Below are 115343 nucleotides of genomic sequence, written 5' to 3' on the forward strand. Positions count from 1 at the left end.
GGATGCAATGCTGCAGGCCGAGCTTCACGTACAGCAGCCGCAGGAAGTGCCAGACTTCGGACGTGGTCGCGACCGTGCTCTTGCGCCCGCCGCGCGACAGCCGCTGCTCGATCGCGACGGTCGGCGGAATGCCGTACACCGCATCGACTTCAGGGCGGCCGGCCGGCTGCACGATCGAGCGTGCATACGCGTTCAGCGATTCGAGGTAACGGCGCTGGCCTTCGTGGAACAGGATGTCGAACGCGAGCGTCGACTTGCCGGAACCCGACACCCCGGTGATCACGTTGAACTTGCCGTGCGGGATGTCGACGTCGAGCGCCTTCAGGTTGTGTTCGCGCGCATTGACGATCCGCACGACGTCTTCGCCTTCGATCGCACGCCGCTCGCGCGCCGCGTTCAGCACGGCCTGCAGCGGCTTGCCTTCGTCGGCGAGCGCCAGCTCGGCATCCATTGCGCGGTCGTACTGCAGCAGCGCCACGCCGGTATGCGATTCGGCGCAGGCCTTCACGTCGTCGGGCGTACCCGCGCACAGCACGAGGCCGCCGCCGTCGCCGCCTTCCGGGCCGAGATCGATCAGCCAGTCGGCCGCACGGATCACGTCGAGGTTGTGCTCGATCACGATCAGCGAATGGCCGGCCGCGAGCAGCTTGCCGAACGCCTGCATCAGCTTCGCGATGTCGTCGAAGTGCAGCCCGGTGGTCGGCTCGTCGAACATGAACAGCTTCGCCCGCGCGATGCGCGCTTCTTCCGTGACGACCCGGCGCCCATTGACGGCCGCCGCCGATTCGGCGAGGAAGCCGGCCAGCTTCAGCCGCTGCGCTTCGCCGCCCGACAGCGTCGGCACCGGCTGGCCGAGCTTCACGTATTCGAGGCCGACGTCGACGATCGGCTGCAGCACGCGCAGCACCTCGGCGTCGGTCGCGAAGAACGCGGCCGCTTCGCTGACGGTAAGGTCGAGCACGTCGGCGATGCTCAGCGCGCGGCCGTTGCGCTCGATGCGCACTTCGAGAATCTCGGCACGGTAGCGGCTGCCGTCGCAATCCGGGCAGCGCAGGTAGACGTCGCTCAGGAACTGCATCTCGATGTGCTCGAAGCCCGAGCCGCCGCAGGTCGGGCACCGGCCGTCGCCCGAGTTGAAGCTGAACGTGCCGGCGCCGTAGCCGCGTTGCAGCGCGAGCGGCACCTTCGCGAACAGCTTGCGGATCTCGTCGAACGCGCCGACGTAGCTCGCCGGGTTCGACCGCGTGGTCTTGCCGATCGGCGACTGGTCGACGAACACGACGTCGCCGACCTGGTCGGCGCCCGTGAGGCTGCGATACGCGCCCGGCGACTCGGTCGCCTTGCCGTGGTGCCGCGCCATCGCCGGATAGAGCACGTCCTGCAGCAGCGTGGATTTGCCGGACCCCGACACGCCCGTCACGCAGACGAGCCGCTGCAGCGGGATCTCGACGGTCACGTCGCGCAGGTTGTGTTCGCTCGCACCTTCGAGCACGATGCGCGGCGTGTTCGCGTCGACCACCCGGCGCGCCCAGTTCGACGCATGCGCGACATGCTTGCGGCCGCCGAGATACTCGCCCGTCAGCGTATGCGCGGAGCGGATGTCGCCCGGCGTGCCGTCGTAGACGATCGTGCCGCCGCGCTCGCCCGGGCCGGGCCCCATGTCGATCAGCCGGTCGGCCGCGAGCATCACCGACGGATCGTGTTCGACCACGACCAGCGTATTGCCCGCGTCGCGCAGCCGCTGCATCGCCTCGACGATCCGCGTGAGGTCGCGCGGATGCAGGCCGATGCTCGGTTCGTCGAGCACGAACAGGGTTTTCGTGAGCGACGTGCCGAGCGCCGTCGTCAGGTTGATCCGCTGCACCTCGCCGCCCGACAGCGTGCGGCTCTGCCGGTCGAGCGTCAGGTAGCCGAGCCCCACGTCGCACAGGTATTTCAGGCGCGTGCGCACCTCGGCGAGCAGCAGCTTCAGCGCATCGTCGAGCAGCGCGCTCGGCAGCGTGATGTCGTCGAAGAAGCGGCGAATGCGCTCGATCGGCAGCAGCATCAGGTCGTGCACGGTGAGGCCCGGCAGCGCTTCGAGCTGCGCGCGACTCCAGTCGACGCCGCGCGGCATGAAGCGGCCGGCCGGCGCGAGCACGCCGTCTGCATTTTCTTTCGACCCGAGCCGCCATTGCAGCGATTCCGTCTTCAGGCGCGCGCCGCCGCACACGTCACACGGCGTGTAGCTGCGGTATTTCGACAGCAGCACGCGGATATGCATCTTGTACGCTTTCGACTCGAGATAGCCGAAGAAGCGCTTCACGCCGTACCACTGGCTCTGCCACTTCCCGTTCCAGTCCGGCGACCCGTTGACGACCCAGTCGCGCTCGGCGTCCGACAGCTCGGACCACGGCGTGTCGCGCGGGATGCCGGCTTTCGCCGCGTAGCGCATCAGGTCGTCCTGGCACTCCTTCCAGGCCGGGGTCTGCATCGGCTTGATCGCGCCGCCGCGCAGCGTCTTGCGCGCGTCGGGGATCACGAGGCCGAGATCGACGCCGATCACGCGGCCGAAGCCGCGGCAGGTTTCGCATGCGCCGTATGCCGAATTGAACGAGAACAGCGCCGCCTGCGGCTCCGCGTAGCGCAGGTCGCTGTCGGGATCGTGGAGCCCGGTGGAGAAGCGCCATACCTGCGGCTCGGCAACCGCGCTCCCGGCGTCGGCCGGCAGCACATAGACGTTCACGCGCCCGCCGCCGCGCTTCAGCGACGCCTCGATCGCCTCGACCACGCGCACCTTGTCGGCGCCCTGCACGCGGAAGCGGTCGGCCACCACGTCGAGCACCTTGCGCGGCCCGGTGGGCGACGCGACCTCGCGCTGCGCCTGCACGCGCGTATAGCCGCTCGCCGACAGCCACTGCGCGATTTCTTCGTCGGACACCGCTTCCGGCAGCTCGACCGGGAACGTGACGACGACGCGCGGATCGTCCGCCTGCGTGCGCGCGACGAGCTCCGCGTAGATCGTCTCCGGCGTGTCGTGCCGCACCTGCCGCGCGGTCTTGCGGTCGAACAGCTCGGCCGCGCGCGCGTACAGCAGCTTCAGGTGATCGTTCAGCTCGGTCATCGTGCCGACGGTCGAGCGCGAGCTGCGCACCGGGTTGGTCTGGTCGATCGCGATGGCCGGCGGCACGCCGTCGACACGTTCGACCTGCGGGCGGTCCATCCGGTCGAGGAACTGCCGCGCGTACGCGCTGAACGTCTCGACGTAGCGCCGCTGGCCTTCCGCGTACAGCGTGTCGAACACGAGGCTGGACTTGCCGGAGCCCGACGGGCCGGTGACGACCGTCATCTCGCCGGTACGCAGGTCGAGATCGAGATTCTTGAGGTTGTGCTGACGTGCTCCGCGAATGCGGATCAGATTGCTGGATGACAATTTGCCTGCCCGTCTGAATGAGTTAGCCAGAGTGCTCGGTGCCGGAACGCTGCGGCGGATGCCCGCAGGCGCGGCGCACGGGCCGCAACGGTTGCACGTGTGCGGCTCGATTGCGACGGACACTATACTGTATATTCATACAGTTTTCCATGACGACCCTGGCGCCGTCATGGGCAGGCGGCTGGCGAGGGGGCGAGACGCCTGCCGGCATGGCATGGCGCGATGACGGGCACCCTGAAATCTCGGATCACCCGGATTCCGCTGTCGGTCGCCGCTGTCCGTCCGATGCAGCCGGACCCCAGGAATAAACGCCTCGCCGCGCACGTTTACCGCACGTACCGCACCAAGAAAGCGTTCATGCCGTCGCACCGGCAGGGGTGTCTGCGTGCGCGGCAGTCACGCCGATCGATCCCCCACTCCTGATTCCCCCTTCCCCACGTCTCGCTTGCGCGACGGCGCCTGCCGAACAGGCGACCGGGCGCATGCTGGTTCGCAGCGGTAATGGACGCGTCCCGCCCACCATTCGAATCCCCCGTCGCCGGCTGACGACGGGGGCAGCCTTCCCCCGCGTGCAGCGCTCGAAAAGTTAACTTGTAGAAGTTGTGACGCATTAGTAGCATTTGCTACATGAACACCTTATCGATCTGGTCACTCCTGGTTCTGACCCTTCCGACAGAAAACGCGACGGCCCGCATGCGGTTCTGGCGTGCGCTGAAGGCGAAGGGGTGCGCGGTGCTGCGCGACGGCATCTACCTGCTGCCGTACACCGGAGAGCATGAAGCGACCCTGCGCGAACTCGCGGACGCGATCGCCGAGAGCGGCGGCACGGCCCACCTGTTGCGCGCGCCCAGTCTCGACCCGTCACAGGAACAGGAATTCCGCGCGCTGTTCGACCGCGACGACGACTACGCGGCCTTCACGCGAACACTCATCGACGCGCGCAAGACACTGGCCGGGCAGTCCCCCACGGAACTCACCCGCCTGCTGCGTCGCCTGCGCAAGGATTTCGACGCCATCCGGGCGATCGACTATTTCCCGGGCGATTCGGCCACTCGTGCCGAAGTCGCGCTGCAGGATTTCGTCGCGCTGGTCGACACCGTGCTGTCGCCGGGCGAGCCGCACGCCGCGGACCGCGCCATTCGCCCGCTGGCGATTGACGAGTACCACGGTCGCACGTGGGCGACGCGGCAGCGGATGTGGGTCGATCGCGTCGCGAGCGCATGGTTGATCCAACGATTCATCGACGCACGCGCCCGCTTCATCTGGCTGGCGGCGCCGGCGGATTGCCCGGTCGATGCGCTCGGCTTCGATTTCGACGGTGCGACGTTCACGCACGTCGGCGAGCGCGTGACATTCGAGGTGCTACTCGCCAGTTTCGGGCTCGAAAACGACGCCGCGCTGATGCGGCTCGGCGAGATCGTGCACGCGCTCGACGTAGGCGGCCCCGCCGCGCCGGAAGCGGTGGGCTTCGAGGCCGTGATGGCCGGCACGCGCCAGCGCACGGAGAACGACGATCAGTTACTCGAGCAGATGGGCGCCGTGCTCGACGCCCTGTACGCGCACTTCACGTCGAATGGCAAAAACCAGACCACGGCCCGATCATGACCACTACCGTCGCCACCACCGAACCGACCTACTCGCTGGGCGAGCTGGTCGCCTACATGCTGCGTCTCGGCACCTTGGGTTTCGGCGGGCCGGTCGCGCTCGCGGGCTACATGCGTCGCGACCTGGTCGAGCGTCGCGGCTGGATCACGGAGGCCGACTACAAGGAAGGCCTCACGCTGGCACAGCTCGCACCGGGGCCGATGGCGGCCCAGTTGGCGATCTATCTCGGCTTCGTCCACTACCGCCTCCTCGGCGCGACGCTGGTCGGTTTCGCGTTCGTGCTGCCGTCGTTCCTGATGGTGGTCGCGCTCGGGTTCGCGTACGCGCATTTCGGCGGGCTGTCGTGGATGCAGGCCGTCTTCTACGGCGTCGGCGCCGCGGTGGTCGGCATCATCGCGATGAGCGCGTACAAGCTCACGACCAAGACCGTCGGCAACGACAAGCTCCTTTGGGCGATCTTCCTGACCCTGGCTGCGGTGACCTTCGTCACGGAATCGGAAATCGCGTGGCTGTTCGTCGCCGCCGGCCTGATCGGCTGGCTGTGGCGTGCTCCACCGAAGTGGCTGCACAAGGGCGGCCTGAATGCCGTTGCCGCTGCCCATCTTCCCGCGGCTAGCGGGTGGCTGAGCGGCATCGATTTACCGCAGCTCGTTCAGATCGGTGCCTTCTTCATGAAGGCAGGTGCGTTCGTGTTCGGCTCCGGGCTCGCGATCGTGCCGTTCCTCTATGGCGGCGTCGTCACCGAGCATCACTGGCTGAACGACAAGCAGTTCGTGGATGCCGTCGCGGTCGCGATGATCACGCCCGGCCCGGTCGTGATCACCGTCGGCTTCATCGGGTATCTGGTCGCGGGATTCCCGGGCGCACTCGTCGCTTCTCTCGGCACGTTCCTGCCTTGCTATCTGTTCACGGTCATTCCCGCGCCTTACGTGAAGAAATACGGGCACCGGCCCGGCGTCAAGGCGTTCGTGAACGGCATCACCGCCGCAGCCGTCGGCGCGATTACGGGCTCCGTTCTCGTCATCGCGAAGCGATCGATCGTCGATATCCCGACTGCGCTGCTCGCCGTCGCCACGGTGCTGCTGCTGTGGCGTTTCAAGAAATTGCAGGAACCGGTGATCGTGACCGCCGCCGCCGTCATTGGACTCGTGGCGTTCCCGCTGCTTCATCATTGACCTGCGTCGCCGGGAGACGAAAAGCCGCGTTTGAGTTTCGTTGCCTGTCGAAGGCCGTGTCTCCGGCAGGAGTCGCTGCGTGCCTTCCTCAATTCACCGGCACTCGCCAAAGCGAAGCCCGATTCTCCTCGACCGCTTCTTCTCTGACGGCCCGACTACCTGTCGGATCGAATTCCGGCTGATACAGGTAATCCACTCGCCACATCTCGTCGGCCCTCCCGCGCCTCTTTCGGCCGTCACCAAGCGACGCGTCAGCCGGGCACCACCCGCGCCAACCATTCGCCCACGCCGTCCGCCACGTGCTCACGCTCGGGACTGTCGTGCCACACCCGGATCACCTGGCCGATCCGGCCGCCCTTGTCCGGGTCGAGATCGACGCACAGATGGTCGCCGCCGCCGTTGTGGGTGAGCGGGATCCATTTCAGGTTGTACCAGTCGCCGCGAATGCCCGGCTCCGGCTCGCCCTCGTAGCCCGCCAGATCGCCGCTCGCGACCAGGTCGCGCCAGATGGACCACTGCGCGAGGATCTGCCGAGCGGACAGCAGCGTCTCGCCGCCAAACGGTTCGGTACGCCCGGCTTCCTGTCCGTCGTGCAACATCAGGCTCTCTCGCCACGCCTCCGGCAACGCCACGCCGAGCCCCGCCTCGAGCGCGCGCAGATCATCGTCGCTCGCCGGACCGCGGAAAGGCGCCGGTGCATCGGCCGGCAGCGTGCGCCGCCATGTGTCGAGACGCGACCAGGACGCCGCGATCGTGGTGTCCGGCGATGGTGCGGCTGCAGCGCCTGTCGCATCCGCTCGCGTTGCATCGGAAGCTGCCGGGGGCGATTCGTCCACCGCTGGAGATCGAACCGCTTGCGTGTCGTCCACCGCCGCGCGCACAGCCCGCGGGGGCCGGCGCGGCTGGTCGAGCCGCATGAACAGCACCGGCGAGCCCGCTGCCAGCGGCGTCGCCCCCGCCGCAACCGCGACGAGCGCATCGGCTCCGGCGAGCGCGCCGAGCGCATCAGGCCGTTCGCCCGCCAGCGGCGTCACGACCGGCTCACCCGCCGCGCCCGCCGCGAGCCTCGCCCAGCGGAGGTCATTCAGCACTGGATCGCGCGATATCTGCGTGCCAAGTACGCCCGTCTCCCAGTACGGTCCCGGCATGTCCGCAAATTCCAGCAAATCGATCAGCCGACGCAGAATCGTGTGCGCGAGGATCGCGACCTCGCCGGGGTAGCCCGGCAGGTTGACGAGCGTCGCCTGGTCGTAATAGGTGACGACGCGCGATCCGCGCGGCCGGCCCGCCGCATCGGTCAACTCGAACGTGCGGCGCTGCGCCGGCGAACGATTCTCGCTGCGTCCAAAATTGAAGCGAGCCGCGCGCACCTGCTGCAGCGTCACGCGCGCCTCGCTGTACGGAAACACCGGCAACCGGTTCAACGCGGCGTCCTGGTGCGGATCATTCCCCAACACCCCCGTGCCGACCAGCAGGTCGTAGCGCTGCGCAAGCGCGGCAAGCTGGCGGCGAAATGCCAGTTCGGCATCGTGGGATTGCAGCGGAGGCAAGGTCATGTCCGGCGGAGCGACATATTCGAGCGATACGTCGCAGCCCCACTGCTTCAGGAGCGCGTGCAGATAGGGGCCGTTCGCGTCGGGACGCTGCCACGGCAGCCGCTCGCAGCCGGACGGCACGAGGTCGTAGCTCGCGACGACCACGCACACGCGCGGCCGCCGGCTTACCTCGACGGTACGCACGCCGGCGGCAATCAGCAGCGCCTGCTGTTCCGCGTCAATGCGCTGCCCCTTGTCGAGCAACAGGGCACCCCATGCGTAATCCGAACCACGCGCGATCACACCTTCTCCTTCGACCGGCGGCGCGTCGAGTTTGAGCCGCGCATGCTGTTGCCCGTCGGGGGCGCGATTGCGCGTGCGAGGCACCACGGTGTCCGCGTGCGCGGGTAACGGCGCGAGCGCCGGCAGCCATTCGGCAGCGCCCGCCGACAAAGCCCGCGCCACCGGATCGCCGCCGCGATGGATCAGAATCGGATACTGCAGCCGCACATTCAGCATCGCCGGCCGCACGGGCGATGCGTGTGCCGCGTCGGTTGCGCGCAGCGCATAGCCTTCGATCGCCGCGAGCGCGAGCCGCGGCAGCGCCTCGGGCGCGGTCACGGCCTGCGCAAGCACGCGTCCGCCAGCCTGCTCGACCGGCACGGTCTCGACGCGCATGCCGCCCGGCACCGCGTCGGCGCAACGGCGATAAGCGTCTGCCAGCCACGCCGGCATCGGTGAAGGGTCGTTCGTCATCGTCATGTCAATACGGTTTGGGTGCGCACATCGTCGGCAATCAGCCCGGAACGATGTGCGCGGTCGATCAGATGCGGCGTGGCGAATCAGCGTCGCTTCGACGCCGGCGAAGCACCGGCCGGTTCACCGTCGACGTAGAATTCGTCGGCGTCCAGCACGCGCTGCGCGCGGAAAAAATCGCCAAGCAACGCGCCAGCGCGACGATTGTCGCTGGCGTCGATGCGCTTGACCGAGAACGTGCCGGTCTTCGCGCTCTGATTGGTTGCCGCAAACGGATACTCATCGCAATCGCAATCACTGGGCGTTTCGTCGGAATCGCCGGTGAACGTGCATTGTCCGGTGACCCGGCCGTACTGCGCAATGCACTGCTCCTTGGACACAGCGCGATTACCGGCGCGCAGCGTTGCGCAGCGTTGCGGGTGCGCGTGAGCGGCCGCGAGTCCGATCCTGGCAGGATCGTACCGTCGTCACGCGGGACGAGCTTGTGGCTCCAAGTGACCTGCGTGAAGTGGCTTGTGCCAGTTGAGACGCCATACGAATGACTGTTCCAGTGTCGGACCTACCCGGGTCTCCGCACTGGGTCGAACGGTGGCAACGGGTCGGGTGCCGCGACAAAGGTCCAGCCAAGCCCCGCATGGAAGCAAAGACCGGCGAGCGAAGGCGGGGTTGCGCACAAGCGCTCGCGAGACCAACCTGCCCGAAGGATGTGGAAAGCGTGATTCCCGACACCGGCGAGGTGCTGAATGCGCAAGACCGCGGCTCGCCAGCCCATCCCTCCCTCGCTACGCCTTCTTCGTATAACTGTTGCACCAGCCTTTCGCATTGACCTGCTTGCCGCCGAAAATCGCGCACGCCCCCGTCGTGGCGCCGGCCTTGCCCTGGAAGAACTGGCAATTCGCACAGGCGTCGCCCGCGTGGAATTTCGGGTACTTCGCATGATCGACGCGGCCGGCATCCGCCTTGTAGCCGAGCGCCTGGGCATTCGCATCGGTTTCCTGCACGACACCGGCACCGGCATCCGCCGCCGTCGCGCGGCGTCCAACGGCGAGCGCGGAAGCGAGCACGGTGGTGACTGCAATAAAACGTCGGCGTGAAAATTTCATGGAATCCTCCCTTCAGGTTTGCGTGAACGGATGTCCGGAATGCGCCGTTCCCGGATGACGCGACGCCGTCCGCTCCGAAACAGCGCCCGTCGATCGCGTGCGCATTGCGCCCATCAAGCCGACGCACGATCGACGCTGCAATCAGCGAAAGAACAGCTCCCGCATCCCGAACGTGTGATGCGCTTCCGCCGCCATCAGCACCATGAGCACGAGCAGGCACAGCGGCGGGATCAGGATCGCGTACACGAGCGCCAGCCGCTCCCACATCATGTGCATGAAGATCGACACGATCAGCCCGGCCTTCGCGATCATCAGCACGACGATCAGCACCCAGCGCATCAGGCCCTGCACGTTGAAGTAGTCGACCAGGTACGACAACGTGCTCAGCACGAACAGCAGGCCCCAGATCTTCAGGTAGAGGCCGATCGGATGCTGCTGGCCGTGCGCGGCGTCGGGTCGATCGGCGGGATCGGTGTGCTCCATGGCTGCCTCACCACAAATAGAACAGCGCGAAGATGAACACCCACACCAGGTCGACGAAGTGCCAGTACAGCCCGGCGATCTCGACGATCTGGAAGTTGCCGTGTTCGGTGAATCCCGGCTGCAGGATCTTGCGCGCGATCAGCAGCAGGTAGATCACGCCGCAGGTCACGTGAAAGCCGTGGAACCCGGTGATCGTGAAGAAGCACGCGCCGAACTGCGCCGCGCCCAGCGGGTTGCCCCATGGGCGGATGCCTTCATGAAAGATCAGGTTGCTCCATTCGAACGCCTGCAGCGACACGAAGGTCGCCCCCAGCAGCGCGGTCGCCAGCAACAGCGCGGCAGCGGGCCGTGCGTTGCGCCGGTAGCCGAAGTTGACGGCCATCGCCATCGTGCCGCTGCTGCTGATCAGCGTGAACGTCATGATCGCAATCAGCAGCAACGGCACTTCCACGCCGCCCACGCTGAGCCCGAACACCTTCGCGGTATCGGGCCACGGCGCCGTGGTCGACATGCGCACCGTCATGTAGCCGATCAGGAAGCTGCTGAAGACGAAGGTGTCCGACAGCAGGAAGATCCACATCATCGCCTTGCCCCACGGCACCCTGAAGGCTTCGCGGTCGGACGACCAGTCGGTGACGATGCCGCGCCAGCCGTCGGGCCGCGCGTCGACGGGCGGCACCGCGGACGATTCGGCTGCGGATTCGGTGTGGGCCGTCGGCGCGGTCATGGCGCGGCTCCGTATAGCGGCCCGCAGACGGCGGCGACGATCCCGGGGGTCAGCCACTGCATCGCCGCCAGCAGCACGAGCCAGACCGCGAGCAGGAAATGCCAGTAGCGCGCGCACAGTGCGATGGCCCGTTGGGCCCGGAACGGGTCCGCGCGCCGGAGCTGCACGATCGTCACGGCCCACGCCGCCAGCCCGCCCAGCACATGCACTCCGTGCAGGCCGGTGAGCAGGTAGAGGAAGCTGTTGGACGGATTGACGGTGACCGCCTCCCCGGCTGCCGACAGCATCTGCCACGCAACCAGTTGCCCGATCACGAACACGGCCGCCAGCACGCCGCCGGCTACCAGCCACATCGTGCGGTACGGGCCTATCCGCCGGGCGCGCTGCATCGCGATGCTGGCCAGCGCCAGCGCGCCCGTGTTCCACCACAGCAGCGCCGGATGCGGGATCGGCTGCCAGTCGGGTTCGCGCATGCGCATCGCATAGGCGAACAGCAGCAGCGAGAACAACGTCGTCGCCACCGCCATGAACACGGCCAGGCCGGTGCGGCCCGCATTCGGCAGGCCGGGTGGCGCATCGGGAACGAAGGGGCGCGGCAGCGTGGTCATTCGTGTGCCTCGCCCGGGTGCAGCGTCGGATGGGCCGTCTTGGGTTCAGGCGCCGTCGCCGGCGGCTGATTCTGCGGCACGAAGTCTTCCGCCTGCCCCGGCGGACTGTATTCGTACGCCCAGCGGTAGACGACCGGAAGCGTCGGCCCCCAGTTGCCGTGCACGGGCGGCGTTTGCGGCGTCTGCCATTCGAGCGTGGTGGCCCGCCACGGGTTGCCGTCCGCACGCCGGCCGTGGCGGAGGCTCCACGCGAGGTTGAACAGGAACAGCAGCTGCGCCGCCGCGACGATCAGCGCGACGATCGTGATGAACGTGTTGAGCGTCTGCGCCGAATGCGGAATGAAGCTGTAGCCCTGATACGCGTAATACCGCCGCGGCATGCCCAGGATGCCGAGATAGTGCATCGGGAAATAGATCGCATAGGTGCCGACGAAGGTGATCCAGAAGTGCGCGCGCCCGAGCGTGTCGTCGAGCAGGCGGCCGGTCACCTTCGGGTACCAGTGATACAGGCCGCCGAACACCACGAGGATCGGCGACACGGCCATCACCATATGGAAGTGCGCGACGACGAAATACGTGTTCGACAGCGGGATGTCCACGCTGACGTTGCCGAGGTAGAGCCCGGTCAGCCCGCCCAGCACGAAGGTGCTGATGAAGCCGATCGCGAACAGCATCGGCACGGTCAGGTGGATATCGCCGCGCCACAGCGTCAGCACCCAGTTGTAGACCTTGAGGGCGGTGGGGACGGCGATGATGAGCGTCGTGGTGGCGAAGAAGAAGCCGAAGTACGGATTCATGCCCGCGATGAACATGTGGTGCGCCCAGACCACGAAGCTCAGCGCGCCGATGATCACGATCGCCCATACCATCATCCGGTAGCCGAAGATGCTCTTGCGCGCGTGCGTGCTGATGAGGTCCGACGCGATGCCGAAGGCCGGCAGCGCGACGATGTAGACCTCCGGATGCCCGAAGAACCAGAACAGGTGCTGGAACAGCAACGGGCTGCCGCCGGCGTGCTTGAGCGTCTGCCCCATCGACACCACGGCGGGGACGAAGAAACTGGTGCCGAGCGTCCGGTCGAACAGCATCATCACCGCCGACACGAACAGCGCCGGAAACGCCAGCAGCGCCATGATGGTCGCGATGAAGATGCCCCACACCGTGAGCGGCATGCGCATCAGCGTCATGCCGCGCGTGCGTGCCTGCAGCGTGGTGGTCACGTAGTTCAGGCCGCCCATCGTGGCCGCGACGATGAAGATCGCCAGCGACACGAGCATCAGCACGATGCCCCATTCCACGCCCGGCGTGCCCGGCAGGATCGCCTGCGGCGGATACAGCGTCCAGCCCGCGCCGGTCGGCCCGCCCGGCACGAAGAAGCTCGCCACCAGCACCAGCACGGCCAGCAGGTAGACCCAGTAGCTCAACATGTTGAGAAACGGGAACACCATGTCGCGCGCGCCCAGCATCAGCGGGATCAGGTAGTTGCCGAAGCCGCCCAGGAACAGCGCCGTCAGCAGGTAGATCACCATGATCATCCCGTGCATGGTGACGAACTGGTAGTAGTGGTTCGCGTCGATGAACGCGAACTTGCCCGGAAAGCCGAGCTGCAGCCGCATCAGGTCCGACAGGACGAGGCCGACCAGGCCGATCGCGATGGCCGTCAGCGCGTACTGCACGGCGATGACCTTGTGGTCCTGGCTCCACACATAGCGGGTCCAGAAGCTGTGCGGGACGTGGTCGGTGTGCGCGTAGGTCATGGCGTGTGCTCCGTCTGCTTCGTCCGTTCCGCTAGGGCTGGGCCGCGGTGCTGGCGGCCGTCCCGCCTTGCGCCTTGATGTAGGCCACCAGCGCGCTCAGTTCCTGCTCGCTCAGGTCGAAGTGCGGCATGATCGGCGAGAAGCCCTTCACGACGCGGGCCGTCGGATTGCGGATGAACGCGCGCAGATAGGCTTCGTCCACCTTCGCGGTGCTGCCGTCGGCCATCGTTTCGGTCTTGCCGTACAGGCCCTTCCAGGTCGGGCCCACGAGCGGGCTGCCGTCCACGGTATGGCAGGCGACGCAGCCCTTGGCCGCCGCGAGCGTCTTGCCCAGGTTGGCCAGCGCCTGCGCGCTGCCGCCCGCGGCGGCCGGCGCGGCCTGCACGTGGGCCATCTGCTGCTGCGCGAACGTAGTCTGCTGCGCCAGCCAGCGCGAGAACGCGGCTTCGTCTTCCACCACCACCACGCCGCGCATGCCGGCATGCCCGATCCCGCAGAGCTGCGCGCACAGGATGTCGTAGCGCCCAGCCTGGGTCGGCGTGAACCAGAAGGTGGTCACCATGCCCGGCACCATGTTCATCCGTGCCCGGAACGGCGGGACGTAGAAGTCGTGCAGCACGTCGCGCGACCGGGTCAGGACCTGGACCGGCCGGTTGAGCGGCAAGTGCACCTCGGGACTGTCGATCAGGTAGTTGTCACGGCCGTTCGGATCGGCGGGGTTCAGGCCGAACGGGTTGTCGTTGCTGATGTAGCGCGCGTCGGTCGTGCCCAGCTTGCCGCCGGGCCCGGCGAAGCGGAAACGCCATTGCCATTGCTGGCCGAGCACCTCCATCTGCAGCGCGTTGCGCGGCGGCCGGATGTAGTCCGCGTAGACGAACAGGCCCGGCGCCAGCAACGCCGCCACGCCGACGATGGTCAGGCCGATCAGCCACCATTCCAGTTTCCGGTTGTGCGGTTCGTAGGCCGCACGATGCCCGCTACGGTGGCGATAGCGCACCAGGGCGACCACGATGAACAGGTTGATGGCGATGAAGAATGCGCCGGTGATGACGAGCGTGATCGTCAGCATGTCGTCCATGCGCACCCAGTTCGACGCGATCGGCGTGATCCACCACGGACTGGCAAAGTGAAACCCCACCGCCAACAGGATGATCAGGACCAGGGCAATCGCAAGGGCCATAGGCCGCCTCGCTGCATCTCACTCGCCGGCACCGCCGACACCGGGTTCCGTGTCTCCCGCGGGCGCCGCGTGTTCAAGCGCGGCGCGGCGGGAAACGCGATGGGTCAGTCGTCCACGTTCTGCTTGCGCAATCGCTCCAGCCTGCCGTAGGTGATGGCCGCCACCACGCCGAACAACAGGTTGGCCAGCAAGGGCCCGGAACCGCGCTCGGAGACGAACCACGGGAACACGGCCGTCATCACGTAGAAGTTCCACCCATACGCGACGATCCCGAACGCCAGCCCGATCGCGGCTTCCATGCCCACGCTCGAATCGAGGCGGAAAGGCGCCATGATCGCGGCGAGCATCATCCCCATGATCGCGCCGAGCACGTAGTGCAGCAGCAGCGCCATCGCCACGATTTCGAGGTTGAATTGCGTCATCTGGCCGAGCGCGCTGCGGCCCATCACCATCGCCGCGATCTTGTGGGTCGGTTGCCACGGGCTCGAGCCGAGCACCAGGGTCGACCAGACGAATTCCAGCGCGATCACCAGCGCGCCGCCCGCGAGACCGGCCACGGCAGCGGCGACCCAGTCGGGCGTACGCCGCTCCCAATGGTGCGATTGAATGTGCAGTTCCATACGACCTCCTTGCCGACCGTTCGACGTCGGCACTTCGGCTCCGAAGGCGTCACGCGCGTCGGACCCGCGTCTCTTGCGCGATTCGGGATGGCGGACAGGGTTGCCTGCGCAACGTGCGAGCGACCCGCTCCACGCGCGGCCTGCGGTCGCGGTCGTGCGCTCGACGCAACGCGTCGATGCCCCCGGGTGTCGGGCAGGCCGGCTTGCTGTCGCGCGTCAGGGGAAGATCGGTGACGTCGGTTCGGCGCCTTCCAGGTCCGCCTTTGGAAAATGCTGGGCGACCATTTCTTCGATTTCCTGCTCTCGCAATGCCGGCACGTCGGCCATGATCAGGATCTGGCCTGCCTGGATCGCCTCGCGAAATCGCTGGAGTCGCGCGTTCGGCTCGGCGATGCCGATCATCGCGGCGGTCCACGCCCCGAATCCCGCGCCGGCCAGCGTCAAGCCGACGACGGCGCCGCCCGCGATCACGAGCTCCGCCGGCGGAAAGACGAGCGCGACGAGGCCGATCAGCGCACCGGCCGCGCCGCCGAGCGCGACGCCGCGCTCGAGCGCATGCACGACATCGCTGCTTTGCAGCAACGATGCTTCGGGCAACTGATCGAGTGTGACGCTGTGGTCGGCGAGAACGTGGATATGGCGCCAGACGATGCGTGCGCGCAATAGATCGTCGACGATGGCCTTCGCCATCTGGGTATCGGGTACGAGGAAATAAAGGCGTCTCATGTTGGCACCCCTTTTCTTGCCATCAACGCGTCCACAAGGGACTGTTTTCTATTCTATGTCAGCATCGGCGACACGCCAGGTGCATGCGGACCACGGACGGGGTCGCATGCGAGCATTCGGCACGCGTGGCAGGTGGGGTTGAAACGCGGTGGTAGTTTGTCGATCACGGACGACCGATGCGGGGGCCCGGGACATTCGCCCCCGATTGGCGCTATCCGCGTTTGCGCAACGGCGCCAGCAAGTCCCGCAGGCCGTTGTGGTCGATCTCGTGCATCAGCGCGAGCTGCCGGCCGATTTCTCCGCGCGGAAACCCTTCGCGCGCTAGCCAATTGAGGTAAGGCCCGGGCAGGTCGGCAATCAGCCGGCCTTTGTATTTCCCGAAGGGCATGATGACGGTGACGAGCTGTTCGAGGTCTGGATTTTGCATGCGGGTATTGTGCCCGGCTTTTCGGTCCTGTCGCAGATCTCGCGAAAAGGACTCAGCGAACCACCTGCGCCCCTTTTCTGGCCTGCTAGACTGGAATTCCCCCCTGCACACGATGGAGGGAATCATGTTGTCCGTCTACGTCGTGAAGACCGGCGAGCAGTTCCTCTGCACCGCCGAGGATGGCGATATCGGCATGGCACCGGCAGTTGAGGATGCCACGTCGTTTGGTTCGTATGAGGAAGCGGAAAAGGCCGCGCACGTGCATGCCGACCCCGGATACGAAATCGTCGCCGTCTGTGTAATCAGGCACTGACAGGGCGCCCGCTGCCGGGCGCCACGCGACGAGATGCGGCTCGCAGTTCCGCTGGCGCCACGCGACATGGGGTGGCGCGATGGACTTTGCCCGGAATTACTTGGGAACCGATGGATTGCGTATCGGGGGTCTCTCAATGGGATCGCCGCGCGCGTCGGCATTCCCGCTGCGTACGCTCCGATACAACGCGCGTTTCCTGAAACGCCTGGCATCCGGCGCGCATTCCTCGTATGCGGCGCTGCGGGAGTTCGGAGCGTCGCTGCTCCGCTGTTATCGTCTGGGCCCTTTCATGCCCTCCGACTCCATGGCCGCATGCCACTCCTCATTCGCCTCGATGGGGTCCATCTCATCGTCGACGGAGGCCGTCGCGCGCTCGGCGGCCGCTCTGGCTTCGTCTGCCGGGGACGCAAAATCACCGTCGCCATCACGATCGCCATCGCCGTCACCGTCGCCCGGGGGCTGCAGCATGTCCTTGAGCATCGCGCTCAGCTCCGGCGTGTCCCATGGCAGCCCACGCCGAGTCCGATCCTTGATGTAGTGCCTCACCTCCGCGTCCTGCTCCACGGTCAGCGGCAGCCCTCGGAAGGTGCTTTGGGGGCCAGCGTCGATCATCGCATTCTCCTGCTTCTAGGGCATTTCCAGTGTACTCGCCATTGCGAGCCCGTGAGCAGTGATTACGGCGCGCTTGCGGCTGATCAAACGTGTGGGGGCGACGGGCGCGCGGCCGCCCATTTCAGGCACCCGCCTGCGATGGGTCGATACCGATGAAAGTTTCGCGAGATTTCGCGACCCGCTTATCCGGTAGTTCAGGGGGAAGAAGTGACAACCTCCACTGCCACAAGCACAGTATTCGCTGCTATCCGCCGAACGCAACGACGATCTCTTCGATCGTCACGCGGATGCGCGCCGTATGCCGCAGATCCTGATGCGTGACGAGCCAAACCTCATACGACGCGTCGTTTGTACGGTCCGGCCAGATCCGCACAAGGCCGTCTCGTTCGCCCATCGGCACGGGTATCTCGCTGATGCCGAGCCCGGCCTTAAGTGCCGCGCGCAACGTCAGGTTCGTGTTCAGCCGTGCGACGATGCGGCCGTCCGTCAGCGGTTCCCCGGCGAACGCCGGCACCCGCGCCTTGGCGAAATACGGCTGGTAGACGACGAGATCATGCCCGGCGAACCGCTCGCCCGGCACCGGTTCGCCATGGCGCCGCACATAGTCGGGCGACGCGAACAGTCCGACTTCCCAGCGCGCCAGACGGCGGGCGAGCAGATCTGGATTTCGGGGCTTGACGGTCCGGATCGCGATGTCGGCTTCGCGCTTCGCGAGATTGAGGAGCAGGCTCGTCGTGTCGAGCATCACCGATACGTCCGGATGCTTCGCATGCAGGCGCTCGAGGGCCGGCATCACGAACTCGTGTGCCAGCGCATCCGTCGTCGATAGCTTCACCTCGCCGGCGAGCCGCTTGTCCACGCCTTGCGTGTGGCGCACGAGATCGTGTGCGGATTGCTCCATCGCCTCGGCTGCACGGATCGCGATCCTGCCGACCGGCGTGAGTTCATAGCCGTTCGACGTACGCAGGAACAGCGTCGCGCCGAGCGCGTGCTCGAGCGCCGCAAGCCTGCGGCCCACCGTGGCCTGATCGATGTCGAGCGCGCGAGCGGCGGCCCGCAAGGTCCTTTCCCGATGGAGCGCGACGAAGATGCGCGCGTCGTCCCAGTTCATGTCGCCCCCGGCGTGATGCAAATTTGCATCATACGTCCAGCAATTCTCTGCACGTCAAACACAGGCCGCGCGATTACACTTTTTTCAACCGATGCGGCGGGTCGCTCGAATCCGCGGCGCATCCGGCATTTTAAAAGGATGAAGTCGTGTCACACGAAACGAAAGGCATTCCCGCGGCGATGACCGCGATCGACATTACGCAGCCGGGCGGCCCGGATGTGCTGGCACCCGTGCAGCGTCCTGTTCCCGCACCGGCCGACGACGAAGTGCTGATCCGCATTCATGCGGCCGGCGTGAACGGTCCTGACGTGCTGCAGCGCAAAGGGTTGTACGATCCGCCACCGGGCGCGTCGGACATTCCCGGGCTCGAAGTCGCGGGCAAAATCGTGTCCGTCGGGCGCGACGTGACCCGGTTCGCGGTCGGCGATCTCGTCTGCGCGCTGGTGCCGGGGGGCGGCTATGCGGAGTACGCCGTCGCGCACGAGAGCAACACACTCGCGGTTCCCGATGGTCTCACGATGGTCGAGGCGGCCGCGATCCCCGAAACCTTTCTGACGGTATGGCTGAACCTGTTCCAGCGCGGCAAGTTCAAGGCTGGCGAAAGCGTGCTGATCCATGGCGGCGCATCGGGGATCGGCACCACGGCGACGATGCTCGCGAAGGCGTTCGGCGCCTCGAAGATCATCACGACGGTCGGCTCCGACGCGCACCGCACCGCAAGCATCGCGCTCGGTGCCGATGTCGCGGTTGACTACCGCAACGAGGATTTCGTCGAGGAAGTCATGCGCGCGACGGATGGGCGCGGCGTCGACGTGGTCGTCGATATCGTCGCCGGTGATTACGTCGCGCGGAATTACGCGGCGGCCGCGATGAACGGCCGCATCGTGCAGATCGGCGTGATCAAGGGGCCCGCGCCAGCACTGGACCTGTTCCCGATGCTGGCGAAGCGCCTCATGCACATCGGCTCGACGCTGCGCTCGCGCACGCACGAGGAAAAGGCGGAGCTGATCGAGGATCTCAAGCGATCGGTGTGGCCGCACATCCGGCGTGGCGCGGTGAAGCCCGTGATCCATCGGACCTTCGATCTCGACGATGCGCGCGGCGCGCATGCGCTGATGGACTCGGGCACGCATATCGGCAAGATCGTGCTGACGACCCGGGCGGCAGGCATAGACTGACGCGCAGCTCCGGCCACCTGACATGACTCACTCTCCGATCAAAACCATGACTGATGCTCGCTACCACTACTACGAACCGTCACAAGGCCATGGATTGCCGCACGATCCATTTAATTCGATTGTCGGTCCAAGGCCCGTCGGATGGATTTCCACGCGCGGCAGCAACGGCATGCTGAATCTCGCGCCATACAGCTTTTTCAACGCCTTCAACTACCATCCGCCGATCATCGGCTTCTCGAGCATCGACGCAAAGGACAGCCTACGCAACGTGCAAGAAACGGGGGAATTCGTGTGGAACCTCACCACACGCGATCTCGCCGAAAAGATGAATGCAACGTGCGCAATGGTGCCTTACGAAGTTGACGAGTTTGAAGTGGCCGGGCTGACCCCCGCTCCGTCTCGGCAGGTCGCCGTTCCACGCGTGGCAGAGAGCGGTGTCAACTTCGAATGCAAGCTCACCGATGTGATCCAGCTGCGCGATCACAAAGGCACGCCTGTCACCACATGGCTCGTGCTGGGAGAAGTCGTGGCTGTTCACATTCGCCAGGACTTGCTTAAAGACGGCACCTTCGACACCTTCGGCGCAGGCATCATTCTTCGGGCAGGCGGCCCATCGGCCTATGCACTCGTCGCACCCGAGAGTCGATTCGATATCGGGCGCCCGCCCGGGGCGAATCCCCCCGTCGCACGATGACGGAGGGTGGCGCAGTCGGCTCGTGAAGGGCCGTTGGACCTCGGATGCTGCCGCTGACTTGTTCCCGGGCAAAGCGGCTATCGACGGTCGAAAGTGCCTGTTCGCCGAGCCTGACAGCAGACGTTCGGTGCAGATCCTCAGCCGAACGTCCGCAAGGCAGAATCAAGTCGACCGGCCGCGACCAACACGTGAACGCCCGCAAAGGCCGAGCACTTGCCGCTCGGCGCAGGCACGGGGCCACCGATATCCAGTTGAACAGCCGTTGAGGCTGCGCGGGCTCCAACGGCGGCAGTGGACCGATTGATCGCCATGTCGTCCACGAAACAATCGACAACTTGGAACTATACTGGGCAACCAGGAGGCTTCCATGACCGATCACGACAGACTGCATCCACTCCGTCCGCTCCTGAAAAACTGGGTTTGGGAGCATGGTCGAATCGGGACTCGCTATCTCGACTGCGTAGATGGCGAAATCAGGTTTGACGAGGGCAAGAAGTCGCATTTCGCGGCCGAGAAATATATCTATGTGCCCCTTGGCAAGGGCGCTGAAGACGATGCATCCGCGGAGGGGCCTGCGATCCACGAGGCTGGACTTGCCCGGTTTTTGCGAGCCGCGCAGCTGGGTACGCCGGAGGACGCCGGTTCGGCAGCGGATGTCCAGCGCGCAGTGCAGGACTGCGTGGAGATTGGCCTGTTCAGCGCATATCAATGGGCGGCACGAGAGGCGTTTGCCCGATACGCGCAGGAACCCATGTTCGATGACGAGATCCGCGCGGCGGTTGTCGACGACATCCGGCGTATTTACGCCGGCATGCGGGAGCAACTGGCGCTGTACGATTTCAGTGTGCTCCACGGCTTGCCCACGCCGCTGCTTATAGGCGACACGCCCTTCATCGACTGGCGCCAGCGTGCCAGTCCGGCACTTCCGTTTGTATCGCTCCCGCTGGGTCCTTACTGCCTGCTGGTAGGCGCGCCGTCAGGCAGGAAAAGCCGAATCGCCCCGGTCGTCTGGAAGGCCGCTGCCACGATGGGCCCGTTGAAGGATCACAACCGCCAAATCGAGGAGCAGGCACGTCTGTGGCTGGTGGCGACCACGGACGACCAACTCGTCGCTGCGCAAAGTCGCATTGCCGCGGCCGTCGGCTCCAGGCAAGGGAATGTGAAGCCCTGACCGACGTTCACCTTAAGCAGATCGTCGGCGGTGGCTGAGTGAAAGACCGGCACGTGAAGCCGACCGGTTCGCCATCGACGTGTGATGCGATCACCGTGATACCGGATGCATGGTGGCCGAGCGCTTCGACGTCAGTTCGGACCTAGTTCGAGAGTTCCTTGCGGACGATTTCCGCACCCGCGCTCAACGCACTCAGCTTGCCTCTCGCGACTGCACGCGACAACGGCGCCATGCCGCAGTTGGTGCAGGGATAGAGCTTGTCGGCATCCACGAACTGAAGTGCTTTTCGCAACGTACCGGCGACTTCCTCGGGGGTTTCAATGGTATCGGTCGCCACATCGATGGCCCCCACCATCACCTTCTTGCCCCGAATGAGTTCAATCAGATCCATGGGAACGCGCGAGTTGTGACATTCCAGCGAGACCATGTCGATACTGGATTTTTGCAACTTGGGGAAGGCTTCCTCGTACTGCCGCCACTCCGACCCCAGCGTCTTCTTCCAGTCCGTGTTGGCCTTGATGCCATAGCCATAGCAAATATGCACGGCGGTTTCACACTTGAGACCTTCGATCGCTCTTTCCAGGGTCGCGACGCCCCAATCATTCACCTCGTCGAAGAAGACATTGAATGCGGGCTCATCGAATTGAATGATATCGACGCCGGCAGCCTCCAGTTCCCTGGCTTCCTCGTTCAGGATCTTTGCGAACTCCCAGGCCAGTTTTTCGCGACTCTTGTAATGATCGTCGTACAGCGTATCGATCATCGTCATCGGCCCCGGCAACGCCCATTTGATGGGCTGGCTCGTTTGCTGGCGCAGGAACTTGGCATCGTCAACGAAAACCGGCTTCTGTCTCTCCACCGCATCAACGACCGTCGGCACGCTGGCGTCATAGCGATCGCGAATTCGAACGGTCTTGCGGTTCTCGAAATCAACGCCGCTGAGGTGCTCGATGAACGTGGTCACGAAATGCTGGCGCGTTTGCTCGCCGTCACTGACGATATCGATGCCCGCATGTTGCTGCTCTTGCAACGACAGGCGCAAAGCATCCTGTTTGCCCTCGATCAACACCTCGTCCTGCAATTTCCACGGTGACCAAAGTGTCTCGGGTTGTGCGAGCCACGAAGGTTTAGGCAAACTGCCGGCGGTTGAAGTGGGTAGAAATTTTTTCACGGTAGACGACCTCGTGTTTTTGTTGGTCAAAGCGCGTAGTCCGCAGACCACTGCTCAAGAATGGCCTGGTATGGCTTGATAAATTGCTCTTCGACAAACCTGCCCTGTTCGATAGCCAGCCGGCTACGCTCTTCCCGATCGTAAACAATCCGGGTGAGCGAAAAATCCTGATGCTTCAGACTCGGTTGGTAGGATTTTCCTGCCGGAGAATTCGCATTGTAAATTTCGGGCCGGTAAATTTTCTGGAAGGTATCCATCGTGCTGATGGTGCCGATGAGCTCCAGATTGGTGTAATCGCCCAGCAAATCACCGGTAAAATAAAAAGCCAGCGGTGCGACACTATTCGGCGGCATGAAATAGCGCACCTTCATTCCCATTTTTTCGAAATACTCGTCAGTCAAGGAATACTCGTCCTGCCGGTATTCGATACCCAACACGGGGTGCCGATTTGCCGTCTGATGATAGGTCTTGCTACTCGAAACGCTCAGACATATAACGGGCGGTTTCGCGAAATTATCCTTGTAGGCGCTCGACTTCACGAAGGACTTGAACAGATTCCCGTGCAGGTCGCCAAAGTTATCCGGCGTACTGAAGCCGGGCTGATTCTTGTTGTGCTCCAGCAAGACCACACTGAAATCGTAATCTCGCACATAAGAGGAAAAATTATTTCCCGCGATGCCGTCAATGTGTTTGTTGTTTTTTCGATCGAAAATATTCGTCTTCAGTATTTCGATCAAGGGCAGCGCGGCACTGCCCCGCTCGCCGCCGATATTCATTTCGACCGAAATGATTTCAAGCTTGACGGCATAGCGATCGCCTTTGGGATTGTCCCAATGCGCCATCGCATTGAAGCGATGGTCAATCATCCTGAAGGTATTGCGCAAATTCTCCTGACGACTCTTTCCTCTGGCGAGGTTCGCAAAATTGGTTGTGATGCGCGTATGGTCGGAAGGCTGATAGTCCTCATCGAAACTGACGCTTTTAATAGCAAATGTAAACTCTTGACTCGTCATGATCTTGCGCCCCAGATTTCGAAATGAAAACCGCATCTGCTCCATGCCTTTCGATGCGGCTCGCTTTTCTTTTCCGATGAACGAATGTGACGTTGGGCCATGGCCGACTGGATATGAATCGATTTCAACCAACCAAGAGCGATGCTCACGGTGCGGTGTATCCGGTTCACATCGGAAGAAAAGTAACTGGCAGCGATGATATAGTTTCCATTGCATGAATGAAAATGGATTTATTTCATGCAACCATTAAATTTGTTCATGGAGTGGTCGATGCTGGATCGCAATCATCTGATGGTCGTGCGGGAAGTGGAGCGGCAGGGCTCGCTCACGGCCGCGGCCGATACGCTCAACCTCACGCAGTCGGCGCTCAGCCATGCCGTGAAGAAGCTGGAGCAGCAGCTCGGTACGCCCGTGTGGGCGCGCGAAGGACGGACCATGCGGCTCACGCAAGCCGGACAGTACCTGCTGAGCCTCGCGAACCGGTTGCTGCCGCAATTCGAACTCGCCGAGGAGCGCATGAGGCAGTACGCGCAGGGCGAGCGCGGCACGTTGCGGATCGGCATGGAATGCGCGCCGTGCTATCAATGGCTGCTGAAGGTGGTGTCGCCGTATCTCGCGCACTGGCCGGATGTCGATGTCGACGTGAAGCAGCGCTTCCAGTTCGGCGGCATCGGTGCGTTGATCGGCTATGAAATCGACGTGCTCGTCACGCCCGACCCGCTCAAGAAACCCGAACTGCATTTTGAGCCGGTGTTCGATTACGAGCAGGTGCTGGTGGTTGCCGATGATCACCCGCTGGCCGGAGAAGCGTATGTCACGCCGGAACAGCTGACGCACGAGGTGCTGATCACGTATCCCGTCGAAACGGACCGGCTCGATATCTACACGCAGTTCCTCACGCCCGCAAACAGGGTGCCGAAGCGCCACAAGGTGATCGAGACGACCGACATCATGCTGCAGATGGTGGCGAGCGGCCGTGGCGTGGCGGCGTTGCCTCGCTGGCTCGCGGAAGAATACGCGGGCTGGATGCCGCTTACACCCGTGCAACTTGGAAAGAAGGGGATTGCGAAGCAGATTTTCCTCGGCACGCGCAAGACGGATGACGACGTCGATTATCTTGCTGCGTTTGTAAAGGCTGCGCGGGAATGGAAATGGGCGGACGCGAAGATGCGAGACTAGTTTTGCAATCGGGACATGAACAAAACTGATTGCTCCCGCAACGGGTCGCTTTCCGCGCCTTCGTGCTTGTCGACCCGCGCTGCAGTCGAGCCCGCGTCAGCCACGCGACCCTTGCAGCCCCGCACCTCCGCCGAAGTCTCTCTCATTCCTTTTCACGCAGCGGCACCGGGCATTGCTTGCGCCCCGCGCAGCAACACGTTGGCGGGCGCCGATGAACCCACGACATCGGCGTCCACCAACCGGCCCGCGGGCCGTCGTGCCGCGTCGTCGTCCGCGCGATGGCGGCATCGCGCACGGCCATCGCGACGCGTTGCCTGATTCGACCGCCAGCGTCTCCGAACGGCGCCACAGCCGCAAGCGAGAGCCGTCCGTTCGCGACGGCAACGCCTGCGGCAACCCAGTGGCGACGCCCTACTTCCGCAGCGAGATTTCCACCCGGCGATTGCGCGCGCGCCCTTCGGCGGTCTCGTTCGATGCGGCCGGGTTGGTATCTCCATGTCCCGTCGCCGCGACCGCATCCGCCTTCAGCCCGTGTTCGCGCAGATACCCCGCGACGGCATCGGCGCGGCGCTTCGACAGGGCCTGGTTGTGTGCATCCGAGCCGGTCGCGTCGGTATAACCGTCCACTTCCACACGCGAGAAGTGCCTGTCGCCCTGCTGGCTCAGCAAACTGTCGAGCGCGGCGGTGGCGGCGGACGTCAGCACGGCGGAGTCGGTCGCGAAGTACGCATCGCCGGTCAGGCTCACCTTCTCGACCGCGGCGGGCGCCGGCGTAGCCGCCGCGGCGACCGGCGCGGGTGCCGCACCGCACTGGAACACGATCGAGTGCGGATCGGCGCCGTCGCGGTACGGCGTCGTGGAATCGACCTTGCGCACGGCCTCGTTGCCGCACATGCGCGTCGCGACCTTCATGCAGGTATTGGCGCTCGACAGGATGCCGTGACAGTCGACACGGAACGTCCGGATGCCGTCGCGGGGCTGAAGTTCGTATGCGTTGTACGTCGGTCCCGATGCGCTCGAACAGGCCGCGAGGGAAACGACGGACGCCAGCAGTGCAAGATGAATGTTTTTCACGTGAGGACTCCGAAAATGCGAGGGGTGCAGCGCGGGCGGCGCAATGGTGCAGCCGCATCCGCGTGCGTGTGCGTTCGACGCGGTCCGCCCTGGCAGTGCATGCCGGCGCGAACCGCAGCGCGCGATTACTTCCACTGATACAGCATGCCCGCGCCGACGACGCGCTGGCTGCCGGCGAAGCCGCCGTTCAGCGTCGCCTTCAGGTTTTCCGTGACGCGCGCCTGCACGCCGACCGCCATCGCCTTCTGCCCCTGGAACGTCGCCGTACCGACCCCCATCGCGAAGTTCGAGTCACGGTCCATGTGCGGGATCGACGCCATCGCGGCGGTGGCCGCGATCCCCTCGCGTGCCATCGAATCGGTCTGCTGGATCTGCTGCTGCATCTGCGTGAGCTGGTTGTTGACCGTGTTCAGCGACTGCGTGAACTGGTTCGACACCGCGTTCAGCTGGTTCACGTTCACCGCATCCGTGCCCTGCGTACCGGCCGCGACGTTGACCACCTGGCGCGCCGATTCCGCCGAACCGACCGCGACGACGTTCGAGCGGCCGCCGTCGTTGCTGCCCGTGCCGATCGCGGTCGAATTGCTGCCCGACGCCGTCGAGCCCACGCCGAAGGCGGTGGAACCGTTGCCCGATGCGAGCGCATTGTTGCCGACCGCCGTGCTGTTCGAGCCCGATGCCACCGCCCCCGACCCACCCGCCGACGAATTCGGGCCGGTCGAGCCCGGCGGCACGTTCGCGCCGTTCGGGTTCGTCGTGTACTGGCCGCCGAGGTTGGTCGTGCGCTGGTCGATCAGCGTCGTCAGCTGGTTCGCGACCGAGTCGAGCTGCGACACGTTCACCGCGTCCGTGCCGTTCTTGCCGGCCGCGAGGCCTGTGATCTGCCGGTTGCCGATGTTCACTTCGCCGGCCGACGATTGCGGGCTGCCCAGGCCGTACGCGACGTAGTTCGTCAGCGCGCCGACCGTCGTCAGCGAACCGGCGCCCAATGCGACGCTGTTCGCGAACGTCGCGGACGCACCGGCGCCCAGCGCGAGCGCATCGGTTGCGTTGCCGAGCGCGCCGGAGCCCAGCGCGACGCTGCCCACGCTGACCGCCTTCGCATTCGCGCCTTGCGCGACCGACTGCGCGCCCAGTGCCGTCGCGCCGCTGCCGAGCGCGAGCGCGTCGGCCTGTGCGGCACTCGCCGCCTGCCCGATCGCGATGCCGCCAGGGGCGGTCTGGTCGACGATCGCGCCGTTGCCGATGCCCACACCGTGGTCGCCGTTGACGACCGTCGTCGGCCCCACCGCGACCGATTCCGCGCCGACGGCGAGCGAGTCGGCCGCCGTCGAATTCGCGTGGAAATACTTCTGGCCCGTGACCGCGAACGACTGCAACGCGCCGGCGAGCTGCCGCACGGTCACCGCATCCTGCTGCCCGGTGCCGTCCGCGACGTTGGTGATCTGGCGATACGTCTTGCTGGTCGCGTCGCCGACCGATACCGCGCCAAGCAGCGTCTGGTCCGTCGTGTTGAACGGGATCGACGCGGTGCCGTTGCGGAGGATGCCCGAGGCCGGCGTCGTCGCGCGGTCGGATACCGACCCCGCGCCGAGCGCGATGCTGCCGTCCACCTTCGAGATCGCATTCGGGCCGATCGCGACACTGTCGAGCCCGATCGCCTGGCTGTCCGGCGCGGTCGAGTTCGCGTGGAAATACTTGATGCCGTGGGCGTTGATGTTGTCGATCGCCGAGCCGACGTTGTTGTTGATCGTCGTCGAACCGTCGCTGTTGTACGTCACGTACGAAGGGGCCGAAATCGTGCCGGTCGTCGGATCGTAGGTGGCCCCTCCGCCGATTGCGCCCGCCGTGCTGTTGCCGAGGTTGGTGTTGTTGTTGGCGATCGAGCTGAGGCCGGTGGACAGCGAGCCGATGCCCGTCGACGTCGCGGTGGACAGCGACGTCAGGTTGCTGTTCGTGCTCGACAGCCCGGTGGACAGCGAGCCGACGGTCGTCGAGGTCGATGTCGACAGCGACGCGATCGAGCTCGTCGTCGAACTGAGCCCGGTCGACAGCGAACCGATGCTCGTCGAGGTCGCGGTCGACAGCGACGTGACGGTGCTGTTCGTCGTGCTCAGGCCGGTGGACAGTGAACCGACCACCGTCGAGGTGGACGTCGACAGCGACGTGATCGAACTGTTCGTGCTCGACAGGCCGGTGGACAGCGAACTGATGCCCGTCGACGTTGAAGTTGACAGCGACGTCACCGTGCTGTTCGTCGAACTCAGGCCCGTGGACAGTGAGCTGATGCCGGTCGAGGTCGACGTCGACAACGACGTCACCGTGCTGTTCGTCGAACTCAGGCCCGTGGACAGCGAGCTGATGCCTGTCGACGTCGACGTCGACAGCGACGTCACCGAGCTATTGGTCGAACTCAAACCGGTAGAAGTCGACGTGGACAGTGACGTGATCGCGCTATTGGCCGACGACAGACCGGTCGACGTGGACGTCGACAATGACGCTACTGTGCTGTTGGTCGAACTCAGTCCCGTGGACAACGACGTAATGCCCGTCGACGTCGACGTGGACAGCGATGTAATCGCGCTATTGGCCGACGACAAACCGGTCGACGTGGACGTCGACAATGACGTCACTGTGCTGTCGGTCGAGCTCAGGCCCGTCGACAGCGAGCTGATGCCCGTCGAGGTCGACGTCGACAGCGACGTGATCGCGCTATTGGCCGACGACAATCCGGTCGACGTGGAAGTCGACAACGACGTCACCGAGCTGTTGGTCGAACTCAACCCCGTCGACAGCGAGCCGATGCCCGTCGAAGTCGATGTGGAAAGCGATGTGATCGCGCTATTGACCGACGACAATCCGGTCGACGTGGAAGTCGACAACGACGTCACCGAGCTGTTGGTCGAGCTCAACCCCGTCGACAGCGAGCTGATGCCCGTCGAAGTCGACGTGGAAAGCGACGTGATCGCGCTGTTGGCCGACGACAGCCCCGTCGACGTGGAGGTCGACAGCGACGTCACTGCGCTGTCGGTCGAACTCAAACCTGTGGAAAGCGAGCTGATGCCCGTCGAAGTCGACGTGGAAAGCGACGTGATCGCGCTGTTGGCCGACGACAACCCGGTCGATAGCGACGACACCCCCGTCGACAACGAACTGACACTCGACGCCGTCGACGTCGACAGCGAATTCACCGCCTGATTCGTCGCATCGAGCTGCGACCCGTTGATCGCATCCGTGCTCGCCGAACTGATGCGCCCGGCCGCGACGTTGGTGATCTGGCGCTCGGTACCCGCTGCACCGACACTGACGACGCTGGTCGGATTCGTGCCCTTGAACGTGTACGTCACGCCGCCGATCGTCGCGCTCGCGGTCGGGTTCGGCGCCGCCGTCGTCGAGCCCGAGCCGAGCGCGACGTCGCCTGCATTGTTCGCCACGGCCGACGCGCCGAACGCCAGCGCCCCAGCGGCCGCGGCCGTCGACGTGTTGCCGAGCGCGAGCGAGCCGGTGCCCTGCGCGATGTTCGAATTGCCGATGGCGACCGCGCCGTCGCCGTTCGCCGTGTTGTTCGACCCGGCCGTGACCGCACCGGTGCCGATCGCGGTGCTCGGGTCGCCGATCGCCACCGCACCGTTGCCGCTGACCGTCTGGCTCGCGCCGAGCGCCACGGCGCCGGTACCGCCCAGCACCTTCGAGTTGAAGCCGCCGGCGATCGAACCCGGCCCGGCTGCGGCCGCGACCGAGTTCGAATCGCCGATCGCCACGGTCGACCCCGCCGCCGCGACGCTGTTGATGCCGATGGCCGTCGCATTCGTGGCCGATGCCGTCGCACCGGGCCCCAGGGCGGTCGCCGAGATGCCGGTCGCCAGCGCGGCATTACCGAGCGCGGTCGCGAACTGCTGCGTCGCGCTCGACTGGACGCCCATCGCGATCGAACTGACGCCCGTCGCCTTCGCGCTCGTGCCGAGCGCCATCGAGGTATCGGCGCCGGCCGTCGTGGCCGAACCCAGCGCGATCGAACTGGTGCCGAGCGACTGCGTGCCCGAGCCCGGTACGCCGGCCGTCCCGCCCCAGCCGATCGCGATCGACGACGTGCCCTTCGCACCGCTGTTCACCCCCATCGCCACGCCCGAATTGCCGGAAGCCAGCGCGCCGCTGCCCACGGCAACGGCGGCCGCGCCCGAGCTGGTCGATTGGTTGCCGAGGGACACCGAGCCCGTCAGGTCCGCATGCGATGCATAGCCCAGCGCGACACTTTGCGCGCCGGCGGCGCTCGCCCCGAGGCCCAGCGCCGCTGCGTATTGACCGGAAGCCAGCGCATTGTTGCCGAGCCCGATGGCCGACACACCGGTCGCGGCCGCACCACTGCCCATCGCCACCGACCCGCTTTGCGTCGCGCTCGACAGGTTGCCGATGGAAACCGAGTAATCGCCCGAACCGATCGCCTGCACGCCCATCGACGTGCTGTTGACGCCCGTCGCCTGCGCGTTGATGCCGACGGCCGTCGAAGCGTCGCCCATCGCATGCGCCCCCGGGCCGAGTGCCGTGGCCGACAGCCCCTGTGCCGTCGCCAGATTGCCCAGGGCGGTGGAGTTCTGCTGCGCGGCACTCGACCCGACGCCGATCGCGATCGACGAGACGCCGCCGGTGGCCGTGCCGCCATCCGGGTTGTACTGCGCATGCGCACCGGCATGGAACAGCGCGAGATACGCGGACGTCATCAGCATGGTGAGCCGCCTGAGCGACGAGGCCGAGGTCGCGCCTGCGCGAACCGCGGCCGCTCCTGCGACGTCACGCCCCGGCGTGCCACGCGACGACGCGACGCGCTTGCCGCGCGCCCGATCAAGCTCCGAAGCCGCAACCCAGGCTCCCAATGCTTCGTTCCAGATCGACTTGAACGACTTGTTCATCTTGTCTTCCCTCGGTTCTCATGTGCTGGATGACGCAACGGCGAACACGGCAGCCGGCGAGAATGTCCTCAACACATTCCCATCGGTCTCGCGACGCCCTGCCACTCACTTTGGATCACTAACTAAACAACCCGGTAACGCTGCTCGACACGCGCGATGGATATCGCGATCACGCGATCGCGCGCCGCCCGTGCCAGTCGACACGAGGCGACGCGACGATCGCCGGTTATCGAATCATGGAAGCCGACACGGCAATCCCGGCGGCTCGACGCCGGGCGTGCCGTTCATCCGCGCACGCGCGCGCCGTCGCGCCGAACCCGCGACGACCTCGAATCTCATGGAAAAGCGTCATTCAGACGCCGGATGGGCGGAAGCCGGCCCGCACCCGGGGGCGGCCCGCCCTGTTTCATTCAGGAGGAGGATGACGCCGTGCGATCCCCGGGGCTGAAGCATGCGCCGCCGGTTCGTGCGAACCGGTGCGTTGGCCTGTCATGCCTGTTGTGTTCATCGTTTTCGTACCCGCCTGATTCGAAAGCGCGCCGCGCGCGACCGTTCCCCGATGGATCGAACCCTCGGACGGCCCACGCGCAGCCACGCACCCCTTCCGTCCGGCCTTCAAACGCCTTTCCGGAATCCCGGAACAGCATCGACGACTCGCCGGACGACCCCTGCACCGAATTAATCGATCGAATTTCGTTGATGATTTCGTCTCGACCGGTGCGTCATGCCCAACTGCATTCCAGAACTCACCGATTTCTCTTATATAGCAACGTATTCGGTGAATAATGAAATCTGCATTACCCTCGTGCCAGTTATTCTCTTGCCGACGCGATCCCATATCATGGGATATAACATCGATCAATGTCTCATTGGTATCGCATGCATCGGAATAGAACTTCGGCATGCGATCCACGCGATCCAGACCGTTTGAAAGAACCGATTCCAGCCGCGCCGGGGCTAGTTTGCTGGCATTCGTCAGAACGAACCTTTTCCCGAGCGGAAAAACCCTTTTCCCGAGCAGACAGCATTTACATTCATACATTCCAACGCAAATTGCGATTTCACGATTAACACGATTTCGACCCGCCGACAGAAAAAAAATTAATCACGCAACTCACAATTTCTTCATTCTTTTCACATAGCAGGCGTCGACTTCTGAACGCACGCCAAACTGATTCACCGCCCCTTCCCATTCCCATTATTCCGAATTGATCCGGCAATAAAGACCGATTATTAAAAACCGATCCGGCATGTTTTTCCACTTCCGTTTCTTCCGGCCGGACGCCGTGGCGGCAAGCACGCAACATCCCCGCCGAACAAGCCCCCACATGCCACACGGAATCCTCACAATGTGACCTGTGGTCGGCATATAATTTTTCGCAACAATCGTGCAGACCGCGATGCACGTCATCTGACCGGCCACCCTTCCACCGCCTCCGCAACCATGTCATCCCGCTCGTCCAGTCCGGCGTCGCCTCGTCCCACGCCGGATCTTGCTGACGCACATATTCTTGTCGTCGACGATCGCCCGAACGACCTGCGGCTCCTCACCGAAATCCTGCGGGCCGCACGGTGCCGGATCAGCGTCGCGTTCGACGGGCTGCAGGCGTATCACCGTGCGCAGGCGATCGCGCCCGACCTGATCCTGATGGATGTCCGCATGCCGCGCATGGACGGTTTCGCGGCGTGCCGGCTGCTGGCGTCGACGCCTTCGACGCAATCGATCCCGGTCATCATCCTGACGGCCGCGGGCGATCTCGAGGATCGCATCGCGGGGCTCGAAACCGGTGCGATCGACTACATCATCAAGCCGTTCGAGCCGACCGAAGTGCTGGCCCGGATCCGCAATCACCTGAAACGCGCGCGGCGCAGCCAGCCGTTCGCGCATCTGCCCGAGCTGCCCGACAACCCGGAGGCGGCCCTCGTGCGCGCGGCGTCCGAGGTCCTGCTGCGCGACCTGCGCCATCCGCCGGCGCTCGAGGATCTCGCCAGGCAGGTCGGCACGCACGAGAAGCGCCTGTCCCGCGTGTTCCGCGACCATCTCGGCCAGACCGTGTTCGAATATCTGCGCGACACGCGCCTGCGCGCCGCGATGCACTTTCTCGCGGAGACGTCGATGGGGATCGGCGACATCGCCGAGGAAATCGGCTTTTCCACGCCCGGCAACTTCGCCACCGCCTTCCGCGAGCGCTTCGGCATCACGCCGTCCGACTGGCGGCGCCAGCGCCATGCGGTCAATGCCCCGCCCGCCACACCCGGGGCGCACCATCACGATGGGTAGGCGCCACGCGGCATGGGCAGCCGGATGTCGCGCGGTGCTGCTGCTCCTGCTCGCGATGGCCGTCACCTGCGCGACGGCGCACGCCGCGTCGACGCCGAACCCCGCGCAACTGGACGCCGTGTCGGTCTTCGAGGACGCGAGCACGACGATGTCCGCCGAACAGGTCGCCGCACGGCTCGCCGATCCGGCGCATGGCACGCCGGTGGCCGGCACGTCGTCGTTCAACGTCGAGTTCTCGCGATCGGCGTGGTGGATCCGCGCCACGCTGACCAACCGCGACAGCGCCGCGCGCCCGCTGGTGCTGGTGATTCGTGACGCCCGCGTCGACCAGGCGGACTTCTATCTCGGCCGGAACGGCGGGTGGACGCTCGACAACCGCTTCCCGGCCGCCGGCGCCGGTAGTGACGCCCGACCGTCATCGCGCTACCCGGCACTCGACGTCACGTTGCGTGCCGGCGAAAGCGTCCCCGTCCTGATCCGCGTCACGTCGCGCAAGGAAATGCGGCTCGCGCCGGCCGCGTTCACGCGCGCGGCATGGGATGCGCTGGAACGGCGCGCGACGATGTGGGACTTCGGCTTCTTCGGCGGGTTGCTCGCGCTGATGTGGTGCGCGCTGCTGATCGGGTTCTTTTCGCGCAGCGGCGTGTTTCACGTGCTGGCCGCGGTGGCGCTGGGCACGACACTGTTCGAAGCGGCTTACCGCGGCTATCTGGCGCTGGCGTTGCCGCCTGCGCTGCGTGAATGGTCGGCGCGCGGCGAAGTGATCTTCGCGTACCTGGCGGTGTCGTGCTTCGTCGTCTTCATCCTGATGGTCGCCCGGCGCGAGCAGGCGAAGCTGCCGATGCGCGCGATCTACATGGCCTTCCTCGCGCTCGAAGGGATCGGCATGATCGGCGCCGCCTGCGGCGACCTGCTGACGTTCACGTGGTTCTGCCTGCGGCTGAACGCGGTGCTCGGGATCGTCAACATCAGCCTCGCGCTGCTGCTCGCGATCCGCCGGACGCCGACCGGCCGCGTGATGCTGATCGCCATCGCGATCGCCACCTTCAACATGTTGATCCGCGTGCTCGACGGCATGAACACGCTGCCGCCGGCGCTCGCGTGGCTGAAATCCGACATCTTCCCGAACCCCGTCATCGCGATCGTCGGGCTCGCCACGCACCTGCTGGTGCTGGCCGCATGGATCCACCACGTCGGCCGCCAGCGTACCGAGGCGAGGAAGCGGCTCGAACACTGGCAGCTCACCGAGCAGGATCGCCTGCGCGACGAAGTCGCACGCCGCACGCTCGCGCTCAACGACGCGCTGCAGCAGGTGACGACCCACATGCAGCAGAAGATCGAGACGCTCGGCTACGTCAGCCACGACCTGCGCGCGCCGCTGTCCACGATCAATGGCTATGCGAAGCTGCTGCTGCAAGGCGCGACGCGCGGCCAGGCGCGGCTGATCCGGTCGATCGACCGCAGCATCCGCTACCAGCTCACGCTGATCGATGAGCTGCTCGCGTTCACGAAGGCTGAGCTGCAGCCGCTCGGCGTGACGCCGGATGCGACCGACCTGCCCGGCCTGCTCGACGACATCGGCCACTATGCGCTCGCGCTGTGCGCGCAGCAGGACAACCGGTTCGTCTACCGGCCGGCCACGCCGCTGCCGCGCACGGTGTCGATCGATGGCATGCGGCTGCAGCAGGTGCTGCTCAACCTGCTGTCCAACGCATCGAAGTTCACGCGCGACGGCACGGTCACGCTGTCGATTCATGCCGCGCGCGAAGGCGACGCCTGGCGCCTGCTGTTCGAAGTGGCCGATACGGGCATCGGGATCGACATCAGCGGCAACCGCGACATCTTCCGCGCGTACCAGCAGGTGCAGGCCGTGAACGGCGGCACCGGGCTCGGCCTGTTCATCGCGCAGCGCATCGTCGGCGCGATGGCGGGCGAGCTGGCCGTCGCCAGCCAGCCGGGCGTCGGCACGGCATTCTCGTTCGCGATCGTCGCGCCCGCCGTCGGGCACGCGCTCGTGCCGGTGTCGGAGCTCGTCCGGCGGTTTCATCCGGACGGCGAGGCCGAGCCGGATGACACCGCGCCCACGATGCCGTGCCCGCCCGACGATGCGCTCGACCAGTTGATCCTGCTGGCCGACAACGGGCAGCTGACCGATATCGAGGCATGGCTCGGCCCGTATGCGGACGAGCCGGATTACGCGGCCTTCGTGCGGGACGTGCGCGAACACCTCGATGCACTGGACCTGGACGCGATCGGGAAACTGGCCAGCTCGCTGAAACAGGCGCGCCGCGCCGCGACGGCGTTCGACGCCGAAGCCGACGCGGCCGGGCCGGCCTGACGGCACGGGCCACCGCGGCGCGCACGCGCCGATCGGGCACCGGCCGGCCGCCGGATGCGACCGCCCGCGAATTGACACCGGCCACCGTCGCGTCAGCACGCGTCGTGCCGCGCCCCCCGCCGGACGATGCGCGCTACAGCCGCCGCATCGTCGAAACCAGCGCGGCGCCCTCGTCGGGCGAGGCCGGCCGCGCCCGCACCGGGTCGCGCTCCGGCCTCGGCGCACCGAGCCCCGTGCCGCCCGTGCGCCGCCGCGCGGCGTGCCGCTCGATCACCCGTTGCAGCACGCAGAACACGCACAGCAGCGCGCCGATCACGATCCGCGTCCACCACGAACTCAACGTACCGTCGAACGTGATCAGCACCTGGATCGTGCCGAGGATGCCGACGCCGAACACCGAGCCGACCACGTAGCCCACGCCGCCGGTGAGCAGCGTGCCGCCGATCACGGTCGCGGCGATCGCGTCGAGTTCCATGCCCTGGGCCTGCAACCCGTAGCCCGACAGCACGTACAGCGTGAACACGACGCCGCCGAGCGCCGAACAGAAGCCGCTCAGCGCGTACACGCCGACCTTCGTGCGCGCGACCGGCAGCCCCATCAGCAGCGCCGAGCGCTCGTTGCCGCCGATCGCGTAGACGTTGCGGCCGAAGCGCGTGAAATGCGCGACGTAGATCGCGCCGGCCAGCGTCGCGAGCGCGATCAACGCGCCCGCGCTCAGCGTGCCGCCGCCCACCGGCACGCTGAAGCCCGCGATCGCATGAAACACCGGCTCGTTGATCGTGATCGACTGCGTCGTGATCAGGAAGCACGCGCCGCGCGCGAGAAACATCCCGGCGAGCGTGACGATGAACGGCTGCAGCCGGAAATAATGGATCAGCGCCCCCATCGCCGCGCCGTACAGCGCGCCGAACGCGAGCACCAGCGGCACGATCACCCACACGGGCCAGTGCAGCCGCTCGGCGCCGACCGCGCAGAAGATCGTCGTCAGCGCGACGACCGAGCCGACCGACAGGTCGATCCCGCCCGACACGATCACGAACGTCATCCCGATCGCGACGATCAACAGGAACGCGTTGTCGACGAGCAGCCCGGTCAGCACCTGCATCGAAAAGAAGCCCGTGTAGGTCACGGACCCGAAGCCGAACAGCGCGGCGAACAGCACGATCGTCACGACGATCGGCAGCGTGCGCGGGTCGGCGAGCCGGCCAAGGAATCGGTTCATCGCGGCGTCGCTCCGGAAGTGGCGCGCGAACGCGCGGAAGGTAGCAGCCGCGACGCATGCCGGACGACCGACGCACGGGCGGCCTCCGACTGGATCAGCGTCACGACGATCACGACGACCGCCTTGACGACGAGCGTCGCCTCCGGCGGCACGCCGATCGAATAGGTCGTGTAGGTCAGCGTCTGGATGATCAGCGCGCCGAGCACCGAGCCGGCGAGGCTGAAACGGCCGCCGAGCAGCGACGTGCCGCCGAGCGTCACCGCGAGGATCGCGTCGAGTTCGAGCAGCAGCCCCGCGTTGTTGCCGTCGGCGCTGCGCACGTTCGAGCTGGCCAGGATGCCCGCGAGCGCCGACATCACGCCTGAAAACAGATACACGCCGAACACGATCGCCCCCGAGCGCAGGCCGACGAGCCGTGTCGCGACCGGGTTCACGCCGATTGCGCGGATGAACAGCCCGAGCGCGGTGCGGTTCACCAGCAGCGCGGTCGCGGCGATCGTCGCCAGCGCGATCCACACCGCGCACGGCACGGCCGCGACATAGCCGCCGCCGAGCGCGAGATAGCCGGGCGCGCCGATCGGGATGATCTGGCCGCCCGTCAGCAGTTGCGCGACGCCGCGGCCGGCCACCATCAGGATCAGCGTCGCGATGATCGGCTGCATCCCGACGAACGCCACCAGCAGCCCGTTCCATGCGCCGGCCAGCAGCCCGACGCCGAGCGCGGCAGCCAGCGCCACGCCGATTCGCGACGGGTCCGCTTCGAGCACGATCGCCGCGGCCGCCCCGGCGATCGCGACGATCGCGCCGACCGAGATGTCGATCCCGCGGGTCGCGATCACGAGCGTCATCCCGAGCGACACGATCACGAGCGGCGCCGCGCGGTTCAGGATGTCGACCGGCGCGCCGAACAGGTGACCGTCGAGCAGCGTGATCGACAGGAAGCCCGGGCGATACGCGACGTCGAGCGCGAACAGCAGCGCGAGCGTCAGCACCGGCCATACGAGCGAATGACGGAACAACGTGCGCAGCCGCGTCATGACTGGCCTCCCGCGATCAGCCGGTATACCTGCTCCTCGGATGCGTCGGCGCCGGTGAGTTCGGCGACCTTGCGCCGGTCGCGCAGCACCGCGATCCGGTGGCTCACGCGCACGACTTCGCTGATCTCCGACGAAATGAACAGGATCGCGAGCCCTTGCGCGCACAGCGCGAGCACGCGCTCCATGATGTCGAATTTCGCGGCGACGTCGATGCCGCGCGTCGGCTCGTCGAGAATCAGCAGCTTCGGTTCCGTCGCGAGCCAGCGCGCGAGCAGCACCTTTTGCTGGTTGCCGCCCGACAGCAGCCCGATCGGCTGCTCCGCGTCGCGCGCCTTGATGCCGAGCCGCGCGATGTACGTATCGGCGAGCTCGCGCTGGCGCGCCCGCCCGATCAGCCGCCACCAGCCGCGCCGCGCCTGCAGCGCGAGAATGATGTTCTCGCGGATCGACAGCGCGGCGACGATGCCCTCCTTCTTGCGATCCTCCGGGCAATACGCGATGCCGTTGCGAACCGCGTCGTGCGGCGACGCGAGCCGCGTGCGCGCGCCGTCGATCTCGATCGCGCCGGTGTCGGCGCGCTCCGCGGCGAACGCAAGCTGCGCGGTTTCGGTGCGCCCCGAGCCGAGCAGCCCGGCCAGTCCGACGATCTCGCCGGGCCGCACGTCGAGGTCGAGCGGGCTCATCATCCCGCGCCGGCCGACCTGCTGCATCGACAGGAACGGGTCGGCCTCGCCGGCGGTGCGTTCGACCGCCGCCGCACCCGCCTGCAGCGTGTCGGACATCCGTTCGCGACCGGTCATCTTCGCGACCAGCACGTCGACCGGCAGGTCGCGCGCGAGATACTCGCCTTCGCGCTCGCCGTTGCGCATCACGGTGATCCGGTCCGACACCGCGTAGGTCTGCTCGAGAAAGTGCGTGACGAACAGGATCGCGATGCCCGAGGCCTTCAGCCGGCGCAGCACGTCGAACAGCCGCGCGACCTCGCCGTCGTCGAGGCTCGACGTCGGCTCGTCGAGAATCAGCACGCGCGCGTCGACCGACACCGCCCGTGCGATCGCGACCATCTGCTGCACGGCGATCGGATACGCGTCGAGCGAGCGCGTGACGTCGAGCGCCAGGTCGAGTTCGGCCAGCGCCGCGCGCGAACGTGCATGAATCGTGTTCCAGTCGATCGCGCCGCGCCGCATCGGCTGCCGGCCCGCGAAGATGTTCTCCGCGACCGACAGGTTCGCGCACAGGTTCACTTCCTGGTAGAGCGTCTGGATGCCGGCCGCCTCGGCTTCGCGCGGCGCGGCGAAATGCACGCCCCGGCCGCCGACGCGAATCTCGCCCGCGTCGTGCGCATGCACGCCGGTGAGCACGTTGATCAGCGTCGACTTGCCCGCGCCGTTCTGGCCCATCAGCGCGTGGATTTCACCCGGAAACAACCGGAAGTTCACGCGCTGCAGTGCGTTCACGCCCGGAAACGACTTGTCGATGCCGATCATCTCGACCACCGGCGGACTCTCCATGCATCCTCCCTCGAAACGGTTGGCGCCCGGGCGGCCGCCACGCCGCCGCCCGCGCCGGATCGTCGGTACGTGGCTCAGTACTTGCGGGTCGGCAGCACCTGGGCCGCGACGTTCATCGGGAACACGGTCTCGTTCGTCACGATGCGCTTGGGCAGTTGCTTGCCGGCGACGACGTCCTTCACCGCGGTCATCAACTGCGGGCCGAGCAGCGGGCTGCATTCGACGTCGACGTTGATCTTGCCGGCGACCATCGCCTGGAAGCCGCCCTTGGTCGCGTCGAACGACACGACGCTCACGTCCTTGCCGGGCTTGATCCCCGCCTCTTCCATCGCCTGGATCGCGCCGAGCGCCATGTCGTCGTTGTGCGCGTAGACGACGTTGATCTGCTTGCCGTAGGTCTTCGCGAACGCTTCCATCACCTGCTTGCCGCCGGCCAGCGTGAAGTCGCCGCTCTGCGACGCGATCACCTTGAACTTAGGATTGCTCTTGATCACTTCGAGCAGGCCGGCCCGCCGGTCGTTGGCCGGCGCCGAGCCGACCGTGCCCTGCAGCTCGACGATGTTGATCGGACCCGGGTCGTTCTTGTAGCGCTCTTCCATCCAGTGGCCGGCGCGCCGCCCTTCCTCGAGGAAGTCCGAGCCGATCATCGTCACGTACAGCGACGGGTCCTTCACGTCGACTCCGCGGTCGGTCAGGATCACCGGGATGTGCGCGGCCTTCGCTTCGGTCAGCACGGGCTCCCAGCCCGATTCGACGACCGGCGAGAACGCGATCACGTCGACCTTCTGCGCGATGAACGAGCGGATCGCGCGAATCTGGTTCTCCTGCTTCTGCTGCGCGTCGGAGAATTTCAGGTTGATGCCGGCGTCCTTCGCCGCGCCCTTCACCGACACGGTGTTCGCGGTGCGCCACGCGCTTTCCGCGCCGACCTGCGAGAAACCGAGCGTGATCGGTTTCTGCTGCGCGTGTGCGCCGCCGGCCAGCACCGTCGCCGCGGCAACGATCGCGCCGGCCGCCAGCTTCCTGATGAATGTCATGGTTCGTCTCCGATGATGTCGTTGTCTGCCGTTGCGCTGTTCTGTTTCTGCGTGGCGCAGGCACGGGTCGGGGCTGTGCGCCGGCCGGGGGCGTCGCGCCGGCCCGGTCTGCATGCCCCGCATCAGTCTAGAAACAAGTCCGATAACCTTCTAATGAAATATTGGATTGGGGCGATATCGGATTCGGCATACGTATAAACACCTAAACGAACGACGCGGCCCGTTCCAAGCGGCCTTTGCACGAGCCAGCGCACCACCGGCGCGTTGCCTCACCACATCGTAAAACGCTCGCTCCAGCCGACCTCGACGATCTCCGCGGCAGCTTCGATGTTCGTTGAACGCGACACGGCGTCGACGCGATCCGCCGATGTCGACATCGGCCCGCAGTCAGCTTGCCCGGGCGAAGCCGTTGCGTTGTTTCGTCCATGCAGCGGAAACAAACACCCGGATGCCCGTCCGGCGCGCGCTTGCGCCGGGCCTTCTCGCGCATGCCGGGAGTGGCGCACGGTTCTTGCTGCGCAGCGCCGGAACGTACGCATAAACAGGAGAAAACCGTGCGCGCAGGATGTCCGCCCGGAACGCAGCCCGACGATACGCGGATCGGCACTGACGTCGATCGACGCGCCGCAGCATGAAGCAGCGCGCCCCGTCGCAGCCGAAGGCGCGCATGCCCGCCGGGCCGCTGCGCCATGTCGACGACCGCCGCCCCGGCTATACGCGCCGGCCGCTCCGCAACGGCTTCGCGTATTACGGGCCGGACGGTGTGCGTGTGCGCGATGCCGACGAAATTGCCCGTATCAACGCGCTCGCGATTCCACCCGCGTACACCGACGTGTGGATCTGCATGGACCCGCGCGGTCATCTTCAGGCAACCGGCCGCGATGCACGCGGGCGCAAGCAGTATCGCTATCACCCGCTGTGGCGCGAGACGCGAGACGCGAACAAGTACGCGCGGATGGCCGCGTTCGCGCGTGCGCTGCCGCGCATCCGCGCGCGCGTCACGCGCGATCTGGCGTTGCCGGGCATGCCGCGCGACAAGGTCGTGGCGACGATCGTCCGCTTGCTCGACACGACGCTCGCGCGGATCGGCAACACGGAATACGCGCGCGAAAACGGCTCGTACGGGCTGACGACGTTGCGCAAGCGTCATGTGAAAATTCAGCCCGGCCAGGTGCAGTTGCGCTTCGCCGGCAAGAGCGGGATCGAACACGACGTGACGGTTGACGACGCACGGGTCGCGCGGATCGTACGGCGCTGCGCCGAGCTGCCCGGGCACGAGCTGTTCCAGTATGTGGACGACGACGGCGTACGCCATCCGGTCGGGTCGTCCGACGTGAACGACTACCTGCGCGAGGCCGGCGGCGCGGATTTCACCGCGAAGGACTACCGGACCTGGGCCGGCAGCGTGCATGCGCTTGGGTTGTTGCGGCGCACCGAGCATCGCGGCGTCACGCACGCGCGCAAGCAGATCGTCGAGACCGTGCGCGCGGTGGCCGAGCTACTGCGCAACACACCGGCCGTGTGCCGGCGCTGCTACATCCATCCGGCCGTGCTCGACGCGTTCGAGGCAGGCACGCTCGCCGCGCTCGCGGTCCGGCGTACGCCGCGCGGCTTGCGCGTGGACGAAGCGGCGTTCGTGGCGTTGCTCCGCAGCGCACGCCGGCGCATGGGGACATGACTGCGCACATCGCCCGGACACACCCGCTTCGACGCAGCCGGCCCCACACGAACCCGATGTCGTTTACCACCGGGTTCCGGGCGCATGACCGATAGCCGCCCGCGCCCGTTTCCCTAAACTGGTTCGCACAACACACCTGCCCGGTGTCGTCCGCTACGCGCGTCACGCCACCGGCATCGACGCATCCCCGAGACATCCGCCTTCGCTGTCCGTCGGCCCGCACGCCCCCGCTGCGTTCCCGCCGGCCGCGCCGCCAAGGCATTCCAGGAGAGTTCATTGAGCCCGTCGCAAGCGCGCCCCGCGAAAACCCGATCTTCGCGCCAGTCCGTCAAGCTGGATGACATCACGATCGTCGACCCCGCCGTCCTCAAGCGCGCGGTCGGCGCCATGGCGTTCGGCAACGCGATGGAATGGTTCGACTTCGGCGTCTACAGCTATATCGCCGTCACGCTCGGCAAGGTGTTCTTCCCGTCCAGCAGCCCGTCCGCGCAGCTGCTCGCGACCTTCGGCACGTTCGCGGCCGCGTTCCTCGTGCGCCCGCTCGGCGGCATGGTGTTCGGCCCGCTCGGCGACCGCATCGGCCGCCAGCGCGTGCTCGCCGCCACGATGATCATGATGGCCGTCGGCACCTTTGCGATCGGCCTGATCCCCAGCTACGCGTCGATCGGCATCATGGCGCCCGTGCTGCTGCTCGTCGCCCGCCTCGTGCAGGGCTTCTCGACCGGCGGCGAGTACGGCGGCGCCGCCACCTTCATCGCCGAATTCTCGACCGACAGGCGCCGCGGCTTCATGGGCAGCTTCCTCGAGTTCGGCACGCTGATCGGCTATACGCTCGGCGCGGCGACGGTCGCGCTGCTCACCGCGTCGCTGTCGCAGGAAGCGCTGCTGTCGTGGGGCTGGCGCGTGCCGTTCTTCATCGCCGGCCCGCTCGGTCTCGTGGGGCTCTACGTCCGGCTGAAACTCGAGGAGACGCCCGCGTTCAAGAAGGAGGCCGAAGCACGCGAAGCGGACGAACGCACGCGGCCGAAACAACGCTTCGCGACGCTGCTCGTCGAACAGTGGAAGCCGCTGCTGCAATGCGTCGGCCTCGTGCTGATCTTCAACGTCACCGACTACATGGCGCTGTCGTACCTGCCGAGCTACCTGTCGGCGACGCTGCACTTCCGCGAATCGCACGGCCTGTTCCTGGTGCTGCTCGTGATGGTGCTGATGATGCCGATGACGCTCTACGCCGGGCACCTGTCGGACAAGGTCGGCCGCAAGCCGGTGATGATGGCGGGCTGCGTGGGCCTGCTCGTGCTGGCCGTGCCGGCGCTGATGCTGATCCGCACCGGCGGCATGCTGCCCGTGTTCGGCGGGATGCTGATCTATGGCGTGCTGCTGTCGTGCTTTACCGGCGTGATGCCGTCGGCGCTGCCCGCGCTGTTCCCCACGCGCATCCGCTACGGCGCGCTCGCGATCGGCTTCAACGTGTCGGTGTCGTTGTTCGGCGGCACGACGCCGCTCGTCACCGCGTGGCTCGTCGATCGCACCGGCGACCTGATGATGCCCGCGTACTACCTGATGGGCGCATCGTTCATCGGCATCGTGTCGGTGCTCGCGCTGCGCGAAACGGCGCGCCAGCCGCTGCCCGGCTCCGCGCCGTGCGTCGCGAGTCGCGCGGAGGCGCTGAGCCTCGTTCGCGGCCAGGCCGACGAAGCGCGCGGGCAGGACAGGAAGCTCACGCCGGTCAGCGAACGTGCGTGATGCGGGCGCGGGTCGCGCGGGCGCTCATGACGTGACGTGATGCCACGCGACATGCGCCGCGTCGCGCGCACCGCGTCAGCCTGCCGACAGCCGCTGCGCGTCGAACCAGTCGAGCAGCATGCGCGTGACGAACGCGGGATTTTCCAGATTCGAGATGTGGCCGGCGTCCGGCACCAGCGCATGGGTGCAGCCGATCACGCTCGCCATCTTCACGGTTTCCGACGGCGGGCGCGCCATGTCGCCCGCGCCGCACATCAGCAGCGTGCGTTCGGCGTCCAGTTCGGCGAGTGCCGACAGCGTGTCGGGCCGGCCGAAGATCAGCCGGCCGAGCGGGACGATCGATTGCCGCAACCGGTCGGCCGGCAGGTTCGCCAGCGCGTCGCGAAACGCGGACGGCACCGGGCCCGCCAGATTGACGTCCGGCCGGAAGAACAGCGGCACGATCGCATCGAGCAGCGGCGGCGCGATACGGCCCGCGGCGGCGATGGCGTCAAGCATTCCGAAGTAGCGCAGCCGCGTCGCCTCGGGCTCGGCCTCGAGCGACGCATCCATCAGCACGAGCGAGCGCACGCGCTGCGGTTCGCGCAACGCGAGCCGCGCGCCCCACATGCCGCCGACACTGAGCCCGACGAGCGCGCACTGTTCGATCGCCAGCGCGTCGAGCAGCGCACTCGCCTGCGCGGCGAGATCGTCGAGCGTCTGCGTGCCTTCCGGCATCGCACCCGATGCGCCGTGCCCCCACAGGTCCGGCACGATGACACGATACTGGCGCGACAGCGCGTCGATCTGCGGCGCCCACATCGCCGCATCCCACAGATAGCTGTGCCCGAGCAGCACCGGGAACCCGGTGCCGTGATCCTGGTAATGCAGGGTGCTGCCATGAATGTTCACTGCGGGCATGTCGTCTCCGGTGTCGGCGCGATCGGCAGCGGCCCGGAACCGGGCGCCGCGGTCGGCGGCGTGCTGCAACGAAGGCGAAGCGGCGCATCATCGCACAGGTTGCAGGCGCGGCGCATGACGGTTCGCACCTGCGTGCGCGTCGACCCTGCCGCATGCCCCTTCAACACGCACGCGTGACGGCGTGCCGCGACCGTCCTATCCGACGCGATACATCGGCACCACGTTGCTGCCGGCCGTTTCCTGGTCCGACGCGAGCGGATGACTCGCCTGCTCGAGCAGCCAGTTGGTCAGCACCGCGATATCGAACTCGTTGCATGCGTCCGGGTTCTGCACCAGCACGTAGCTGCCCGATGCGACCGTGCAGTGCGGGAACAGCTCGACGAGCCGGCCCTGCTTCAGCAGCCCGTCGACCAGCGGCCGCCGCCCGATCGCGATGCCGTGCCCGTCGACCGCGGCCTGCACCAGCTGATCGTACTGGCTGAAATGCAGTGCGCCGGCGGGCCGCAGGCGCGGCACGCCCAGCTCCTTCAGCAGATGGCTCCATCCGTGCCACGGCCATTCGCCGCGCGGATCGTCGAGATGCAGCAGCACGTGCTTGTCGAGATCCTCCGGCTTCATCGACGCGACGTCGCCCGGCGCCGGCATCAGGCTCGGGCTGCAGACCGCCACGACATGCTCGCGAAACAGCACGTCCGTCTCGTCCGTCGACGTATACGGCCCGGCATATCGCACGGCCAAGTGCAAACGTTTGCGTTTAAGATCTTCAATTTCGCTCGTGGCGGATACGCGTACGTCGATGTCGGGGTAGCTGGCGCGGAATGAACCGAGGCGCGGAATCAGCCACAGCGCCGCGAACGAAACGGTGGTCGACAACGAGATCGCGCGCTGGCCCACGCTCGACGACAGCCTGCCGATCACCGATTCCAGGTCGGACAACGCGAACGAGATCGCGTCGTACAGCTCCCGCCCTTTGTCGGTCAGCGTCAGGGAACGTATGTGCCGATGAAAGAGCTCGATCCGGAGCTGCTCCTCGAGCGCCTTGACCTGCCGACTCACGGCGGATTGCGTGACGTTCAGTTCCTGCCCGGCACGCGTAAAGCTCAAATGACGCGCCGCGCATTCGAAGCCTCTCAGGAAATCCAGCGAAGGCATACTTCTCAATCGCTTTGCCAATCTCACATTAGCCATACCGCCGCCTCAAAGTTGCACCCACCGACAGGCAAGTCGCCGTTCGTCTCCCTGACTCGTTTCTCCTTTTTGGATTCGGAAACGATTTTATATTGAAGCATGGATGCGGATCATTCTTATTTTCAATCGTGACACTCGTATTTATCTATCGATTTTCATCGGCCAGATATTCTTACATTACCATTATCAAGTAGTGATTTTGTAAATCAATAAGCGGCCAGAATGGCGCGAAGAATGACCGACGAAATCGCGTAAAAACAGCACATTACAGGCGAAAATCGATGCCATGACGACGATACGGACGCCGCAGCAGAAGCACGTCCGCACACCTACAATTCAATTTCAATCACCAAACGATTTTATTCATTTACCGTATTACGAAAAGAAACCGCACCTCAACCTACACGCGGAATACCATTTAAATCCGTTATTTCGTGTTTATAAAAACATACTAAACGCATGAAATTGAATTGCACCATTCAATTGCCGTAAATTGATGAACCTATTATGTCCGGCAATGAATATTCCGCCGCCCGGAAACGGCAACCCGCGTGCATGACACCACTCTGTCGTCCGGAATCGGTTCCGCCCTTTACCGGACGGGATGCGCGTCGCTATACAGCGTTCACCACGCCGTCCGTCACACGGAGCGTTCGCGCGGTCACTCCGCGGCGATAGCGGTTCAGCTCCTGCGCGGTCGCGAACGGGCGCTCGAACAGGATCGACAGGTTGTGCAGGATCCGCTCGACCACCTTCTGTTCCCATTCGCCGTCGAAGCGGATCTGCTCGTCGAGCCAGCGCTCGAGCCATTCCGGATCGGGCAGGCGCGACTGCACGGTGTCGCGCGGGAACAGCGCCTGGTTCACGTGCAGGTTGGTCGGGTGCAACGGCTTCTCGGTGCGGCGCGCCGACGCCATCAGCACGCCGATCTTCGCGAATGCGGCACGCGCGACGTCGCCGCAGTCGTTCAGCGCCTTCTTCATGTAGCGCAGGTACGCGCCGCCGTGGCGTGCTTCATCGCGCGAGATCGTTTCGTAGATCTGCTTGATGACCGGCTCGGTGTGCCAGTCGGCCGCGCAACGGTACCAGTGGTTCAGGCGGATCTCGCCGCAGAAGTGCAGCATCAGCGTCTCGAGCGGCGGCGCCGGGTCGAATTCGAAGCGCACCGCGTGCAGTTCCGCTTCGGTCGGCACCATCGCCGGCTTGAAGCGGCGCAGGTATTCCATCAGCACGAGCGAATGCTTCTGTTCCTCGAAGAACCACACGCTCATGAAAGCGGAAAAGTCGCTGTCGTGCCGGTTGTCGCGCAGGAACATTTCCGTCGCGGGCAGCGCCGACCATTCGGTGATCGCGTTCATCCTGATCGTCTCGGCCTGCTCGTCGGTGAGCAGCGACGCGTCGAAGCGGTCCCACGGAATGTCCGTCTCCATGTCCCAGCGCACCGCTTCAAGCGACCTGAAAAGTTCCGGATAGAGCATCGTCGTCACCGTCGTTGAAAGGCATTCGGGCCCGGCACCGGCCCGGTCATGCCGATTGCGTGGACGCCGGCGCCGCCGCTTCGGCATCGGTTGCGCGGTCGTCCGCATCGTCGTCCACCGTGCGCGGCGAGAGCCTGCCGCGCAGCAGCGCGTAATAGAACTGCCGGTAGGTGCGGTGGTAATAGCGGATGCGCGGCCCGATCGCGCCATGCAGATCGTGCAGCCGCTCGATCGGCAGGTTCGGCATCATGTGATGCTCGACGTGATAGTTGTTGCCGTTCGTGAACCACGTCATGAATGCATTGCTCTCGATCGTCCGCGTGTTGCGGAACGGATCGGTGCTCGTCAGGTCGCAGCGGTAATGCTCGGGCATCTCAACCAGCGCATGCACGGGCGCGGCCACGAACACGAGCGGCACGACCCACACCCACACGACGAACCACGTGTGCAGCGCGATCGACACACCGGCCAGCAGCGCGATCGTCGCGACCATCAGCAGGTGATCGCGGCGGATCGCGCGCGACACGAGCGGGTTGTCGCCGAAGCGTGCGCCCGGCACGACGAGCTTCGCGACGTTCTTCGCGAACTGGATATAGTGCGCGGCCATCGACAGCCGCCACGCCCACAGGCCGAGATTCACGACGGGGCGCGCGCCGTACTGGTCGCCGTAGTCGAAGAACTCCTTGTTCTCGGGCGTGCCGAGCAGCCGGTGATGGCGCAGGTGGCTGTCCTGGTACGCATGAAACGACACGAGCATCGGCATGCCGAGCAGCACGCCGAACACCATGTTGAGCCGCTTGCTCCTGAATCCCTGGTAATGCAGCGCCTGATGCTGCAGCTCGACCCCGTGCGCGTACATCGCGCCGATCAGCAGGATGCCGACGATCTTCAGGACCACGACCGTCGACAGCGCGAACAGCATGCCATGCGCGATGAGTGCGACGTAGACCGCGAGCTTCAGCGAGAAGACGACGCCGCTCGGGCGGCTCTTCATGTCTGCAACCGGTTTCTGACGGGCGAGAAGCGATGAGGTGACGGACAAAATGCTCTCCTTGGCCGGACCCTGCCCGGCACGATGACGCGGCGACACTGGCGCGCTGCCGGGTTGCAATTCTTCTGTGAGTCGATGCTTCGGACAAACGAATTTTCCGAACGCATTGCATGACGCCCGCGCATGAGCGCACCACATCGTGAACTAGACGACCGGTCGAATGCGTACCGACCATTCACCTCGCACGGGCTCGCGCGTATACACACATGGCAGTGCCGAGTGGATGCGTGCTGCTCATGCATAGCCTGCAAATATTCCGTTTGTCGCGTCATGTCGATCCGGCAAGAATCCCCCTCACTCGACGAACGGCGCCGCCGGCACCGTGGCGCGAGCGGCCGTGTTCCTCAAGGGGAGAATCCTCGTGACGAAGTGCGCATCCACCATTCATCGCCTCATCGAATCGCTCGAGGACGTCGCGGGCGCCATGCATCGCATGACGTTCGTCGACGACGCCGGCAACGAGGCGAGCATCACGTACCGGCGCTTCGCTGAAGAAGTGTTTCGCCAGGCCGGCGCGCTGCGCGAACTCGACGTGCGCGAGAACGACATGGTGATGCTGGCGTTGCCCGCGTCGGTCGAGCACGCGGTCGCGATGATGGCCTGCGTGATGACGGGCGCACTGCCCTGCACCGTGCCCGTTCCGACGCGCCGCGCCACGACCGGGCGGCAGGTGATCGATGTCGCCTGCGAGCTGTACCGGCCGCGCCTCGTCATCGCCGCGGATGCGCAGTCGGCCGCATGGCGCGACGATGCGTTTCCCGCTTCGTCCACGCGCGTCGTCGATCTCGACACGCTGTCGCTCGTCGCGGATGCCGGCGCGCGCGCGCTGATCAGCGCGAAGCATGGCCGCGATCCGCATCATGTCCAGCTCACGTCCGGCTCGACATCGCACCCGAAGGCCGCGGTCCTCAGCCACGAGAACGTGATCGCGAACGTGCTCGGCATCGGCGGGTCGGTGCGTTTCGACATTGCGGCCGGCGACGGCACCGCGTCGTGGCTGCCGCTCTATCACGACATGGGGCTGCTCACGCTGCTGTCGAACCTGCATTACCGTGCGCCGCTGCTGATGATGCAGCCGAACAGCTTCATCCGGAATCCGCTCGGCTGGTTGAAGCGCATCGCGTCAGCGCGCGCGACGACGACGTCGGTGCCGACCTTCGCGCTGCGCTACTGCGTGCGCCGTTTCAATGCCGCCGCGATGGAAGGCGTGGATCTTTCCGCGTGCCGCAACATCTTCATCGGCGGCGAACGCGTGGACGACGCGACGCTGCGCGACTTCGCCGCGACGTTCGCGCCGTACGGTCTCGCCGCATCGGCGCTGCAGCCGTGCTACGGGATGGCCGAATCGACGCTCGCGGTATCGATGCATCGTGCGTGGCACGACGGCGCCGTTGACGGCGCACCGTACGTGATCGCCGACACGCTCGACCGTCGCGCGCTGATCGAGCGCCGCGACGCGCAACCGGCCGCCGCGAACGACGGCGCCGACACCGACACCGAAACCGTGCTCGCGATGGGCACGCCGATCGAGGGCATGGCGTTCCGGATCCTCGACGACGGCGACCACGCGCTGGCGAATCGCGCGGTCGGCGAAGTCGCGATCCGCGGCACGTCGGTGATGCTCGGCTACCTGAACCCCGACGACGGCTCGATCGCCGCGCCGCTGACGGCCGACGGCTGGTTCCGCACCGGCGACATCGGCTATATCGCCGACGGCCAGCTGCACATCCTCGGGCGCAAGAAGGAAGTCATCATCATTCGCGGCAGCAACTACTTCCCGCACGAAATCGAGGAAGCGTTGGCGTCGCATCGCACGCTGCGCAAGAGCACCTGCATCGCGTTCGGGCTGCCCGACCCCGAGACGGGCACCGAGCGGCTGGTCGTCGCGATCGAGGCGCGGCCCGTCGACGCGACGCCGCAGACGCGTGCCGAGTGCCAGCAGCTGCTCGCGTCGCGCATCGGCTTCGCCGCGCAGGATCTGTGCTTCGTCGAACCCGGCTCGCTGCCGCGCACGACGAGCGGCAAGCTGCAGCGCCTGAAGTGCCGCGACCTCTATGCGAGCGGCGCGCTGTCCGTGATCCACGCGACGGCCGCCGCCGAAGCCGGCCAGGGAGCGTACGCATGACGACCGCCACGCTCACGCCGGTGCTCGAACTGCGCGACGTCTCGCGCGTGTACGAGGGCGCGGGCCGCGTCGTCGCGGTGCGCGGCGCGACGATCTCGATCGGCCGACGCGACGTCGTCGCGCTCGTCGGCCCGTCGGGCAGCGGCAAGAGCACGTTGCTCAACCTGGCCGGCTTTCTCGACGTGCCGAGCAGCGGCGAACGCTGGCTCGAAGGCCGCCGGATCGACGATGCGCCGGACACACTCGAACGGATTCGCCGCGAGCGCATCGGCTTCGTGTTCCAGCAGTTCAACCTGATTCCGGTGATGTCGGCGCTCGAAAACGTCGAGCTCGGCTGCTTCGCATGGGGCACGCCGCGCACGCGCCGCGAGCGCGCCCGCGCGATGCTCGACGCGGTGGGGCTCGCCGCGCGCGAACGTCATCGCCCCGGCGAGCTGTCCGGCGGCGAGCAGCAACGCGTTGCACTGGCGCGCGCACTCGCCAAGGAACCGGCGATCGTGATCGCGGACGAGCCGACCGCCAGCCTCGACAGCACCAACGCACGGGCAGTGGCCGAGCTGATCCTCGACACCAACCGCACGCTGGGCACCGCCTTTCTGATTGCGTCGCACGACGATCGTCTGTGCGCGCACCTGCCGCGCCGCATCGAGATGCGCGACGGCGTACCGGGAGTGAATCGTGAACTGGTCGACGTTTGCGTGGCGTAACCTCTGGCGCAACAAGCGCCGCACCGTGCTGACGATGGCGATGATCGGCGTCGCCGCGTTCGCGTCGAGCCTCGCGCTCGGCTACGTGATCGCGACCTTCGATGCGGTGCGCGAAGGATCGATCGACAGCGGCGTCGGCCACGTGCAGGTGCTGCACCACGGCTATCTCGACCTGATCGGCGAACGTCCGCTGCAGTACGGGCTCACCGCCGACGAGCAGGCCACCGCCACGCACGCGATCGCGGCGCTGCCCGGCGTCGCGACCACCGCGCGCGGCATCGACTTCGACGGGTTGATCTCGAACGGCGATCTCAGTTACGGCTTCGTCGGCGAAGGCATCGAGCCGAACCGCGAGCCGCCCGGCTTCTTCGACTATCACACGGTGCTGTCGGGCCGTTACCTGTCGCCGACGAATCCCGGCACCGAAGTCGTCGTCGGCGCCGAACTCGCGCGCAAGCTCGGCGTGCACGTCGGCTCGGTCGTGCAGTTGATGGCGTCGACCGCGCACGGCGGCATCAACGCGACCGACGCGCAGATCGTCGGCGTGATGAGCACCGGCAACAAGGACGTCGACGAGCGGATCGTCAACGTGACGTTCACGGCCGCACAGGCGCTGCTGCGCACCGACCGGGCGTCGCGCATCGCGGTGTTCCTGTCGGACACCGCGCACACGCCGGCCGCCGCCGCGTCGCTGCGCGCCGCGCTGCCGACGCTCGACGTGAAGACCTGGGACCAGCTCGTGTCGCTCTATCACCAGGTCGTCGCGCTGTACAAGAACCAGTTCTCGGTGTTCGGCGCGATTCTCTGCCTGACCATCCTGCTGTCGATGAGCAACTGGATCCTGATGAGCATCGTCGAACGCCGCCGCGAGATCTCGACCCTGCGCGCGCTCGGCGTGCCGGCCGCGACGGTGCGCGGCGTGCTGATCCAGGAGACCGCCTTCCTCGGCCTGCTGGGCGCCGCCGCCGGCATCGCGGTGGCGCTGCTGACGATGGTCGCGCTCAATCACGCACAGATCCACCTGCCGCCGCCGCCGGGGCGCGTGAAGTCGATCCTGCTCGAATTCACGGTCTCGCCGGCCGCCGTGGCCGCCGTCGAAGGCGCGTTCGTCGTGCTCGGGGTGGCCGCCGCGCTGCTCGCGACGCTCGGCCTCGCCAAACGCAACATCCTCGAAGGACTCGCCCCATGATTCGCATTCGCCACCTGGCTGCCGCGCTCGTCGCGTGCACGCCGCTCGTGCATGCCGCCGACGCCCCGACGGCCCAGACCATGCTTGCCCGTGCCGACGCATACCGCAGCACGGCCGCCGATACGCAGACGAACATCCAGATCACGAACGAAGTCGGCGGGCAGTCCGGCGACGCGACACGCTATCTCGTCTATACGCGCGGCAACGGCGACACGCTCGCGCTGACGCGCAGCGGCGAGAACGACGGCCAGAAATACCTCGCAACGACGCGCGGCCACTGGTTCTACGTGCCGAACACGCGCAGCGCGGTCCGCATCAACGGGATGCAGCGGCTACAGGGCGAGGTCGTGATCAGCGACATCACGCGCACGCACTGGGCGGACAGCTATCACGCATCGGCCGCGCCGGGCGCGACGACGATCGCCGGCAAGCCGGCCACCGAGCTCGATCTGACCGCGACCGATCCCGACAACGTCTACCCGACGATCAAGCTGTGGGTCACGCCCGATACCGACGTACCGGTGCGCGCGCAGTTCTTCCTCGCGAGCGGCCTGCTGTTCCGCAGCGCCGATTTCTCCGCGCCGGTCGATGCGAACGGGCGCAAGGTGATCCGCAAGATCACGTATCGCAACGAGATCGAAAAGCAGCGCGCGAGCGTCGTCGACATCCTCGACGGCCAGCCGCGCAAGATTCCGTCGGGCTGGTTCAATCCCGACACGCTTGCCGATGGCCAGTGACAACAACGCCCATGTCGACGCCCATCGTGACCGCCGCCTTCCATCATCCGGCCGACTCTGGCCCGCCGCCGCGCTCGCCGTCCCGCTTGCGCTCGGCTGCACGCTCGCGCACGGAGAATCGCTGATGGAACAGTTGAGCACGCTGAACGGCATCGCATACGCACGCACCGTCGACAGCATGGACGGGCACGCGCTGTTAGGCAACCTGATCGGCGACCAGCCGCGCAACCTGCAGGAAGCGGGCCTGCTCGCGCGCATCGACGGCGAGAACCTGTTCATGAACGCCCGTGCCGTGGCCAGCAACCACTCGCTCGGCGCGCAGGCCACCCGCTTCAACGAGGCCGGCGTGCGCTACGCATTCGACAACGGCATCACGCTCACCGCCGGCAAGCGGATCGATCCGCTCGATACGTCGCAGGCGTTCTTCCCGCTCGGCTTCTTCCAGAAGCGGGCCGCGACGGCCGACATCTACGACCGCTACGGCGACGTCGAAGGCACGCCGCTCGTCGAAGCGAAATGGGCCGGCGAACAGACCACGCTGCAGTTCATCGCCGGGGAAAACCGCACGCTGCGCAGCGACGTCGACAACCGCGACGTGCAGGGCGCGACGCAGCTCGTGCGCGGTGCGTACAACTGGTCGGGCGGCTCGGCCGCGTTGCTCGCCGGCCGGCATGCGGGCCATGGCGGCGCCGGTGCGACGCTGTCGTTCGACGTCGCGCGCTCGAACACCGTCTATGCAAGCGCGTGGCTCGAGCGCGGCACGACACGGCCATTGCCTGCGTTCATCGCGAACGGCACGCCGCTCGATTCCCCGGCCGCGTACGACGCGGTCGATCGCCGCAACGATCGCCAAGTCATGTGGCGCAGCGCGGTCGGCATGCAGAGCGCACTGCCCGGCAACTTCTCGCTGATCGTCGAGTGGTCGCACGACGAGGCGCGCTACGACGCGAACCAGTGGCGCCAGATGGTCGGCGCGGTCCGCGTGAACAACGCGCTCCTGCCCGTCGCGCCCGGCGCGGCGCTGGGCGGCCTCGGCGGCACGGCCGATTTCGTGAGCGTCGACGGCAACCTGCGCGACTACCTGTTCGCGCGGCTCGGCAAGAAGATCGGCCGCGTCGAGTATTCGCTGCGCGGCGTCTATTCGCCGCAGGACAAGGGCCTGCTCGCGATCGCGCAGGTCGTCGCCGACGTGAACAAGCGCGTGAGCGTCGACGTCGCGGTCACCCGCGCGTTCTCCGACAGCAATTCCGAGTACCGGATGGTCGGTCTCGGCACCCGTATCGACGCCGCCGTGCGCGTGCGCTTCTGACAGGAACCCTGCCCCATGTCCACGCTTTCCGCTCCCGCTTCGTCCGCCGCCCCGTTCACGCCCGCGCCGCTGCTGCTGCGCGTGGCCGACCGGGCCGCGTATCCGGTGCTGCGCCACTTCGACACGATCGCGTCGCTCGGCACGCCGCCGCGCGCGGCGAGCCGGCTCGTCGAAGCCGCTGCCGTGCGTCTGCTCGACAGCGAGATGGTGATCGCGCTGCATGCCGCCACGCCGGACGTGCTGCCCGATTCGTCCGCGTCGACGCCGCTGCGGCACGAAGAAGCGCCGCTCACCGAAGCGTTGCTCGAACAAATCAGCCGCGAAGGGTTTCATCACCTGTTCAAGCCGTTCATGCGCGCGTTCATCCGCATCATGTTCGGGCTGTTCTTCTCCGACGACCAGAACCGTCGCGCCTGCGACTGCATCGACAGCGGCCACAACTTCGCGTTCCTGATGAGCGACGGCGGCGGCCCGACGCTCGCTGCATGGCGCACCGTCGTGCGCAGCGACGACAACGGCCTCGCGCTCACCGTCGACAAGGTGTGGGGCATCGAAGCCCACCGCGACTGCATGGCGGTGGTCGCCGCGCGGTTGCCGGGCGTGATGTTCCCGGCCGCCTACCTCGTGTGGCCCGACGAGTACCGGAAGCTGAAGCGCACGACCTGCGGCGCGCCGTTCCTCGCCGGCAACCTGCAGCTCGCGAACGTCGGCGGCCAGGTGCGCGCCCATGCCGAGGATCGCCTGCGCATCGGCGGCCCGACCGTGTTCAACAAGTACCTGACCGTCGTGCGCCCCTACTTCGTCCGCGCGCTGATGGCGCACGTCGGCTGGCTCGCGCAAACGGGCCGCATCGAACTCGACGCCGACGCCCGCGCCGTCCACCAGTTCATCGCCCACGCCGCGCGCAGCCAGACCGACGACGCGCACTACAGCTTCGGCAAGGTGCAGCGCGTGCTCGCGATCAAGCTGCTGTCGAACGAGTTCCTGACGGCGCTCGTGCGCGACGGCAGGGTGGCGACCTTCGACGACCAGCGCGACCTGCTGGCGTTTTCGAAGATGGAAGGCAGTTCGTACCGCTGTTATCACGAGCTTCGCAAGAGCCTGCGCTGCGAAGCCGGCAGTTGACCCACGCGACAGGCCGATCGATCCCGATCAACCCACTTCATTATCAGGAGCTCCTCTCATGACGACCCAGAACGTTCCGGCCGACGCGCTCGACATCCTGTCCCGCGAAGTCGCGAAGATCCTCAACGTCGAGACCGTCGACACCGACGCCGGCATCGGCGAACTCGGCATCGATTCGCTGAACATCGTCGAGCTGATCGTGTTCTGCGAACAGCTCTACGGTTCGATCGACCCGGAAGCGCTGAACATCACGCAGTACACGACGCTGCAGCAGCTCGACGCGCAACTGCGCCGCCAGCAGCACGCCGCCTGACACGACGATGCTCGCGCCCCTTGCGACCGTGGCGGCCCCCGCCGCCCAGCCGGCCCCGGCCACTGCGCTGACCGTGCAGGCGCTCGCGTACCGGCGCGTCGCGCCGTCGCGCGACGGCGCGGCCGTGCCGCTCGACGACACGGCCCGCGCGATCGGCACGCTCGCGTGCGCCGAACGCGAGCGGCTGTGCGGCGCGGTCGGCGCGGACGACTACGTGGTCAGCTCGACGATCCTGTCGATGCTGCTGATGAACGATTCGCCGCAGCATCGCGTGTTCGCGCAGGCACTCGCCGGCGCGAACGACTACACGCCGGACTGGATGACCTGCTCGTACGAATGCGCGGGCTGGGGCTACGTATTGCGCCGCTCGCTCGCCACCGCGGCCGAGACCGGGCCGCGCACGCTGCTGCTGCAGATCGTCGACATCGACGTGCACGGCTATACGTACTGGCACGGCAACCCCGCCTGGGGCCGCTCGGGCTTCGGCGTGTGCACGCTGCTCGTCGACGTCGGCCGCGAAGCGTCACCGTCCATGACGTCGGTGCTGGCCGAGGCCGCGCCGCCGGCCAGTGCGGTCGTGCGGCTGGGCCGCGACATCCGCACCTTCTGCGCGGCCCGCCCCGGCTTGCACGCGGCGCTGCCGTTCTTTCCGGCGACGTCGCGCCGTGCGCTGCTCGCGTCGGTCGGCAAGACGCCGCTGCTGCCGGACGGCCACGGGCAGTTCGGTCATGCGTTCGGCAGCGATCCGTGGCTGTCGGTGCTGCTCGCGCATCGCGACGGCGACACGCCACGCCGCGCGGCCGTCTGCTCGCTCGCGCTGAACGGCTATTACGCAGTCGCCGACGTCGCGTTCGCGCCGGACGCGACGTTCTCGCTCGACGACGAGGCGTGACATGGTGCGACCCGTTCACTTCACCTACCGGATCGAGCGCGACGCGCGGCAGCCGGTCGCGGTCGCCGCGAGCGCGTACCGGATGCCGCTCGACACGCCGGCCGACTATGCGCGTGCCTCACTCGCGGAAACAGCCGGCGACCTGTATGACGCCGGCGATGCGCTCGGCGGCGATCGCCGCGTGTTGCTCGATCATGTCCAGTACTTTGCATTCCTAGCCGAAATCACGGCGCGGATCCGCAATGACGTGCATCCGGACGCGCGCGTATTCATCGAAGTCTGCGCGCCGTACTTCGGCACGTTGCCGGCCGAACTGCTCGCGCCGCACGTGCTGCTCGGCGTGCACCTGTACGACGAAGCATTGCGCGATGCCGCGCGCGGCGCACCCGTCGTGTGGATCGGCGACCGGATCCTGCGCGACGCGGAGTTCGCCGGCGACAACCGCGTGTGCTGCGCGATCTGGCCGGCGCGGCTCGCCGACGCCTTCGACGCGCAATTGCGCGGCGCATGGCCGGCGTATGCGATCCGCCTCGACCCGCACCCGGCCGCCCCGCGTGCCGCCGCCACGACGCTTACCGATTCCGCCCATCATTCCGGCGCCGCCGCGCGACCAGGGAGACCTTGAAATGACTGACACGCTCACCGTAATGCAGGACACGGCCGACATCCGCTGGTCGATGCCCGTCGACGCCCTGATGTCGAACGACTACGCACTGCGCGAAGAGGCGCTGAACCGGTTGTACGAAAAGGCGAAGGCCGCGCAGTGGGACGTCGCGACCGATGTCGACTGGAGCCACGATCTCGATCCGGCGAACCCGCTCGGCATGCCCGACCCGACGCTGCTGATCTACGGCACCGAGCTGTGGGGCAAGCTCTCGGACACCGACAAGCGCGAGGTGCGCCATCACGCGCAGGGCTGGCTGCTGTCGCAGATCCTGCATGGCGAGCAGGCCGCGCTGATCTGCGCGTCGAAGCTCGCGTCGGCCGAGAACGGCCTGAGCGCGCGGCTGTGCGCGGCCGCGCAGATGATGGACGAAGCGCGCCATGTCGAGGCGTACGCGAAGCTCGTGAACGAGAAGCTCGACGTCAGCTACCCGATGAGCCGCTCGCTGAAGGGGCTGCTGCACGACACGATCACGAGCAGCGCGCTCGACATGACGAACCTCGGGATGCAGGTGCTCGTCGAGGGCATCGCGCTGTCGATCTTCCAGAGCGTGGTCGCGTACAGCACCGATCCGTTCATCAAGGACCTGTTCGTGCGGATCCAGCGCGACGAGTCGCGCCACTTCGCGGTCGGCCGGATCACGCTGTGCCGCGTGTATGCGGAGATGAGCGCGGTCGAGCTGCGCGAGCGCGAGGAGTTCGTCTGCGAGGGCGCGGCCGTGCTGTACGAGCACCTGTGCGCGGACGACATCTGGGAACCGATGGGGCTGTCGAAGCGCGAATGCAGCGCGATGGTGCGCGAATCGCCGGTCTCCAGCTCGATCCGCCGCTCGATCTTTCGGCGCCTGGTGCCGACGATCCGCGAGATGGGCCTGCTCACGCCGACCGTGCAGGCGACCTTCGAAAAACTCGACGTCCTCGACTACGCGGCGATGCCGCTCAACTGAACCATGACGACGACCTCCTCCCAAGCGTCACGCGATTTCTGGATCGGCATCGACGCGGTGGCCTACGAGCTGCCGGGCCTGCCCGTCGATATCGAGGCCTGGGCCGCCGAGCGCGACTACCCGGCGCAACGGGCCGCGGCGATCGCGCACTCGGGCAGCCGCTATTTCCACATGGCGCTCGACACGAGCGAGACCGATCTCGCGATCGCGGCGGCCGGCCGCCTGCTCGACACCGCGAGCGTGCATCCGTCCGACATCGGCGCGATCGTGCACGTGCACACGCAGCAGTTCAGCGTGCCGCCCGCGCCGCGCAGCCTGCCGCACGAGCTGGCCGCGCAGCTCGGCATCGAGCCGCTGTGGCTCGGCTCGGTCGCACAGCTGAACTGCGTGTCGGTCGCGGCCGGCATCGAGACGGTGCGCGCGCTGATGCGCCGCTATCCGCAGCTCGACGCGGCGCTCGTCGTGTCGTCCGATCGCGTGTACGGCGAGGATTACCGGATGCGGCAGATGACGGGCGTGCAGTGCGACGGCGCGGCCGCGATGCTGATCGCGCGCAACAGCACGAAAAACCGGCTCGGCGGCATCGCGATCGAGACGCATGCGAAGTGGCATCGCGGCTCGGACACCGTCGCCGCGAACGAGGCCGACCTGATCATGATGGAGTGGCCGTACACCCGCAAGGCGATCGACGCGGCGGTCGCGCTCGAGCCGTACGCGCTCGACGCGTACGAGCTCGTGCTGCCGCACAACGCCGACCTGCCCGGCTGGAACGCGCTGTGCCGCGCGATGCGCGTGCCGGCCGAGCGGCTCTATGCGGAAAACATCCATGCGCGCGGCCATGCGTGCTGTTCGGACTTCCCGATCAACCTGGCCGACGTCGGGCTCGACGCGGTCGCGCGCGGCCAGCGCGTGCTCGGCGTGATGCAGTCGAACTGCGGCGCGTACGCGGCCGCCACGCTCCATCCGGTGGGCCGCCATGACGCCTGAGCGCCCGCTTCCGCCCGCCGGCGACCACGCGTGGATCGCCGACCTGCGCACGCCGTGCTACGTGTACGAGCCGGAGGTCGCGATCGCGCGCTACCGGTCGCTGAAGGCGCGGCTCGGCACGCGGCTGATCGTGTCGCTGAAGGCGAACCCGAACCAGGACATGCTCGCGCGCTGCGCGCATGCGTACGAGGATGGCGTCGAACTCGCGAGCCGCGGCGAACTCGATGCGGTGATCGGCCGGATCAAGACGCCGCGCTACCTGAACAACCCGTCGATGGACGAGATGTTCATGCGCGCCGGGCTCGCGTCGCGCTGCCATTTCGTGCTCGACAACCCGGACGCGGTCGCGCGCTTCGTGCCGCTGGCGCGCGAGGCGGCGGCCGGCGGCAGCACGCCGGGCGCCGTGCTGCTGCGCGTGAACGCCGGCGCGCTGGCCGGCGACGAGGCGCGCGCGCTGTGGCACGACCACTTCGGGATGACGCCGAACGAGGCGCACGACGCGGTGCGTACGCTCGCCGCTGCCGGTTTGCCGGTGGCCGGGCTGCACGTGTTCTCCGGCCCGCATTCGTTCATCCGCCAGGACGCGACGCAGCCCGACACACTCGTGCTGCCCGAGCGGCTCGCGGCGCTCGCCCGCGATCTCGCCCCCGCCAACGGCGCGCCGCTCACGTCGCTGAGTCTCGGCGGCGGTTTTGCCGACGATCACCCCGGCGACGCCGCGTTCGAACGCTATGCGACTGCGCTCGCGCCGCTGGCCGGCCAGTACGCGCTCGCGCATGAATCGGGCCGCGCGATCTTCGCGGATGCGGGCGTGTTCGCGACGCGCGTGGTTGCGGTCAAGACGTGGCAGGACCGCACGATCGCCGTCTGCGACGGCGGGCTGTCGCATGCGTTCCTGCTTGCGCAGACCGAATCGGTGATGCGCCGGCTGGCCGCGCCGTCGCTCGTGCGCCACAAGCCCGCACCGTCGGAGCGTGGCGTACCGACGATCTATGTCGGCAGCACCTGCAGCCGCGCGGACGTGATCGGCCGCGACGACACGGGTGCGCCGCCGCAGGTCGGCGACATCGCCGTGTTCGCGCGCTGCGGCGCGTATCACCGCACGTACTCGATGGCGCATTTCCTGTCCCACGAAGCCGCGCACGTGTACGTGCGGCCTGCCTAGACCCACCTGAGAGAGAAGCCGATCATGAACGCCCTGATCAGCGTCGCCGACCTGCTCGAACACGGCGCCGCACGCTGGCCGCAGCATCCCGCGTATGCCGACGGCGGCGGCGCGATGACCTACGAACAGCTTGCGCGCGCGGTCCGCCGCGCGGCCGCCGCGCTCGCGTCGCGCGGCGTGCAGCCCGGCGAGCGCGTCGCCATCTACGCGCCGAAACGCATCGAAACCGTGGTCGCGATGCTCGCGGCCAACGCGCTCGGCGCGATCTTCGTGCCGGTCAATCCGCAGTTGAAGGAAGCGCAGATCGAACACATCGTCACCGACAGCGGCGCGGCGCTGTTCATGACCGGCGCGCAGCGGTTGAAGCGCCTGCCGGCGCTCGCCGCGCTCGTCGGCGAACGCGCGATGCTGATCGAGGAACTGGCCGACGCGATCCACGCAGTCGGCACCGACACACCTGCTCCGCTTCCCGCCGGCCGGCCGGTGGACGACGATCCCGCCGCGCTGCTCTACACGTCCGGCTCGACCGGCAAGCCGAAAGGCGTGGTCGTGTCGCATCGCAACCTCGTGTCGGGCGCATTCAGCGTCGCCGCGTACCAGGGGCTGGCCGACGACGACGTCGTGCTCGGCGTGCTGCCGCTCAGCTTCGACGCGGGCCTGAGCCAGCTCACGACCGCGCTGGCCGCCGGCGCGTGCTATGCGCCGCTCGACTTCCTGCAGCCGGCCGAAGTGCCGCGCCATTGCGACGCGTTCGGCGTGACGTCGATCACCGGCGTGCCGCCGTTGTGGATGCAGCTCGCGTCCGCCGGCTGGAGCGACACGGCGCGCACGCGGATCCGCCGCTTCGCGAACACCGGCGGCCATCTGGCGACGCCATTGCTGCACCGCCTGCAGGCGGTGTTCACGAACGCCGCGCCGTACCTGATGTACGGGCTGACCGAAGCATTCCGCTCGACCTACCTGCCGCCGGCCGACGCGGCACTGCGCCCGACGTCGATCGGCAAGGCCGTACCGAACGCCGAGATCCTCGTGCTGCGCGCGGACGGCAGCGAATGCGCGGCCGACGAACCCGGCGAACTCGTGCATCGCGGCGCGTTCGTCACGCTCGGCTACTGGAACCGGCCCGAGCTGACCGCGCAGCGCTTTCGCCCGCTGCCGCGCCGGCACGGCGAGATCCCGCGCGCCGACGTCGCCGTGTGGTCGGGCGACATCGTGCGGCGCGACGCGGACGGCTACCTGTATTTCGTCGCGCGCGGCGACGACATGATCAAGACGTCCGGCTATCGCGTGAGCCCGACCGAGGTCGAGGACGTGCTGTTCGCGCTGCCCCACATCCGCGAGGCCGCGGTGTTCGGCGTGCCGCACGCATCGCTCGGCGAGGCGATCGCCGCGTGCGTCGTGTCGACGCTCGACGCCGAAGCATGCCGCGCCGACATCGCACGCGCCTGCCGCGACGCGTTGCCGACCTACATGAGCCCGCTCGTCGTCGAGCCGCTGCCGGCGTTGCCGCGCAACCCGAACGGCAAGATCGACCGCCCCGCGCTGAAAAACCAGTATCGCGACGCGTTCGCGCCCACGAACGAGGAGACCGCCGCATGACCCTGTCGACGCTCGATGAAACCTGCCTCGGCGCGCGCCGCATCGCCGAGCCCGGCACGCTGGCCCTGTCGGGCGGCGTCGTGGTGCTGCCGCCGTCGGTCGTGTTCAGCGCGATCCAGGCGCAGGAACGCCATCCCGGCTACCGGCATCTGCTGCTGCCGCAGGCACGCTTTGCGCGGCCGCGCGGAATGGGCGCGCTGACGCCCGACGAAGGCACGCGCCTCGCGCCGGGCGGCCGGCCCACGCTGCGTGTCGCGCCGCCCGGGCGCAGCCTCGCCGATCTCGCCGCCGACGCGGCACTCGACCTGCGCGACCAACTGGGCTCCGGGCAACTGGCGCGCACGACCCACGTGATCGTCGCGAGTTGCGCGCTCAACGAAGGGATCGGCGACTCGGTCGTCGGCCGCATGCAGTACGAGCTCGGGCTGCAGCGCGTGACGCCCTTCGCGCTCGGCCAGAACGGCACGCTCGGCTGGTATTCGGCGCTGATGCTGCTCGACGGGCTCCTCGACGAAGGCGACCAGGCGCTCGTGATCCTCAGCGACAAGTGGCTCTACCCGTTCTTCCGCCAGTTCGGCGACCTGGTCGGCTACGGCGACGCGGCCGCCGCGCTGCTCGTGTCGCGCGCCGGCCCGGCGCCCGAGCCGGCGGACTGGGGCGGCGTGCGGTCCGTCGCGATGGAATTCGGGCCGTCGATCGCCGATCCGTGGGCCGACGCACCCGGCGCATTGCGCGACACGCTCGCACCGGTCGCCGCGCGTGCGATCCGCCGCGCACTCGACCTGGCCGGGCTGCGCGCCGGTGAAATCGACTGGTGCGTGCCGCCCGGCTTCGATCCCGGCTTCGCGGCGCGCGTGGCCGACGCCGCGTCGATCCCGGTCGCCGCCCGCATCCAGCATGAAGCGGCCGGCCACCTGTCGTCGGCCGAATCCGCGGCCGCGCTGATCCGGCTCGCCGGCGCGCTCGACGAAGGCGAACGCCGCACGGTGCTCGTGTGGGACGCGGCACTGCATGGCGCGGCGGCGGCGGCCGTCGTCGACCTCGCCGGCGGCCTCGATGCCGCGCTCGATATCGAAGGAGACGCGTAATGAGCGCCTACAAGGTGAGCCTGCGCGAACTGCGCTTCTTTCTGTGGGAACTGTTCGAAGCCGACAAGCGGTTCCTCGCGGAACACGGCCTGTACGGCACGCATGACCGCGCATCGATCGACGCGCTGCTCGAACGCGCACGCGATTTCGCGCTCGACCTCGGGCGCAGCTACCAGCAGGCGGACGTCGAGGGCTGCACGCTGCTCGACGACGGCCAGGTGCGCATTCCGTCGCATTTCCACGCGCTGTGGGCACGGTTTCGCGACGAATGGTCGAACACGCTGTTCGGCACCGCGCACGGGCTGCCGCCGATCGTCACGCAGATGATCTACGAGATGTTCATGGGCGCGAACCCGTCGTTCATGACGTACGGCGGCTTCACGCGCCCCGCGATCAAGCTGCTGCAGATGCACGGCACGCCGCTCCAGAAGGCGCTGATCGCGCCGCTCGAGGCGTACCGCTGGGATGCCTGCTTCTGCGCGACCGAACCGCAGGCCGGCACCGACCTCACCGCGGTCGCGCTGCGCGCGACACCGCTCGAACGCGACCTCTACGCGATCGACGGCGAGAAGGTCTACATCTCGGCCGGCATGCACGAGTTGACCGAGAACACGCTGTATTTCGTGCTCGGCCGCATCGACACCGCGTCGCCGGACTCGTTCTCGCTGTCGTGCCTCGTCGTGCCGCGCTTCTGGCCGGACGAGGAAACGGGCGAGCTGCAGTCGAACCATGTCGACTGCATCGGCCTGCCGCGCAAGATGGGGCTCAAGGGCTGCGCGAACACGCATCTCGTGTTCGGTTCGAACGGCACGACCAAGGGCTGGCTGCTCGGCGGCCGGCGCAACGTCGGCCTGCTGCAGCTGATGCCGCTGATGAACCAGGCGCGGATGAGCACCGGGATGTTCGGCGTCGGCGTCGCGTCGAGCGCGTACCTGCATGCGGTCGAGTATGCGGGCCGCCGGCTGCAGGGCCGGCCGATCGAGCGCGCGTCGAACACCCACGCGGCCCGCGTCGCGATCGTCGAGCACGCGGACGTGCAGCGCATGCTGGTCGACATGAAAAGCCGTGTCGACGGCTGCCGCGGCCTGCTCGGCAAGCTCGCCGCGACCGCCACGCGCGCGGCGATGCTCGAAGCGACGCCCGACGCCGACCCGGCCGAGATCGAGCGCCACCGCAAGCTGCAACTGCTGCTGACGCCGATCTGCAAGGCGTTCATCTCCGACCAGGCGTGGCGGATCTGCGAAACCGCGATCCAGGTGCACGGCGGGCTCGGCTATACCGATGCGAGCCCCGTCGAGCAGAACGCGCGCGATGTGAAGATCCTGTCGATCTGGGAAGGCACGAACTACATCCAGGCGCAGGACCTCGTGCGCGACAAGCTCGGCTTCGGCCACCATTCGCGGCTGATCCAGTACTACCGCGACGAACTCGACGTGTTCCTCGCGCGCCAGCATCACACCGGCACGCATGCGGAGCTGCGCCCGCTGTTCGATGCGCTGCGCACCGGCGCCGACCGGATCGCCACCGCGCTCGACGACATCGCGCGCGACGTGCAGGACGGTCACACGCACCGCAGCAGCCAGTTCTACACGCGCTTTCTCGAGATGTTCGGCGTCGTCACGTCGGCGTGGGTGCTGCTCGAATCGGCGACGATCGCCGCGCGCCGGCTCGACGCGCCGGACACCGCCGACACGCCGGCCGAACTCGCGTTCTATCGCGGCAAGCTGAAAAGCGCGCGCTACTACTTCGCGAACGTGCTGCCCGTGGTCGACCAGCACGCGGCCGTGATCGCCTCGATGGCGCATGCGGCGATCAGCGTCAGCAGCGACGAACTCGCGCAGGTGGAATGACATGGATACGACATTCGATTCCGGTACGACCGCTGCGACCGCCACGACCACCTCGGCCGGCGACGCGCCGCGCAACCTGCTCGGCCGCCCCGCGACCCGCCATCGCGGCACCGACATCGACGGCGCGACGCTCGAACCCGAAGCGCTGCGCGTGCGCGATCTCGATCTGAACGCGCTGATTGGCGCAACGACGTTCGAAGGCGCGCTCGCGCACCTGTGGTTCGACGTCGCGCCCGGCAGCGCCGCGCATCGCGCACACGAAGCGGCCATCGGCGCGCGGCTCGCGGCGTTCGCCGATGCACTGGCGCCCGGGAGTGCCGCGCAATCCGTCGCCGCGGATCTCGGCGCGGCGGGTGTCGCGCCGGTGTTCGCGGCAGCGTCCGGCCTGCTGCGCGGCTTCGACGACGTGACGGCCCGCATGCACGGCGACGCGCCGGACGACGCCGACCTCGACACGATGCTGCTGTGCGCGGCCGCCGCGCCGTTCCTGCTGCACGCGGCGATCGAAGGCCGCCCGTTTGCCGCACGCCACGACTCGATCGGCGCATCGCTCGCCGGCACGTCGAACCAGGCGCAACGCATGCTCGTGCTGACCGGCGCGACGCGCACCGATGCGCCGGCGCAAGCCGCGATGGACATGCTGCTCGTCGCATGGCACGCGGGCTTCGGCTACATCACGCCGACCGTGCTCGCACCGCGGGTCGCGATCGGCACCGGTGTCACGCTCACGCAGGCGATCGCGTCCGGTTTCCTCGCAAGCGGGCCGTCGCACGTCGGTGCGGCGCTCGAAGCGATGCAGTGGCTCGCCGCGCTCGCGCAGTCGGTGCCGGGCGGCACCGGCGCACCGCCTGCCGCGCTCGACGCAACCGGGCGCGCAGCGATCGACGCCACGCTCGACGCGAAACGCACGCTGTACGGCTTCGGCCATCCGCTGTTCGTCGCCGACCCGCGTCCGCCGCACATGCGCGCGCGGTTCGCGGCGCGAGGCTTCGACGGCGCTTACGTGACGCTGTTCGACGCGTGCTGCGCGCAGGCCGATGCCCGCCGCTCGCTTCGGCCGAACATCGATTTCCTGACGGCCGCGACGCTGCTCGAACTCGGTGTCGCCGCGCCGTCGTGGGGCGTCGGCGTCGGGCTCGGCGCGCGCATCGCGGCGATGGCCGCGCATGCGGTCGAGCGGCGTGGCCGCCCGGCTTTCGGCGTCAACAGCGCGACCGCGCGACGGCTGCTGGCCGCCGTGCCGGTCGGCTGGCTGTGAACCCTCATCCCTCCGCACTCCGCACAAGGACCGTCATGCTGCTCAAGAACCTGCGCCCGGCGAACGACTACGATCGCTTCGCCACCGAAACGCTCGAACCGTGGGACCTGCTGTTCATCAGCCGCATCCGCCAGCTCGCACGCGGGATGACGCCCGGCGTGATCGCCGACATCGGCACGGCCACCGGCGTCGTGCCGGTGCGGCTCGCGACCGACCCGGCGATGCGCGGCTGGCGCTACGTCGGCATCGACCTCGATCCGGCGATGCTCGACGAAGGCCGCCCGCGCATCCACGAACTCGACCTCGACGACACGATCGAGATGCGCGTCGGCGATGCGCTGGCACTCCCGTTCGACGACGGCACGCTGACGATGGCCGTCGGCCGCGCGACGCTGCACCACCTGCCGAACAAGGCATTGAGCCTCACCGAGATGTATCGCGTGCTGGAGCCGGGCGGCATCGCGCTCGTGCACGACATGCGCCGCGACGCGCCGCAGCACCTGCTCGACCGCTTCACCGAGATGCGCGCCGCCGCCGACTATCCGCCGACCCACGTCGAGGAAAAGATCACGCTCGACGAAGCGCATGCGCTCGTCGCCGAAGCCGGTCTCGCGGCAGTCGCGTCGATCTACAGCCCGAGCGCCGGGCTCGGCGCGCTCGGCTTCGAGATCCTGCTGAAGAAACCGGCGCTGGCCTGAGTGATGACCGACCTCGCCTTCCTCGCCGCGCACGCCGCCGCGCGGCTCGGCGCCGACGACGTGCACTGCGCGGCGGTCGCGCCCGGCGCGACGCTGCCGCTGTGCGTGACGCCGCGCAGCGCCGAACTCGCGACCTCGCCGGAGATGTTCGTCGCGTGGTACCGCTCGCGGCTCGACACGATCGACACGCTGCTCGATGCGTGCGGCGCGCTGCTGTGGCGCGGCTTCGCGGTGCCCGACACCGCCGCGTTCGGCCAGCTCGGTGCGCTGTATCCGCCGCACGCGAACGGCTATACGGCCGGCGCCGCGCCGCGCAAGCAGATCGACGGCCAGGTGTACGAGTCGACCCGCATGCCGCCGCCGTTCAAGATCGGGCTGCACCAGGAAATGGCCTACATGCCCGCGTTCCCGCGCCTCGTCGCGTTCTATTGCCGGCAGCCGGCCGACGCGGGCGGCGAGACGCCGATCTGCGACATGCGCCGCGTGACGGCGCGCGTGCCGGCCGCGCTGCGCGAACGGTTCGCCGAGCGCGGCGTGATGTACCTGCGCAATTTCGCGGCGCCCGGCGCGCGCGCGGACGGCCTCGCCGCCCATCCGGGCATGCCGTTCGCCGAATACCACCGGCCGTGGGACGACGCGTTCGGCACGACCGAGCGCGACGAGGTCGAGCGGCTGTGCGCGGCGCGCGGCGTCGGCTGCCGCTGGCTCGACGACGGCAGCGTGACGGTGTCGCACGTCGGCAGCGCGCTGCGCACGCATCCGCGCACCGGCGAAACCGTGTGGTTCAACCAGGCGAGCGCGCAGCACCCGAACCCGCGCTCGATGGGCGAGCTCAGCTACCGCTACCTGCAACGCATGTACGGCGGGCGCGCAGCGTTCCCGTACGAGATCCGCTATGGCGACGGGTCGCCGATGCCGTTCGACGATCTCGTCGCGATCTACGACGCGTTCGACGACGAGGAGCGCGCGTTCCCGTGGCAGGCCGGCGACGTGCTCGTCGTCGACAACATGCTGGTCGCGCACGGCCGCAACCCGTACCGGGGCGCGCGCGACACGCAGGTCATGCTGTTCGACTGACAGGAAGCCGACGATGAGCGATTCGTTCCTCGCCTCCGTGCGCGCGCTGTTCGGCCCGCACACCGCGTTCGACCGGCCGCTGCGTGCCGGCACGCAACCGCTGCCCGATGCGCACTCGCCCGGTGCGGCGCTCGGCGCGCGCGCGATCGAGGTCGCGGCCGGCGATTTCCGTTTTTCCGCGCGGCACGTGCGTTTCCGGCTCGGCGCAATCACCGCGATCGTCGGGCCGAACGGCTCCGGCAAGACCACGCTGCTCGAAACGCTGCTCGGCTTCCGGCGCGGCGGCACCGACGTGCGCGTGCTCGACGTGCCGGCCGCGCGCTTCATGCGCGATACGCCGTCGTTGCGGCGCATCGGCGCGCAACTGCAGAAGGTCGAGTATCCCGACCATCTCCGCGTGTCGGAGATCGTCGCGCTGCACCGCGCGATGTATGTGCGTGTGGACGCCGCGGTCACGGATGCACTCGGCATCGCCGAACTGCTCGACAAGCCGTGCCGCGCGCTGTCGAAGGGGCAGCGCCAGCGCATCGATCTCTACGTGGCGCTCGCGCACCGGCCGGAACTCGCCGTGCTCGACGAGCCGTTCACCGGCCTCGACCGTCGTTACGCGGGCGTCGTGATCGACCTGCTGCGCCACCGCGCGCGCGGCACGAGCGTCGCGATGATCTGCCACGCCGAGGAAGAGCTGGCCGTCGTCGACGATCTCGTGTGGGTGCGCGACGGCGGCGTGCGCTACCAGGGCGACAAGGACACGCTGCGCGCCGAGCTCGTCGGCGAGGCGCGCGCGGTCCTGCATTGCCGCGACGAAGCCGATGCGCGCGCGCTGCGCAACCGGCTCGCGGCGCTGCCGGGCGTGACCGGCGTGCGCGTGTCGGCCACACATGTCGTCGAGGTATTCGGCGACGCGACGCTGCATCCGAACGTGCACCGCATCGTCGGCGAACAGGGCATCCAGCACCTCGCGCTCGCACCGAGCACGCCGGGCGACCTGCTGCGCCTCTGTACCGAGGGCCCCACCCATGACTAAGGTGTTCCTGATTCTCGTGCGCAACGAGCTGCTCGGCTATCTGCGCAGCCGCTCGTCGCTGTTCTGGACGCTCGTGTTCCCGGTGTTCCTGCTGAGCGTGATGCTGTTCGCGTTCGGCGGATCGGGTTCGCTCGGCACAGCGGACATCGCGTTCGCCGTCCCCGGCGGCGCGACCCCGTACAGCCGCGCCTGCGAAGCGCAGATCGTCGACAGCCTCACGCACAGCGACACGGTGAAGGCGACCTTCAACGGCCGCGGCGCGGCAGCCGATCGCGTGACCGTCGTGCTCGGCCACGACGAGCGCACGCCGGCGACGATCCGCTACGACTTCAACGGCTCGCTCGCGGTCAAGGCCGCGTCGCGCGTCGTCGAGATCGCGCTCGCGCGCTGCGCCGCGCAGCGGCTCGGGCTGCCCGCCGCGCAGGCGCGCTTCGAGAACGCGGCGCCCGCGCGCCGCCCGTTCGACTATGGCGCGTTCTTCGCGACCGGCATTCTCGTGATGGCGTTCATGGCGATCGGCCTCAACTCGACGACGACCGCGATCGCGTCGCTGCGCGAGCGCAATACGTTCAAGCTGTACGTGTGCTTCCCGGTCTCGCGCGGCGTGTTCCTCGCCGCGCTGATCGTCGCGCGGATGATCATGATGGCGCTGTCGGCGCTCGTGCTGTTGACCGTCGCGCGCGTCGCGTTCGGCATCGCGCTGCCGATCGCCACGCCCGACGGGCTGCGTGCATTGCCGATCGTGCTGCTCGGCGCGGCGATGGTGCTCAGCATCGGCGTGCTGCTCGCGAGCCGCGCCAGGTCGCTCGCCGCCGCCGAACTCGCGTGCAACGTCACCTACTACCCGCTGCTGTTCTTCAGCGACCTGACGATCCCGATGCACGACGCGCCGGCCTGGCTGAAGGCGGTGCTCGCGTTCCTGCCGACCAACCAGTTCGCGGTCGCGCTGCGCGGCGCGCTGGTCGACGGCGCCCCGTATGCGCAGCTCGCGCCGCAACTGCTCGGCATGACCGCGAGCACGGCGCTGTTCCTGTTCGCCGCCGCGCGGCTGTTCCGCTGGCACGACGCTTGACGCGTCGCCCGCTGTTTCGCTGTTTCGCTGTTTCGACGAAGGAGAATCCCCCGATGAAATCGAGCAATCCCATCACCGACTACCTGCTGCACGCGAGCAACTTCCTGCCGGCGATCGTGTTCCTGTTCTACGGCCGGCTCGGCCCCGAGCAACCGGACGTGCGCTGGACGCACGCGTTCCTGATCGGCGGCGTGCTCGCGCTCGTGCACGGCGCGTGGCTGATCCGCCGCGCGGACCGCAACAGCATCGCGATCGGCGTCGACCTGTTCCTCGTGATCGGCGCGGTGCTCGCGCTCGTGTCGCCGACAGGTAGCCGTTTGTGGGGCGAAGAACTCGGGCCGGCGGCGATGCTCGTCTGCGTGCTGGTCGTCGGCATCGTGCATACCGCGTGGTCGGACGGCGGCTTCGTCGACGGCACGTTCGTCGACCACGCGCGCGCACGTTCGCTGTCGATCGTGCTGCTCGCGGTCACCGTCGTCGCGCTCGCGGTGTCGATCGCGATGCGCCACAGCCCGCTGTGGGGCGGCGTCGTGCCGCTGATCGCGCTAGTCGTCGTGCGCGGCCGCCTGCGCAAGCAGCTCGTGCGGGCCGGCTGACGATGAGCGCGCTGCCCGACCGCGCCGCGCAGCGGCACGCGCTCGCCGCGACGCTCGGTGACGGCTGGCTCGACGGGGCATCTTCCGACGAGTGCGCTTCGTATGTAACGGATGTGACGCTCCACGGCGGCATCGCGCTCGGCGTCGCACGGCCGGGCTCGACCGCCGACACGAGCGCGCTCGCCCGAGTCGCCGTCGCGCACCGCATCGCGCTGGTCGCGCAGGGTGCGCGCACCGGGCTCGTCGGCGCCGCCGTGCCCGATCGCAGCGGCACGCAATGCGTGGTGTCGTTCGACCGGATGCGCGCGGTGCGCGCGTTCGACGCGGCGAATCGCAGCATCACGGTCGAGGCCGGCGTGCCGCTGTCGGACATCAACCGCGTGGCGGCCGAAGCCGGCCTCTGCCTGCCGATCGACCTCGGCAGCGATCCCACGGCCGGTGGCCTCGTCGGCGCGAACGCGGGCGGCAGCCGCCTGATCAAGTACGGCGACGTGCGCCGCAACGTGCTCGGCGTCGAAGTCGTGCTCGCCGACGCGGCGGGCACCGTGATCGACGCGCTCGCGCCGCTGCGCAAGCGCAACTCGGACTTCGACGTCACGCAGTGCTTCATCGGCGCGAACGGCGCCAACGGGCTCGTGACGGCCGTGTCGTTCGCGCTCGCGCCTGTAGAACGATCGTCGTGCGCCGCGTTCGTCGCGTTCGCGTCGTACGACGCGGCGCTCGCCGGCCTGCTCGCGTTCGAGCGCGCGTTCGGCGAGATGCTGTCGGCATTCGAATTCATGTCGGCTGCCGCCGTCGGCTGTGTCGCGAACGCGTATCCGGCGTCGCGTATTCCTTTCGAAGCCGACGCCGCCGCGTGCTATGCGCTCGTCGAGATCGCGACCGGGATGCCGGGGCTCGATGCACTGCTCGAGGAGCGCACGATTGCGACGCTCGATACGCTGGCGGGCGGACACGTGGTGCTCGATGCGGCCTGCGCGCCGGCCGAACGGTTCTGGCGAATCCGCGACGCACTGCCGGCCGCGGTGGCGCAGGACGGCATCCCGCTGTCGTTCGACGTGTCGTTTCCGCGCGGGGCGCTGGCCGCGTTCGTCGCCGACGCCGAGCAGTGGATCGCGGCCGCGCATCCGTCGCTGCGCTGTCACACGTTCGGGCATTTCGGCGACGGCGGCTGCCATCTCGTCGTGTCGATCCCGCACGCCTGTGCGGACCGCTACGGGCCGCTGCAGCAGGTGGCGCTGCGTGGCGCGCTGTACGACCGCGTCGTGCGGGCGGGCGGCTGCTTCAGCGCCGAGCACGGCGTCGGGCCGGTCAACGTCGCGTACTACCGCAAGCATGTGCCGGCCGCCCAACGGCAGGTCGCCGCCGCCATCCAGCACGCCGTCGACCCGCTGGGTCTGATCGGGCGTGTCCGCTATTGATGCGCCGACAAGCGGCGCCACGGAGAATTCGCATGGTCCTTCGACACCCGCCCGGCCCGGGTACCGTTTCCGAACCGGATGACGAACCGCCTTTGTCCGGCATTCCGGCCACGCTGCCCGACTCGGGGGTCGTGGTCAACGTGCGAGGCGTGGCGTACGTCATCCAGCTGCCGCCGCGCGATCATGCGCGCCCGGCGCTGTGGCGCGAGTTGGCGGACTGGCGTGACGACCGGTCGGCGGGCGGTAACGGCGAGCCGGAGGCGCGGCAGGATTGAGCGTTGATGTGCGCTCCGGTGCCTTGAAAGGCCACCGCAGAAACGACCACGGCGCCGGACAACCTCGGTCGTCCGGCACCGCGTCGGGCGAAGCACGCGATTCGAAAATCAGAACACCGCGTGCCCGCTGATCAGGCTCGGCAGCCAGGTCGAGAAGAACGGCAGGTAGGTGACGATGTTGATCGCACTGAAGATCGCGAGGTAGTACGGCCACGCCATCTTCGTGGTCTCGCCGATCGACACGTTGCCGATCGCGCAGCCGACGAACTGCACCGAGCCGATCGGCGGATGCACGAGACCGAGCGAGCAGTTCAGCAGCAGCATGATCCCGAACTGCACCGGCCCGACGCCGCACGCCATCGCGATCGGCAGGAACAGCGGCGTCGTGATCAGGATGTGCGCGGCCATGTCGACGAACGTGCCGAGGAACACCTGGATGATGTTGATGTACAGCAGCATCAGCCACGGCGCGGCGGTCGACTGCTTCAGCAGCCCTTCGATCGCATCCGGAATCTCCAGGTACGACATCTGGAAGCGCAGCATGTTGGACACCGCGATCAGCAGCAGCACGACGCCCGTCGTGCGTGCCGCATGCGACAGCGCACGGCGCAGCTTCTCGGCCGTCAGCGTCCGGTAGACCACCGCGGTCAGCACGAGCGAGTACACGACGGCGATCGCGGCCGCTTCGGTCGCGGTCGCAATTCCCTTCGCGACGCACACGAGGATGATCGCGATCACCATCAGCCCGGGCACCGCGCCGACGAAGCTGCGCAGCACCGCATACCAGCCGGGGAACGCGGGCAGCGCGGACGAACCGTCTTCACGGCGCGGATAGCCGTGACGCACGGCCTGCCAGTACGCGGCGGCCAGCACGAAGCCCATCACCCACAACACCGGCAGCAGCCCCGAGAACAGCAGGTCGCCGATCGACACGCCGCTCACCGGCTGGCCGTGCAGCATCCCGGTGATGCCCTGCGCGGCGAACGCATAGATGATCATGTTGGTCGACGTCGGCATCAGCGCGCCGGCGAGCGACGCATGCGTCGTCACGTTGACCGCGTACGCGGCGCTGTAGCCTTCGCGCTTCATCAGCGGAATCACCACGCCGCCCATCGCCGACGTATCGGCGGTCGGCGAGCCCGACACGCCGCCGAACAGCGTACAGGCGACGACGTTCGCCATCCCGAGGCCGCCGCGGAAGTGGCCGACGGTCGCCTGCGCGAAGCGCAGGATCCGGTCCGCGATGCCGCCATGCAGCATCAGTTCGCCGGAGAAGATGAAGAACGGCACCGCGAGAAACGAGAACGCATTCATTCCCGAGATCATCGCCTGCATCGCGGTCGCGATCGGCAAGCCTTCGACCAGATAGGTCAGCACGCAGGCGATGCCAAGCGCGAACGACACGGGCACGCCCAGCACGAGGAAAATCAGAAAACTGACGGACAGGATCGCGAGTTCCATGGCGTTATTGTCCCGGCGAAGAACGACGAAGCGCGAGCAGGTGCTCGAGCGAGAAGAGGATGATGGCGATCGCCGCGGGCATCGCGATCAGGTAGCGCACGCCTTCGGGCAGCCCGATGATCGGGATGCGGTCGCCCATCGTCTCGGCGGCCATGCTGCCGCAGCCGATCATGATCATGATCGCGAACGCGATCAGGCTCAGGTGCTGGATCGCGATGACGACCGTGCGCACCTTCGGCGACAGCCGGCGCACCAGCGAATCGAGGCCGATATGGCCGCCGTCGCGCACCTTCATCGCCGCCCCGAACATCGCGATCACGATCACGAGCAGCAGCGCGATCGGCTCCACGAAATCCGGCGCGTTCTCGAACACGTAGCGCATCACGACCGCATAGAACACCAGCACCGTCAGCACCGCGAGGCACGCCGACGCAATCACGGCCAGCACGCGGAACAGCACGTCGTTCACGCAGCGCAACAGCGGCGCGGCATGCGGGCGTGGCGACGCCGTGCCGTCCGGCGCGCCGCCGCCGGGCGAACCCCCAGCCGACGCGCCGTTCAGGGAGGTGTGACGTGTCACTTGGTGGCCTCGATTTCGTCGACGATCTGCTTCATCTGCGGCGTCTTCTCATACTTCGTCCACAGCGGCTGCATCGCCTTCACGAACGCCGCGCGGTCGATCTGCGCGGCCGGCAGGATCTTCGCGCCACCCTTCGTCACCAGCTGCTGCGCGGACGCTTCACGCGCGGTCCAAAGCTTCTGATAGTACGGCACCGAATCGGCCGCCGCCTTCCTGATCGCCGCCTGCTCCTGCGGCGACAGCGTGTCCCAGACCTTCTTCGAGAACACCAGCACTTCCGGCGTCATCGCGTGCTGCGTCTCCGAGTAGTCGGGCGCCACTTCGTAGTGCTTGGTTTCCTCGTACGACGGCAGGTTGTTTTCGGCTGCGTCGACGAGACCCGTCTTCAGGCCCGTGTACACCTCGGCGAACGGCATCGGCGTCGGCGTGCCGCCCATCGCCTTGATTTCGTCGACCATCAGGTCCGACGGTTGCACGCGCACCTTCAGCCCTTTCATGTCGGCCGGCGAGCGCACCGGGCGCTTCGCGTAGATCGAGCGCGCGCCGCTCTCGTAGAACGTCAGCGCGATCATCCCCTTCGCGGTGAACGCGTCGAGGATCTTCTGGCCGGCCGGGCCGTACATCGCCTTGCGGAAATGATCGACGTCGCGGAACAGGAACGGGAACGACGGGATCAGCGATTCCGGCACGATCTCGTTGAACGACGCGCCGTTCACGCGCGCCATGTCGATCGCGCCGATCCGCACCTGGTCGACCGTGTCCTTCTCCGAGCCGAGCGCGCTGTTGCCGAACACCTTGATCGAATCCTTGCCGCCCGTCTGCTTCGACAGCTCGTCGCCCATGAACTTCACGGCCATGTTGGTCGGGAAGTTGTCGCCGTGCACGTCCGCCGAGCGGAACACGCGCGCCTGGGCGGACATCGCGAAACCGGCCATCAGCGCGACGGCCAGGGCGATACGGGAGCGGTTGAATCGGTGCTTCATCTCAGTCTCCTTGATGGTTGTGCTCGTTATTGCGCGGCGATCCGCCGGCACGCGCATTCTTCGGCGCCGTGCTCGCTGACCGCAGAGTCATACGTCGTATGACGTGTTGACGCGAATGTACGTCGGTTAATCGTTTAACTCACTTGGTGCATACCCGTAGAGTGGCTGCTGTGGCCGGTTTGGGGTATGTTTCTGGGAATCGTTTTCTCTGTTTCGATGAATTTGTGCGAAACGTTTTCTGGGAAGGGGTTCGCGTTCAAGCCGGGCGACCGACCGGCCACTTCCATCGGAACCGGAAATCAAACTTTCGCTTCGTTTTCAATTGTCGTAGGATGACTGATCACGACTGCGGCCGGTCGGCACGATGTGGGAGCGCATGCCGGCCACGCACCGCCGCGCACGTCACGACCAGGAAGGAACAGAAGGAATCCGAGTACCGACTGGCGCCTACGCCTGCCCCGCCGTAGGGCGCCAGAGTATTTGCGATCGGCGCCACTGTTTTGCGACTCGGTGCGACTGAGTGACTGCGACTGCCCTACGCATTGTCGACAACACCCTGTGATGTCGGCGCCTGGAGTCATACCGCACAGGTCGCATGTTCGCGCAGGGCGCATGGCTGGCACCATGCTTTTCTGGCTTTCGACCAAGTCGACGTAACCGACTCGCCTCGGAACGCCGACGGCGGCTCCCGGCCACGAGCAGTCGCTCGACGCTGCAGCCCAGATCACCGACAATTGGACGTCGATAGTCCACTCGAACGTTGCTATGAATGCCAGGAGTTCCCGCTTCTTTGTCGCTGGTTGTATTGAGGAGCCTGTTTTTGTCCTGGACGGGGTCGCTTCCGAATGGTTGTTCGTTTCAAAATTCTGGCAAAGGGCAAACACCTTGCTCGGGACAATGTTCGATCAGTTCGAAGAGGAAGTGGCGGAGCCCGCGATACTTGGCCAAATCGCATGTGAGCTGGCACATCAAATTTGCGAACTTGTGGAGCGGGAAGACGAGACTATTAGCTTCGTCTACAGATGGACCCCACAAGGGGACGTCTATGTTCTGGAGACGCGTCGAGCGACCCTTATCTCGCAGTTGGAAGCAGTCCGTGACTTCCTTTTCCTCGCCGCCAAAAATGATGAAGCACTCGAGTTGAGTCTTTAGGTAGATCAACAGTCAAATGGCTTGCCTCTCCGGATGCAGCAAAATTTCTTGGTGTCGGAGTGACCGAAGTTGGGCGGTGGAATTGTCCGCTGCGGGTCGACTGCTGTCGACTCATCCTGGGGAAGTGGCAATTCATGCACAATGTCGAACCGTAGCCCTTTTGGCCGGAGTCGGCGTTCAAACCGCATGAGGTCCGCAGACCATTGTCCGTTCGTTCACACTTTCGCACGAACGGACTGCCCCAACTGAACTGCGACCGAGCGATAGCGCTACCCCTTTTGCTGCACGCTCCTCACGTGCGTGGGAACAGCGTACAAGCCCTTCAACTCATGCGAACGTTCTTGTCATGCCAGAAGATTTCGAAGTTCACGGCCCGCACGATCATGCAGTAGAGCACCCTGCGGCGCATGAAGAAAGCCACGGAGCGGCGCGCATCGCCGTGATGACTGCTGTCCTCGCCTGCGTCGGCGCGATTTCCGCATACCAGAGCGGTGCGGAAGAGAATTTCGCGTTGCTGCACAAGAACGAGGCCGCGATCCAGAAAACCGAGGCGGCTAACCTGTGGGCCTATTACCAGGCAAAGGGCGAAAAGCAGAATCTAGCCGAGCTCGGTGCGGCATTGAGCCAGGAAGCATCGCCGCAAAGAAAGCGTTTCGAAGCAGACGCGGCGCGGTATCGCGAAGAGAAGGAGCCGATCCGCAAGCGCGCCGAAGCGATCGAGCAAGAAGTCGTGAAGAGCAATGCTGCAAGCGAGGAGCGGCTACACCGACATCATCGTTGGGCGCAGGCCACTACCATCATCCAGATCTCGATCGCGCTTGCTGCGATCACGATTCTCACGCGGCGGAAATGGATGCAACACCTGTCGATGGGGGCTGCCGCGATCGGCGTCGTACTGGCTGGGCTGGCGCTCTTTGGTGTGTAGCGGCACGACGAGCGGGCGCTTGTCGGCCATGATCGGCCATTGAGAACAGTCCGAACGAAGGCAATTGAGCGGCCGAACCACGCCGTACAACGGTCGTTCATCTATCTTTGTTGGCGACGACACACGATGCTCAGTGCGACTGCTCGTAGTGGCCAAGTCCAACTGCCAGTTGGACTTGGCCTAGTTCACAAGCATCGTAGTGCTCGCTCGATTGGCACTGGTAGCCACGTTCCACTCCTTGGCGTTCACGCAGGGCCAATCCCCTACAATCAGTCGCTACTGGCGGACATTCACCGACATTTATACCCAGCCATATATACCCATGCCAGATCTGACAATCTACACAGGTGCCGCACCGAACGACTTCGCCCGACGCGTCTTCGAAGCGCTCGAGGCTAACGGCTTCTGGATTGCGTCGACGCCAAGGAGCCCGGTCGAGTCGAAATCGAGGACCATATGCGTCACTTACCGCGGCATCTACGTCGGACAGATGAGGTCGAATCTGTGGGGGGCTCGGCAACCGACCGCGATTCTCTATCGTTTCCCCGACGCATCCCGTATTTCCGTTGCTCATGCCCCAAAGGACTTTGATATCAATGCGTTTGCAACAGAGCACGGCGTCGATCCGGCGATGCTCGCTCTGAGGGTCGATCGGGGAGAAAACAAGTCTTACCTTCTCGTGCGAGACATCGGCACGGCGCTAAAGCTTATGCAGAACTGGGCACGATTGATTGACCATGACCTACTCCCGCAGGTCGATGGTACAGATGACGATCTCCAAAGCGATCTGCGTGCGATTCTGACCGACCCCAAAAAATCCGACACTCGCAAAAGAGTCGAGATAGATGCACGACTCGGACAAGGTAAGTATCGAGCAGACCTGCTGAGGGAGTTTCGTAACGCCTGCGCGGTGACGCAGCTCACGCTGCCCCCCGCGTTACGCGCCTCGCATATCGTGCCGTGGCGAGATGCTGACGATGACGAAAAGGTCAATGCCAAAAATGGTCTACTGCTGTCCGCCAACGTAGACGCGCTTTTTGATCGATATCTCATCACTTTTGAGCCAAACGGTAACCTTCGCAAGTCGACTTTACTCACAGACCATGACTGCGCAAAGCTCGGTCCTCTGAACCACCTCTTGAAGGTTCCGTGTGACGAACGCGCCGCTTTCTTACGTCGGCACAACACGAAGTTCGACAACCTTGAGCGCAGGCGCATTGAATACGTGAAGCGATCGGCGACATAGCGCCGATTGTCAAGCGTTCAGGGAGTCAACAACTACATCTTTGCTCAGATGGCCGTTAAAGCCTGCGGACGCTGAAAGGTCGGATCACGGCTGACGCGGCAAGAGCCCGACGCAGCCACACGCGCCCGACGTAGTCTTTCGTTGAACAAGCGAACTCTACGGAATAGCGGAAACGTTGAGCAAGCTTCGAAAACGCGGCCCCACCGAACAAACACCGTCGGCCCGCTGGTCTGGCGCGTAGGACTGTGACATGCATCGGTGCATGATAGCCGACTCGCGAAGCGTTGTGAAAATGACAGCTTTATATGCAGCAAGAGACAAATCAACGACCGGGCGCTGAACGGCTGAGAAGGGTCGGAAGTCGCCCGTCGCAGGGCAGCGGCCGGCGGAATTCAGCCAGCAAGTGGGTAGACCTCGCCTTCATCGCCCCGGATGACGGCAGAAAGCGCCACGGCCAGTTGCATAGCCGCCGCCATCGTTGGATCGACCGCGGATAGATTCCGAGGCGCGTTGAAACTTGCATGGCCCCGATTCCAGCTAAAGGTCTTGATCCATTCGCCATCGACAAGGACCGCGACATCGCCACGTCTTCCCGGAATGGAAATCCTTTCGCCCGCCACTGGATTCACCGACGTGACCGGGCGCTCGTCTTCTTTTAAAGAGGCTTGCCCCCGAGGATAGCGGCCCGCCATTCATCCAGCGAGGTGGACGGATCACGTTCGATGTGCAGTCGATAAGCCATGGCAGAAACCGGAACCGTAGGGGGTAGATTACGCTAACACGAATGACGGCTTAGGAGAAAACCGGGCGGTCACAGGGGGCACGAAGGTGTCGTCGAGCGGCGCGGCGCGGCATCGGGCGGCATCCGGCCACGAAGCGACATTCGTCCAGCGGATCGCGCGGACACTCGTAAGACGGCTCCGCCCCTGTAAGCGGTCATTCGATCACTCAAGGACAAATTTCAGCTTTGCCATGAGCAATTATAGAAACTGATGTCATCGTCAAACATGCCCACGTAGAACGGCACGGCTTCGGGGTTGTCGGAATCTAGAACCGAAAAGTGACAGCTTGGCGTTCCAAACTCTTTCAGAACAAGCTTAGAGACTTGTTCGGCCATCTCCTCACGCTCTCTCAGACCCCGGGCGTCCCAAAATTCATGAAGATTCGCGAGATAGCGGCCCTCTTTGGTGACAAAGGCGCGACCGCTACGCAATAACGCGCGAGTTAGCGGCGCTCTGTTGTCGTGTAGCCAAAGCCAGCAGCCGCCAAATTCGCCATCACTAGCTGGGTCAGCGTTGCGCTCGACTTCAGCCACCAACTTAGCGAACCGTTTCTCGTATTCGTCGCACTCGTCGGTCGACATTGCAAAGTATGGTTCTAGGCTAACAACTGCTTCGTTCACTGCGTCGGACAGCCGGGTGGGGTCCTGAAGGACGGACGGTGAAGGGAAATGATTACTGACGAGCACAAATCCAAACGTGGACTTCGATGCCGTACCGTTATCAATTAACGTTAGCATGTCGCTGACCACCTTTTTTGCTTGACTCGTCGTTTCTACAATGACACCCATTCCTTTGATTGGATATCTATAGAAATCTAGACCAGGAATATCGTACCAATCAGAAACACTTCCGTCGTATCCCTCTCCTCCCGCATCAACGCTATCGCAATCGCCGCGATAGGGCCATCGCCATTCCCTTTCGTGTGTCCAATCTACGGTTTTAGTAGATCCATAGACGTGAGAGACATATCGGAATTGTTCGTTCAGCGGCAAAGTTGATTCATTAAATATGCGTGGGCCGCCGTTATTTCCAGGCGGCGGCACAGCATTATCGCTCAACCCATACGTGACCGGGCGTGCTCCCAGTCGGTGCAAAGTCTCCTTTGGGAACACCATTGCGAACGGGCTCATCGCTTCGCCGTTTGCACGACGAATACGGGCGGTTTCCAAGAATGCTGCAATTGGCATTTCAGTAAAACAAACAGCCGGATTCGGCCCAAAAATCGTTCGCTTGCCATCGCGATAGGACCAAGTCGCCCATAGCCTTCCGTTGCGCAGAGCGGCGCGTAGGAGGAAATTCGCTGGGAGCTGTGTATCCTCGTAAACGTTATGCCAACCCATATGCTCGGGAAATAAGATGGACGATTCTCCCTGCTGGTCAACGTCCCGAAAAAAATGAATCAAATGATCTGAAAGGTCGAAACGAAAATTGTTCTTCATAGTAAACCCAAAAAAATTCCGTTCTCGCCGGGACGAAATAGTGTATCCGATCGGGTCTCAGCGAAACGTATTTTGGACCAAATTTACCTCGCCGCCCATAACGAATAATAAGCGCAAGTTGACTTGGGGACATTACGACTTTCAGAACTTGCGGGCGATTGCGTTCTCGCGCAACTTTGCGCTGGCTCAAGGGCTTGTTTCTTCGTTTCGTCTTCCTCGACACCCGGCCGGACTACTGTTGTGCTACTCAGAGTCGACGTCACGTCAGCGATTCGGTGACTGGCCGCACCGGGTCGGACAGCGCCCGCTGATGTCTAGCTCAGACTGGATCTCCCTTCAATTGAAAGGAGATAGTCATGAAGGCGACTAACGAAGGACGTTCGAGGGTGCCGTGGAACAAGGGCCGGCTCACAGGACAGGAGCCTCCGCTGAAGTTCAAGGAAATCTGGGCGATTCGTATCCGGCTCGAACTTTCGGCGCGTGTCCGCGACCTTGCGATTTTCAATCTTGCAATCGACAGCAAACTGCGTGCATGCGATCTGACCCGGCTGCGGGTCGGCGACGTTTGTCATGGACACCACATCGCCAGCCGGGCGACGGTCATGCAGCAGAAAACGCAACGACCGGTGCAGTTCGAGATTACCGAGCAGACTCGAGACAGCATCGAGGCATGAATCAAGGCGGCAACGCTAACGCCAGCCGACTTCCTGTTCCCAAGCCGGCCACGATTCCCCGCACATCTCGACGCGTCAATATTCGCGCCTGGTGCATCGGTGGGTCGAGTCGATCGGGCTGGATGACACCGCGTACGGCACCCACACTATGCGACGGACGAAGGCGCCGCTGATTTATCGCCGCACGAAGGACCTCCGTGCCGTTCAGTTGCTCCTCGGCCATACCAAGCTTGAGAGCACAGTACGGTACCTTGGTATCGAGGTTGACGATGCGCTCGAAATGGCGGAGCGGACTGAAGTTTGAATGCAGGCACTACCGGATGGCGATCGACCATTGGTCGCTGTCCGGCCATATACAGCCGTTGGCCTCTGCTCGTGTGCAGACATTCGAAGGTCGGCTCAGGCAAGACAACGGAGCAGCGTCATCAAAGATGTGAATTACTCGCCGCGGTTCTTTCCGGTTTTGCTGGCTCGCTGTAACATCCGCTTCGGTTCCGTCTAGACAACGCAGAAACGGCCCGAAAGGGGCATTTAAATGGAGGAGGCACCAACGTGGTGCGAGTCACAATTCCCGAAGAGGTCGCCGCAGAGGTGATGTTTCTCGCAGACCGCACTTGCTGCATATGCAGAGACTCTCGACGGAAAGTTGAAATTCATCATATTGATGGCGATCCATCGCATAACGACATAAATAACCTTTGTGTAATTTGCAAGGACTGCCATAGCGACGCACACACGGCCCAGGCGTTTGCGCGGAATTTGACCCCAGCGTTGATCAGAAAATACAACGAAAGCTGGCGCGAAATCGTCCGCATCCGGATTATTCCTGGCGGAGAGAAGGCAGAGGCTCTAGAGTATCGAGCACAGATTTTGTTGGAGATTTACATTATTCCACATCGCTGGCTTAACCGATTGCTAGATCTCTTCGAGGGAGATGTCAGTGATGAAGACGCTGCCGGACCTAATCGGTGGGAATATTTAGAGGGAGCTGTTAAACCCACTTACTCCAAAGGAGCGTGGGAACACTATAAGCCATTATTCGAACACACAAGCGAGATCCTCTCCAAGGAGCTCGAAAGAATTGTCATGATATATGGAGATGCACTGAAGCCAAGGACTAAACTTCAGGTACAACGAACGACCCGCGGCCTTAGAATGGAGCGCGCGGGGTATTTGTTTTTACCAAAATTGATTCGCCAAGAACCTGATATACCGATTGATCGATTTTTCCAACTACGATTCAGTAGCAGCATTCTTTCTCTTTCGGCACTTTCGACAATGGCCGACCGAGAGCGAGAAATTCTCGAACCCAATAAAAGCGGGCCAATGGTTTTGGACTTTTAATTGCCCTTTGTCACTTGGAAGCGGTCATGGTGTCGGAGCCAACGTGTAAGTTCGTTCCAGGTCGGCTGCAGTCAACCGGGTACATCGAAATGCCACTACGTTGGCTCCGCAGTAAACCGATCGCACGACCTCCGACGCACCGCCCCGCACCGGTGGCGCGGCTAGACGTAAGTCGCCGATTTTCTGCGCAAGCAGTTGCCGATACCCTAGCCCCCTACGCCCACGCCCCCCCTCCCGCATCACGTCTGCATAACCAACGACGTAAGCTGCGCCGCCCGCCCCACCGTCGTCTTCGCGTAGATCGATTTAATCTGCGTGCGGATCGTGCCGATCGACACGCCGCGCAACTCGGCGCATTCCTGCGGCGACAACCCGTCGCAACACAGCAGCACGGCAAGATCAGCCTCGGCCGACGACAGCCCATAGAACACGCGCAACCGCTGCGCGCGGGCCGACGGCGAACGCAGATCGGCGGCCGTCATCAGCGTCGCGACGCCCGGCCGCTCGCGCATCAGGCGCGATTGCTCGGGCACCGGCATCAGCGCCAGCGGCAACGGTTCACCCGTTGTGCGCCGTAACAACAGCCCGCCGCGCGCGTACGCGTGCCGCCATTGCGCATCGTCGACACAGCCTTCCGGCGCGAATCGCCCGTTCACGACCCGCAGCGCCGGTTCCGCCGCGATCAGCTGATCGGCCGCGCGATTCGTGTAGCGCAGCTCACGCTGCGCGCCGAGCAGGAAGACGGGCACCGGCAGCGCATCGAGCGCTGATTCGGCGGCGGCCACGCGCGCCTCGAGCTCGCCGATCCGCGCCTGGATCTGCAGCGCACGGCTGATGTGCATCCCCATGTTTTCGATCGCGTGGCGCTGATCGTCGGACAGCCCCTGCGATTCGAGGCCGCCCTGGACGCTGAGGAATGCGCCCGAGCCCTCGCTGCGATGGATGTACAGGCCCGAAATGCTGCCGAGCCCGAAAGGGTGAAGGAATTCCTGATAGAACGCGCTGTGCGCGCGCTGGTGCGCGGACAGGTGCTTGACGTCCTCGAACCAGCGCCCCGCCGGCCAGTCGGCGGCGACCGGCACGACCGGGTCGTACCGATAGAACTCGGTGTTGTAGGTGTGGTAACACGCGGCGACCCATGACGCGTCGTCGCCCGCCGCCTGCTCGATCGCCGGCACCCGCGCCGCGTCGTCGAATGACAGCAGCGTGACCATGCGCACACCGACGCACGATCGCAGCCCGTCCAGCACCGTTTCCCATCGTTGATCGCCCAGCGCCGCAGCGTAGACGTCATCGATCCATGCGGATGGAATCAACCCGTTCATTTGCATCTGGCCACCCCGCGCCGTGCGTTTTTGTCGAACGTCTTCTGCGCATCTTAGTCAATCGGCGCCCACGTTTAAATCACTCGTTCGCGTTTGATCGAAATACCACGTTTGTTACCGCTTATCGTCTGACGTAATGGCCGTTATTCCGGCCCGCACGGTGTCGCCGGCTTTTCATCCGGATCACGGTATGCCATGATGCAGCGCATGACGATTCGAAACACCACGCTCTCGCTGCACCATCACTACGGACGCCCGCTGTTGCGCCGTGGCTCGTTTCGCATCTAGCAATTGCATCGGGTGAATGCCCGATCAAGACGACAACCAAGGCGCCTCCGGCGCCTTTTTTGTTTTTTGCCGCCTTGAGAGCGGACTGCGCCGATCAATCGAACCCGTACGGAGTGTTTTCAATGCAACAGCCCTGGAAAGACGTCGCCTTGTCGGATTTACCGCTCCGCGAGGATCTCAAGTTGCGGCACGCGTATGGGGCGCCGCAGCTCGATGTGCCGGTCTGCCTGAACGTCAACGAGAACCCCTATCCGCCGTCGCCCGCGCTCGTCGCACGCATCGCGACCGCGGTGGCCGACGCCGCGCGCGCGGCGAACCGCTATCCCGACCGCGACTTCGCCGAGCTGCGCGCGCATCTGGCGGCGTATCTGACGCACGACACCGGCGTGACGGTCGACGCATCGAGCGTCTGGGCAGCCAACGGCTCGAATGAAGTGATCCAGCATATCCTGCAGGCATTCGGCGGCCCCGGGCGATCGGCGCTGGCCTTTACGCCCGCGTATCCCATGTATGACGAATACTGCCGCACGACTTTCACGCGCCTGCATACGTTGCCGCGCACCCGGGATTTCGCGCTGGATCTGGATCAGGCCCTCGACAGCATCCGCGAGCACCAGCCGAGCGTCATCCTGCTGACGTCGCCGAACAACCCAACCGGCACCGCGCTGCCGGTCGACGATATCCGCGCGATACTCGACGTCGCGCCGGGCGTGGTGGTCGTCGACGAGGCCTATGCGGAATTCCGGCGTCACGGCGTCCCCAGCGCGGTGACGCTGCTGCCGGAGCATCCCCGGCTCATCGTCACCCGCACGCTGAGCAAGGCGTTCAAGTTCGCGGGCGGCCGCGTCGGGTATTGCGCGTGTGCGCCTGCGATCGTCGAAGGGCTGAAGCGGGTTCGATTGCCCTACCACCTGTCCGCCTTCACTCAGGCGGCGGCCTGTGCGGCGCTGGTCGCGCGTGACGAGATGCTGTCGCAAGTGGAGGCGATCAAGGCCGAGCGCGATTCGACCGTCGACTGGCTGCGTGGCCTGGGCCTCACGGTCGCCGATTCCGATGCCAACTTCGTGATGTTCGGCGAGTTTGCGGATCGGCACCGGATCTGGAGCGGCCTCCTGCGTCACGGGGTCCTGATTCGGGAGTCCGGGCCGCCGACGTATCTTCGCGTGTCGATCGGCACCGGCGCGGAGATGGCCGCGTTTCGTGCGGCACTGCTTGACGTGATGGCACCCGAATAAGCGACCGGCCATCCGGTCGACGACGCGATGAGGCCCATGCGTGGGCCGTATCCGACGATGTACTTACTTCATCGTCGCGAACCGCATTTCCATCGTGTGGATCTTCGCGAGCACCGCTTCGCTGAGCTTTCTGACGTGGCGCGGCACATCGGGCGCCGACAGCAGCTCCTCGATTCGCCCGCGCCAGTAGCTCGGATGCCGCACGCGCCCCGCACCCGACATCGACACATCGTCAGCGTTCGTCTCGCTGTCCAGGAGAGCCACCATTCGCTGAATGTGTGAGAGCTCTCGTTCTGCAAAGTCTCGTGCCAGCATATTGATTGAAATTCCCCGAAATACGACAGCAGGCCTTCCGTCATCAACGCGCCATCGTGTTGCGGTGTAAGGCATTCACCGCACACGTCAGTCGCCATCGTAAGCAGAAGCTGTGTCAGTAAACCGCGTGGGCATTTGCTGATTTCGATACGGATTGGGGAGCCTGTCCGATTGTTCCGACGACTTCCGGCCCCGATGCCCTGGGGTCAATCGTAGGCTGACTGTCGGGCGATGGCATCTCCCAAAGTGGGGATGCGGGGCGATATTGGCGGGGCGGTGTTTCCGGAATTTTCAGGTCGTCGGGCGTTGCGCGGAAGGCATGCGGTTGCCGGCTGAAGACAAAATCGAGGTCAGTTGACTATCTCGACGACGCGCGTCGGGCGTATGGCTGACCGGTAGGCACGAGGCGAGCATGTACAGTGTGCACGCGAGTAGCGCTGCGCCGTGGACCGCGGGCGACCTGCGCGCCCTGCTCAACAAATCGGCGCGCGAGATTGCCTGGACAACGGGCGAGCGACAACACAGCCCATTCGCCCAATTCGCCGCGCACCTTCAAATCGCAGATATCGAACGCCGCCTGACGCTTCGCAAGATCCTCATCGGCGAGCAGGCTGTCGAAGTCCTTTGGCAGTAATTGCGTGCTTTGCTTTCCGTATTGCTGGCGCGTGCTCTCACCAGCAGAGCGCGTCGCGCGTCGAGTATAGGAATGTTTCGCGCAACTACACACTCGCGAGACAGGATCCGCTGAAATCAGATACCGACATCGCCCTGCTTCAGCCCGAAAATGAAATCGACTTCCACCGACGCCCCTTTGGGCAATTGCAGCACGCCGACCGACGTACGCGTATGAACGCCTGCATCGCCAAGCACCGCGTACAGCATGTCGGATGCGCCGTCGGCGACTTCGCTTTGCATCGTGAAGCCGGGTGCGCTTCGCACATACACGGTGATGCGCGGCACAGTCGCGATCGCGTCGAGTGTGCCGCGGTGCTTCCTGATCAGCGACAGCGCACGCAGCACCGATACGCCGGCGGCCCGGCGACCTTCGTCGAGCGAAACGGATTCCCCCACTACGCCCACGAAATGCACCACGTCGCCGATTCGCGGAATCTGGCCGGCAATGTAGGCCATGTTCCCGTCGACCAGAATGGGCGTGTACTTTCCGCCGATCCTGATTTCCTCGTCCGGATTGAAGCCGAATTCGGCCGCGACCTGCGTCAGCTTATCGTCTCTGTTCATTAGTGAATTCCCCGATACTTCAGAAAAATGTAAAGAATAATTAATTCTCGCGCGGATGTCTCGACGAAAAAATCCCGCCGCGACCGATCAAAGCGACGTGCCGCCGCCGTTAAAAAGTTTCCGGGTAATCCTCTACGTTTTCTCAAACATGACACACTTTTCAGGTGTTCGAAGCAGTCCTGCATTGCTTTATCGATGACAAATCTCGTAGTCGAAGAGAATTTCCTCAAAACTTTCTGCTGAAACCGCTATCATATGTGTACTCAACCTGAAGAGTGATACATGGCAACGTACAAGGAACTGAAAGCCCAAATGGAAGCTTTGGCCGAGAAAGCCGAAGCTGCACGTGCCGCGGAATTCCAGGCGATCGTCGACGACATCCGCACCAAAGTTGCGGAATTCGGCATTACCGAGAAAGACATTTTCGGTACGCGTCGTGGTCGACCGGCCAAGCAAGCGGCCGCCCCCGTGCAGGCAAAGTATCGCGACCCGAAGACCGGGGCAACCTGGTCGGGCCGCGGTCGCGCGCCCGCATGGATCAAGGACGCGAAGAATCGCAATCGATTCCTGATCCAGGAATAAGATTCTCGACGCGCACCGGCGCGCGCTAGCGCGCCGCCCTGCTATTTGGGCATCGATACCGGCGGTATTTAAAGGCCGCTCCGGTGTGGTGACGATTTGCGCCATCCGGCGCGTGGTTGCACGCTACGCGCCGGATTTCATGCTGCCCAATATTTCCTGATTCAACGTTCGTAATAAATCGCAAGCCAGACGGATTGTGTTGCTTCGTGCGTCCACGCGACGCGATGACGGCAATGCGGCTCGATCAGCACGTAGTCGCCGGGATGCATTTCATGGCGCGTCGGACCTTCTTCGAATTCGAGTACCGCGGCGCCCGACAGCAACACGACCCATTCGGCGCGCGAGTCGTCATACCAAAAGCCATCGGGGCTCGCGTGCCCCATCGACACGATTCGCTCTACGTTCAGACGCTGCCCGGTGACGAGGCGGTCGATTTGTTCATCTTTACCGCGCTCGCCATCGGTGGTGAAAAGATTGCCGGTTTGAAGTTGCATGGAGCGGCCTCGTCGATGATCGTCGGGGAAAGAATCGTGCGTTGAGTGACGCGGACTTTCACCTCAGTCTAACGATCACCATTGACACTGACTCGTTTCATCGGAAACAGCATCATAGCGTTCCACATGCCTGAAACCGGCCGCGGATTCAACCCGTCGATACATCGAATTGATGAACGCGCTCAGCGGATGTATCGAAGTCCCGTATCGCTCGCGGACGTTCACACTCGATCCAGCGGAACGGTAAGCAGGTCGATCACCGCTTGCGTCTCGGGGCGCACGCCGCGCCACCACGCAAAGGCTTCCGCCGCCTGCTCCACCAGCATGCCAACGCCATCCGCTACACCGGCGACCCCTGCATTGCGCGCGAGTCGCAAGAACGGCGTGAGGTGCTTGCCATAGGCCAGTTCATAGGCTGTGCCATGCGGGCTGAACACGCCGGGCGGCACGGGCGGCAAATCGCCTGTCAGACTCGCGGACGTCGCGTTGACCACCAGATCGAAGCGCCCCATACGCTCGAGTTCCCCGTAAGCGCATGCCGTTATCGGGCCATACGAAGCCAATTGCGATGCCAGCGCTTGCGCTTTCTCGACATGACGATTCGCCACCACCAGTTGTGCGGGGCGCGCGCCCAGGAAGGGAAGCAACGCGCCGCGGGCCGCGCCGCCGGCACCCAGCAGCAACACACGCTTGCCCGCGAACGGCGTGTGAAGATTCACCTCGATATCACGCAGCAGGCCGATGCCGTCGAAGTTGTCTGCGAGAATCCGACCGCCGTCGAACTTGAACGCGTTCGCCGCGCCTGCAAGCGTCGCGCGCTCGCTGCGCTCATCGGCCATGTCGAATGCCGCAAGCTTGAACGGCGCCGTGATGTTCATGCCCTTGCCGCCGGCCGCGATAAATTTCCGCACCGTTGCCGCGAACGCGTCATCCGGTTCGCACGGCCCCTCGATGGCCGTGTAGTGCATCGCCTGCTGCGTCGCTTCGGCGAAAAGCCCATGAATCAGCGGGGATTTCGTATGGCCGATCGGATTGCCGATCACCGCATAGGTATCGCTCATCGTCGCCTCACTTGTCGAACAGCACGCCGTCGGTTTGCATCGCATCGATCTCGGCGGGCGTGAAACCCAGCGATTGCGCGACTTCGGCATTGTGCTGCCCCAGATCCGGGGCAACCTCGCGGATCGTGGTATCGCATGCGGAAAACCGGAACGGCAGATTCGGCAGGCGCAGCGTGCCGTAACGCGGATGCTCCTGTTCGACGATCATGCCGCGCGCCTGGATTTGCGGATCGGCAATCACTTCGTCGATGCGTTGCACCTTCGCGCAAGGCACATCGATGCCGTCGAGCAGTTCGAGAATCTGCGTCACCGTGCGCGCGGCGACCCACGGTTCGACCACGCCGAGAATGTCCAGCCGATGCGTATTGCGACCCACGCTATGGTGAAACCGCTCGTCGGTGCCAAAGCCGCGCGGCCCGCCGCTCGCTTCGATCAGCGACGCGAAACGCTTCCACGCATCGTCCACCTGCGCGGCGATCACCAGATCGCCATCGATCGCGCGAAACACACCATAAAGCGTCGAGCCGGGCATGTCGTGCCCGGTCTGTTCGGGCAGCACATCGGCAAGCGTGTAGCACTGGACCGCATATTCGTGCATCGAGACGAGCGTGTCGTAAAGCGCCATGTCGATGTGCTGCCCTCGCCCGCTTTTCACGCGGCCGAGCAGTGCCGCATTGATGGCCGCGACCGCGTGAATGCCCGTGTACATGTCCCCGAGCGAAATACGCAGCAGCGGTGGGCGGTCGCCGGGCGTGCCGACCATCTGCATGATGCCGCTCTTGGCCTCGGCGATCAGTCCGAAACCCGCGCGATGGGCGTCCGGCCCCGTGTGGCCATACGCGGAAATGGAGCAGTAGACCAGCCCTGGATTGCGCGCGGAAAGCGCTTCGTAGCCGAGCCCAAGTTTGTCGAGCGCGCCGGGCCGGTAATTCTCCACGAATACGTCGGCCGAATCGCAGAGCCGCTCCATGAAGGCCTTTCCGCGCGGGTCCTTCATGTTCACGCTGACGCCGCGCTTGCCCATATTGAGCTGCAGAAAATAGCCGCTCGAGCGATCGTCAAGCACGGTCGCGTGCTGGCGTCCCGCATCGCCGCTGCCGGGTCGCTCGACCTTGATCACTTCCGCACCCAGCGCCGCGAGGCAACGCCCCACGTACGGACCCGCGAGAAAGTGGCTGTAGTCGACGACACGAATCCCTTCCAGTGGACGCGCCTGTTTCATCGTTCAGCTCCCGGCCGGCGCGGCACCATCAGACGATGCTCACCTCGCTGCACCACTTCGCCGTGCTGATTGATCAGCTCCGAAGGAAGCGTCACGATGCCCCAATCCGGGCGGCTCTTGCTCGGGCGCATCGCGCCGATGCGAAACTTCACATGCAGCACGTCATCGACCTTGATCGGCAAAACGAAGTCCCAGCTCCAGCCCAGCGACATGCCCGGCACAAAGCGATAATCGCTGCGGGTCTTCAGGCCATCGGCAATCGAAAGACCAAACAATCCATGCGCAACGAGGCAGCCAAAGTGGCTCGCGTTCGCATACGCTTCATCGACGTGCACCGGTGTGTGATCGCCGGTGAGATCCGCGTACGCGAGAATGCGTTCCTTCGTGACGGTGTAGCTCGGGCTCACGCATTCGTCGCCTTCGCGTGCGTCGTCCCAGTATTTTTCGACGATGGTCATGTCATGCCTCCGCGCGCGGATTGATGGCGAGCGCCTGGCCCACGCAGCGCGCGGGTTTCGCCTGAATGAATTCGATGGCGAGACCATCGGGCAAACGCAGCCAGTTCGCACCTTGCGGCATGGGCTGCACGTCGTAGCGGCGGGCGGCGGCGAGCGAGGCTTCCACGTCCTCGCACATGATGCCGAGATGGCCAAGCCTTCCTTCGGGGCCCGAAAAATCCGGCTGGTGGATGAACTGCATGCCGCCGAGCGTCCAGTACTGGCGCGGCGCTTCGGTCGTGCCGTCGACCTCGCGCATCGTCATGCCGAACACCTCCTCGAAAAAACGGATGTGCCAGTGGATGTCGCGCACGAAGACGGCGATATGTTCGAGATAGGCTTTCGGTTGGCTCATGCTTGCGCCTCCGCTTTCCGGCGGTCGACCATCGCGCGCTCGATGCCCTTGATGCACGCAACCAGCGTGGCGTTGACCGGCGTCGGCACACCGTAACGCGCGCCCCAGCGCACGACCGAGCCGTTGATGAAGTCGATTTCGGTCACGGAACCTTTTTCGAGGCTTTGCAGCATCGACGTCTTGAACGCAGCGGGCAAGCCCTCGGCGGCAAGCGACCACGCCTGCTCCGGATCGTTCATCGACAGGGTGACGCCTGCCGCCTTCGCGGCCGCGATCGCTTCCGCGACGGCCGCCAGCGAAGTGGCCTTGAGCAGCGGCTCGTCATAAAGCTGGCCGTAAGTCAGCGACGTGATGCCGGTCAGCGCGCCCGTCGCGACATTCACGAGCAGCTTGTCCCACATGGTGCCGACGATGTTGTCGCTGACCTGCGTGTCGAGGCCCGCGTGGCTGAATGCGTCGGCAATACGTCGAACGCGATCCGTCACGCGTCCGTCCAGTTCGCCGATGATGGTGTGCTTGCCCACGACGCCCGACTCGATGTGCCCCATGCCGCGCAGTACGCCCCCCACATAGGTCTTGCCCGCGAGCACGCGTTCGCGGCCCACGGCGTCGGCAAGAATGTCTTCGTGACCGAGGCCGTTTTGCAGTGACAGCACCAGCGTTTCAGGCCCCACCAGCGCTTGCGCGCCGCGAATCGCCGCATCGGTGTGGAACGATTTGACGAGCACGATCACGACCTCGGCCACCGCTGCCTCGTCCGGCCGGGTGGTCGCGCGGACTTGCACCTGGCGCGTGCCGCTTGCGTCGTCGACGCGCAGGCCGTGGGCGCGCATCGCATTGACATGATCGGGCGAGCGGTCGATCAGCCAGGTCTCGTGGCCGCCTTCGGTGAGCGTCGCGCCAATCGCGCAGCCCAGCGCGCCGGCACCCAGAATGGCAATTTTCAAGTGCGTCTCCTTAACGTGTGACGTCACGATAGGAGCCGCTTCATCATGTCGCAATACAATGGATACAATGACATCATTGCCACACGCAATATCGTTGATCTGCGATGACCCCGACCGATCTGCCCGACCTCAAGCTGCTGCAGTTGTTCGACCTGCTCTACGACACGCGCAGCGTCACACGCGTGGCCGAACAACTCGGCCAGAGCCAGCCGACCGTCAGCATCTGGCTCGCGCGGTTGCGCGAGCATTTGCACGATCCGCTCTTTATCCGGACGCCTGGCGGCATGGCGCCCACACCGCAAGCGGATGCGCTGATCGGCCCATGTCGGGAGATTCTCGAATCGTTGCGGCGCTTCTCGGCCTGGGAAATCGCCTTCGATCCGGCGACTGCGCAAAGACGCTTTCGCATCTGCATGACCGATGCGAGTCACGTGACGCTGCTGCCGCGTCTGCTCGCCTACGTGCGCGCGCAAGCGCCACGCGTGCGCCTGGAAGCAGCGCGGATCGACGGCAACACGGAACGCGCGCTCGAATCGGGCGAGGCCGATCTTGCGATCGGATACGTGCCGTGGCTGAGCGGCGGCATCTATCAACAACAGCTATACGAGCAGGATTGGGTGTGCCTGGCGAATCGCCATCATCCGCGTATTCGCAAGCGGCTCGGCGTCAAGGCGTATCGCACCGAAGGCCATGTGGCGATCACGGGAGGAACGGGCACGGCGCTGCTCGAGCAGGCGCTCGTGCGGGAGCGCATTGAACGGCAGGTGGTGCTTGAATTGCCCGGTTTTCTGGGGCTCGGCGCCATTGTGCAGACCACCGATCTGATCACGACCTTGCCGCGCCATATCGGCGAGACGCTGGCTCAGGCCAGCGATCTCTCGGTACATCCCTGCCCCATTCCCGTCGAGGGCTTCGCCGTTCGGCAACACTGGCACGCGCGCTACCATCAGGAGGCCGGCAATCGCTGGCTGCGTTCGGTCGTGGCCCGGCTGTTCGGCATGTCTGGAGCGGACGTTACAGGCTGACGGATTTACCGTTTCGGCATCGATGTCTGCGGGTCCATCGCAACGATCGCGCGCACGCTCGCGGCAGGATGGGCGCCGTGACGGAAAGCGACCGTTGGCATGCCCGTCGAACATCAGCGATGGCCGCGCAGGAACAAGCCGCACCTCATACGTCGCAAGTATTGCGGCCGGCGCAATGCCGCCAAGGGCACTCGATTCCTTTCAACACATATCGATTGCCTTCCACATGAAAGGAATGGCGATCGATCCGTGCCGCGGGAATAAAACCAGGCCGACTCCGGTATATCGGGGCGTCAGGCCGCTCACCACGCCGAACGAGCCGGTGCACGACGCCCAACCGAACCGGAGAGACCGCAATGTCACACCCCAACCACGTCGCCTACACACGCTTCGCGATCGCCATGCACTGGTCGATCGCCATCTTGATCCTGTTGAACCTGATGATCGGGATCTACATGGATACCTTTCCGCACAACTCGTCTCAGTTCAACGGCATCCTGTTCTATCACGCGTCGATCGGCAGCCTGATCTTCATGCTGACCGTGCCGCGCCTCGCGTGGCGTGCGACGCATACGCCGCCGCCGCTGCCGGCCAGTGTTCCGGCATGGCAGGCGCGGATCGCCGGTGCACTGCACGGCGTGCTGTACCTGCTGCTGTGTCTCGTGCCGCTGACCGGCTACGTGCACCGCCTCGCTGGTGCCCATCCGGTCAGTTTCTTCGGCATCACGGAATTGCCGGTGCTGGTTGGCCGCGACGAACCGCTGCGACTCCTGACCGATTCGCTGCATCGCGCGCTGGTGCTGACGCTTGGCTTGCTGCTGGTCATGCATGTCGCGGCCGGACTGAAACACAAGTTCGTCGATCGGGACGGTGTCGCGGAGCGGATGGGAATCTGAGCGCGACCTGGCGGTTGATGTCCGCCAGAAGCGGCCCGTCGAACATTGGAAATCCCAGCAACCGCCATTCGCCGCTGTACGCAATGCGGAGCGGATGCGGAATGATCGTCCTGCCATACAGCAACTTCGTCACTGTCTGCAGAACGAACGACCGATGAGAAGAATTTTCAGCTCACGACACCCGCCCGAGGTGGGGCGCTGCCAGAAGAATGCTGCTCTGCCGGAGTAGTGCAACCACTACTCCGGACTTCCACGCCGGCGATCAGAAGCCGTGGTACATGCCGATGTTGACTTGAACCTGGTTGCCGCCCGATGCGGTGTTGCCAAAGTCCGCAACGGAAGCCTGCGCGCCCTTGGCATGAACGTACCCGCCCATCGCGTACAGCGCGGTGCTCTTCGACAGCGAGTACGTCGCACCCAGCGACACCTGGTTGATCGACGCCATCGTGCGGCCCTCGGCAGCCAGCGCGGGCGTGGCCGCGGAGCCGTAGACATACGTGTACCCGGTCGCCAGCGACAGCGCCGGCGTTACCTGGTACTGCAGGAGCGCACCCAGCACGTTGAAGTGAATCGACGGCTGGCCGGCGTTGCCCTGGTACTGCGCGTTCGAGTAGCGCAAGCCGGCCGTGTACGGACCAATCTGATATTGCGTGGCGACTTGCGCGATGCCCGCGCTCTTGAATGCATTGCCGCCGTTGTAACCCGAACTCGGATAGCCCAGCGCACCACCGAAACTCGGCTGCGCCGTTGCGTTCATCCACCCGTTCTCACCCTGGTTTGCCGCATGGAAATAGCCGCCGGCGACCGTCAGACCGCCCTGAGCGTAGTTCGCCGCCACCGACCACGACTGGCCCGAACCCATCGAACCGGCCACGCCGCCGAACGAGTACGCGCCTTCGGCCTGGAAGCCGTGGATGAGCGGCGAAATGTACTTCACGGCGCTGTTCTGGTTCGTCGTGTTGTCGTTGTTGTCCACGTCGCCCGGGGTCGAGAACGTCGACGCCGAAATGGCGTCGCCCGTCAGGACCTGAACCATTTCCGTCACGGCGTCGAGCTGGCGCCCCAGACGCACGGTACCGTACTGATCGGAAGCGAGGGATACGTATGCCTGGCGGTTGAACAACGAGCGCGTGGAACCGATGGGCCCCTGGCCGCCTATGCCGCCCGTACCAATGTTGAAGCCGTTTTCGATCTTGAAGATCGCCTTGAGGCCGCCGCCGAGATCCTCCGTCCCCCTGAGGCCCCACTTGTTCGAACCTGCGGCACCACCATCGAGGCCGAACCGCTTGTGGCCATTGATGTTCGACGTGTAGCCGATACCTGCATCGAGCATGCCATACAGGGTGATCGACGACTGTGCCATTGCTGCCGACGATGCTGCGAAGGCGGCAACAGCGATAACGCTGACCTTGATTTTCTTGTTTTTCATCTGTATTTCACTGTCAGGAGTGGTTGCGGGATTGTTTGAAACGGGTTTTGTTGTATTCGAAGGCAGATGACGGCGCATGGGCTGCACGTCGTCTCAGGTTGCAGCAGCCGGCTTCATGTTCGCCAGATCGGCATATTCGACTCGATCATTTCGTTATCCTCAAAATTTCATGCAGGAAGGCGCCTCGCATCTCGACCTGTCCCGCATTCCATCGATTGGAACCATCGCGGCGTCCCGCCTGGACGAAAGCCGCTGCCTTGCTTCCGTTGTCGCTCCAGCTGCTATCGAATTCGCCATCCGGACGAACAGATGTGCCGAATCCGCGAAGCCGAAAAACTCGAGCGGATCGCCACGCGGAACCGAACGTTTCTTCAATGGCAATTCGAAGAAGCATTGGGTCGTCACGTTCCACACTCACGCCATACCCACGAGCGAAGTGGGCGAAGACGAAACCGGGCCACGCTCCACCCGCGACAACAAGCGCTATGGAAATGCCGACCGCCGTCGCAGGCTGATCGAGCGTCCGGTTCAGCCGCTGGAGAAGCACGCGAACTTTTCGCCAATCACCAATGCAAGCGGGACGCGCTTTGCAGGTGCGAAAAACCATATCAGGAACATAAATCGTCGTCAAAATTTGTTTGATATAAGTTAATCGCGTTTGATACCCGTGCGGACTACCGGGATTTCCCTGATAGGAATTGGCGCCAGGACGAAGTGTTGGAAAAAGCCGTGCCGTCGGACAAAGACCTCGTGCGGAACGGGTACGCCCAGGCGGGAGCGGCAGACGTTCTCTACCGTGATATCGCGTCGCTCCTGACATGGCCGCGGGACATCGCCATTCAGGTTGGCATCGCGGAGATACGCCTCGTCTACGCCGGACGCCGGCACGGACGCAACGCGCGAAGCGGCGTCGGCGAAACGGTTCGTATCGGAAACCGAAGCGAATTTCTCACTGAATGCATTGCGGTTATTCGGGACACGGGATTGCCCAATGCCACGAGGGATACGGGACGCTGGCGCGCCCTCCATCTAATCCGGAACGTTGGATATTCAACGTCGACGCAATGTCATTGCCTGGATCGCCACGTGCAAGGGTCAGCGTTCCCGCGCCATTCCGGGATGAGCCCACGTCCCGTCAGTTGCATTGCGGATGACGCGCTCGACAGGTTGTTCAAAACGGGGGGATGGAGATGGCGTGTCGCAAGTGATGAGCCCGCCATCCCGCGACCGTCGATCGTGTCGAACATGAAACGTAGCGGCCGCCCAATCCATGCGGCGGCCGCGGAAGCGACTTCGCCTACTTCTTGACCACCGGAACGGTGAGCGAACTGACGAGCGCCGTCACCGGTGCCAGCAGACCGCCACCCGTCACAGCGCCGCCCCCTTGCCCGGAATTGCCGTTCAGCGAGACAGCCAGTGCCGGGACGACGCCGGCCACCGAGCCGACAGCCGAACCGACAGAATGCACCGCCGTGTTGACGATCGTCGCGCCGCCGGAGACAAGTGTGCCGACTGCGTTGGTCGCACCTCCGACTGCACCGGCTGCCGTGCCGCCGTTGAGTGCGACACTCAGTGCCGGCAACGTGCCTGCGATCGCGCCGGTCGTACCGGTTACGGTGTTCGCCAGCGTGCCCGCGAGGCCGGTCGTCACCGTCGCGAGGGATCCGGCTGCACCGCTTGCGCCGTTGATGACGCCGGTTCCGGAGCCGATGATGCCGCCGACGCCGCTCGTTGCAGGTCCGATCAGCGACGTGACGGCGGATGCGATCGGCGTGATCGCCGCCGTGCCGCTGCCGGCGATTCCGGTTACCGCGCCGGACGCCGCACCGATTGCACCATTGGCGGCACCGATCGGCAGCGATCCGCCGAGGGTGCCGACGATGCTGGTGATCGGCGTAATCAGCGCGCCGCCATTGCCCGCGACACCGGTGACAGCGTTGACGACTCCCGTGCCGGTGTTGGCCACCGTGCCCACGACACCACCCAGGCCACCGATCGCACCACCGCTGCCGCCAACACCGCCCAATGCGCCGGTCAACGTGCCGACTGCGCCGGTTGCCGTGTTGGCAACCGTGCCGACGACGCCTCCCAGGCCACCCGTTGCACCACCACTCCCGCCGATGCCACCCAGTGCACCGGTCAACGTGCCGACTGCGCCGGTTGCCGTGTTGGCAACCGTGCCGACGACGCCTCCCAGGCCACCCGTTGCACCACCGGTCCCGCCGATACCGCCCAACGCGCCGGTCACCGTACCGACGACGCCACCGAGCCCCCCGGTCGGATCGCCACTGCCGCCAACGCCTCCCAAGGCTCCCGTTACGGTACCGATCGCGCCGGTTGCCGTGTTGGCTACTGTGCCGACGACCCCACCCAGACCACCCGTTGCACCACCAGCCCCGCCGATACCGCCCAAGGCGCCCGTCACCGTGCCAACCACTCCGCCGAGACCACCGGTCGGATCGCTGCCGCCAACACCACTCAGTGCACCCGTTAACGTGCCGACTGCACCGGTTGCCGTGTTAGCTACCGTGCCAATGACGCCGCCCAGACCACCCGTTGCACCACCAGCCCCGCCGATGCCGCCCAAGGCGCCCGTCACCGTACCGACCACACCGCCAAGACCACCAGTCGAACCACCGCTGCCGCCCCCGCCACCCAGTGCACCGGTGACCGTACCAACCGCACCAGTCGCCGCGTTGGCTACCGTGCCAACGAGGCCGCCCAAGCCACCCGTTGCACCACCGGTCCCGCCAACACCACCCAGCGCACCCGTCAACGTGCCAACTGCACCGGTCGCCGTATTGGCTATCGTGCCAACGACACCACCCAGGCCACCTGTCGCGCCACCCGCCCCGCCGATGCCGCCCAAGGCTCCCGTGACCGTGCCGACCACACCGCCGAGACCACCAGTCGATCCGCCGCTGCCACCCACGCCACCCAGTGCACCGGTTACCGTACCAACCGCACCAGTTACCGCGTTGGCTACTGTGCCAACTACGCCGCCAAGGCCACCCGTTGCGCCACCAGTTCCGCCGATGCCGCCCAACGCGCCGGTCACCGTACCGACCACGCCACCGAGGCCACCCGTCGGATCGCCGCTGCCGCCAACGCCACCCAAGGCTCCCGTTACGGTACCGACTGCACCGGTTGCCGTATTGGCTACCGTGCCAACGACACCGCCCAGGCCGCCCGTTGCGCCACCAGTCCCGCCGATGCCGCCCAGGGCTCCCGTCACCGTGCCGACCACGCCACCGAGGCCACCGGTCGGATCGCCGCTGCCGCCAACGCCACCCAAGGCTCCCGTTACGGTACCGACTGCACCGGTTGCCGTGTTAGCTACCGTGCCAATGACGCCGCCCAGACCACCCGTTGCGCCGCCAGTCCCGCCAATGCCGCCCAACGCGCCTGTCACCGTACCGACCACACCGCCGAGGCCACCAGTCGAACCACCGCTGCCACCCACGCCACCCAGCGCTCCAGTCACGGTGCCAACCGCACCGGTTGCCGCGTTGGCTACCGTGCCAACGACACCGCCCAGGCCACCCGTCGCACCACCCGTCCCGCCAATGCCGCCCAACGCGCCGGTCACCGTACCGACCACACCGCCGAGGCCACCAGTCGAACCACCGCTGCCGCCCACGCCACCCAGCGCGCCAGTGACCGTACCAACCGCACCAGTTGCCGCATTGGCTACCGTCCCAACGACACCGCCCAGACCACCCGTTGCGCCACCAGTCCCGCCAATACCGCCCAGCGCGCCAGTCACCGTCCCAACCACAACGCCGAGACCACCGGTCGGATCGCTGCCGCCAACACCACCCAATGCACCCGTCAACGTGCCGACTGCGCCGGTTGCCGCGTTAGCTACCGTGCCAACGACACCGCCCAGGCCACCCGTCGCACCACCAGTCCCGCCAATACCGCCCAACGCGCCCGTCACCGTGCCAACCACATCGCCGAGACCACCAGTCGATCCACCGCCGCCACCCACGCCACCCAGTACACCGGTGACCGTACCAACCGCACCAGTTGCCGCATTGGCTACCGTGCCAACGACACCACCCAGGCCACCCGCTGCGCCACCAGTCCCGCCGATGCCGCCCAAGGCTCCCGTCACCGTGCCGACCACACCGCCGAGACCACCAGTCGGATCACTACCGCCCACGCCGCCCAGCGCACCGGTGACCGTACCGAGCACACCCCCGATGCCGCCTGTGGCGCCACCGCCGCCACCCATCCCGCCGAGTGCCCCCGTCACGGAGCCGGCCAAGCCCGCGACCGGCGCGAGCAATCCGTCACCCAGATTGATGGCCGCACTCCCCGCCGCCGACCCTGCCGCCCCGATCGCGATACCGCCGGCATTCGTCGGGCTGCCAACCGAGACGATCGCGTTCCCCCAACCCGCCACGGTGCCGACGAGCCCCCCAGCCGCCGATGATCACGCCATCGGCATTACTCAGGCTTCCGGGCACGGACGTCACGACCACCGCCTCGGACGCGCTGGCGGCCACGCTGAACAAAGCCGCGACCGACAAGGCGATACCTGTCAATTTCACGTTCATTTTCGTTTTCATGAAGACCCTCATTTCGGTTGGACAACCGCGGAACAGCTCGAACGATGACGCCTGGATCCTGCCGCCACGAAGGTGGCGCGAATCGTTTGCGGATCGCCCGATACGACACGTGTTGAAACGGGTTTAGACAGGCCGGAGAGGCGGGATGTCAAACATCGCGCCATACGTTTCACGCCAATTGATTTGCATCACGAAACTTCTGTCATGCGAATCGAACAGCCAACCAAGGAACCATCGATCAACCATCGGCCGCTCGCGACAACGACATCGCGAGCGGCCGCCCCCTTAAAACTTCCACAGCAGATTGCCGTACAGCGCGTGGTCGCTGAAGCTTCCACCGATCTGGCCGCTATACGACAACCCCAGCGACAGGTTCTTCGTGACGGCCGCATCGACCCCGACCTCGAGCACCGCGGCATCTCGCGCGACCGGCACGCCGACCACGCTGAACGGTGAACCGCCGCTCGCGAACGCCAGCGTCGAACCCGGCTGCGTATTGCCGAACGCATGCCGCCAGCCGACGGTCCCGAACGCGGTGACCTTGCCCTTCGTCGTGACCGCGACATCGGTCGAGGCCCGCACGCCGAGCGTCGAGAAGCCGAGGCCGGTCGTGCTGGAATCGCCCTGCAGTGCTGCCGCGCCACCGTTCTCCCTGAAGCTGCCGGTATGCAGGCTCGCATACGCGAGTCCGACGAACGGTTCGAGTGCGATGTTGCGGATGGCCGTCGAGTAACCGATCTCGGTGAACACCTGCGTCGCGTTCGCGTCGTAGCTGGCGGTGTCGTGGTCGGAGAAACCGCCGAACGACGGATTGCGCTCGCTGTGCACGCGGTACCACGACTGCGCGAGGCCACCGCGCACGTTCCACGCGTCGTACCGGCCGCTGGCGTACAGCGCGATCGTCTCGCCGTTCACCTTCGCCGACTGGTTCTGGTCGGCATTGAGCAGGGTGCGCGATGCGCCGCCCGCGATACCGACGCGCCAGTGGCTGCTGACCTCCGCATCCGTACCGACGACGAAGCCGTACAGGTTGCGGTCGACCGACGCGACGCCGTCGCCGTCGAACCGGCTATGCGAGCCGTACAGCCGGCCCCACACCGCCGGCTTGAACGACTTGGCCGGCGTACAGCCGTTCTCCGACGCCAGGCGCCGGTCGAGCGACGCCGCGTGATCGTCCGCCGACACCGGCGCCTCGCAGCCGCACAACGCACCGCCGGGCTGCGAGCCGAGACGCGCGCGATCGAGCACCGCGTCGCGCACGTAGCGGGTGTCGGACAGCAGTACGCTTCTCGTGCTCGGATGCAGATCGCCGTCAAGCTGCGCGAACGCGCGGTTGGCAGTCGGAGCATCCGACGTCAGCACGGTATCGAACAGCGGATTGCCGGCGCCGAGCGTGCCGATCGCACCGGCCACCGACTGCCCGTCCGGCGTCGTCGCCACCGACGAGAACGGCGTGCCGTTCGGTGCCAGCGACATCAGCACCTGCGCCGGGTTGTACGTGAGCGTCGGCGTGAGGAACGCATACGTCGAGTTCACCGCGCTGAACTGCCCCTGCACGCCCGCGCCGGCGTTCACGATGGTGTACAACTTGCCCGGCTGATACTGCCCGGTCGCCGCGACGACCTGCACCGTCCCGCCGTTGAGCGCGGCCGAGCCGGTCACGTCGAGGCCGCCGCTTTGTTGCGGCGTCGCGCCGACCTGCAGCGTCGAGCCCGGCTGGAACGTCGCATTGCCCGCCACCTTCAGCGGCTGCCCGAGCTGGAGCACCGAAGCGGTGCCGCCGCCCGACACGACGAGGCCACCGATCGTGCCTGTCCCGGTGACGGTCGCGCCGTTGCCGACGGTCACCGGCGAGCTGGCCAGCGAACCGGTGACGGCGAGCGTGCCGCCGGCCACGGTCGTCGGCCCGGACAGCGTGTTCGTGCCGCTCAGCAACTGCGCGCCCGTGCCGGCCAGCGTCAGCGGCCCGGTGCCCGACAGCGTGCCCGCGAAGGTGCTGGTGCCCGCGGTGTTGACCGTCAGCGGCGTATTGCCGAGGTTCACGCTCGAGCCCGTCGCGCCCGACAGCGTGCCGATCGACTGCGGCGCGGCCGAGCCCGCCAGGTTCAGCGTCGCGCCGCTGCCCGCGAGGATCATCGGGCTGGTCGGCGCGAGGCTGCCTGCACCGGTGAGCGCCAGCGTGCTGCCACTGCCGATCGTCGTGCCGCCGGTGTAAGTATTGGCGCCGGTCAGCGTCTGCGTGCCGCCGCCCTGCACCGCGAAGCCGCCGGTGCCCGCGATCGTGCCGCCGAAGGCGCCGCCTGCCGGGCCGGCCACCGTGAGCGTGTTGCCGCCGAGATTCACGGTCGAACCCGCGGTGCCCGACAAGGTACTCGTCGTCTGCGGGCTGCTGGCGCGAGCCACGTCGAGCGTCGCGCCGGTGCCGGCCAGCGTCACCGCGCTGCCGGACGACAGGCCGCCGCTGCCGCCGACCGCCAGCGTGCTGCCGCTGCCGATCGTCGTGCCGCCCGTGTAGGTGTTGGCACCGGTGAGCGTCGTCGTCGACGGGCCGCTGACCGCCAGGTTGCCGCCGCCCGAAATCGGCCCGCTCAAGCCGAGGTTGTTCGCGCCGCCGACCGTCAGCGTCGAACCCGTGCCGAGATTCACCGCGTTGCCGAGCGTCGTGCCGGCCACGCTGGTGCCGAGCGTGCCGCCGTTGCCGCCGACGTTCAGCGAGCCGCTGCCGAGTGCCGTCGGCGTGCCGGCAACCAGCGTGCCGCCGCCCGTGACGCTGGTGCCGCCGGTGTAGGTGTTGGCACCCGACAGCGTCGTCGTCGCCGGGCCGGTGACCGACAGATTGCCGGTGCCGGAAATCGCGCCGGTCAGGCCAAGGCTGTTCGGGCCGCTCACCGTCAGCGTGGAACCCGTCCCGAGGTTCACCGCATTGGCCAACGTCGTGCCCGGCGTGCCGGCGGCCAGCGTCCCGCCTGCGCCGCCGGTGTTCAGCGCGCCGGTGCCGAGCGCCGCGTTGCTGCCCGCGACCAGCGTGCCGCCACCGGTCAGGTTCGTGCCGCCCGAATACGTGTTCGAACCGGTCAGCGTCTCGGTGCCCGTGCCGCCCAGCGTCAGGCTGCCGCCCGTGCCGGCGATCGTGCCGCCGTACGTACCGCTGCCCGACCCGCCGAGCGTCAGGTTGTTGCCGCCGAGGTTCACCGTCGAACCGGCCACGCCCGACAGCCCGGTCGTCGTTTGCGGCGTCGTCGCGCCGCTGACATCGAAGGTTGCGCCCGCACCGGCCAGGTTCAGCGGACTGCTGCCGGAGAGGCTGCCGCCCGCACCGATCGCCAGCGTGCCGCTGTTGATCGTCGTCGCGCCGGTGTACGTGTTCGCGCCGGTCAGCGTTTCCGTGCCCGTGCCCGACAGCGTCAGCCCGCCCGTGCCGCCGACCGTACCGCCGAACGTGCCGCTGCCCGAACCGCCAAGCGTCAGCGTGTTGCCGCCGAGGTTCACCGTCGAGCCCGATACGCCGGACAACGAGCCCGTCGACTGCGGCGTCGTGGCCGCGCTGACGTCAAGCGTCGCCCCCGTACCCGACAGGTTGACCGCACTGCCCGCCGACAGGCTGCCGCCCGCGCCCACCGCGAGCGTGCTGCCGTTGCCGATCGTCGTGTTGCCCGTGTACGTGCCGGTACCGGTGATCGTCGTCGTTGCAGGGCCGGTCACCGACAGGTTGCCGCTGCCGCCAATCGCGCCGCCGAGGCCCAGATTGTTCGCACCGCCAACCGTCAGCGTCGAACCCGTGCCGAGATTGATCGCGTTCGTCAGTGTCGTGCCTGCGACGCTCGTGCCGAGCGTGCCGCCTGCGCCGCTCGTGTTCAGTGCCCCCGTACCGAGCGCCGACCCATTGCCCGCGAGCAGCGTGCCGCCGCCGGTCAGGTTCGTGCCACCCGTGTACGTATTCGCGCCGGTCAGCGTTTCGGTGCCCGTGCCCGACAGCGTCAGGCTGCCGCCCGTGCCGGCGATCGTGCCGCCATACGTGCCGCTGCCCGAACCGCCGAGCGTCAGTGCATTGCCGCCGAGGTTCACCGTCGAACCCGCTACGCCCGCCAACGCGCCCGTCGACTGCGGCGTCGTGGCGGCACTCAGGTCCAGCGTTGCCCCCGACCCCGCCAGATCGACCGCGCTGCCCGACGACAGGCTGCCGCCCGCGCCGACCGCCAGCGTGCTGCCGTTGCCGATCGTCGTGCCGCCCGTGTACGAGCTCGCGCCGGTGAGCGTCGTCGTCGACGGTCCGGTCACGGCGAGATTGCCGCTGCCCGAGATCGCACCGCCGAGGCCCAGGTTGTTCGCCCCGCCGACCGTCAGCGTCGACCCCGCACCGAGATTCACCGCATTGCCGAGCGTCGTGCCGGCCACGCTGGTGCCGAGCGTGCCGCCCGCGCCGCTCGTGTTCAGCGCACCCGTGCCGAGTGCCGATCCGTTACCCGCGATCAGCGTGCCGCCGCCCGTCAGGCTCGTGCCGCCCGTGTACGTGTTCGTCCCGTTGAGCGTCTCGGTGCCCGTCCCGCCCAGCGTCAGGCTGCCGCCTGCACCGGCGATCGTGCCGTCGTACGTGCCGCTGCCCGAACCGCCCAGCGTCAGGTTGTTGCCGCCCAGGTTCACCGTCGAACCGGCGACGCCCGACAACGTGCCCGTCGTCTGAGGCGTGGTCGCGCCGCTCAGGTCGAAGGTTGCGCCCGCACCCGTCAGGCTCACCGGCGTCGTCGCCGACAGACTGCCGCCCGCGCCGATCGCCAGCGTGCCGCTGTTGATCGTGGTGGCGCCCGTATAGGAGTTCGCGCCGGTCAGCGTTTCGGTGCCGGTGCCGTTCATCGTCACGCCGCCCGTGCCGGCGATGTTGCCCGCGTAGGTGCCGCTGCCCGTGCCGCCGAGCGTCAGGTTGTTGTTCCCGAGGTTCACCGTCGAGCCGGCCACGCCCGAGATCGCGCCCGTCGATTGCGGCGACGATGCGCCGCTCAGGTCGAGCGTCGCGCCGGACGCCGTCAGGCTGACCGGGCTGCTCGACGACAGGCTGCCGTTGCCGCTGATCGCGAGCGTGCCGCTGTTGATCGTCGTCGCGCCGGTGTACGTATTGGTGCCCGTCAGCGTTTCGGTGCCGGTGCCCGACAGCGTCAACCCGCCCGTACCGCCGATCACGCCGCCGTACGTGCCGCTGCCCGATCCGCCCAGCGTGAGCGTATTGCCGCCGAGATTCACGTTCGTGCCGGTTCCGCCGGACAGCGCACCGCTCGTCTGCGGCGACGTGGCCGCGCTCAGGTCGAGCGTCGCACCGGTACCCGACAGGTCGATCGCGCTGCCCGACGACAGGTTGCCGCCCGCGCCGACCGCCAACGTGCTGCCACCGCCGATCGTCGTGCTGCCGGTGTAGGTGTTCGCGCCCGACAGCGTCGTCGTCGACGGACCATTCACCGCGAGGTTGCCGCTACCGCTGATCGCGCCGCCGAGGCCCAGGTTGTTCGCACCGCCGACCGTCAGCGTCGAACCGCTGCCGAGGTCCACCGCGTTGCCCAGTGTCGTGCCGGGCGTGCTCGCGGACAGCGTGCCGCCTGCGCCGCTCGTGTTCAACGCGCCCGTGCCGAGTGCCGTATTGCTGCCCGCGACCAGCGTGCCGCCGCCGGTCAGGCTCGTGCCGCCCGTGTACGTATTGTTGCCCGTCAGCGTTTCGGTGCCCGTGCCCGACAACGTGAGGCTACCGCCCGCGCCAGCGATCGTGCCACCGTACGTGCCGTTGCCCGTGCCGCCGAGCGTCAGGTTGTTGCCGCCGAGATTCACCGTCGAACCCGCCACGCCCGACAGCGTGCCGGTCGTCTGCGGTGTCGTCGCGCCGCTCACGTCGAACGTGGCGCCCGCACCGGTCAGGTTGACCGGGCTGCTCGACGACAGGCTGCCGCCCGCGCCGATCGCCAGCGTGCTGCCGCCGCCGATCGTCGTCGCGCCCGTGTACGTGTTGTTGCCGGTCAGCGTTTCGGTGCCCGTGCCCGACAGCGTCAGCCCGCCCGCGCCGCCCACGGTGCCGCCGAACGTGCCGTTGCCCGAACCCTTCAGCGTCAGCGTGTTGCCGCCGAGGTTCACCGTCGTGCCCGATACGCCCGACAGCGTGCCCGTCGTCTGCGGCGTCGTGGCCGCGCTCACGTCGAGCGTCGCACCCGTGCCCGACAGGTTGACCGCGCTGCCTCCCGACAGGCTGCCGCCCGCGCCCACCGCGAGCGTGCTGCCGCCGCCGATCGTCGTGTTGCCCGTGTACGAGCTCGCGCCGGTGAGCGTCGTCGTCGACGGGCCGGTCACGGCGAGATTGCCGCTACCCGAGATCGCGCCGCCGAGGCCCAGATTGTTCGCACCGCCAACCGTCAGCGTCGATCCCGTGCCGAGATTGACCGTGTTGGTGATCGTCGTGCCGGCCACGCTGGTGCCGAGCGTGCCGCCCGCGCCGCTCGTGTTCAATGCGCCCGTGCCGAGCGCCGCGCTGCTGCCCGCGAGCAGCGTGCCGCCGCCGGTCAGGTTCGTGCCGCCCGAATACGTGTTGTTGCCCGTCAGCGTTTCTGTGCCGCTGCCCGACAGCGTCAGGCTGCCGCCCGCACCGGCGATCGTGCCGCCATACGTGCCGTTGCCCGTGCCGCCCAGCGTCAGGTTGTTGCCGCCGAGGTTCACCGTCGAACCGGCCACGCCGGACAGCGTGCCGGTCGTCTGCGGCGTCGTTGCACCGCTCACGTCGAACGTCGCGCCCGCACCGGCCAGGTTGACCGGGCTGCTCGCCGACAGGCCGCCGCCCGCACCGATCGCCAGCGTGCCGCTGTTGATCGTCGTCGCGCCCGTGTACGTATTGACACCCGTCAGCGTTTCGGTGCCCGAACCGGACATCGTCAGCCCGCCGGTACCGCCGATCGTGCCGGCATAGTTGCCATTGCCGGAACCGGCGAGCGTCAACGTATTGCCGCCGAGATTGACGTTCGTGCCGGCGACGCCCGACAGCATCCCGCTCGTCTGCGGCGAAGTCGCCGCGCTCAGGTCCAGCGTCGCGCCCGAGCCGGAGAGGTTGAGCGCGCTGCCCGCGGACAGGCCGCCGCCCGCGCCCACTGCCAGCGTGCTGCCACCGCCGATCGTCGTGTTGCCCGTGTACGTGTTCGAACCCGTGAGCGTCGTCGTCGACGGGCCGCTCACCGTGAGATTGCCGCTGCCCGAGATTGCGCCGCCCAGCCCGAGATCGTTCGCACCGCCAACCGTCAGCGTCGAACCCGCGCCGAGGTTCACCGTGTTGCCCAGCGTCGTGCCCGCCACGTTCGTGCCGAGCGAGCCGCCCGCACCCGAGACGTTCAGCGCGCCGGCACCCAGTGCGCTGCCGTTGCCGGCAATGAGCCCGCCGCCGCTCAGCGTCGTGCCGCCCGTGTACGTGTTCGGGCCCGTCAACGTCGTCGTGCCCGAGCCGGTTTGCGCGAGGCCGCCGTCACCGGCAATCGTGCCGCTCAGGCCGAGGTTGTTCGCGCCGTTCAGGCCGAGCGTCGCGCCCGCGCCGAGATTCACCGCGTTGCCGAGCGTCGTGCCGCTCACGCTGGCGTTCAGCGTGCCGTTGCCGGTCACGTTCAGCGCGCCGGTGCCGAGCGCCGTATTGCTGCCGACGCTGAGCCCGCCGCTGTTCAGCGTCGTGCCGCCGCTGTAGGTGTTCGAGCCGCCGAGCGTGATCGTGCCCGCGCCCGACTGCACCACGCCGCCCGCGCCGGAAATGATGCCGTTCAGGCCGAAGTCGTTGAGGCCGCCGAGGTTCAGTGTCGAACCTCCGCCGAGATCGAACCCGTTGGCGAGCAGGATGTTGGCCGTGCTCGCGTTGAGCGCGCCGCCTGTGCCGGTCACGTGGACCGCGCCCGTGCCAAGCGCCGTACTGCTGCCAACGGACAACCCGCCACCGCTCAGCGTCGTGCCGCCCGTGTACGTGTTGGCGCCGGAGAGCGTCGTCGTCCCGCTGCCGGTCTGCGCGAGACTGCCGCCGCCCGAGATGAGCCCGCCGAGGCTCAGGTCGGCCGCACCGTTCAGGCCCAGCGTCGCGCCCGCGCCGAGATTCACCGCATTGCCGAGCACGGTACCGGCGACGTTCGCCGCCAGCGAGCCGCCCGCACCGGCGAGGTTCAGCGCACCGGTGCCGAGCGCCGTGTTGCTGCCCGCGATCAGCGTGCCGCCGCCGGTCAGGTTCGTCCCGCCTGAATAGGTGTTGTTGCCTGTCAGCGTCTCCGTGCCCGTACCACCCAGCGTCAGGCTGCCGCCTGCGCCGGCGATCGTGCCGCCGAACGTCGCGTTGCCCGAGCCGTCGAGCGTCAGCCCGTTGCCGCCCAGGTTCACCGTCGAACCGGCCACGCCCGACAGCGCGCCCGTCACCTGCGGCAACGTCGCGCCGCTGAGGTCGAACGTCGCGCCCGCGCCGGCCAGATTCACCGCGCCACCTGCCGACAGGCCGCCGCCCGCGCCGATCGCCAGCGTGCCGCTGTTGATCGTCGTCGCGCCCGTGTACGTATTGATACCCGTCAGCGTCTCGGTGCCGGTGCCGGACAGCGCCAGCCCGCCCGTGCCGCCGATCGTGCCGCCGAAGGTGGTGTTGCCCGCGCCGCCCAGCGTCAACGTGTTGCCGCCGAGGTTCACCGTCGAGCCGGCCACGCCGGCTAGCCCGGCCGTCGCCTGCGGCGACGTGGCCGCGCTCAGGTCGAGCGTCGCGCCCGCGCCGGCCAGGTCGAACAGACTGCCCGCCGACAGGCCGCCGCCCGCGCCCACCGCGAGCGTGCTGCCACTGCCGATCGTCGTGCTGCCGGTGTACGAGCCGAGCCCCGTGAGCGTCGTCGTCGCCGGGCCGTTCACCGACAGGTTGCCGCCACCTGAGATCGCGCCGCCCAGCCCAAGATTGTTCGCACCGCCAACGGTCAGCGTTGCGCCCGTGCCGAGATTCACCGCGTTGCCGAGCACGGTGCCGCCGACGCTCGTGCCGAGCGTGCCGCCCGCGCCCGCGACGTTCAGCGCCCCCGTGCCCAGCGCCGCGCCGTTGCCGGCGATCAGCCCGCCGCCGCTCAGCGTCGTGCCGCCCGAGAACGTATTGGCACCGAGCAGCGTCGTCGTGCCGCTACCGGTTTGCGCGATCCCGCCGTTGCCGGCTATCACCCCGCCCAGGCTAAGGTCGGCCGAGCCGTTCAGGCCGAGCGTCGCGCCCGCGCCGAGATTTACTGCATTGCCGAGCACCGTGCCGGCGACGTTCGTCGCCAGCGTGCCGCCCGCGCCCGTCACATTCAGCGCACCCGTACCCAGCGCCGCGCCGTTGCCCGCGATGAGCCCGCCGCCGCTCAGCGTCGTGCCGCCCGAGAACGTGTTCGTGCCGGTGAGCGTCGTCGTGCCCGTGCCGGTTTGCGCAAGGCTGCCGTTCCCGGCGATCGTGCCGCCCAGGCCCAGGTCGGTCGCGCCGTTCAGCCCCAGCGTGACGCCGGTGCCGAGATTCACCGCGTTGCCGAGCGTCACGCCCGGCACGCTCGCGCCGAGCGACGCCGAGCCGTTGACGTCGAGAGCGCCCAGGCCGAGCGCCGTGGCGCTGCCGACGACCAGGTTGCCGCCGGTCAGCGCCGTGCCGCCCGTGAACGTGTTGTTGCCCGTCAGCGCCTGCGAGCCGGTTCCCGACAGCGTCAGCCCGCCCGCCCCGCCGATGTTGCCGGCGAAGACGCCGCTGCCGCTGCCGGCCAGCGTCAGGTGGTTCGCCCCGAGATCGATCGCCGAACCCGCGACGCCCGACAGCGTGCCGATCGACTGCGGCGTGGTCGCACCGGCCACGCTGAAGTGCGCGCCCGCGCCGCTCAGGTTGACCGGGCTCGACGCGGCAAGGCTGCCGCCCGCGCCGATTGCCAGCGTGCCGCTGCCGATCGTGGTGCCGCCGGTGAACGTCTCGGCCGCGGTCAGCGTCGTCGTGCCCGGGCCGCTGACATTGAGGCCGCCGGTGCCCGAGATGATCCCGCCCAGCCCGAGGTCGTTCGCGCCGCCCACCGTCAGTGCGGCGCCCGCGCCGAGCTGGATTGCATTGCCCAGCACCGTGCCGCCGACCGTCGTGCCGAGCGAGCCGCCCGCACCCGTCACGTTCAGCGCGCCCGTCCCCAGCGCGCCGCCATTGCCGGCGAGGAGCCCGCCGCCGCTCAGCGTCGTGCCGCCCGAAAACGTATTGGCACCGAGCAGCGTCGTCGTGCCGCTGCCGGTTTGCGCGATCCCGCCGTTGCCGGCGATCACGCCGTTCAGGCCGAGATCGTTCGCACCGGTCAGCGCCAGCGTCGCGCCCGTGCCGAGGTTCACCGCGTTGCCCAATGCCGTGCCGCTCACGCTCGCGCCGAGCGCACCGCCCGCGCCCGCGACATTCAGCGCACCGGTGCCGAGCGCCGCGTTGTTGCCGGCGAGCAGCGTGCCGGCGCTCAGGGTCGTGCCGCCGCCGAAGGTGTTCGCGCCGGACAGCGTCGTCGTCCCCGACCCGCTCAGCACGAGCCCGCCGGTGCCGTTGATCGCGCCGTTCAGGCCGAGGTCGTGCGCGCCGTTCAGCGTCAGCGACGCGCCGTTCAGGTTGATCGTGTTCGCGAGTGCCGCGCCGGCGGCCAGGTCCGCGCTCAGCGAGCCGCCGAGGCCACTCACGTTCAACGCGCCGCCGATGCCGAGCGCCGTGTTGCCTTCGACGATCAGGCTGCCGCCCCCCGTCAAGCTTGCACCGCCGGTGAACGTGTTCGCGCCGGACAGCGTCGTCGCGCCGGTGCCGCCGAGCGCCAGGCTGCCCGCGCCGGCAATCGTGCCGCCCAGGCCGAGATCGGCCGAGCCGTTCAGCCCGAGCGTCGCGCCCGCGCCGAGATTGATCGCATTGCCGAGCACCGTGCCGCTCGCGCTCGTCGCGAGCGAGCCGCCCGTGCCGGTCACGTTCAGCGCACCCGTGCCCAATGCCGTGCCGTTGCCGGCGACGAGCCCGCCCGCGCCGAGCGTCGTGCCGCCCGCGAACGTGTTCGCGCCGAGCAGCGTCGTCGTGCCCGCGCCGGTTTGCGCGAGACTGCCGCTGCCGCCGATCGTGCCGCCGAGGCTCAGGTCGGCCGCACCGTTCAGGCCGAGCGTCGCGCCCGCGCCGAGATTCACCGCATTGCCGAGCAGCGTGCCGCTCGCGTTGGTCGCGAGCGAACCGCCCGCGCCGGTCACGTTCAGCGCCCCCGTGCCCAATGCCGCGCCGTTGCCGGCGACGAGACCGCCCGCGCCCAGCGTCGTGCCGCCGGTGAACGTGTTCGCCCCGAGCAGCGTCGTCGTGCCCGACCCGGTTTGCGCGAGGCTGCCGCCGCCACCGATCACGCCGCCGAGGCTCAGGTTGGCCGCGCCGTTCAGGCCGAGCGCCGCGCCGGCGTCGAGGTTCACCGCGTTGCCCAGCAGCGTGCCGCCGACGCTCGTGCCGAGCGAGCCGCCCGCACCGCTCACATGCAGCGCGCCGGTGCCGAGCGCGGCGCCGTTGCCCGCGATCAACCCGCCGCCGCTCAGCGTCGTGCCGCCCGCAAACGTGTTGGGGCCGAACAGCGTCGTTGTGCCCGTGCCGGTTTGCGCGAGGCTGCCACTGCCGCCGATCGCGCCGCCCAGGCCGAGGTTGGCGGAACCGTTCAGGCCCAGCGTGACGCCGGTATCCAGATTCACCGCATTGCCGAGCACCGTGCCGCCGACGCTCGTGCCGAGCGTGCCGCCCGCGCCCGTCACGTTCAGCGCGCCGGTGCCGAGCGCCGTCCCGGTGCCGACGACGATCCCGCCGCCGCCCGTCAGATTCGTTCCGCCGGCGAATGAATTGGCGCCGTTCAGCGTCAGCGTGCCGGCGCCGCTCGCGTTCAGCGCACCGCCGCCGGTCAGCGCACCCGACAGCGCGAGGCCCGTCGCGCCGTCGACCGTCAACGCCGTGCCGAGCGTCACGTTGTTGAGCAGGTTCACCCCGGCCGCGCCGGCCTCGAGGGTGCCGCCGCCGACGACGATCGTTCCCGTCCCTAGCCCGCCGCTGTTGTTGAGGATCGCGGTGCCACCGGTCAGCGACGCGTTCGACGCGGTCGATGCGCCGTTGATGTTCCACGTACCGCCCTGGACCGCGAGATGGGTGAAATTGCCGAACGTATCGACCGCGACGGTGCCGTTCGCCGCGCTGCCGGCGGCCGTGTTCAACTGCAGGTTGAGCGTGTTGTTGCCGCCGAGGCCCGCATCGACACCGAGGCCGACCGACGATCCGGTCATCGCATTGAACGTATTCGACGTCCCGACGGCCGCGCCGAGCGACACGTTCCCCGTGACGGTTCCCGCGTTGGTGAACGTATTGCCAGTGCCGGCCAGTCCGCTCGGGGCCAGCACCACGGAGCCGTTGATCGCGCCGCCGCTCGCGTTGGTGAAATTGACCTGCGCGCCCCCCTGCGCGGTGACCACCTGCGCGGTCGGGCCCGCGGTGAAGCCGAGAATGCCGGTCGTGCCGATCGTGCCGGCATTCGTGATGTTCGTCGTCCCGCCGATGCCGTTGTAGACGGTCAATGCCGGCCCGTTGCCCAGCAACCCGCTGGTCGAGCCCATCATCACGCCGGTGCTCGCGTTCGTGACGTTGACCGTGCTCGGGGACAGGATATTGCCGACGACCGTGCCGTTCGAAACGACGCTCAGGCCGGCCAGGGAGGGGTCGATCGTCCCGTTGTTGGTCAGCGTGACGCCGCTGCCCGTCAACGACATCGCGGTCCCGCCGAACAACGGCAGCACGGAAACGGTCGCGCCCTGGGCGACCGTGACGTTGAGGCCGTTCGTGCCGTTCGCGTAACTGGAGGTCGCGCCGGTACAGGTGACGGCGGGTGTTCCGGTGCAGGCGGCCAGTGCTTCTGCGGGAATGACCCCGGCGCCGACCAGCGCGACCAGCATGCCGGTCGGAACGAGGAATTTCGGACGTGCATCCGCGCGCTTTTTATTCGAGCCCATGCGCATACGCATAATCACACCTTCCCATAAAGAGAATCGACGTCCCGAATCCTTCCCGCAATTAGGAATACAGAAAGGAAATACCGGAATCTGTTATTCGATTTTTCTGGATAAATGCCGCCCCGTCATCAAACCAAAACGGATGACCGGATTGACAACTGGCGAGAATTAATCAACTGGCATTATTTAATCAGCATTTTTTACTTTTAATCCCCCTGCCCGTCAAATCTTCCACTTATTAGAAATCGCTGTTTCCGGCACATCAAAGACCCGGCCGGAGAACCCACCCTGATTACGCGCCTCTATATCCAGGTCAAACGGCAGACGCGGCCAAAGTGCCTGCGCGGCAAGCCTTGCGCCACGAAAACGAACGCCGGAATCTCCCCCCGGAATTCAAGCGAAGAACTGTTGTTTCATATATGGATTAACCTGACTCCATCGCTCGATTCGCACTCCCCGCATTGATCGCGAGTCAAATATAGGCTCGACTCGCAAACGTTTTCCATGGGGTCGGCGAGTTTTTGTCAAAACTCAACATTCTTTCTGCGACATTCGCACATTCGTATACTGTTTGTAAATTTTATATTTTAACTAACGAGCCTGAATTATTAAGAAAGGCAAAAAAGACGATTTTCGAGATGCTGATTTATTCTCGAATCTGCTTTAATTGGTTCACATCCGTCGCATTGCGGTTTTGTCTCGCGAACGATAACGCGGTGTCCAAGGGAGAACTTCACGATGGTGACGTTGAACATCAACAACCGGCCGGCGGACGTCGATGCCGATCCGTCGACGCCGATGCTCTGGGTGCTGCGCGACAACCTCGGCCTGACCGGCACCAAGTTCGGCTGCGGCACCGGCGACTGCGGCGCGTGCACCGTGCACGTCGACGGTCGGGCCGTGCCGAGCTGCACGCTCGCGCTGTCGTCGGTGGGAAATGCGCGCATCACGACGTCCGAACACCTCGCCGACGATGCGATCGGCAAGGCCGTCCTCGACGCGTGGGTCCGCCACGACGTCGCGCAATGCGGTTATTGCCAGAGCGGCCAGATGATGAGTGCGGCAGGGCTGCTGCGCGGCAACAAGGCGCCGACCGATGCCGACATCGATCGCGCGATGGCCGGCAACCTGTGCCGTTGCGCCACCTACCAGCGCATCCGCGCCGCGATTCACGACGCGGCCAGTGCGCTTGCCTGAGACCGCCGGGAGACTGTGACCATGCGTATCCGCACTGCCGGGCGCCCTGCGAACACCCGCGCCCCTGCCTCCGACGCTTCGACCGTCACCGGAGCCGGCTCTCCGATGCCCGGCCGGCGCGACTTCCTGAAACTCACGATGGCGGCGAGCGGCTGTCTCGCGCTCGGCATCACACCGAAGCGCGCCGGCGCCGAAGCCGGCATGACCCTTCGGACCTCGCCGCCTCAAGCATTCCTGATCATCGCACCGGACAACACGGTGACGGTGGCCGTCAACCGGACCGAGTCCGGCCAGGGCGTCAGCACCGCGCTGCCGATGGCGCTGGCCGACGAACTCGATGCCGACTGGCGCAACGTGCGCACCGTGCTCGCGCCGGCGGGCGAACCGTACAAGGATCCGGTGACCGGGATCCAGATGACGGGCGGCTCGACGTCGATCAACCATTCGTTTACGCAATACCGCGAACTCGGCGCGTCCGCGCGCGCGATGCTCGTCGCCGCGGCCGCCCGGCGCTGGAACGTCGATCCGGCCACGTGCCGGACCGCGCTGGGCGTCGTGACGTCCGGCAGCCACACCGCGACCTACGGCGAACTCGCCGCGGACGCGATGGCGATGCCGGTGCCGCAGCACGTGCCGCTGAAGTCGCCCGACCAGTTCCGCATCATCGGCAAGCCGACCCTGCGCGTCGATTCGCGCGCCGTGCTCGACGGGACGCTCAAGTACGGAATGGACTGGCGCCTGCCGGACATGATGGTGGCCGTGGTCGCGCGCCCGCCGCGCTTCGGCGGACAGGTTGCAAGCTACAACGCGGCGGCGGCCCGCGCCGTCAAGGGCGTGGTCGAGGTCGTCGAAATCCCGACCGATCGCGGCGGCACCGGCGTGGCCGTGATCGCGAACGGCTACTGGCCTGCGAGGCTCGGTCGCGACGCGCTGCAGGTCACGTGGAAGGACACCGG

At 66.4% G+C, this 115343-nt stretch carries 90 protein-coding genes and 1 pseudogene (2 of these 91 only partly in view); 47 read left to right on the plus strand and 44 right to left on the minus strand.

Annotation, left to right across the window (positions count from 1 at the left end; translation table 11 throughout):
* Positions 1–3412 carry the 5' portion of an excinuclease ABC subunit UvrA gene (uvrA, locus tag CFB45_RS35630; protein ID WP_089429786.1) on the minus strand. Its footprint begins 2483 nt before the window's first position, so 3412 of the gene's 5895 nt are visible here — the first part of the coding sequence; it begins with the start codon at positions 3410–3412; its stop codon lies off the left edge, out of view.
* A 627-nt stretch (positions 3413–4039) separates the two neighbouring features.
* Between uvrA and CFB45_RS35640 the strand changes: the two genes are divergently transcribed.
* Entirely contained in the window at positions 4040–5017 is a 978-nt protein-coding gene (locus CFB45_RS35640) for a chromate resistance protein ChrB domain-containing protein (protein ID WP_179255145.1), read from the plus strand.
* Complete coding sequence (locus CFB45_RS35645; RefSeq protein ID WP_089429789.1) at positions 5014–6192, plus strand: chromate transporter; 1179 nt, start codon at positions 5014–5016, stop codon at positions 6190–6192. The genes CFB45_RS35640 and CFB45_RS35645 overlap by 4 nt, the downstream gene beginning before the upstream one ends.
* Positions 6193–6443: 251 nt before the next feature.
* Here CFB45_RS35645 and CFB45_RS35650 read toward each other — a convergent pair whose 3' ends face one another.
* The 11 genes from CFB45_RS35650 to CFB45_RS35700 form a co-directional block, all read right to left on the minus strand.
* A complete protein-coding gene (locus tag CFB45_RS35650; RefSeq protein ID WP_089429790.1) occupies positions 6444–8489 on the minus strand; it encodes an SMI1/KNR4 family protein in 2046 nt (681 codons plus the stop codon).
* Between the two features lie 80 nt (positions 8490–8569).
* Entirely contained in the window at positions 8570–8863 is a 294-nt protein-coding gene (locus tag CFB45_RS35655; RefSeq protein ID WP_256978489.1) for a NucA/NucB deoxyribonuclease domain-containing protein, read from the minus strand.
* Between the two features lie 402 nt (positions 8864–9265).
* Positions 9266–9586, minus strand: coding sequence for a high-potential iron-sulfur protein (locus tag CFB45_RS35660; RefSeq protein WP_089429791.1), 321 nt, complete (start codon positions 9584–9586; stop codon positions 9266–9268).
* Positions 9587–9727: 141 nt separating this feature from the next.
* The gene (locus CFB45_RS35665) at positions 9728–10069 is read right to left on the minus strand and encodes a cytochrome C oxidase subunit IV family protein (RefSeq protein WP_089429792.1); all 342 of its coding nucleotides are present in this window, start codon (positions 10067–10069) and stop codon (positions 9728–9730) included.
* Between the two features lie 7 nt (positions 10070–10076).
* Positions 10077–10796: a heme-copper oxidase subunit III family protein gene (locus tag CFB45_RS35670; RefSeq protein ID WP_089429793.1), complete on the minus strand. Its 720-nt coding sequence runs from the start codon at positions 10794–10796 to the stop codon at positions 10077–10079.
* Positions 10793–11404, minus strand: a complete 612-nt coding sequence (locus CFB45_RS35675; protein ID WP_089429794.1) for a cytochrome c oxidase subunit 3 — start codon at positions 11402–11404, stop codon at positions 10793–10795. Before CFB45_RS35675 ends, CFB45_RS35670 begins: the two co-directional genes overlap by 4 nt.
* Positions 11401–13161: a cytochrome c oxidase subunit I gene (ctaD, locus tag CFB45_RS35680; protein ID WP_089429795.1), complete on the minus strand. Its 1761-nt coding sequence runs from the start codon at positions 13159–13161 to the stop codon at positions 11401–11403. The genes CFB45_RS35675 and ctaD overlap by 4 nt, the downstream gene beginning before the upstream one ends.
* A 31-nt stretch (positions 13162–13192) precedes the next feature.
* On the minus strand, positions 13193–14341 hold the full coding sequence (locus CFB45_RS35685) for a c-type cytochrome (protein ID WP_089429796.1): 1149 nt from the start codon (positions 14339–14341) through the stop codon (positions 13193–13195).
* Positions 14342–14445: 104 nt separating this feature from the next.
* Positions 14446–14961 carry a hypothetical protein gene (locus CFB45_RS35690; protein WP_089429797.1) on the minus strand — a complete coding sequence of 172 codons (516 nt, stop codon included), beginning with the start codon at positions 14959–14961 and terminating at the stop codon, positions 14446–14448.
* Positions 14962–15177: 216 nt separating this feature from the next.
* Entirely contained in the window at positions 15178–15687 is a 510-nt protein-coding gene (locus CFB45_RS35695) for a DUF1269 domain-containing protein (RefSeq protein WP_089429798.1), read from the minus strand.
* A gap of 211 nt (positions 15688–15898) precedes the next feature.
* Complete coding sequence (locus CFB45_RS35700) at positions 15899–16114, minus strand: DUF3820 family protein (RefSeq protein ID WP_047853223.1); 216 nt, start codon at positions 16112–16114, stop codon at positions 15899–15901.
* A 124-nt stretch (positions 16115–16238) separates the two neighbouring features.
* Here CFB45_RS35700 and CFB45_RS35705 point away from each other — a divergent pair, with 124 nt between their 5' ends.
* Positions 16239–16427: a hypothetical protein gene (locus CFB45_RS35705; protein ID WP_069250279.1), complete on the plus strand. Its 189-nt coding sequence runs from the start codon at positions 16239–16241 to the stop codon at positions 16425–16427.
* Between the two features lie 270 nt (positions 16428–16697).
* On the opposite strand, the gene CFB45_RS35710 is transcribed toward CFB45_RS35705, so the two are convergent.
* Positions 16698–17039 carry a hypothetical protein gene (locus CFB45_RS35710; RefSeq protein WP_089429799.1) on the minus strand — a complete coding sequence of 114 codons (342 nt, stop codon included), beginning with the start codon at positions 17037–17039 and terminating at the stop codon, positions 16698–16700.
* Positions 17040–17283: 244 nt separating this feature from the next.
* Positions 17284–18150, minus strand: coding sequence for a LysR family transcriptional regulator (locus tag CFB45_RS35715; RefSeq protein WP_089430133.1), 867 nt, complete (start codon positions 18148–18150; stop codon positions 17284–17286).
* Between the two features lie 179 nt (positions 18151–18329).
* Here CFB45_RS35715 and CFB45_RS35720 point away from each other — a divergent pair, with 179 nt between their 5' ends.
* The 3 genes from CFB45_RS35720 to CFB45_RS35730 all read left to right on the plus strand — a co-directional run bounded on the left by CFB45_RS35720 (position 18330) and on the right by CFB45_RS35730 (position 21193).
* Positions 18330–19328, plus strand: a complete 999-nt coding sequence (locus tag CFB45_RS35720; RefSeq protein WP_089430134.1) for an NAD(P)H-quinone oxidoreductase — start codon at positions 18330–18332, stop codon at positions 19326–19328.
* Between the two features lie 46 nt (positions 19329–19374).
* A complete protein-coding gene (locus CFB45_RS35725) occupies positions 19375–20022 on the plus strand; it encodes a flavin reductase family protein (RefSeq protein WP_069249689.1) in 648 nt (215 codons plus the stop codon).
* 367 nt (positions 20023–20389) lie between these two features.
* Positions 20390–21193, plus strand: a complete 804-nt coding sequence (locus tag CFB45_RS35730) for a hypothetical protein (protein ID WP_089429800.1) — start codon at positions 20390–20392, stop codon at positions 21191–21193.
* Positions 21194–21335: 142 nt separating this feature from the next.
* Here CFB45_RS35730 and CFB45_RS35735 read toward each other — a convergent pair whose 3' ends face one another.
* Positions 21336–22364 (minus strand): methionine synthase, encoded by a 1029-nt coding sequence (locus CFB45_RS35735; RefSeq protein WP_089429801.1) that lies wholly within the window; start codon positions 22362–22364, stop codon positions 21336–21338.
* A gap of 26 nt (positions 22365–22390) precedes the next feature.
* The gene (locus CFB45_RS35740; RefSeq protein ID WP_089430135.1) at positions 22391–23377 is read right to left on the minus strand and encodes a DUF1852 domain-containing protein; all 987 of its coding nucleotides are present in this window, start codon (positions 23375–23377) and stop codon (positions 22391–22393) included.
* Between the two features lie 270 nt (positions 23378–23647).
* Here CFB45_RS35740 and CFB45_RS35745 point away from each other — a divergent pair, with 270 nt between their 5' ends.
* Positions 23648–24556 carry a LysR family transcriptional regulator gene (locus tag CFB45_RS35745; protein WP_089430136.1) on the plus strand — a complete coding sequence of 303 codons (909 nt, stop codon included), beginning with the start codon at positions 23648–23650 and terminating at the stop codon, positions 24554–24556.
* 411 nt (positions 24557–24967) lie between these two features.
* On the opposite strand, the gene CFB45_RS35750 is transcribed toward CFB45_RS35745, so the two are convergent.
* A complete protein-coding gene (locus CFB45_RS35750) occupies positions 24968–25630 on the minus strand; it encodes an OmpA family protein (RefSeq protein WP_089429802.1) in 663 nt (220 codons plus the stop codon).
* Between the two features lie 125 nt (positions 25631–25755).
* Positions 25756–30537, minus strand: coding sequence for a YadA-like family protein (locus tag CFB45_RS38800; RefSeq protein ID WP_144025269.1), 4782 nt, complete (start codon positions 30535–30537; stop codon positions 25756–25758).
* A gap of 1444 nt (positions 30538–31981) precedes the next feature.
* Here CFB45_RS38800 and CFB45_RS35775 point away from each other — a divergent pair.
* Positions 31982–32818: a response regulator transcription factor gene (locus CFB45_RS35775; protein ID WP_089429803.1), complete on the plus strand. Its 837-nt coding sequence runs from the start codon at positions 31982–31984 to the stop codon at positions 32816–32818.
* Entirely contained in the window at positions 32811–35156 is a 2346-nt protein-coding gene (locus CFB45_RS35780) for a sensor histidine kinase (RefSeq protein ID WP_089429804.1), read from the plus strand. Before CFB45_RS35775 ends, CFB45_RS35780 begins: the two co-directional genes overlap by 8 nt.
* Before the next feature lie 133 nt (positions 35157–35289).
* Here the strand turns inward: CFB45_RS35780 and yjfF are convergent, their stop codons facing one another.
* The 4 genes from yjfF to CFB45_RS35800 form a co-directional block, all read right to left on the minus strand.
* Positions 35290–36378 carry a galactofuranose ABC transporter, permease protein YjfF gene (gene yjfF / locus CFB45_RS35785; protein WP_089429805.1) on the minus strand — a complete coding sequence of 363 codons (1089 nt, stop codon included), beginning with the start codon at positions 36376–36378 and terminating at the stop codon, positions 35290–35292.
* On the minus strand, positions 36375–37415 hold the full coding sequence (locus CFB45_RS35790; protein WP_089429806.1) for an ABC transporter permease: 1041 nt from the start codon (positions 37413–37415) through the stop codon (positions 36375–36377). Before CFB45_RS35790 ends, yjfF begins: the two co-directional genes overlap by 4 nt.
* A complete protein-coding gene (locus tag CFB45_RS35795) occupies positions 37412–38926 on the minus strand; it encodes a sugar ABC transporter ATP-binding protein (protein ID WP_089429807.1) in 1515 nt (504 codons plus the stop codon). The genes CFB45_RS35790 and CFB45_RS35795 overlap by 4 nt, the downstream gene beginning before the upstream one ends.
* 74 nt (positions 38927–39000) lie before the next feature.
* Positions 39001–39963 (minus strand): ABC transporter substrate-binding protein, encoded by a 963-nt coding sequence (locus tag CFB45_RS35800; protein WP_089429808.1) that lies wholly within the window; start codon positions 39961–39963, stop codon positions 39001–39003.
* A 631-nt stretch (positions 39964–40594) separates the two neighbouring features.
* Here CFB45_RS35800 and CFB45_RS35810 point away from each other — a divergent pair.
* Positions 40595–41641 (plus strand): DNA topoisomerase IB, encoded by a 1047-nt coding sequence (locus CFB45_RS35810; protein WP_089429810.1) that lies wholly within the window; start codon positions 40595–40597, stop codon positions 41639–41641.
* Between the two features lie 276 nt (positions 41642–41917).
* Positions 41918–43387: a glycine betaine/L-proline transporter ProP gene (gene proP / locus CFB45_RS35815; RefSeq protein ID WP_089429811.1), complete on the plus strand. Its 1470-nt coding sequence runs from the start codon at positions 41918–41920 to the stop codon at positions 43385–43387.
* Between the two features lie 75 nt (positions 43388–43462).
* Here proP and CFB45_RS35820 read toward each other — a convergent pair whose 3' ends face one another.
* The 4 genes from CFB45_RS35820 to CFB45_RS35835 form a co-directional block, all read right to left on the minus strand.
* The gene (locus tag CFB45_RS35820) at positions 43463–44287 is read right to left on the minus strand and encodes an alpha/beta fold hydrolase (RefSeq protein ID WP_089430139.1); all 825 of its coding nucleotides are present in this window, start codon (positions 44285–44287) and stop codon (positions 43463–43465) included.
* A gap of 195 nt (positions 44288–44482) precedes the next feature.
* Positions 44483–45475: a LysR substrate-binding domain-containing protein gene (locus CFB45_RS35825; RefSeq protein ID WP_089429812.1), complete on the minus strand. Its 993-nt coding sequence runs from the start codon at positions 45473–45475 to the stop codon at positions 44483–44485.
* A 614-nt stretch (positions 45476–46089) separates the two neighbouring features.
* Positions 46090–46962 carry a ferritin gene (locus CFB45_RS35830; protein ID WP_089429813.1) on the minus strand — a complete coding sequence of 291 codons (873 nt, stop codon included), beginning with the start codon at positions 46960–46962 and terminating at the stop codon, positions 46090–46092.
* Positions 46963–46999: 37 nt separating this feature from the next.
* Complete coding sequence (locus tag CFB45_RS35835; RefSeq protein ID WP_089429814.1) at positions 47000–47947, minus strand: fatty acid desaturase family protein; 948 nt, start codon at positions 47945–47947, stop codon at positions 47000–47002.
* A gap of 418 nt (positions 47948–48365) precedes the next feature.
* On the opposite strand from CFB45_RS35835, the gene CFB45_RS35845 reads away from it, so the two are divergent.
* From CFB45_RS35845 to CFB45_RS35955, 23 genes are read left to right on the plus strand one after another with little or no spacing between them, the layout of a single operon-like run.
* Entirely contained in the window at positions 48366–50129 is a 1764-nt protein-coding gene (locus CFB45_RS35845) for a fatty acyl-AMP ligase (RefSeq protein ID WP_256978490.1), read from the plus strand.
* Positions 50126–50836 carry an ABC transporter ATP-binding protein gene (locus CFB45_RS35850; RefSeq protein ID WP_089429816.1) on the plus strand — a complete coding sequence of 237 codons (711 nt, stop codon included), beginning with the start codon at positions 50126–50128 and terminating at the stop codon, positions 50834–50836. The genes CFB45_RS35845 and CFB45_RS35850 overlap by 4 nt, the downstream gene beginning before the upstream one ends.
* Positions 50808–52025 carry an ABC transporter permease gene (locus CFB45_RS35855; RefSeq protein WP_089429817.1) on the plus strand — a complete coding sequence of 406 codons (1218 nt, stop codon included), beginning with the start codon at positions 50808–50810 and terminating at the stop codon, positions 52023–52025. Before CFB45_RS35850 ends, CFB45_RS35855 begins: the two co-directional genes overlap by 29 nt.
* Positions 52022–52762 carry an outer membrane lipoprotein-sorting protein gene (locus CFB45_RS35860; RefSeq protein WP_089429818.1) on the plus strand — a complete coding sequence of 247 codons (741 nt, stop codon included), beginning with the start codon at positions 52022–52024 and terminating at the stop codon, positions 52760–52762. The genes CFB45_RS35855 and CFB45_RS35860 overlap by 4 nt, the downstream gene beginning before the upstream one ends.
* The gene (locus tag CFB45_RS35865; protein WP_089429819.1) at positions 52752–54071 is read left to right on the plus strand and encodes a hypothetical protein; all 1320 of its coding nucleotides are present in this window, start codon (positions 52752–52754) and stop codon (positions 54069–54071) included. The genes CFB45_RS35860 and CFB45_RS35865 overlap by 11 nt, the downstream gene beginning before the upstream one ends.
* Positions 54072–54086: 15 nt before the next feature.
* Positions 54087–55196 (plus strand): hypothetical protein, encoded by a 1110-nt coding sequence (locus tag CFB45_RS35870; RefSeq protein WP_089429820.1) that lies wholly within the window; start codon positions 54087–54089, stop codon positions 55194–55196.
* Between the two features lie 58 nt (positions 55197–55254).
* Entirely contained in the window at positions 55255–55509 is a 255-nt protein-coding gene (locus CFB45_RS35875) for an acyl carrier protein (protein WP_011350104.1), read from the plus strand.
* A gap of 7 nt (positions 55510–55516) precedes the next feature.
* Positions 55517–56401 carry a hypothetical protein gene (locus tag CFB45_RS35880; protein ID WP_089429821.1) on the plus strand — a complete coding sequence of 295 codons (885 nt, stop codon included), beginning with the start codon at positions 55517–55519 and terminating at the stop codon, positions 56399–56401.
* A 1-nt stretch (position 56402) separates the two neighbouring features.
* Complete coding sequence (locus CFB45_RS35885) at positions 56403–57026, plus strand: hypothetical protein (protein WP_089429822.1); 624 nt, start codon at positions 56403–56405, stop codon at positions 57024–57026.
* Between the two features lies 1 nt (position 57027).
* On the plus strand, positions 57028–58011 hold the full coding sequence (locus CFB45_RS35890; protein ID WP_046547055.1) for a ferritin-like domain-containing protein: 984 nt from the start codon (positions 57028–57030) through the stop codon (positions 58009–58011).
* Positions 58012–58014: 3 nt separating this feature from the next.
* Entirely contained in the window at positions 58015–58998 is a 984-nt protein-coding gene (locus CFB45_RS35895) for a ketoacyl-ACP synthase III family protein (protein WP_089429823.1), read from the plus strand.
* Entirely contained in the window at positions 58988–60163 is a 1176-nt protein-coding gene (locus CFB45_RS35900; protein ID WP_089429824.1) for a PLP-dependent decarboxylase, read from the plus strand. Before CFB45_RS35895 ends, CFB45_RS35900 begins: the two co-directional genes overlap by 11 nt.
* Positions 60164–60187: 24 nt before the next feature.
* A complete protein-coding gene (locus CFB45_RS35905; protein WP_089429825.1) occupies positions 60188–61762 on the plus strand; it encodes an acyl-CoA ligase (AMP-forming), exosortase A system-associated in 1575 nt (524 codons plus the stop codon).
* Complete coding sequence (locus CFB45_RS35910) at positions 61759–62850, plus strand: hypothetical protein (RefSeq protein WP_089429826.1); 1092 nt, start codon at positions 61759–61761, stop codon at positions 62848–62850. Before CFB45_RS35905 ends, CFB45_RS35910 begins: the two co-directional genes overlap by 4 nt.
* Positions 62850–64700 carry an acyl-CoA dehydrogenase gene (locus CFB45_RS35915; protein WP_089429827.1) on the plus strand — a complete coding sequence of 617 codons (1851 nt, stop codon included), beginning with the start codon at positions 62850–62852 and terminating at the stop codon, positions 64698–64700. Before CFB45_RS35910 ends, CFB45_RS35915 begins: the two co-directional genes overlap by 1 nt.
* 1 nt (position 64701) lies before the next feature.
* Positions 64702–65958, plus strand: a complete 1257-nt coding sequence (locus CFB45_RS35920) for a citrate/2-methylcitrate synthase (protein ID WP_089429828.1) — start codon at positions 64702–64704, stop codon at positions 65956–65958.
* A 35-nt stretch (positions 65959–65993) separates the two neighbouring features.
* A complete protein-coding gene (locus CFB45_RS35925) occupies positions 65994–66656 on the plus strand; it encodes a class I SAM-dependent methyltransferase (protein ID WP_069249723.1) in 663 nt (220 codons plus the stop codon).
* Positions 66657–66659: 3 nt separating this feature from the next.
* On the plus strand, positions 66660–67733 hold the full coding sequence (locus tag CFB45_RS35930; protein WP_089429829.1) for a TauD/TfdA family dioxygenase: 1074 nt from the start codon (positions 66660–66662) through the stop codon (positions 67731–67733).
* A 13-nt stretch (positions 67734–67746) separates the two neighbouring features.
* Positions 67747–68760: an ATP-binding cassette domain-containing protein gene (locus tag CFB45_RS35935; RefSeq protein WP_089429830.1), complete on the plus strand. Its 1014-nt coding sequence runs from the start codon at positions 67747–67749 to the stop codon at positions 68758–68760.
* The gene (locus tag CFB45_RS35940; RefSeq protein WP_089429831.1) at positions 68753–69832 is read left to right on the plus strand and encodes an ABC transporter permease; all 1080 of its coding nucleotides are present in this window, start codon (positions 68753–68755) and stop codon (positions 69830–69832) included. Before CFB45_RS35935 ends, CFB45_RS35940 begins: the two co-directional genes overlap by 8 nt.
* 53 nt (positions 69833–69885) lie before the next feature.
* Positions 69886–70428: a hypothetical protein gene (locus tag CFB45_RS35945; protein WP_059590725.1), complete on the plus strand. Its 543-nt coding sequence runs from the start codon at positions 69886–69888 to the stop codon at positions 70426–70428.
* Between the two features lie 2 nt (positions 70429–70430).
* Positions 70431–71849 carry an FAD-binding oxidoreductase gene (locus CFB45_RS35950; RefSeq protein ID WP_089429832.1) on the plus strand — a complete coding sequence of 473 codons (1419 nt, stop codon included), beginning with the start codon at positions 70431–70433 and terminating at the stop codon, positions 71847–71849.
* 32 nt (positions 71850–71881) lie between these two features.
* Positions 71882–72124 (plus strand): hypothetical protein, encoded by a 243-nt coding sequence (locus tag CFB45_RS35955; protein ID WP_089429833.1) that lies wholly within the window; start codon positions 71882–71884, stop codon positions 72122–72124.
* A gap of 108 nt (positions 72125–72232) precedes the next feature.
* Here CFB45_RS35955 and CFB45_RS35960 read toward each other — a convergent pair whose 3' ends face one another.
* Genes CFB45_RS35960 through CFB45_RS35970 form a run of 3 tightly spaced genes read right to left on the minus strand, consistent with a single transcriptional unit; the run spans position 72233 to position 75148 of the window.
* Positions 72233–73585: a TRAP transporter large permease gene (locus tag CFB45_RS35960; RefSeq protein WP_089429834.1), complete on the minus strand. Its 1353-nt coding sequence runs from the start codon at positions 73583–73585 to the stop codon at positions 72233–72235.
* A 4-nt stretch (positions 73586–73589) separates the two neighbouring features.
* Positions 73590–74165 carry a TRAP transporter small permease gene (locus tag CFB45_RS35965; protein WP_089429835.1) on the minus strand — a complete coding sequence of 192 codons (576 nt, stop codon included), beginning with the start codon at positions 74163–74165 and terminating at the stop codon, positions 73590–73592.
* Positions 74162–75148: a TRAP transporter substrate-binding protein gene (locus tag CFB45_RS35970; protein WP_089429836.1), complete on the minus strand. Its 987-nt coding sequence runs from the start codon at positions 75146–75148 to the stop codon at positions 74162–74164. The genes CFB45_RS35965 and CFB45_RS35970 overlap by 4 nt, the downstream gene beginning before the upstream one ends.
* 765 nt (positions 75149–75913) lie before the next feature.
* On the opposite strand from CFB45_RS35970, the gene CFB45_RS35975 reads away from it, so the two are divergent.
* From CFB45_RS35975 to CFB45_RS35985, 3 genes are all read left to right on the plus strand, one after another.
* Positions 75914–76300, plus strand: coding sequence for a hypothetical protein (locus CFB45_RS35975; protein WP_089429837.1), 387 nt, complete (start codon positions 75914–75916; stop codon positions 76298–76300).
* Between the two features lie 346 nt (positions 76301–76646).
* Positions 76647–77225 carry a DUF4337 domain-containing protein gene (locus tag CFB45_RS35980; RefSeq protein ID WP_089429838.1) on the plus strand — a complete coding sequence of 193 codons (579 nt, stop codon included), beginning with the start codon at positions 76647–76649 and terminating at the stop codon, positions 77223–77225.
* Positions 77226–77547: 322 nt separating this feature from the next.
* Positions 77548–78471 (plus strand): HNH endonuclease, encoded by a 924-nt coding sequence (locus tag CFB45_RS35985; RefSeq protein WP_089429839.1) that lies wholly within the window; start codon positions 77548–77550, stop codon positions 78469–78471.
* Between the two features lie 392 nt (positions 78472–78863).
* On the opposite strand, the gene CFB45_RS38805 is transcribed toward CFB45_RS35985, so the two are convergent.
* Both CFB45_RS38805 and CFB45_RS38810 read right to left on the minus strand, forming a co-directional pair.
* Complete coding sequence (locus CFB45_RS38805; RefSeq protein WP_144025270.1) at positions 78864–79163, minus strand: hypothetical protein; 300 nt, start codon at positions 79161–79163, stop codon at positions 78864–78866.
* 269 nt (positions 79164–79432) lie between these two features.
* Positions 79433–80692, minus strand: a complete 1260-nt coding sequence (locus CFB45_RS38810) for a DUF4427 domain-containing protein (RefSeq protein ID WP_144025271.1) — start codon at positions 80690–80692, stop codon at positions 79433–79435.
* Between the two features lie 356 nt (positions 80693–81048).
* Here CFB45_RS38810 and CFB45_RS35990 point away from each other — a divergent pair.
* Positions 81049–81670 (plus strand): annotated as a pseudogene (locus CFB45_RS35990) (tyrosine-type recombinase/integrase).
* Positions 81671–81918: 248 nt separating this feature from the next.
* The gene (locus CFB45_RS38815; RefSeq protein ID WP_144025272.1) at positions 81919–82710 is read left to right on the plus strand and encodes an HNH endonuclease signature motif containing protein; all 792 of its coding nucleotides are present in this window, start codon (positions 81919–81921) and stop codon (positions 82708–82710) included.
* Positions 82711–82949: 239 nt separating this feature from the next.
* Here the strand turns inward: CFB45_RS38815 and CFB45_RS35995 are convergent, their stop codons facing one another.
* Complete coding sequence (locus tag CFB45_RS35995) at positions 82950–84035, minus strand: helix-turn-helix transcriptional regulator (RefSeq protein WP_256978491.1); 1086 nt, start codon at positions 84033–84035, stop codon at positions 82950–82952.
* A gap of 347 nt (positions 84036–84382) precedes the next feature.
* On the opposite strand from CFB45_RS35995, the gene CFB45_RS36000 reads away from it, so the two are divergent.
* A complete protein-coding gene (locus tag CFB45_RS36000; RefSeq protein ID WP_256978492.1) occupies positions 84383–85558 on the plus strand; it encodes a histidinol-phosphate transaminase in 1176 nt (391 codons plus the stop codon).
* 63 nt (positions 85559–85621) lie between these two features.
* On the opposite strand, the gene CFB45_RS36005 is transcribed toward CFB45_RS36000, so the two are convergent.
* A complete protein-coding gene (locus CFB45_RS36005) occupies positions 85622–85873 on the minus strand; it encodes a hypothetical protein (RefSeq protein WP_089429842.1) in 252 nt (83 codons plus the stop codon).
* Between the two features lie 412 nt (positions 85874–86285).
* On the opposite strand from CFB45_RS36005, the gene CFB45_RS36010 reads away from it, so the two are divergent.
* The gene (locus tag CFB45_RS36010) at positions 86286–86507 is read left to right on the plus strand and encodes a hypothetical protein (protein ID WP_089429843.1); all 222 of its coding nucleotides are present in this window, start codon (positions 86286–86288) and stop codon (positions 86505–86507) included.
* Between the two features lie 116 nt (positions 86508–86623).
* Here the strand turns inward: CFB45_RS36010 and CFB45_RS36015 are convergent, their stop codons facing one another.
* Positions 86624–87112 (minus strand): RidA family protein, encoded by a 489-nt coding sequence (locus tag CFB45_RS36015; protein WP_089429844.1) that lies wholly within the window; start codon positions 87110–87112, stop codon positions 86624–86626.
* Between the two features lie 282 nt (positions 87113–87394).
* Here CFB45_RS36015 and CFB45_RS36020 point away from each other — a divergent pair, with 282 nt between their 5' ends.
* A complete protein-coding gene (locus CFB45_RS36020) occupies positions 87395–87694 on the plus strand; it encodes an H-NS histone family protein (protein ID WP_011350136.1) in 300 nt (99 codons plus the stop codon).
* Between the two features lie 161 nt (positions 87695–87855).
* On the opposite strand, the gene CFB45_RS36025 is transcribed toward CFB45_RS36020, so the two are convergent.
* From CFB45_RS36025 to CFB45_RS36050, 6 genes are all read right to left on the minus strand, one after another.
* Positions 87856–88188, minus strand: coding sequence for a cupin domain-containing protein (locus tag CFB45_RS36025; protein ID WP_089429845.1), 333 nt, complete (start codon positions 88186–88188; stop codon positions 87856–87858).
* Positions 88189–88409: 221 nt separating this feature from the next.
* The gene (gene aroE, locus CFB45_RS36030; RefSeq protein WP_089429846.1) at positions 88410–89249 is read right to left on the minus strand and encodes a shikimate dehydrogenase; all 840 of its coding nucleotides are present in this window, start codon (positions 89247–89249) and stop codon (positions 88410–88412) included.
* 7 nt (positions 89250–89256) lie between these two features.
* Positions 89257–90471, minus strand: coding sequence for a CaiB/BaiF CoA transferase family protein (locus tag CFB45_RS36035; RefSeq protein ID WP_089429847.1), 1215 nt, complete (start codon positions 90469–90471; stop codon positions 89257–89259).
* Positions 90468–90929 carry a MaoC family dehydratase gene (locus CFB45_RS36040; protein ID WP_039347828.1) on the minus strand — a complete coding sequence of 154 codons (462 nt, stop codon included), beginning with the start codon at positions 90927–90929 and terminating at the stop codon, positions 90468–90470. The genes CFB45_RS36035 and CFB45_RS36040 overlap by 4 nt, the downstream gene beginning before the upstream one ends.
* Position 90930: 1 nt before the next feature.
* The gene (locus CFB45_RS36045; protein WP_089429848.1) at positions 90931–91323 is read right to left on the minus strand and encodes a VOC family protein; all 393 of its coding nucleotides are present in this window, start codon (positions 91321–91323) and stop codon (positions 90931–90933) included.
* Positions 91320–92270, minus strand: coding sequence for a ketopantoate reductase family protein (locus tag CFB45_RS36050; RefSeq protein ID WP_089429849.1), 951 nt, complete (start codon positions 92268–92270; stop codon positions 91320–91322). The genes CFB45_RS36045 and CFB45_RS36050 overlap by 4 nt, the downstream gene beginning before the upstream one ends.
* Before the next feature lie 104 nt (positions 92271–92374).
* Here CFB45_RS36050 and CFB45_RS36055 point away from each other — a divergent pair, with 104 nt between their 5' ends.
* Both CFB45_RS36055 and CFB45_RS36060 read left to right on the plus strand, forming a co-directional pair.
* A complete protein-coding gene (locus CFB45_RS36055; RefSeq protein ID WP_089429850.1) occupies positions 92375–93295 on the plus strand; it encodes a LysR family transcriptional regulator in 921 nt (306 codons plus the stop codon).
* 356 nt (positions 93296–93651) lie between these two features.
* On the plus strand, positions 93652–94191 hold the full coding sequence (locus tag CFB45_RS36060) for a cytochrome b (RefSeq protein ID WP_089429851.1): 540 nt from the start codon (positions 93652–93654) through the stop codon (positions 94189–94191).
* Between the two features lie 262 nt (positions 94192–94453).
* On the opposite strand, the gene CFB45_RS36065 is transcribed toward CFB45_RS36060, so the two are convergent.
* Positions 94454–95620: a porin gene (locus CFB45_RS36065; RefSeq protein WP_089429852.1), complete on the minus strand. Its 1167-nt coding sequence runs from the start codon at positions 95618–95620 to the stop codon at positions 94454–94456.
* A gap of 115 nt (positions 95621–95735) precedes the next feature.
* Here CFB45_RS36065 and CFB45_RS38820 point away from each other — a divergent pair, with 115 nt between their 5' ends.
* Complete coding sequence (locus tag CFB45_RS38820; RefSeq protein WP_143329935.1) at positions 95736–96272, plus strand: hypothetical protein; 537 nt, start codon at positions 95736–95738, stop codon at positions 96270–96272.
* A 645-nt stretch (positions 96273–96917) separates the two neighbouring features.
* On the opposite strand, the gene CFB45_RS36070 is transcribed toward CFB45_RS38820, so the two are convergent.
* The 3 genes from CFB45_RS36070 to CFB45_RS36075 all read right to left on the minus strand — a co-directional run bounded on the left by CFB45_RS36070 (position 96918) and on the right by CFB45_RS36075 (position 113202).
* Positions 96918–99911, minus strand: a complete 2994-nt coding sequence (locus tag CFB45_RS36070; RefSeq protein ID WP_179255131.1) for a beta strand repeat-containing protein — start codon at positions 99909–99911, stop codon at positions 96918–96920.
* Between the two features lie 4 nt (positions 99912–99915).
* Positions 99916–100194: a hypothetical protein gene (locus CFB45_RS39235; RefSeq protein WP_179255132.1), complete on the minus strand. Its 279-nt coding sequence runs from the start codon at positions 100192–100194 to the stop codon at positions 99916–99918.
* A gap of 285 nt (positions 100195–100479) precedes the next feature.
* Positions 100480–113202 (minus strand): autotransporter-associated beta strand repeat-containing protein, encoded by a 12723-nt coding sequence (locus CFB45_RS36075; protein WP_089429853.1) that lies wholly within the window; start codon positions 113200–113202, stop codon positions 100480–100482.
* A gap of 726 nt (positions 113203–113928) precedes the next feature.
* Between CFB45_RS36075 and CFB45_RS36080 the strand changes: the two genes are divergently transcribed.
* Both CFB45_RS36080 and CFB45_RS36085 read left to right on the plus strand, forming a co-directional pair.
* Positions 113929–114387 carry a (2Fe-2S)-binding protein gene (locus CFB45_RS36080; RefSeq protein ID WP_089429854.1) on the plus strand — a complete coding sequence of 153 codons (459 nt, stop codon included), beginning with the start codon at positions 113929–113931 and terminating at the stop codon, positions 114385–114387.
* Positions 114388–114408: 21 nt separating this feature from the next.
* Positions 114409–115343, plus strand: partial view of a xanthine dehydrogenase family protein molybdopterin-binding subunit gene (locus CFB45_RS36085; RefSeq protein WP_089429855.1) — the beginning only. 1555 nt of this gene lie beyond the right edge of the window; the window shows 935 of its 2490 coding nt (coding positions 1–935); the start codon lies at positions 114409–114411; its stop codon lies beyond the right edge, outside the window.

Origin of the sequence: Burkholderia sp. HI2500 (genome assembly GCF_002223055.1) — a bacterium.
In the GTDB taxonomy this organism is placed as follows: domain Bacteria; phylum Pseudomonadota; class Gammaproteobacteria; order Burkholderiales; family Burkholderiaceae; genus Burkholderia.

What these genes read in the sequence shown, in the direction of transcription:
- CFB45_RS36020 (WP_011350136.1), top strand. Translation starts at nt 87,395, where the DNA reads ATGGCAACGTACAAGGAACTGAAAGCCCAAATGGAAGCTTTGGCCGAG.
- CFB45_RS35800 (WP_089429808.1), bottom strand. Translation starts at nt 39,963, where the DNA reads ATGACATTCATCAGGAAGCTGGCGGCCGGCGCGATCGTTGCCGCGGCG.
- CFB45_RS35940 (WP_089429831.1), top strand. Translation starts at nt 68,753, where the DNA reads ATGACTAAGGTGTTCCTGATTCTCGTGCGCAACGAGCTGCTCGGCTAT.
- CFB45_RS35980 (WP_089429838.1), top strand. Translation starts at nt 76,647, where the DNA reads ATGCCAGAAGATTTCGAAGTTCACGGCCCGCACGATCATGCAGTAGAG.
- CFB45_RS35780 (WP_089429804.1), top strand. Translation starts at nt 32,811, where the DNA reads ATGGGTAGGCGCCACGCGGCATGGGCAGCCGGATGTCGCGCGGTGCTG.
- CFB45_RS36025 (WP_089429845.1), bottom strand. Translation starts at nt 88,188, where the DNA reads ATGCAACTTCAAACCGGCAATCTTTTCACCACCGATGGCGAGCGCGGT.
- CFB45_RS35660 (WP_089429791.1), bottom strand. Translation starts at nt 9,586, where the DNA reads ATGAAATTTTCACGCCGACGTTTTATTGCAGTCACCACCGTGCTCGCT.
- CFB45_RS35790 (WP_089429806.1), bottom strand. Translation starts at nt 37,415, where the DNA reads ATGACGCGGCTGCGCACGTTGTTCCGTCATTCGCTCGTATGGCCGGTG.
- CFB45_RS35665 (WP_089429792.1), bottom strand. Translation starts at nt 10,069, where the DNA reads ATGGAGCACACCGATCCCGCCGATCGACCCGACGCCGCGCACGGCCAG.
- CFB45_RS35745 (WP_089430136.1), top strand. Translation starts at nt 23,648, where the DNA reads ATGCTGGATCGCAATCATCTGATGGTCGTGCGGGAAGTGGAGCGGCAG.
- CFB45_RS35795 (WP_089429807.1), bottom strand. Translation starts at nt 38,926, where the DNA reads ATGGAGAGTCCGCCGGTGGTCGAGATGATCGGCATCGACAAGTCGTTT.
- CFB45_RS35885 (WP_089429822.1), top strand. Translation starts at nt 56,403, where the DNA reads ATGGTGCGACCCGTTCACTTCACCTACCGGATCGAGCGCGACGCGCGG.
- CFB45_RS35835 (WP_089429814.1), bottom strand. Translation starts at nt 47,947, where the DNA reads ATGAAGAGCCGCCCGAGCGGCGTCGTCTTCTCGCTGAAGCTCGCGGTC.
- CFB45_RS35690 (WP_089429797.1), bottom strand. Translation starts at nt 14,961, where the DNA reads ATGGAACTGCACATTCAATCGCACCATTGGGAGCGGCGTACGCCCGAC.
- CFB45_RS35895 (WP_089429823.1), top strand. Translation starts at nt 58,015, where the DNA reads ATGACGACGACCTCCTCCCAAGCGTCACGCGATTTCTGGATCGGCATC.
- CFB45_RS36045 (WP_089429848.1), bottom strand. Translation starts at nt 91,323, where the DNA reads ATGAGCCAACCGAAAGCCTATCTCGAACATATCGCCGTCTTCGTGCGC.
- CFB45_RS35740 (WP_089430135.1), bottom strand. Translation starts at nt 23,377, where the DNA reads ATGACGAGTCAAGAGTTTACATTTGCTATTAAAAGCGTCAGTTTCGAT.
- CFB45_RS35905 (WP_089429825.1), top strand. Translation starts at nt 60,188, where the DNA reads ATGAACGCCCTGATCAGCGTCGCCGACCTGCTCGAACACGGCGCCGCA.
- ctaD (WP_089429795.1), bottom strand. Translation starts at nt 13,161, where the DNA reads ATGACCTACGCGCACACCGACCACGTCCCGCACAGCTTCTGGACCCGC.
- CFB45_RS36080 (WP_089429854.1), top strand. Translation starts at nt 113,929, where the DNA reads ATGGTGACGTTGAACATCAACAACCGGCCGGCGGACGTCGATGCCGAT.
- CFB45_RS35710 (WP_089429799.1), bottom strand. Translation starts at nt 17,039, where the DNA reads ATGATCGACGCTGGCCCCCAAAGCACCTTCCGAGGGCTGCCGCTGACC.
- CFB45_RS35910 (WP_089429826.1), top strand. Translation starts at nt 61,759, where the DNA reads ATGACCCTGTCGACGCTCGATGAAACCTGCCTCGGCGCGCGCCGCATC.
- CFB45_RS35950 (WP_089429832.1), top strand. Translation starts at nt 70,431, where the DNA reads ATGAGCGCGCTGCCCGACCGCGCCGCGCAGCGGCACGCGCTCGCCGCG.
- CFB45_RS38800 (WP_144025269.1), bottom strand. Translation starts at nt 30,537, where the DNA reads ATGAACAAGTCGTTCAAGTCGATCTGGAACGAAGCATTGGGAGCCTGG.
- CFB45_RS35920 (WP_089429828.1), top strand. Translation starts at nt 64,702, where the DNA reads ATGGATACGACATTCGATTCCGGTACGACCGCTGCGACCGCCACGACC.
- CFB45_RS35915 (WP_089429827.1), top strand. Translation starts at nt 62,850, where the DNA reads ATGAGCGCCTACAAGGTGAGCCTGCGCGAACTGCGCTTCTTTCTGTGG.
- CFB45_RS36065 (WP_089429852.1), bottom strand. Translation starts at nt 95,620, where the DNA reads ATGAAAAACAAGAAAATCAAGGTCAGCGTTATCGCTGTTGCCGCCTTC.
- CFB45_RS35695 (WP_089429798.1), bottom strand. Translation starts at nt 15,687, where the DNA reads ATGAGACGCCTTTATTTCCTCGTACCCGATACCCAGATGGCGAAGGCC.
- CFB45_RS35860 (WP_089429818.1), top strand. Translation starts at nt 52,022, where the DNA reads ATGATTCGCATTCGCCACCTGGCTGCCGCGCTCGTCGCGTGCACGCCG.
- yjfF (WP_089429805.1), bottom strand. Translation starts at nt 36,378, where the DNA reads ATGAACCGATTCCTTGGCCGGCTCGCCGACCCGCGCACGCTGCCGATC.
- CFB45_RS36075 (WP_089429853.1), bottom strand. Translation starts at nt 113,202, where the DNA reads ATGCGTATGCGCATGGGCTCGAATAAAAAGCGCGCGGATGCACGTCCG.
- CFB45_RS35685 (WP_089429796.1), bottom strand. Translation starts at nt 14,341, where the DNA reads ATGGCCCTTGCGATTGCCCTGGTCCTGATCATCCTGTTGGCGGTGGGG.
- CFB45_RS35995 (WP_256978491.1), bottom strand. Translation starts at nt 84,035, where the DNA reads ATGAACGGGTTGATTCCATCCGCATGGATCGATGACGTCTACGCTGCG.
- CFB45_RS35670 (WP_089429793.1), bottom strand. Translation starts at nt 10,796, where the DNA reads ATGACCGCGCCGACGGCCCACACCGAATCCGCAGCCGAATCGTCCGCG.
- CFB45_RS35945 (WP_059590725.1), top strand. Translation starts at nt 69,886, where the DNA reads ATGAAATCGAGCAATCCCATCACCGACTACCTGCTGCACGCGAGCAAC.
- CFB45_RS36035 (WP_089429847.1), bottom strand. Translation starts at nt 90,471, where the DNA reads ATGAAACAGGCGCGTCCACTGGAAGGGATTCGTGTCGTCGACTACAGC.
- CFB45_RS35730 (WP_089429800.1), top strand. Translation starts at nt 20,390, where the DNA reads ATGACCGATCACGACAGACTGCATCCACTCCGTCCGCTCCTGAAAAAC.
- CFB45_RS35890 (WP_046547055.1), top strand. Translation starts at nt 57,028, where the DNA reads ATGACTGACACGCTCACCGTAATGCAGGACACGGCCGACATCCGCTGG.
- CFB45_RS35875 (WP_011350104.1), top strand. Translation starts at nt 55,255, where the DNA reads ATGACGACCCAGAACGTTCCGGCCGACGCGCTCGACATCCTGTCCCGC.
- CFB45_RS38810 (WP_144025271.1), bottom strand. Translation starts at nt 80,692, where the DNA reads ATGAAGAACAATTTTCGTTTCGACCTTTCAGATCATTTGATTCATTTT.
- CFB45_RS35955 (WP_089429833.1), top strand. Translation starts at nt 71,882, where the DNA reads ATGGTCCTTCGACACCCGCCCGGCCCGGGTACCGTTTCCGAACCGGAT.
- CFB45_RS35645 (WP_089429789.1), top strand. Translation starts at nt 5,014, where the DNA reads ATGACCACTACCGTCGCCACCACCGAACCGACCTACTCGCTGGGCGAG.
- CFB45_RS35775 (WP_089429803.1), top strand. Translation starts at nt 31,982, where the DNA reads ATGTCATCCCGCTCGTCCAGTCCGGCGTCGCCTCGTCCCACGCCGGAT.
- CFB45_RS35900 (WP_089429824.1), top strand. Translation starts at nt 58,988, where the DNA reads ATGACGCCTGAGCGCCCGCTTCCGCCCGCCGGCGACCACGCGTGGATC.
- CFB45_RS39235 (WP_179255132.1), bottom strand. Translation starts at nt 100,194, where the DNA reads ATGAAAACGAAAATGAACGTGAAATTGACAGGTATCGCCTTGTCGGTC.
- CFB45_RS35850 (WP_089429816.1), top strand. Translation starts at nt 50,126, where the DNA reads ATGACGACCGCCACGCTCACGCCGGTGCTCGAACTGCGCGACGTCTCG.
- CFB45_RS36060 (WP_089429851.1), top strand. Translation starts at nt 93,652, where the DNA reads ATGTCACACCCCAACCACGTCGCCTACACACGCTTCGCGATCGCCATG.
- CFB45_RS35985 (WP_089429839.1), top strand. Translation starts at nt 77,548, where the DNA reads ATGCCAGATCTGACAATCTACACAGGTGCCGCACCGAACGACTTCGCC.
- CFB45_RS35675 (WP_089429794.1), bottom strand. Translation starts at nt 11,404, where the DNA reads ATGACCACGCTGCCGCGCCCCTTCGTTCCCGATGCGCCACCCGGCCTG.
- CFB45_RS35970 (WP_089429836.1), bottom strand. Translation starts at nt 75,148, where the DNA reads ATGAAGCACCGATTCAACCGCTCCCGTATCGCCCTGGCCGTCGCGCTG.
- CFB45_RS35810 (WP_089429810.1), top strand. Translation starts at nt 40,595, where the DNA reads ATGAAGCAGCGCGCCCCGTCGCAGCCGAAGGCGCGCATGCCCGCCGGG.
- CFB45_RS35825 (WP_089429812.1), bottom strand. Translation starts at nt 45,475, where the DNA reads ATGGCTAATGTGAGATTGGCAAAGCGATTGAGAAGTATGCCTTCGCTG.
- CFB45_RS35935 (WP_089429830.1), top strand. Translation starts at nt 67,747, where the DNA reads ATGAGCGATTCGTTCCTCGCCTCCGTGCGCGCGCTGTTCGGCCCGCAC.
- CFB45_RS35930 (WP_089429829.1), top strand. Translation starts at nt 66,660, where the DNA reads ATGACCGACCTCGCCTTCCTCGCCGCGCACGCCGCCGCGCGGCTCGGC.
- CFB45_RS36055 (WP_089429850.1), top strand. Translation starts at nt 92,375, where the DNA reads ATGACCCCGACCGATCTGCCCGACCTCAAGCTGCTGCAGTTGTTCGAC.
- CFB45_RS36010 (WP_089429843.1), top strand. Translation starts at nt 86,286, where the DNA reads ATGTACAGTGTGCACGCGAGTAGCGCTGCGCCGTGGACCGCGGGCGAC.
- CFB45_RS35700 (WP_047853223.1), bottom strand. Translation starts at nt 16,114, where the DNA reads ATGCAAAATCCAGACCTCGAACAGCTCGTCACCGTCATCATGCCCTTC.
- CFB45_RS35725 (WP_069249689.1), top strand. Translation starts at nt 19,375, where the DNA reads ATGACTGATGCTCGCTACCACTACTACGAACCGTCACAAGGCCATGGA.
- CFB45_RS35925 (WP_069249723.1), top strand. Translation starts at nt 65,994, where the DNA reads ATGCTGCTCAAGAACCTGCGCCCGGCGAACGACTACGATCGCTTCGCC.
- CFB45_RS35820 (WP_089430139.1), bottom strand. Translation starts at nt 44,287, where the DNA reads ATGCCCGCAGTGAACATTCATGGCAGCACCCTGCATTACCAGGATCAC.
- CFB45_RS35960 (WP_089429834.1), bottom strand. Translation starts at nt 73,585, where the DNA reads ATGGAACTCGCGATCCTGTCCGTCAGTTTTCTGATTTTCCTCGTGCTG.
- CFB45_RS35975 (WP_089429837.1), top strand. Translation starts at nt 75,914, where the DNA reads ATGAATGCCAGGAGTTCCCGCTTCTTTGTCGCTGGTTGTATTGAGGAG.
- CFB45_RS35720 (WP_089430134.1), top strand. Translation starts at nt 18,330, where the DNA reads ATGACCGCGATCGACATTACGCAGCCGGGCGGCCCGGATGTGCTGGCA.
- CFB45_RS35870 (WP_089429820.1), top strand. Translation starts at nt 54,087, where the DNA reads ATGTCCACGCTTTCCGCTCCCGCTTCGTCCGCCGCCCCGTTCACGCCC.
- CFB45_RS38805 (WP_144025270.1), bottom strand. Translation starts at nt 79,163, where the DNA reads ATGGCGGGCCGCTATCCTCGGGGGCAAGCCTCTTTAAAAGAAGACGAG.
- CFB45_RS38820 (WP_143329935.1), top strand. Translation starts at nt 95,736, where the DNA reads ATGTTCGCCAGATCGGCATATTCGACTCGATCATTTCGTTATCCTCAA.
- CFB45_RS35705 (WP_069250279.1), top strand. Translation starts at nt 16,239, where the DNA reads ATGTTGTCCGTCTACGTCGTGAAGACCGGCGAGCAGTTCCTCTGCACC.
- CFB45_RS36040 (WP_039347828.1), bottom strand. Translation starts at nt 90,929, where the DNA reads ATGACCATCGTCGAAAAATACTGGGACGACGCACGCGAAGGCGACGAA.
- CFB45_RS35715 (WP_089430133.1), bottom strand. Translation starts at nt 18,150, where the DNA reads ATGAACTGGGACGACGCGCGCATCTTCGTCGCGCTCCATCGGGAAAGG.
- CFB45_RS35650 (WP_089429790.1), bottom strand. Translation starts at nt 8,489, where the DNA reads ATGACGATGACGAACGACCCTTCACCGATGCCGGCGTGGCTGGCAGAC.
- CFB45_RS35880 (WP_089429821.1), top strand. Translation starts at nt 55,517, where the DNA reads ATGCTCGCGCCCCTTGCGACCGTGGCGGCCCCCGCCGCCCAGCCGGCC.
- CFB45_RS35640 (WP_179255145.1), top strand. Translation starts at nt 4,040, where the DNA reads ATGAACACCTTATCGATCTGGTCACTCCTGGTTCTGACCCTTCCGACA.
- CFB45_RS36005 (WP_089429842.1), bottom strand. Translation starts at nt 85,873, where the DNA reads ATGCTGGCACGAGACTTTGCAGAACGAGAGCTCTCACACATTCAGCGA.
- CFB45_RS36015 (WP_089429844.1), bottom strand. Translation starts at nt 87,112, where the DNA reads ATGAACAGAGACGATAAGCTGACGCAGGTCGCGGCCGAATTCGGCTTC.
- CFB45_RS35865 (WP_089429819.1), top strand. Translation starts at nt 52,752, where the DNA reads ATGGCCAGTGACAACAACGCCCATGTCGACGCCCATCGTGACCGCCGC.
- aroE (WP_089429846.1), bottom strand. Translation starts at nt 89,249, where the DNA reads ATGAGCGATACCTATGCGGTGATCGGCAATCCGATCGGCCATACGAAA.